Raw genomic sequence first — 114,080 nt, 5'->3', positions numbered from 1 at the left:
GGGAAGCGCTGCTCTTGAGGAAGGCGTTCCAGGCATTGAGCACCTTCTTGAACTGCTGGTTGAAGGTCGTGTCGTGGAACAGCGCGACACCCGCCTCGGTGCCCATCGACACCGCCAGGAAAGCGTTCATCGGCGTGCCGACCTGGGCCGTGGCGTTGAACGACGAGGAGGTGCTGATGATCTCGTTGAGAATCTCGAAGAAGCTGTCGTAGCCGGCGATCCATAGCGCATCGCCATCCGCGTCCTTGATCTGCTCCTTGGTCGCCTCGTCAAGGGTCGCCACGTAGGCGTTCGACTGTTCGATCATCGAGTTGACCCACATGCGGTACACGCTGTTGTGGGTGACCCAGGTCTTGAACTCGATGATTTCCGTGCGCATCGGGGTCAGGGTGCCGGCCTTTTTCTTCTCGGCGATCAGGTTGCGCAGCGGCACCAGGAATTTAGCCGTGGCCCATACCCGGTTGGGCACCCAGAAGCCCATCTGGATCGGCCCGGCGTTGGCCAGCGTCAGGCGTTCGGCGCCGGTGCTTTCCAGGCGTGCCTGGCGCGACGGCTGTTTGGGGTTGTTGAGCTGTTTGTCGTACTGAGTCATGTCTTTACTCCTTTAAAGAGGCGGCGCCCGGGCTGCGATGGCGCGGGCGCGACCAGACCGCGATGAGGTACTGGCCAGCAAACGACTGCTCCAACAGGCGTTCATGTCAGGGGGGCGACAAGGGTTTTGTACGGGGTTGAACGACACTCCGTGTCCTTCTCGCAATGCCGGTCCCGGGCAGAATGCGGCGGCCGAACGGCCATCTACAGGCGCGACTTGCCTGGACAAGTAAAGCTGCTCTGGCGGGTTTCTGGGCGGCGCCCAGAAAATTCATGTAACCGGTCGCTTCACGCTCGGCTGGCGATGGGCGCATGTCGGGCCATCAGCTCGGCGACCCAGTCGATAAACACCCGCAGCTTGATGCTGATATGCCGGTTGGGCGGGAACGCCACGTAGATCGGCATCGGCTCGAGCCGCCAGTCCTCGAACAGACGCACCAGCTCGCCCCGTTCCTGATGCGCCCGGGCCATGTAGTCCGGCAGCCAGAGCACGCCCAGGCCCGCCAGGCCGGCGGCGAGGTAGGCATTGCCATCGTCGACCGCCAGCACGTAGCGGCCCTTGATCTGCAGGCTCTCACCGTGGCCGTGCATGGCATAGGGCAAGGCCTTGCCGGTGCGCGCCCAGAGAAAACCGACGATGCGATGCAATGAGTCTTCCAGCTCGCGCGGATGCGCGGGCGTGCCGAGGCGCTCCAGGTAGCCGGGCGCCGCATACACGCCCAGCTGGAGGTCGCCGACCCGCCGCGCCATCAGCGACTGGTCCGTCAGCTCGCCGCCGCGCACCACGCAATCCACGTTCTCGCCGAGCACATCGACGATGCGGTCGCTGACGCCCAGGTCGATCTGGATGTCCGGGTAACGAGCGTGAAACCCGGGCAAGGCCGGCACCAGGATCATGCTCGCCAACGGGCTGGGCACATCCACCCGCAGGCGTCCCCTGGGCAGCGCCGAAGCACTGGACAGGCTGGTCTCGGCATCGTCGAGGTCGGCCAGCAGGCGCACCACACGCTCGTAATACACCGCGCCATCGGCGGTCAGGTGGACCCGGCGCGTGGTGCGGTTGAGCAACTTGACCCGCAGGCGCGCCTCCAGCTGCTGCACCAGTTGCGTCACGCTGGTCTTGCTCATGTGCAGCGTGTCGGCGGCCTTGGTGAAGCTGCCCGCCTCCACCACCCGGGCAAAGGCCTGCATCGCATCAAATCGGTCCATTTCCACCCCGGCTAACCATTGGATTGTTTGGATTCCACAAACAGTGATGGCTACGGTTGCTGGTTTATCGGCCCGGCGCAAGTGCCTAGAGTCAGCTTCATCGTTCATTCCAGGCCGGCTTCGGCCCTTATCGATGGAGGCAACACATGACTCAGCGCGACGTGTTTTTTCCGCCCGGACGCCAGGCGCTTTACCAGCGCAACCGCTACTCGCCGGCGATCCGTTCCAATGGTTTTCTGTTCGTCTCGGGGCAGGTCGGCAGCACCGCCGACGGCTCGCCCGAGCCGGACCTCGAGGCCCAGGTCCGCCTCGCGTTCACCAACCTCAACGCCATCCTGGCGGCCGCCGGCAGCTCCTTCGACGAGGTGATCGACGTCACCGTGTTTATCGTCGACCCCGAGGACAAATTCGAAGCCATCTGGAAGGTGGTGCCGGAGTTCTGGGGCCAGGCGCCGCACCCGACGCTGACCGCCGTGGGCGTGACCTGGCTCTATGGCTTCGACTTCGAGATCAAGGTCATCGCCAGACTGCCGGAAAGCACCGCCGGCTGACTCACACCCCTCGACCGGGTCACGCCCGTGGCCCGGGATCCACGGCCAGACCGGCCTCGCGGCTCCCATTCCCAAGCCCATTCCCACGCCTGACCCAGCATCACCCATCTGCTGAGCAATGATCTTTTGTCAGCCCCGCGCGGCCGAGCGTTAACTCTCGCCCCACGAAGTCCTTTGACGGACCCCGTCACAAAATCAATAAGAGGGTTGGCCGATGCAAAGCAATGGCACGTTGCTGTGGGTGTTATTGGCCGCGATCGTGATGATCGTGGTGTTGATTGTCAGGTTCAGGGTGCATGCCTTCCTGGCGCTGATCGCCGCCTGCGGCCTGGTCGGGTTGGGCTCGGGAATGCCCTTGAATGCCATGCTCGAATCGTTCCAGAAGGGCCTGGGCGATACCCTGGGGTTTCTCGCCGCGATCATCGGGCTGGGCAGTATCCTCGGCAAGATGCTCGAGGAGTCGGGGGGCGCCGAACGCATCGCCCGGACCTTGCTCGACACCCTGGGCGAGCGTCGCGCCTCCTGGGTGATGATGCTGGTGGGGTTCATCGCCGGCATCCCGGTGTTCTTCGAGGTCGGCTACATCCTGCTGATTCCGCTGGTGTACGTGGTGGCCAAGGCCACCCGCCTCAACCTGCTGCACCTCGGCGTGCCGCTGGCGGTGTCGCTGATGTGCGTGCACTGCATGCTGCCGCCGCACCCGGCGGCCATGGCCATCACCCACTTGCTGGGGGCCGACGTCGGCAAGGTGATCCTCTACGGCCTGATCGTCGGCCTGCCCACCGCCATCGTCGCCGGGCCGCTGTGGATCCGCCTGGTGGCGCGCAGCCAGGCCGAACCCTGGCAGGCGGCCTTCCTCGAGGAGCGTTGCGAGGCCCGTGGCGAACGCGTGCTGCCGGGCTTCTGGCTGACCCTGCTGACCATCCTGCTGCCGCTGCTGCTGATGATCGGCAAGACCTTCGCCAGCGCCCTGCCCGCCGGCTCGACGCTGTCCGGGCTGCTGTCGTTCTTCGGCAACCCGCTGGTGGCGCTGCTGATCGCCGTGGTCTTCGCCTACTGGTCCCTGGGCCTGCGCCGCGGCCTGGGCATGCAGGACCTGCTGGGGCACACCCAGAAAAGCCTGCCGCCGCTGGCCAGCATCCTGCTGATCATCGGTGCCGGCGGCGCCTTCAACGGCATCCTGATCGACAGCGGCGTGGGCAAGGTGCTGGCCGACTCCCTGACCCGGCTGGACATCAACCCGGTGGTGCTGGCCTGGCTGGTGGCGGGCCTGATGCACTTCGCGGTGGGCTCGGCGACCGTGGCCATGATGAGCGCCGCCGCCATCGTGCTGCCGACCCTGGGCGTCGACTCCGGCTACAGCAAGGAGATTATCGTGGTCGCCATCGGCGCTGGGGCCATCGGCTGGACCCACGTCACCGACTCGGCCTTCTGGGTGGTCAAGGAATACCTCGGGGTGTCGCTGGCCGATGCCCTCAAGACCTTCACCAGCGCCACGGTCCTGGCCTCGGTGGTCGCCCTGTTGCTGACCCTGGCCCTCTCTCATTTCGTTTAAACCTTTGCTACAGGAGACTTCCCCATGATCACAGGCCAGCCACTCGCTACCTGGACCCGCCGCTTCCCGCTGCTCGAAGAGCTGATGGCGTTGCGCGAAACCACCTGGTTCACCGCCACCCGCGCGCCCCTGGCCGATGGCCTGGGCGATCTGGCGCTGAGTGCCGCCGACGTGGCCGACGCCAGCGCCCGCCTTGCGCGTTTCGCCGCGTATTTTCGCGTGGCCTTCCCCGAGACCTTGGCCAACAACGGCATTCTCGAATCGCCGATCCAGCCGCTGCCGGCCTTGCAGGCGGTGCTGGCCGACCGCTATGGCCAGGCCCTGCCCGGCGCGCTGTGGATCAAGCAGGACAGCCACCTGCCGATCTCCGGGTCGATCAAGGCCCGCGGCGGTATCTACGAGGTGCTCAAGCACGCCGAACGCCTGGCCCTGGAGGCCGGCCTGCTGCGCCCGGACCAGGACTACAGCGTGCTCGACTCGCCCCAGGCCCGGGCGTTCTTCAGCCACTACCGGATCGCCGTCGGCTCCACCGGCAACCTGGGCCTGTCCATCGGCCTGATGGGCGCCCGGCTGGGCTTCCAGGTCACGGTGCACATGTCCGCCGACGCCCGCCAATGGAAGAAGGACAAGCTGCGCGCCCACGGCGTGAATGTCATGGAATACCAGAGCGACTACAGCATCGCCGTGGCCCAGGGGCGCCAGCAGGCCAGCGCCGATCCGGCCTGCCATTTCGTCGATGACGAAAACTCCACCGACCTGTTCCTCGGCTACGCCGTGGCCGCCGAGCGCCTGAGCCGGCAACTGGCGCAGGCCGGGGTCCGGGTCGATGCCGAGCACCCGCTGTTCGTCTACCTGCCCTGCGGTGTCGGCGGCGGCCCCGGCGGCGTGGCGTTCGGCCTGAAGCTGGCGTTCGGCGACGCCGTCCACTGTATATTTGCCGAGCCCACCCATTCGCCGTGCATGTTGCTCGGGGTGCACACCGGGCTGCATGACGAGGTGTCGGTGCAGGACTTCGGCATCGACAACCTCACCGCCGCCGACGGCCTGGCCGTCGGCCGCGCCTCGGGTTTTGTCGGCCGCGCCATGCAGCGGCTGATCGAGGGTTACTACACCGTCAGCGATGACGAACTGCATGCCCTGGTCTGGCTGATGGCCCAGCACCAACAGCTGCACCTGGAGCCCTCGGCGGTGGCCGGTGTCCCAGGCATCGCCCGGGTGCACGCGCAGCGTGACCAGTACCTGCAGCGCAGCGGCCTGAGCGCCGCGGCTTACGCCCGGGCCACCCACCTGGTCTGGGCCACGGGCGGCAGCATGGTCCCGGACACCGAGATGCAGGCCTACCTGGCGCAAGGCGCCCGGGTGCTGCAAGGCTCATAACCAACCGACAGGAGAAGCGCCGGCTTGTACAACCTACCGCCCCGACTGGATGCCAAGCTCAACAGCAGCCAGTTCTCGAACCTGTTCACCTTCCAGGCCGCGGCCCGCCACCTGAGTTTCAGCAAGGCCGCCGATGAGTTGTGCCTGACCGCCAGCGCGGTCAGCCATCGCATCGCCCGGCTGGAGGCGGAGCTGTCGATCCAGCTGTTCCGCCGGCTGACCCGGCGGGTGGAGCTGACCGAGGCCGGCGAACGGATTTTCGAGATCCTCCAGCAGACCCTGGGCGAGCTGTCCGAAGTCCTGGCCCAGCCGGTCGACGCCGACCTGGCCGGGCCGCTGACCCTGTACGCCCACCCGTCCATCGCCCATGCCTGGCTGGTGCCGCGCCTGGCCGAGTTCGGCCTGCGCTTCCCCGGGGTCAGGCTCGACCTGCGGGTGGGCAACGACCGCATCGACTTCCGCACCCGGCAGATCGACCTGGCGCTGTACTACGGCAATGGCGAGTTCCATGGGCTGGCGGCGCACAAGCTGATGCAGGAACGGGTCGCACCGGTGTGCAGCCCGCAATACGCCGAACGCCAAGGATTGACCGGCGCGGTCGAGCAACTGCAACAGTGCACCCTGCTGCATGACTCGCTAGCCTGGGACCACGCCACCTTCGATTCCGAATGGGCGCTGTGGATTCGCCAGCACGGCGGCGGCGTGGCCATGCCGAAACGCGGGGTGACTTTCGATCGCTCGGACCTCTGCGTTACCGCCGCCATCCACCATGCCGGCGTGGCGATCGGGCGCGAGCATCTGGTCAGCGAGGCGATCGGGCAAGGCCGGCTGGTGCTGCCGTTCAGCGGGTTTACCCGCAGCGGCGAATACGATTACTACATCGTTCACCCGGCCCTGGAGGCCCTGCCGCGACGGGTCTCGGCCTGTATCGCCTGGTTACGCGAGTGTGCGGCGCAGACGCCGGGAATCTGAAGGCCGGCGCTGGAGGCCGGCTGGGGGGAGATCAGCGGCTGGCGCCGCCGCCCTTCTTGCGCAGCGCCTTCAAGCGCTGGCTCGCCCGCTGCACCGCCGCCATCTTTTCCGGGCGCTTCATGCGCTTCCATTGGCGGATGTCGTCCTTGCTGCGCCCGCAACTCAGGCACAGGTCGCCGCTCAACTGGCAAACGGCGATGCAGGGGTTGTCGATTTCCTTGGCCATGCTTCAGCCTGGCTGCCGGTCGTCGCAGATGCTGCCAACCATCAATGCTGCATCTTGCTGTGGTCGGGCATGTTCAGCGCGCGGGCCTGGGCCTCGACCTTGATCGACTCTTTCTCGCCCTTGGCATTTTCCACCACCAGGGTCAGCGGCACTTTGTCGCCTTCCTTCACCTGAGCGACCAGGTCGATCAGCATCACGTGATAACCGTGGGGGTCCAGGGCCACGGCCTTGCCGGCCGGCAACGCGACGAAGTCCGCCGGGCGCATGCTCATCACATCGTTGTGCATGCTCGACTGGTGAATCTGCACGATCTTGGCCACTGGCGACTCGACGCTGAGCAGCTTGCTGTCGTCGCTGGCGGTCAGGGTCATGAAGGCCCCGGTCGCCTGTTGCCCGGCGACGGTGGCTCGTACCCAGGCGTCGTCGACCTGGGTCTGGGCCGCGGCCTGGCCCGCCAGGCCCAGCAGGGACAGGCCGATCAGGATGCGTTTGGCGCGTTGGGCGATAGCGGTTTTATTCAGGGCCGGGTACATCAGCAGACCTCCATGACGGTCAGTAAATCTTCCGCACACTCTTGCGCGGTAAGCGATTGGGACAAGCCAAGGCGCAGCGTGCCCCGGGAGTCGTAGACAAAACTGGTGGCGGTGTGGGACAGGGTGTAAGTCGAGCCGCTGGGGATCTTCTCGTAGAACACGTCGAATTCCTTGGCCGTGGCCGCGGTCTGCTCCAGCGTGCCGTACAGCGCGACGAACGACGGGTCGAAGGCCTTGACGTAGGCGTCGAGGACCTCCGGGGTATCCCGCTCGGGGTCCAGGGTGATGAAGATCACCTGCAGGCGGTCGCCGTCGCGGCCCATCAGTTTCTTGGCCTGGGCCGCGCGCGCCAGCGTCGTGGGGCAGATGGCCGGGCACTGGGTGAAACCGAAGAACACCATCGGCATCAGGCCGCTATAGCTTGAGAGCGTCCTGACGTTGCCCTCGGTGTCCTTCAGCTTGAAGGTACGGCCCATGATCTTGTCGCTCAGATCCTTGCCATATTTGTACGACAGCTGGCCCCGGGTATCGCAGCCGGCCAAAAGACCGAGACCCAACACCCCCATACCTGCAATCACCTCGCGGCGACTCAACAAAACACTCATTCGTTACCGCCCTTTGAGGAGCCGAAAGTCCAGACGACCCGCCAGGCGGCCCATCCGTAAAAGCCACGCATGGTAGCAAAACGCGGCGCCCCGCTTCCTGCCAAATGGATGACAGGTTGTGTGCGACCTTGGTCGGGTGCGGCGTTTAGCCGCGCTTGCCAGCGGCGCTCAGCCCAGCCGCGCCAGGCGTTGTTGCCAGTTGCCGCCGTTGATGCGCTGGCATTGTTCTTCGCTGTCGTAGCGCACATGGGCTGCCAGCGCCTGCAACTCCACGCCGGCGTCATGCAGCGCCACGGCTGTCAGTTCGAGCATGCGCTCGCCCTGCCCGCAGGCCAGGGCCAGGGACTTGCTGGCCTGGGTGTCGAACACCCATACCACCCTCAGGCTGGCGGGAAAGGCCGCGTAATCGGCCACATGGGTCAGCCAGGAGAACCCGGCGATTTCCGCCTTGGCGGTTTCGCAGGCGTCGGTGAGGCTGGCGACCAGGCGGCGTTCGAGACGCGCCTGCTCGCGTTTGCTTGATGGCATGGTGGCTCCTTGGCTGCCCGGTATTAAGCGCTGGAGCCGTGCAGTCTTGCCGCGAGCGCCCATCAATACAAGCCCCATGGCTGGCTGGCGCGGCTGTAATTCCGTAACATTCGCCGCCTTTCGACAATCCCCCGCAACCCCGGCCGCCCCTGGCCCCCTCTCAGGTAAACCATGAAACCCGCTCGCCTTCGCGCCGACGTCCTGGCCGGACTCACCACCTCTTTCGCCCTGGTGCCCGAGTGCATCGCCTTCGCCCTGGTCGCCCACCTCAACCCGCTGATGGGCCTGTACGGGGCCTTTATCATCTGCACCCTGACCGCGCTGTTCGGCGGCCGCCCGGGGATGATTTCCGGCGCCGCCGGGTCGATGGCGGTGGTGATCGTCGCGCTGGTGGTGCAGCACGGCGTGCAGTACCTGCTGGCCACGGTGCTGCTGGGAGGGCTGGTCATGATCGCCTTCGGCCTGCTGCGCCTGGGCAAGCTGGTGCGGATCGTGCCGTACCCGGTGATGCTCGGCTTCGTCAATGGCCTGGCGATCATCATTGCGCTGGCCCAGCTGGAACACTTCAAGGCCGATGAACGCTGGCTCGGCGGCACGCCCCTGTGGCTGATGCTCGGGCTGGTGGCGCTGACCATGGCCATCGTCCATCTGCTGCCACGCCTGAGCCGCGCGGTGCCGCCGGCGCTGGTGGCGATCCTCGGGGTCGGCCTGCTGGTCTACCTGCTGGGCCTGCCGACCCGCACCCTGGGCGACATGGCCCATATCGCCGGCGGCCTGCCGCGCCTGATGCTGCCGGACATTGCGTGGAACCTGGAGACCCTGGGCATCATCGCCCCCTACGCGTTCCTGATGGCCATGGTCGGGCTGCTGGAAACCCTGCTGACCCTCAACCTCACCGACGAAATCACCGAGAGCCGCAGCTTCCCCGACCGCGAATGCGTGGCCCTGGGCGCGGCCAATATCGCCTCCGGCCTGTTCGGCGGCATGGGCGGTTGCGCGATGATCGGCCAGACCGTGATCAACCTCAGCTCCGGCGGCCGTGGCCGGCTGTCCGGGGTGGTCGCCGGGACGATGATCCTGCTGTTCGTGCTGTTTCTCTCGCCCTTGATCGAGCGTATTCCGCTGGCGGCGCTGGTCGGGGTGATGTTCGTGGTGGCCCAGCAGACCTTCGCCTGGGGCTCGCTGCGGGTGCTGCACAAAGTGCCGCTGAACGACATGCTGGTGATAGTCGCGGTGACCATCATCACCGTGTTCACCGACCTCGCCATCGCGGTGCTGTGCGGCATCGTCATCGCCGCCCTCAACTTCGCCTGGCAGCATTCGCGCGAGCTGTACGCCGACAGCCACGAGGAAGCCGACGGCAGCAAGCTGTACCGGGTCCACGGCACCCTGTTCTTCGCCTCGACCACGTCCTTCCTCAACCACTTCGACCCGGCGGGCGACCCGGCCCAGGTGACCCTCGACTGCCGCCACCTGAGCTTCGTCGACTACTCCGCCATCGCCGCCCTGAAAACCCTGCGCGAACGCTACGGCAAGGCCGGCAAGCACCTGCGGGTGACCCACCTGTCCGAGCGCTGCAAGCAGTTGCTGAAACGCGCGGGCATCCAGCACGGCTGAGCCCTCAAGGTGGAGCCGTGCGCTCCACCTCGCCGACGCCACCGATATCACTGTGATATCATCCCCCCGCCTTTCCGGCCAGGGTCCGCGCGACCCTGCCATACCGGAAGACCCCATAAAAGAAGGCGCCACGATGCGCCTCCCGCCTGTCTTGCCTGCAAGAACCGACGACGCCCCGGAGCCTTTCCGAGCGCGCGCCGCTTTGCTGCGAACCTGCCGGATGCCGCGCAGGTTGTGCCTTTTGCCGCCACAAGGAACACAGTCATGCTTTTACGATCGATGAACATTTCCCGCCGTGCAGGCCTCAGTTTTGCCCTGATCGCGTTGCTCGCGATTGCGCTCGGGGCGTTCTCCCTGCTGGAAATGCGGCGCATGAACGAGCAGTCGCTCGAGGTCGACAGGAACTGGCTGCCCTCGATCGTCGCGGCCAACGCCGTGGCCCTGACCAGTACCCAGATCCGTACCCTGACCCTGCGCCTGCTGGTCGTACGCGACAGAACCGAAGTCGAGGCCCTGCTGGACCGGGTCAAGCAACTCGACGAGCAACTGTCGGCCCAGCAACTGGCCTACGAAAAACTCAGTATCGACCCCGAGGAAAAGGCTGCGTACGCGCGCTACCTGGGGGTCAGGGCGCTGTACCTCAAGGACCAGCAGCGCGTCCTCGATCTGGCGCGCCAGGGGCGCAAGGACGAGGCGATCGCCATCGTCGACGGCGGGCCGTTCCTGACCAATGCCGACGCCATGCTCAAGGAACTGCTGAGCGTGGTCGAGGTGAACACCCACGGCGGCGAAACAGCGGCCGCGCGCAGCAACGAAGTGTTCCAGAGCGCGGTCGGGCTGGTGTTGGCGATCCTGGCCATCGTGCTGGTACTGACCGTCGGCCTGGCCATCGTGCTCACCCGCAGCATCGTGCGGCCGCTGAGCCAGGCCGTGGCAGTCGCCGAAACCATCGCCAGCGGCGACCTGTGCCATGCCATCAGCGTGACCGGCAACGACGAACCGGCGCGCCTGCTGCACGCCCTGCAACGCATGCAGAACAGCCTGCGCAGCACCCTGCAGAAGATCGCCGATTCCTCCAGCCAACTGGCGTCGGCCGCCGAAGAACTGCATGCGGTGACCGAGGACTCCAGCAAGACCCTGCACCAGCAGAGCAACGAGCTGGAACAGGCCGCCACCGCGGTCAACGAAATGACCGCGGCGGTGGAAGAAGTGGCGCGCAACGCCGTCAGCACCTCCGAAGCGTCCCGGGAAACCGATGCCACCGCCCACCACGGCCGGCAACAGGTGCAGCACACCGTCGACTCCATCGGCGACCTGGCCGACGAGGTGACCCGCACCTGCGAGCAGGTCGAGCACCTGGCGGTGGATGTGCGCAATATCGGTCAGGTCCTGGAGGTGATCCGCTCGATCGCCGAGCAGACCAACCTGCTGGCCCTCAACGCGGCCATCGAGGCCGCCCGGGCCGGCGACGCCGGACGCGGTTTCGCCGTGGTCGCCGATGAGGTGCGGGCCCTCGCCCATCGCACCCAGCAGTCGACCCAGGAAATCGAAAGCATGATCAACACCATCGAAGAAGGCACCGAAGGCGCGGTCAGCGCCATGCGCCACAGCAACGAACGCGCCCACCTGACCCTGGAAGCCGCCCGCGCTTCGGGCCTGGCCCTGGACCAGATCACCCAGGCCATCACCTCGATCAACGAACGCAACATGGTGATCGCCAGCGCCAGCGAAGAGCAGGCCCAGGTCGCCCGCGAGGTCGATCGCAACCTGGTGAACATCCGCGACCTGGCGACCCAGACCTCGGCCGGGGCCAACCAGAGCAACGCCGCCAGCCAGGACCTGTCGCGCCTGGCGGTGGAACTCAACGGCCTGGTAACCCAGTTCAAGGTCTGACGGCCAACGGGCTCCCGCGCCTCACCGCGCGGGGCCTTCAGTAGGCGTATTGAGCGATCACCTTGCGCACCCTTTCCAGCGCCACCCGCAGCTGATCCATATCGACCGAGCCCAGGGCCAGACGGATCGCGTGGGGCACCGGCGCGGCGCTGACAAAGGGCTCGGCGATGGACACCGAGACATTCTCCCGCAGCAAGGCCATGGCCACCTGGTCGGCACGGACCTCCTCGGGCAGCGGCAGCCAGAGAAAATAGGACGCCGGATGCCCGATGTACGCCAGGCCGGCCAACACCTCCCTGGCCAGTGCCTGCCGGGCTTGCGCGTCCTGGCGTTTCTCGGTTTCCAGGCGCGCCACGGTGCCGTCGTCGATCCAGTTGCAGACCAGCGCCGTCATCACCCCGGGGGTGTTCCAGGTGGTCGCGCGGATCACCCGTTCGATCAGCGGCACCCAGGCCGGCGGCGCGACGACAAAACCGACCCGCAGCCCGGTGGCGACATTCTTGGAAAAGCCCGACACATACACCGTCAGTTCCGGCGCCAGGGCCGCCAGCGGCGCGGGCGGATCCTCGGCGAGAAAGGCATAGGCGGCGTCCTCGATAATCAGCAGGCGATGCTGCCGGGCGATGTGCACCAGACGCTCGCGCCACGCCAGGTCCAGCACCCAGCCCATGGGGTTGTGCAGGGTCGGCATGGCGTACACCGCCCGCACCCGCCGGCTGCGGCACAACTGCTCGAAGGCCGCCAGGTCGGGGCCGTGCTCGGTCAGGGCAATCGACACCAGCTCCACGCCGTGGGCGTCAGCCACCACCTTGAACCCCGGGTAGGTCAGGGCATCGGTGGCGACCACATCGCCGGGCTTGAGCAGCGCCATGACCGTGGTCGCCAGGCCATGCTGGGCGCCGCTGACGATCGACACCTGCTCGGCGTCTACCCGCAACCCGCAAGAGACCAGATACCGCGCCACCGCGGCCCGCTCGTGGCTGCGGCCACTGTGGGGCTGGTAGCGCAGCAGCGCCTCCAGGTCACCGGCGGCCGCCAGTTGGCGCAGGCCGCCGCGCAACACTTCGGCCTGCCCGGGCAACGCCGGATAGTTGAAATTCAGATCCAGGGTGCCCGCCGCCGTGGCCTGCTGGTCGATGCCCTGCCCCGGCGGCAATGCGGTCTCGCGGACAAAGGTGCCGCGCCCGGTTTCGCCACTGATCAGGCCCATGGCCTCCAGCTCGGCATACACCCGCGAGGCGGTCACCAGGGCCAGCCCTTCCCTGGCGGCCAGCTCGCGGTGAGTCGGCAGACGGGCGCCGGGCGGCAGTGCGCCGCCACGGATATCGGCGGCAAAAGCATCGACCAGTTGTTTGTAGCGGGCACGGGCCATAGCGAAATGTATCCATGACAATATTTTGATTGTATTGCTTAGCGCTCCTAGGATGGGGCCTGAGCAGCCCAGGCGCAATCTCGCCCTGTAGCGCGGCGCTTACCCTTGAACAGAGCTGAGCCCCTGAATGGAACGGACATCCCCCCTGCCACACCCCACCACGCAAAAGGCCGCGAGCGGCTGGCTCAACGGTTTTATCGGCGTGCTGATTTTCAGCGGTTCGCTGCCGGCCACCCGGGTCGCCGTGCTGGAATTCGACCCGCTGTTCCTGACCGTGGCCCGCGCCAGCATCGCCGGGGTCCTGGCCTTGTGCCTGTTGCTGCTGTTCAAGGAGAAACGCCCGAGCAGAAACCAGTTGTGGCCCTTGGCGATAGTGGCCCTGGGCGTGGTGGTGGGCTTTCCCCTGCTGACCGCGCTGGCCCTGCAGTACGTGACCTCGGCCCACTCCATCGTCTTCCTGGGCTTGCTGCCACTGGCCACCGCGGTGTTCGGCGTGCTGCGCGGCGGCGAGCGGCCACGGCCGGTGTTCTGGCTGTTCTCGGTGCTGGGCAGCCTGCTGGTGGTGGGGTTTGCCCTGTCCCAGGGGCTGAGCGCCGCGCCGGCCGGAGACATCCTGATGCTGCTGGCGATCCTGGTCTGCGGCCTGGGTTACGCGGAAGGCGCCAAGCTCTCCCGCACGCTGGGCGGCTGGCAGGTGATTTCCTGGGCTTTGGTGCTGGCGCTGCCGGTCATGGCCGTGTTGAGCCTGTTGCGTGCCCCGCCGTCGTTTAGCAGCATCACCCTGCCCGCCTGGCTGAGCCTGGGGTACGTCGCGCTGTTCAGCATGCTGATCGGCTTTGTCTTCTGGTATCGCGGGCTGGCCCAGGGAGGGATCGCCGCCGTCGGCCAGTTGCAGTTGCTGCAACCGTTCTTTGGCCTGGCCCTGGCGGCCACCCTGCTGCATGAGCAGGTCAGCCTGGGCATGCTGGGAGTGACCGTGGCGGTGATTTTGTGCGTGGCCGGGGCGAGGAAGTTTTCCAAATAGCGGTTCGGCCGGCCCCAGAGAGGCTGGGCTGGCCTGAGGTTTTCCCCTCAGACCGGGGAGATGGTCGCCAACAGACCGATCGCGATGGTCAGCGCCAAGAATCCAAACAAGAAAATCGCCATCTTCGCCATAAAGGCCTCCTGAACAATAGGTTTTCGCCAACGCGAAAAGCAGAACGCAGCCTCAGGCTCCAGCCGGCGGGCCGGTGCGCCTGAGGGGTGCGTTATTGTCAGGCCAGATCTGATCCCGATACAGACGCAGGTGACGAAGAAAAATACGGATCAGATGGCGACGGACTTTGTCGGCCCATGGACCAAAGGTCCGGGTACATGAGGCAAAGCCGACATGCCTCGACCCAGGATCGCCGGCGCCCACGCCAGCATGGCAGCCCGGGCAACCGGCAATTTCGCGTGCCTTACCGGGTTATTTGCGCGCCAGCTTGTAGCGCACGCAATCGTCGTAAAAACTCTGCCGCACCGTCGCCGGCTTGGCCCGCGAGGGGCTGTCGTAGGTCTGTTCGGTAATGCCCAGGGCCAGCATGCGCATCCAGCCCTTGCTGAACTTGTAGGTCTGCAGCTTCTGCCGCGCGGCATACAGCGAAACCCCCGACAGTTTCAGTTCCTGCGCCCGCGCCGCCGTCCCCGCGCCCCAACTGCACACATACCGGTCATTGGCCGGCAACTCCTTGCCCTCGGCCGCGACAGCCACGCTGACCAAGGCGAACGAGGTCAGCGTCATCCACACATTGCGCATTTTTCGATCTACCTAACCACCTGAAATTAAAGTGATTTTGGCGGTGATTGAGTGACCGCGGGGCCAGCATCGGGCCTTATCGGAGAAGGCAATGTGCCTCTCTTTTACTGGCCACTTGTTCATTACGGGCGCCAGGCTCGGCAACAGCCGCCGGTCCAGGTTCCTGGCGCAGGGTTTCTCGCCCCCTCCGGGCAGAAAATTACCCCTGCAAGCGTCCGGCTGGTATCGTGCGGCCCTGTAAAAACACGCCGCATGACTTGAGGAAATGGACGTTGAGCACTGAAGAAAAACTGACCGGGGATCTGTTCGAAGTCGACAAGCGCCTGGGGCTCAAGCCCGTGGTGGACTTCAACACCTATCTGCGCACGGCCTTCGGCGACGGCAAATGCACCTGCGGTCGTTGTGTCGCCAGCGCGGGCGTCGAGAGCGGTTATGCCTACCAGCACAGCTTCGATTTCGACGGTAAAGTCACCCACCGCCGCTTCGCCACCACCGCCGGCAGCGACGTGCTGCTGGTGCTGAAGAAGGCCTGGCTGTCCTACACCAAGGCCGAGCTGGAAACCAGCGGCAACCTGGCGCTGGACACCGTCAAGGAATTCGTCGAGCCGCAGTTGCACAAGCGCCTGCTGCCCCTGCTGCTGGCCAGCGGGCTGGTCAAGGACGTCGACGGCGACCTGCAGATACAGGCACAAGTGACGGCCTGAGGGCTTCGCCAGGGCCCTCTCCAACAATAAGAAAGGTAAGACACATGCACCCACTCTCCCTGCAAGACAGCACCGCGCCGGATGGCGTTTGTTTTGGCTGCGGCAGCCGCAACCCCCATGGCCTGCACATCAAGAGCCACTGGCATGAGGATGGGGTGCATGTGATGGCCGAGCACCTGCCGGACAGCCAATACTGCGGCTGGCCCGAGCTGGTGTACGGCGGCCTGATCGCCATGCTGGTGGACTGCCACTCGAACTGGACCGCCATGGCCTACCACTACCGCGCCGAAAAACGCGCCCTGGACAGCCAGCCGCGGATCAACTGCGTGACCGGCAACCTCGGCATCAAATTCATCAAGCCCACACCGATGGGCGTGCCCCTGACCTTGCGCGCCAAGGTCGAAGGCGAAGTCGGGCGCAAGAGCCGGGTGATCTGCGAGGTCTACGCCGGCGATGTGCTGACGGCGATTGGCGACTCGATCTTCGTGCGGGTCGATACCGAACAACTGGCCGCGGCGGCCCATGGGCGGGAAGCCTGAGCCGGATCAGGCCAGCCGGGCATCCGCGTCCAGGCCGCGCTGCACGGACCAGGACAGCGGTAACGTCAGCAGCAAGGTAGCCGCCAGCACCATTACCGCGACGGGCACGCCAGTGACGTCCCCCAGGCTGCCGAACAGCACCGGCGCCAGCGCCCCGCCGCCGATGGTGCCGGTATAGAAGATCGCGAACGCCTGTTCGCGCTTGCCCGCCCCCGCCAGGTCCGGCACCGCGCCATAAAGCACCGACGAGGTGCCGTTCAACGCCAGCCCCAGCAGCGGCAAGACCGCCATCAGGCCCAGATAGGGCAAGTACACCGCCAGCACGATCAACAGCGCCGTGGTGAACTCCGTCAGCCACACGGTCTTCATCATGCCGATGCGCGCGCCCAGGTAACCGCACAGCAACTTGCCGAAGGCCCCGCCGACAAACAGCAGGGTCAAGGCCAGGCCGATGCCCGCCGTGCCGGCGCCCTTGGCTTTCAGCAGAAACGGCAGGAAGGTCAGAAAACCCATGCGTACCGCACTGTCCAGCGTGCCGGTGAGAATCAGTGCCCGCAGCCCGCTGGCCGAGCCTTTTCCGCTGATCGTCTTGGCGGCCTTCTCTGGCCTGGACGACTGCGCCGCCTGCGCCGGAATCAACCACCACAGCAACCCGGCGGCCGCCAGCCCCAGCAGCCCCATCAGGGTGACGCTGGCGCGCCAGCTGAGCAGCGTCAGCAACAGACCCACCAGCCCCGGAATCAGGGTCTTGCCGATATCGCCGGAAAAGTTGTACTGCGACAACGCCTGCTTGACGCCGCCACCGGCCTCATGGGTATCGGTGATCATCGACGACGCCAGCGGGTGCTGGGTACTCGCCCCCAGCCCACCCAACAACAGGGCCAACAGCAACACCGTCAGGCCCCCGGCCTGCCCCGCCAGCAGATAGGCCATCCCCGCCAGCGCCGTGCCGCCCACCAGCAGACGCTCGCACCCCCAGCGCCTGGCCGCGCGGCTGGCCAATAACTGAAAGCCGGCCATCATCCCCGAATAGGCCCCACGCAACAGCCCGACCTGGGCAAAGCTCAGGCCGAACTGGCTTTGCCAGATGGGCAGCAAGACATAGATCAGGTCGGTCAGGCCATCATGGATGGCATGGGCCCCACAGCCGGCGAACAACGATCGACGACGGATCGAGGCCGCGTCGGGTGTCGGTTCGGTGAGCGCGAGTTCGTCCTTGAGGGTATTCATGGTGTAAGGCGCACTGAGTGAATAGGCGCAGGCATTTAAGCAGGAACCCGGTGCGGCAGCATAGATGGGCTGGAGCGGTACCCATCGCCCCGGCATTCATTGGCTGGCCAGAATCGCCAGCCCACAAAAGTAAAGACTTGCCCTTCAAACCTTTCAGATTCCTCCCGCAGTAATGCCTCGTCCTACCCAATAGGGTTGATGCCATCCCGCCTTCGGCAGGAAAACCGCAACGGATGGACAGGCAGACCCCTCGATGGCGCGCAACAGACTTCCCCCGATCAAGAATCCGCCCTCCGGCGACGGGCACCACGTTACCTATAGAGACATGACCCCCAGCGAACGGGCGGAGCAAGAGGCCAGGCAAAACGCCTATGAACAGATGCTGGTTCGCCAACAAGCCTACGCAGACAGCCTCGCCAGCCCACCCCGCAAGCAACAGGCGATGGCCGGCTGCACCTTTACCAAATCCTGCAAGCTGCCCGACGGGGTCATGGACTACCTCAGCCCATCCGGGGCGATTCCCACCGACGCCATCAAGGACTATGGCGAGCTTGTCTTGCTGGGGGGCCGTGCAACCGACGCGACGGGGAACATCCCGCTCAAGAAAATCAGCGGCGCCCTTCCCGCCGCGCTGGGCAGCCTTGCGCTGGGTGGCGAGGCCGTGGCGTCTGCCGGGGCCGGCGTGGCAACCGGCGGGGTCGCCGCCGGTGCCCTGGCTGGCGTGGTGGCCATGCTCTGGCCCTCGAGCCTGGGCGATAGCGCCTTGTACACGCCCGAACAACTCGACGCCCTGAAAGAAGGCCGCACCCGCGTCCGCCTGCATCTCGAACAACGGCCCGACGGCACGCTCAAGGGCTATGGCTACAACACGCAAAAGCAGCGTGGCTGGGAAATGGTCCCGGTGGTGCGCTTTACTGCCAAAGGCCAGCAACAGGTGGCCGACTTCGGCGATGGCGTCACCCTGATCTGGACGCCCGCGGTGGACCCGTCCAGCACCTCCGGCATCCCCCCACTGGAGGCTGCGCCCCAAGCCCCCCACATCTGGATCTTTCCGCCCACCGAACAGGCGGACACCCTCATCGTCAACCCGATCTACCCGCCGGAGTACAAGGACTTCATCCTGGTGTTCCCGCCGGGGTCCGGGGTTCGGCCGCTCTATATCGTGTTAAATCTGCTCAGAGGCCAGAACTATCATCCCAAACCCCAAAATCTCCCCGCTTTCCCTGGCCTCAAATGGTCAAAGCCTAAAACCCCCAAAAAAGGTGGCGGCTTGCGTGATCGATGGAAAGACAAAGACGGTACGATCTACGAATGGGACTCCCAACACGGCAGGCTGGAGAAGTACAACAAACGCGGCAAACACTTAGGCGAGTTCGACCCAATAACCGGCCAGCAAACCAAACCAGCGGATAAAACCAGAGTGATTGAGCCATGAAGTACAACCTGAAATTCGAGATACACGGCGCACCTACAAATAGTGACGACGCTGTATTCGAGACAAAACTACCGACTCTCACTACAGAAATGCTGATGCCGATTATGGGTTGGCAGAGCGAAGCAGACGCCGTACATAGCTACCTCCTCACCCGAGAGCAAGCCAGCGCCATAGAACGCCTTACAGCCATCCCACTCCCCAAAGATCTGGAGCTGTACATCAGTTGCCATTGCTGACCGACTCTATATGGTCGGCATGGCACGCCCCCCATGAAGGAAAAACCCTACCTGAGTACACCGAAAGCGATTTTCTTAAACTGCTCGACGAAATATGCAATGCGGTGGGCACCGAGAAATATCAGGATCAGTTGCTAGAGCACTTTATTGAAATGACCGGCAACCCCGCCGCATCTGACTGGATTTACTATCCCGAGGATGGTGAAGACGATTCGCCAAAGGGAATCTTGAAAACCGTCAAAGACTGGCGCAAGGCCAACGGTTTTCCAGGCTTCAAGGAACCCTAAATCAATGGCCTTGAAGCGCCATTCCACTAAACCCACCAAAGCTGAATCAAGGACGATATGAATTTTTTCAGCCGTATCGCAGGTCTTTTTGACCGAACCCCCAAGGAGCAAATTGCCGGCTATTCCCTGTCAGAACTCCGAGCGGTTTTCACCGAGCCCCTTAAACACACCGCTCCTGCCCTACCTCTTCCACTGCGCGCGGTTTCTTTGGAAGACACAGGCGTGCCGGCTTATTACTGGGCCTTGCTGATCGATGGAAGCGATAGGGATTCTTTCCAAGCCCTTATCGAATCCAGCTTCACCCTGGCCGACGAGCGCAGCTTCAACGATCTTCCCGTCAGGCAGTATGAAAACCTCCAAAACCACCAGCGCCTGATCTGTTTTATATCCACCCGGGAATTCAACGCCGTCACGGTACGCCTGGTAACCAACAGCACTGACTTTCTCGAAGCCATTCAGCGCCAGCGTTTCGCCGTTCCGCCGCCCTGGGTAGCCTTCGAGGGTTACGACCCTGCATGGTGGGGAACGCAGTTGCAAGGTGCCCAGGGTTACTACAACGACCAGTACTTCCTGCCGTTTTTTACCGGCTTGGGCGAGACCGAGAAGCGGGCCTATTTCGCTCGCTACACTGCCAGCCAAGCGTGGGCCGCCAGCCTGATGTCACTCGGTGATGAGTGAGAGGAGCTGATGCCGCAGGCCGCGACCTCCTCCCCCAACCACCTGGCCCGCTTGCCGAAAAGCGCAAGACTTCGCGCTGAAAAACCGGATAATGGCCGCCATTTCGTTTTGCTCGTTATTCGGTGTGCCCCATGGAAATCAAGGTCAACTTTCTCGACAACCTCCGACTTGAAGCCAAGTTCGATGACTTCACGGTGGTGGCCGATCAACCCATCCGCTACAAGGGCGATGGCTCGGCACCGGGTCCGTTCGACTATTTCCTGGCGTCATCGGCGTTGTGCGCGGCGTACTTCGTGAAGTTGTACTGCGACACCCGCAATATCCCCACCGATAACATTCGCCTGTCGCAGAACAACATTGTCGATCCGGAAAACCGCTACAACCAGATCTTCAAGATCCAGGTCGAGTTGCCGGCGGACATCTCCGACAAGGACCGCCAGGGCATCCTGCGCTCCATCGACCGTTGCACCGTCAAGAAAGTGGTCCAGGCCGGGCCTGAGTTTGTGATCGAGGAGGTGGAAAACCTCGACGCCGATGCCCAGGCCTTGTTGATGCCGAGTGCCGAGGCGCACACCACCTACATCGCCGGCAAGGACCTGCCGCTGGAACAGACCATCGCCAACATGTCCGGCATCCTGGCCGGCCTGGGTATGAAGATCGAGATCGCTTCGTGGCGCAATATCGTGCCCAACGTCTGGTCGCTGCATATCCGCGACGCGCAGTCGCCGATGTGCTTCACCAACGGCAAGGGCGCGACCAAGGAAGGCGCCCTGGCCTCGGCCCTGGGCGAGTTCATCGAGCGCCTGAACTGCAACTTCTTCTACAACGATCAGTTCTGGGGCGAGGAGATCGCCAACGCGCCGTTCGTGCATTACCCGGACGAGCGCTGGTTCAAGCCAGGCCCCAACGACGAGCTGCCGAGCGAAATCCTCGATGCGTACTGCCGGAAGGTCTACAACCGCGAAGGCGAGCTGCGCGGTTCGCACCTGTTCGACACCAACTCCGGCAATGAAGAGCGCGGCATTGTTTCGCTGCCGTTCGTGCGCCAGTCGGATGGCGAAGTGGTGTACTTCCCGTCGAACCTGATCGAAAACCTCTACCTCAGCAACGGCATGAGCGCCGGCAACACCCTGGCTGAAGCCCAGGTGCAGTGCCTGTCGGAGATCTTCGAACGCGCCGTCAAACGCGAAATCATCGAAGGCGAATTCGCCCTGCCGGATGTACCAGCAGAAGTCTTGGCCAAATACCCGGGGATTCTCGCCGGCATCCAGGGCCTGGAAGCCCAGGGCTTTCCGGTACTGGTCAAGGATGCGTCGCTGGGCGGTGAGTTCCCGGTGATGTGCGTGACCCTGATGAACCCGCGTACCGGTGGCGTATTTGCCTCGTTCGGCGCGCACCCAAGCCTGGAAGTGGCGCTGGAGCGCAGCCTCACCGAGCTGCTGCAAGGCCGCAGTTTCGAGGGCTTGAACGATTTGCCGCCGCCGACGTTCGAAGGTCAGGCGGTCACCGAGCCGAACAACTTCGTCGAGCACTTCATCGACTCCAGCGGCGTGGTGTCGTGGCGCTTCTTCAGCGCCCAGTCGGATTACGAATTCGTCGAGTGGGACTTCTCCGGCCAAGGTGAAGACTCCAACACCCAGGAAGCCGCGACCTTGTTCGGCATTCTTGAAGGCATGGGCAAGGAGTCCTACATGGCCGTGTACGAGCACCTGGGCGCCACCGCCTGCCGCATCCTGGTGCCGGACTACTCGGAAATCTACCCGGTAGAAGATCTGATCTGGGACAACACCAACAAGGCACTGTTCTTCCGCGAGGATATCCTCAACCTGCACAGCCTCAACGAGGAAGAATTGCAGGCGTTGCTCGAGCGCCTGATAGAAAGCGAACTGGACGACTACACCGATATCACCACCCTGATCGGCATCGAGTTCGACGACAACACCGCCTGGGGCCAACTGACCATCCTGGAGTTGAAGCTGCTGATCTTCCTGGCCTTGCAGCAATATGAAGAAGCCAAGGAGTGCGTGGAGATGTTCCTGCAGTACAACGACAACACCGCCGAGCGCGGCCTGTTTTACCAGGCGATGAATGCGGTGCTGGAGATGGAGCTCGACGACGACCTGGACCTGGCGGATTACGAAGCCAATTTCCGCCGCATGTTCGGCAACGAGCGGATGGATGCGGTGATTGGCTCGGTGAGTGGCGATGTGCGCTTCTATGGCCTGACACCGACCAGCATGAAGCTGGAAGGGATCGACCGCCACCTGCGCCTGATCGACAGCTACAAGAAGCTGCACGCGGCGCGGGCCAAGGTCGCGGCACTTTCCAGCTGATGGCCAGGCCGGGGAACAGCGCCCGCCGTTGAATCGACAGGCGCTGGCCTCACAGGCATAGGAAATGGCCCGGGCGATCAGCGGGCCAACCCGCCGGCCCCACCCTGCTGCCGGCTCGAACCAGCTACTTCTCAGCGACCTTCCAACCCCTTCCCTGCTAGCCCCCGGCGACACCTTCCTCCCCCGACGCCGTATTGCCGGCAATGGAAGCCCCGAGGAAATACAGCATCCCGCCCGCGACGATAAACAGCATCAGCATGTAGAAGATGTATTGGGGCGGCTGCGCCGCCAATACCGCCCCGCACAGCACAGGCCCCAATGCCGCGCCCAGGTTGCTCAGGTTTTGCGCCCCGTAGTACATGCCCCGCAAATGGCTGGGGGCGATGTTGTCGATGAACATGTATTCGGCGGGAAACACGATAATCTCGCCGAGCGTGAAAATGACCATGGCGCCGACCCAGAACACCAGGGTGGTCGACAGGGCGAAGCCCGCCAGCCCCAGGACAAACATAACCAGCCCGCCGGCGAGCCACAGGCTCAAGTGTTGCTGGGAGATCTTCCTGCCGATGAGGTATTGCAGGCTGATCACCGTCAGCGCATTGGTCGCCACAATGCTGCTGATAATCCGGTAGGCGGTTTCGGCTGTGGTGGTCACCACCAGGTACTGCGAGAGGTAGGCGCTGAACTGGCCGAAGACCACGGCGCTGAGCAGCCCGCCCAGGGTAAAGCACACCAGCCGGCGATCGCCCAGCAACAGCTTGCCCACGGCCAAGAACGGCGCGCGGGGCTGGCTCGGTTCAACGCCCGCCAAGCCCCTGTCGCCCCACACGAAGTAGATAAACAAGAACCCTGCGCCCAGCCCCGCGGACAACAGAAAAGGCAGGCTGATATCCAGCCCGGCCAGCCCCGCGCCGAGAAAGGGGCCGACGGCATAACCGATATTGGTCAGGGTGTATTTGATCGAAAACACTTCGCCCCGGCCAGCGACGGGGAGCAGGCTGCCGAAGCCCGATTTCACGGCGATATCAATGACCGCGTAGGCCAGGTTGATCGACACCAGGCACAGGTAGAACAGCCAGAGATCGCGCGCGACAAAGGTGCCGAGGAAACCCGCAGTGAACATGCCACTGCAGACCAGGATCACCCTGTAGCTGGACATCCGGTCCACCAGGAACCCGCCATACAGGCTCAACAGCGAGCCGATGATCAGCGTGCTACCGATGACCAGGCCGACATCGGCGATGCTCAAGTGGAAGTGGCCCGATAAATAAATGACCAGATAAGGCAGGGTGATCGCGCGGGCGAGGGTCAGGATCAGGGACGCTGAAAGCAGCAGATTTACCGTGGTCGGATAGTTTCTTAGCGTGGCCAGCATCCTTGCCTCATCGTGATCGCCATTATTTTTGTCGGGTTCGCGCTGTGGCAATCGCAGGAAAGCCGGCGCGGATCAAGCATACTACTGAAGCAAATTCTCATTATTGATGGTTTTTACCGAGTGCATGGAACCAGATTCACGAATAAGGAATGTCTATGTTTTCCTCCGAACGCTTGAAGGGCATCGACGTATTTGTCTGCGTGGCCGAATCTGGCAGCTTCACGGCCGCCGCCGAGAAAATGCACCTGACAGGCTCTGCCGTCAGTAAAAGCATCGCGCGCCTGGAGGGCCGGCTGGGCACTCGCCTGCTGCATCGGACCACGCGACGCGTGGCGTTGACCGACGCGGGAATGACCTTCTATCGCACCTGCACCGGCGTGCTGGCCGACCTGGAAGACGCCGAGCTTGCACTGAAGGCCGAAGCCAACGAGGTCCGCGGCAGCGTTCGCATCGACCTGCCAGGGGCTTTTGGCCGCGCCCAGGTGCTGCCGATCCTGCTGCGCCTTGCCCAGGATCATCCGGCGCTGACGCCGCATATTTCCTTCTCCGACGGTTTCGTCGACCCGTTCAAGGAAGGCGTGGACATCGTTGTGCGTATAGGCGGCGCGGATGCCTGGCCCGATACGCTGGGGCAGCGTTGCCTGGCCCGCGAGCGACACCTCTTCTGTGCCTCCCCCGCCTACCTGGCCAGGCAAGGCATCCCGTTGACCGAGCACGATTTGCAACAGCATCAGTGCATCGCCTATGGCTGGGTGGACGGACGAATCAATCCCTGGAACTTCGCCGACGACCAGGGCGCCACGACGCGCCGGCAGGTCGCCGCCCAGCTTGTGGTGGGCAATGGCGAAGGCATCGTGATGGCGGCCATGGCCGGTTGCGGTATCGCGCAGTTGCCGTCCTGGCTCATCCAGCGGCAGCTGGGCGAAGGAACCTTGGTGGAGGTACTCGCCCATCGGGCAAGCGAGGGGATGCCGATCAACCTGGCCTGGGTCAAAAATCGTGAAACGCTGCCCAAGGTCAGGGTCCTGCTGGAGGCCCTGGTCACAGGGCTGACGCCAATAGACAACGGCGACCTGACCGCCAGCCCTGCCCGCTGACAGACAACGATCGGCCTGCGCCTGCCGCCGACCGATAGCCCCCACCCTGCCCTCAGAACTTCGTCAGCACCCCCACCCGCAGCGTCCGCCCCGGCGCCGGCATGAAGCTCTGCGCCAGCGGGTCCAGGTAGTAGCGATCGGTCAGGTTCTGCAGCGAAACATTGAGGTGGGTGTGTTCCTTCAACTTGTAGTTGAGGAACAGATCGAACAGCGCCACCTCGCGGTAGACCAGCTGCGGCGTGGTCGCACCGGTCTGCCAGTTCTCGTCGGCCTTGACCGTCGGGCCGGAGCTGTAGGTGGCGCGCCCGCCGACAGTCAGGGACTGGTCAAAGAAGCGCAGGCCCGAGGTCAGGTTCGCCGAGAACCGTGGCGGGTTCTGGGTGTTGGAGTACGAGCCCATGAAGCTGCCCGGCGTGCAGTCCGGCGTGTTGCTCAAGTCCCGATAGCGATTGCTGCTGGCCCGCAGCCGCGCGGCGAAGGCCGAGTCGCAGGTTTCGGTCTTCAGGTAGTAGGTGGACGAAAAGTCCGCGAACACCCGACCCGCGTCGTAGTGCGATTGCAGCTCCAGGCCGCTGGTCTTGTAGCTGTCGGTATTGCTGAAGCGCATCTGCCCCATCAGGCCCGGGCTCGGGTCGTAGTAGCGGGTGATGTAATTCTTGATGCTGTTGTTGAAGTAGGCCAGCTTGATCGCCGCCGAGTCGTTGTCCAGCAGCAGGCCCTTGTGCATCGTGCTGGCGCCGATTTCCCAACTGCTGGAGCGCTCGGGCTTCAGGCCTTTGCCCGGCGTGGTCTGCAACACGCCCTGGCTGGTTTCGAACTGCGAGGGCATGCGCAGACCCTGGGTGTAGGACGCATAGACGAAGGTGTCTGGCAGCACCTCGACATTGATGCCGAAGGCCGGTGCAAAGGCGCCGCCGCTGTTGCTCTGCTTGCCGGAATAGTCATAACCGCTGACCACCTCGCCCACCTGCGACGGATAGACCGTCGAGTCGGTCGCATCGAAGTCGTTGTAGCGAATGCCCTCGAACGGATAGTTGGTGTTGTTGAAGACAATGCCATTGTTCAACCGCGGGTCCGTGGCGTCGGTGTACTGCCCGTTCTGGTCCGGGAACCACATCATGTTGCCGTAGCTGTGCGCGTTGGAGACGCTGAGGTAGCGCAAGTCGCGTTCTTCCCGACGCGCCGTCGCATGGGCGACGTGGTCCTGGGTGCGGTAGTAGGTATAACGGCCGCCGCCCCACAGGGTCAGGCTGTCGATCGGTTTGTATTCCAGCTTGCCATTCAGGCTGAACTCCTGCCGCGACCCTTCGCGCAGCATGCGGTTGGCATTGATGTCGTGCTGGGTGGTGACCACGCCCTTTTGCGGGCGCAGGTCCTCGACCTGGAACGAGCCGCCCAGGTCCAGCTTGAAATCGCCATAGTCGCTCTGCCAGTGCGAGGTATTGGCCAGGTCGCCGCCGATGCGGCGGTCGGCCTGGCGGCTCCATTTGCGGTCCGAGCGATAGGCTTGCGAAGCCGGGGCCGCTACCGAGGTCAGCTGGCTGGTTTGCGCGTCGGTCATCCACAGGCTGGCCGTCAGGTCCACCAGCGGATTGCCGTCCGGCAGGTAGTGGTAGCGCGCGGTGTAGGTGTCGATCTTGGTATGGCCCAGGGGGTACTGGTAGATGCCGCCGGTGCCGAAACGAAAAATGTCCGATGGCATGATTTCGCCGATACGCCCGTCGTAGCGGCGGTAGCCCAAGTCGAAGGTGTGGCCGTCCGCCGGGCGCAGGGTGGTCTTGAGCAAGAAGGACTCAGTCTCCGAAGAGGAGTTCAGCACCTCCTCGCCGGCGTTATAGGTGGTGGCCACACTCGTCTCTTCGTCGCCGTAACGGTCATAGGTGCGATAGCGGTCCTGGCCCTTCTTGCCGGCGAAATAGTTGCCCTGGTTGCGGTGGGCGTAGGCCGCCACCACATCGAAAAACTCATGGCTATAGGCGAACGCGGCACTGCCGGACTCGGCCTTCGAACCGAACAGTCCACCACGGCTGCGATGCGGTTCCGAGAACAGCTCCTCGGTCATCGAATGGCTATCACGCGAGGCGGGAGCGACGCCGTTGTTCCACAGGTCGCCCTTCAAGCGCAGGCCGACATTCTTGCCGTCCTGCAGGATGTCCTCGACGCCGAGGGTGCGCATCTTCACCGTGCCGCCGATGGCGCTGGAGGTCAGGCTCGGGCCCTTGTCGATGGCGATGTCGCTGATCAGGTCCGGGTCGATGTAGCTGCGTTGCTGGGTGCCGGCGTACCCGCGATAGACATCCAACGCCTGTTGCGAGCCATCGACCGTCACCGCCACCCGGCTCTGGCCCTGGATGCCGCGGATGTTCACATCCAGGCCGCCGCCGTTGCGGCTGTCGCCGACCTGCACCCCAGGCTGGCCCTTGAGCACGTCGCCGACCGAGATCACGCCAAAGCGCTGCATGTCCTCACCGGAGATATACACCGAGGATCGCGGCGCCGAGTACACCTCCTTCTGCTCGAGGTCTTCGCCGACGACCTTCTGCGACGGCAGCACCATATCCCCGCCCGCCCGATACAACTCGAAGCTGCCGTCAACCTGGCGCTGATAGCCCAGGCCGGTTCCCGCCAGCAACCGCGCCAGGCCCGCCTCGGTGCTGAAATCGCCTTGCAGGCCCTGGCTGCGCTTGCCTTCTGTCAGCGTGGCGCTGCCCGCCATATTGATGCCTGCCTGCACACCGAAACGCGACAGCGCCTGGTCCAGCGGGCCGGCGTCGATACTGTAGTGCTGGCGCTCGCCAGCCGCGAAAACGGCCGCGCCGCAGAGCGGCTGCAGGCTGAGGAAAAGCAGGCCAAAGGTGCGGGCACACAAGGCTCGGGCGGGGAAGATCATGCAAGGCTCCTAGGGGTTGGCACCCACCTGTCCCGGTGGGTCATACCTGAAGGCCAAGCCAGATCGAAAAAACTGCGCCCCGGGGAAAAAATATTTTCAGGCTGGCACCACAGTCACCCAATAACGGGTTCGTCGCTCGATGCGCACCGGCAGCGTATTGGCCACCAGCGCCAACGCGGCATCGGTGTCGTCCAGCTGGAAACTGCCGGTCACGCGCAAGGCCGCGACCGCTTCGCTGCAACGCAAAAAGCCCGGGCGGTAACGCGAGAGTTCAGCCAGCAAGGTATCCAAGCGCATGCGTTCGGCCGGCAAGATGCCGCGCAGCCAGGCCTGGGCCATAAACGGATCAACGCGGCTCGGCGCCGCGACGCCCTGGCTGTCGATCCGGGTTTGCCAACCAGCCTGCAGCGGCACCGGTAGCCAATGGCGCCGTGCACTGACCTGCGCCAGGCCGCGCAGCACCGTCACCTGGGTGCCCTGGTGGTCGTGGCGCACCAGCAGATTGGCGCCGCGGCCGTACAGCACCGCGTCCGGGGTCAGCAGTTGCAGCGACGCCGATTCCGCCGGCGTATCCAGCGCCAGCTCGCCCTCGACCAACTGCACACTGCGCCGCTGCGCGGTCAGTTCCAGGTTCACGGCGCTGGCGGTGTTCAGCCACAGCGAGCCACCGTCCGCCAGGGCCCAGCGCCGACGCTCGCCGATACTCGTGCGGTAAGTCGCCAGGGCCGAACGCACCAAGGTGGAATCCGCGCCTTGCCAGCCCACCCCGCCGAACAGTCCCAGGGCGAGCAGGCACTTGAGCACCTGCCGACGCCGCTGCGGATCGGCCCCGGCCGACTCCAGTGCCCGACGCGCCGTGGCATCGGCCAACAGATTGGCCCCGGGCTGCAGCATCAGCGGCAAGCTGCTGACCCGCTGCCAGGCGTCTTCATGCTCGGCGCTCGCCTGCCGCCACTGCTGCAAGGCCTGATGCTCGACATCACTCATCAACCCGGACTGCGCGCGGACCATCCAGTCGATAGCGCTGTCCCGCACCCGCGGATCAACCACGGCGCCACTCATTCAAAACGGCTCGCGTAACAGACACTGAACGCCTTGCCCATGGCCCGCTGCACCTGGGCCACGCTCAGGTTCAACCGCGCGGCGATCTGCGGGTAGGTCAAGCCGTCGAGCTGGGACAAAAAGAAAATCTGCCGCACCCGCGACGACAGCCCCACCAACAGCGAATCCAGCTGCAACAGGGTTTCGATCATCACGTGCAGCTCTTCCGGCGAAGGCTCCTCGGCCACTGGCCGCGCCGCCAGCGCTTCCAGGTAAGCCCGCTCGATCGCCTGGCGGCGCCAGCGGTTGATCAGCAAGCCATTGGCAATGGTCGCGAGAAACGCCATGGGCTGGCGCAGCTCGCGCACATCATCCTGCGAGCGCATCACGCGGACAAAGGTGTCGTGGGCCAGGTCCTCGGCATCGGCACTGTGCCCCAACCGCCGATGCAACCAGCCGCGAAGCCAGCCGTGATGGTTCGCATACAACCGGGCGACGGGCGAGGCAAAGCTGTCGTCGTGCATGTCAGATCCACATTAATGATAATGCTTCTCATTTTAGAGTTTGGCGACAGGCGTTGTACAGCACCGAGGAAATGGCTCGGGTTTTAGCAGAGCCCTGAAATGCCCTCGGCATAGCACATTTGCCCTATATGCCCCCCTCCAACGCCATGCTGAAATAAATCCCCCAATTGAGTCAGATTTAACAGGGGCCGGCCGTGCCAGATTCCCTGACTCCACGTTTTCTGACGTGCCCCGTTGAGGATCGCTGATAACCAGGGCGAAACACTATTAAGGAAGATATGCCATGAACAAAAACTACCTCTTTGCCCCCGCGTTACTGCTTCTGGCGGGTACCTTGGCCGGTTGCTCGACCAATCCCAATGTCTTGCAAATACACAAAGTCACCGCGGAAACGATCGGCTTGGCCTCCACCGACGAACTCACCATGGGCCCCGTCACCAAAGGCAAGGAAGACTTCCTCGGCGGCTCGGAACTGACCTTCAAAGCCACCACCGCCAAGGGCCGCGTCTTCAACTGCTCGACCTTCATGACCCCAGGGATCCTGCTCGATCCGCCGAAGTATTCGCGGCTTACTTGTACTAACTGAGCTGCTGGCAGCGGCTTGAAGCAAAAGGCCCCGACTTGTCGGGGCCTTTTTGTTTTGATCGGTCAGTAGATTGCCAGGGTTTCACACATCAGGTCTCTGCAGGTTTTTCTCAATGCCAAAACAAGCTTGAGGAATGCAAAAGAAAATAAGCTCTACCTCCGCTGTTCCGATGCCCCTATCCAAGTCCCGACCGGGCTTGCTGTACCCGGTTGGGAGTATCGTTTTATGGCTTTGCCCAGTCTCCGTTGCACTGATCCAATCGATCCTCATCAGTCCCAACTCCTTTCTCTGTGTCGATGTTCCCATTCAGGTCGAGATAGATATGGGTGTTCGGCCATTTTGGGGTGATGCTGACGCAATGGTGGCGGCCCTTTTCGCTCCACCAATCCAACCGCATGAAAAAGTCTTCGTCTGGAAATATAAAGCCGTTATCTGATGTTCCACCTCCGGGTTGCATCCGTCCTTTATATATCCGGTGCTGCACGTTCCAGATGTACTTCAGCTCTTCCTTGCCGTTTTCGGCATAGTGAACGGTTACTGTCGGCTCAAGAATGGTCTGCCCGACAAAAAACAATACCGGTAGTAACGGAATGAATAACAGCCAAGCACATCCAGATCGCCCCTTACTCACATTTGTGGTCGTCAATCCCTTCTCCCCAGTTTTCTGGCGGTACTGCTAGTCCTTCGTCCATGACCATCTTCGCTGTTATCCCTCCGTTGGGGTGCTGGTTGGCGACCGGGCCTGCGCTGCCCGGTCGTTGCTTGTCGGATTAAGCGTTCAGCGCCTGAGACTTATCGCCCAGGGTACGCAACAGATCACAGCCGTCGCTGAGCAACAGGCCGATAGCAAAACGTATCTGGGCGACATCTTGAGTGCCGGAAGCACAGTCGAGGATTTCCAGCAGGTTTTGGGCAGCACCAATGCGTTGTTGAGCGCAGGTGTAGAGATCGGAGAGCGAGGCGTTGGCGTCCAAGTAGAGGACGGGGTGGTCAGTGTCGTTGCGGGTGAGTGGGACGAGGTTGCAAATTTCTGTGCGGGTCATTGGTGAGGCTCCATGAGTATTTAGGCTCTACCTCCGTCATCCAACCGAACAGAGAATCGGTTGATGGATGAGGCGCTATGCACATAGTTTTTGGCCCGCAATGACCAGTCATCAGCCAGCAATGACGTGCTGAACTATAGAAGCGGTATTCGCTTGAGGACAGTTTTTAGGTGGGAGGTTGTTCGGTTTATCGTTTCAAAAATATGCAGTGATCAGCTTGTTAATGGCTGCTTTCCGCAAAAATCAAAACAGACAAATCATGTATTGAGAATCGTCTAGCTTCCATAGCGTGCTTGAGTGGGGCTTTTCGGCTGAGCCGGACATCCTGTCAAAAAAGCGATGGACGGCTTATTTATCACCAGAAAAGGGGACAGATTTATTTCATGTAAGAAAGTAAATCTGCCCCCTTCTCTTAAATCCGGTTATGTCATCGCTCAGCGCCGATAATTACGCAGTTTTTTCACCTAGCTCGCCGACCAGCTTCGCCTCAATATAGGACTGCCATCGCCGATTTAGACCCGCGTGACTTAACCTGTAAACAAAAGGCAATGTAGTAGGAGCTCTTTCAATAGCCGCATTGTAATCTGACATCAGTAGTAAGACATCAGACTTTTTATATCCTCTTGCAGCTGCTGCCTCAACACGCTTGAATATTTCATCAATCGTAGAAGCGGAGCTTCTATAAGAGAGCAACAAGCCTAGAGCATCAGATGAAATCACAAACACCATAATCGCTATCATCACTCGAGATAGAGATATCAGATTATCTGACTCAAGTGAAGCCACAGCAGCGCCGCTCGCCGTAAATACCACCGCCACAAACGTAAAAAGCATCACAGCCATCGCTTTAGAACTTGTACTCTGAAGATCACGAGTCCAGTATGATGATTCTTCAATCATCTCGGCTAACCGCTTATTACCCGGTGCTTCTCGAGTCGCAAAATGGTTTTCTTCACGCCGAATCATCCTAGGGGAAATAGCCACTCTGAATCCATCGCAGATCCTGAGTTGCTGCCCAGCCGAGGGATCAATCTCCAGACCACTCATAAGTAGCACTGCTCGTCGAGCTTGATCCCCAGCAGATCTATGCGATATCTGCCCTTGGCTTAAGTAGAACCACAAAAGCATCAGAACGAAACCTACAACAGCGTACACAAATAGATATTTGTTATCGTTCGAATACACCGACGCTGCAGCAATTACTGCTATCAAAAGCTGAGTAACCATCATTAATATTTGTAATATTTCAGCCCTATTAGACTCAGCTCGCTGATGGCTTAGTAGGCGATTGACGCTAAACTCGCCCTCAACCTCTCGCAATCTACCTTCAATAAAATCCTTTTTTCCAGCCCCATAAGCGCCAACATCATCATGATGAATCTTTGCAAGCTTCTTTTTTAAGTCAGTATAAGCTTTGGCAAGGCGTTTATCGGAAGCCAGCTCATTCTTAAAAACGAGCATATCTCTTCCCCAGCGACTATGGGGCTTACAGATGTGAATATGATAAGAAACTGAATCATCAGAAGCATACTTTGTAAGAAAAAATCTTGGAGCATCATCGCACTTTTCATCTACATGATAGCCTATCGCTTTCAACTCATTCACAAGGCTATCGACCAAAGACCAATTACCAATCGATATGAGCATATCCACTATAGGCTTGCTGGGTAGCCCCTTAACTGATGTTGAGCCCACATGATCGATATAAATTTTTGTGCAACTCACAGCCAACTCAATGAACTTCGACTCCTTTGAAAAATGCTCAGCCCAAGAATCACTATACTCAGAAATGCTTACCGTATTCACCTTGTCCCCAGCCCTCAATTCACCCTACCCCAAACAATGACGCTTATTGGTGCCCTTCTACATCCCTCAGAGCGCTGAACTTCAGCCTAATGCAAATGAGCCTCTATAAGGGACAGCACACCTGAAACCAAGAACAAGGGGCAGATCTATCCTCCAGAGATAATAAAATAAACCCGCCCCATTTTTGTGAGAATTCACACCTGAACTCCGAGTGCCGCGATCAGCTTCGTTGGAGATGCCACCACCTTCACCCCGAAGCGCTTGGTAAGCGGCTGTATGACACTGCACATGTATTTGTCAGCCCTGAAATAGGAGACGTAAGGAACGTACAGTGCGTGAATGATATCCACGAAATCACTGGCCTTCATAGTCCGAGGACGCTCTGTGAGGGAGTTCTGGAGCGAGTCGTAGAAGGTATTGATGCAAATAAAAATTCCAGGGCAATATTCCTCAATGGCCGTGGTGTCATCGCACACCGCCCCCCCAGGTAACAGCAGTGCGAGCAGGCGGTTCACGATATCGATCACTCCCTGCTGCTTCAGCTCCGCCCAGTGTGTACCGCTTACACCCTTCATAGCGGCCGCACGATCACTTTCTGGCAATTCTGCCAATTGCTCTCGTAGCTCCGTGAGCGTCTCCTCGCAGCTTTCCAGCAACTGCCGGGCCGGACGTCTCATCCACTCCACGATGGAACCCAACTGATGGTGATGCTGGATGAACCATTGGGCCATATAGCTGGGGTCGCGCAAGCTTTCCAAGAAGGCTTTATCGGCTTCCTCCCGAGTTGCTCGGCCCAGGACATAGTTCTTGATCACCATAAAGTCACGAGGTCGCATCGGCACCTTAGCGGTCAGCTCGCTGTAATCTATCTGACCGACGCGTTTCTCCAAATCGCTACGAAAACTGCCGCTCTTATTGGTCGTGCCTGCCTTAAGCATCCTCCGCATTTTTCGATTGAGTGCATGCTTGTCCATCTCCTGCTGTAATGTTCCGACAACGTCTAGCTCATCGAGGGGGCTCATGAGTGAGCCCATGTCAGGAAACCACTCGCCATTTCTATCAAAGACGTCTACGGGTTGAGAACTTCGCGCGACTAAGCGAGAGAGTTCAGCTTTCATGAGCCGATCGAACGAGATTAGCGTATTGCGACCGCAGAGTTCTACCATCAAATTAGTGCGTTCCACTGAGGCTGTGGAGTACTGCTGATCCAGAGGAGACATCTCTGAGATGTGCGCTCCGGAGAACACGAAAAGTACGTCCCCATTAAGCTTAAGTGCTTTCAGCGTAGCTAGTTGCTGCGCTTCTGACTCAACGAGCTGAGGTTTGCTCAGGGCGGAGTAATCGCAACTATCGAGGTAAATGAGGGATGGATTGGTAGGGTGCAATCGTCAATATCCTTATTTAACTAGGACTAAACACATTTAAACGAATGAACGAAAAGGGGACGACAAAAAAATAAAAAAATGGATGATTTTATTTTCCAGAAACACAATAATAAATCTGCCTTTCTTTCGATAACAAATTCATCTATTTTTTCGCGTCATCTCACGCCAACTTGGATAAAGCAGAAGCTTTTCTCACTCTACCAGTGCTCAATGCCTCCTGCTCTCCAGCACTTACAATATCTTCTAGCAACCCTCTAAAGTCCGAAGGACTCTTATTAAGCCGAATACCTACAAAAGTTCCGAAAAACGAGAGCTCTGACGTAGTAAAACTTCTCTCAAAACCAACTAATTGCGCCTGACCACTCCCCATGAAAAACCAACCAAAATTACTACCAATTTGACTCAACACATACAATCCAAACCCAGAGTTATCGTATATATTTTCTTGATCCGCCAGTCCCGCAGTTCGGCTGACACCAGGACTAATTGCTTGCATCAATGCCTGCTCATCACTCTCAACGTCCATAATATCTCTGAGCGAATTTGATATTCCTTTGCCTTCATCAACGACCGCAAACTCTACAACACCATTAGCCCAGCGCTGACCGCAGATCAAACACTCATCTGCTCCAGAATGTTCAAATACGTTCCTCACAATCTCTCTAATTGAATATGTATATACTCTCAGTTCTTTACTATCATCATGCGAACCAGCTACTACACCTGCAAGACGACGCGCCTCAGACTCAATAGATTCGTACCATGCTTTCAAGCCGTTGACTTCGGCAGACTGTTCAGGCCTTTTTATTACCCTTATTGGTAGATACGTTAACGACCCCTTGGCCTCCCCAATCTTTTTTCCTGCTTGAATATTGATAAAGTCAAAAAAACCCAAATGCATCAGGTATGAATGAACCTGATTATTCTCATTTATCTCCGATCGCCAGGTATCTAGACCTTGTGCCTTCCGATAGCTGACCCACTTTCGCAGCACCACCCCTGCAACAAGCATGGCTGTTGGTGTGGAAAACTCCAGAGAGGCAAAATTTATGGTCACCCTGAGCGGATGGTTTTTAGCACCATCCAGCATATTGAAAAAAGGCTGTAGATACTCTTTATCAAATCGTTTGGGAAGATCGATGTTCATTGTATTTCTCGCTAGTTTCCATTAGCTGTAGAAGCGTAACGCTACTACGCAATCGACGAGACGAAGCACTGAGCATTTATCCATACTGGATTTTTGTCAGGTCTAAGGGAGAGGAGGTGTTTCGAGTTGCAGCGCACAGTTTTGGCTTAGAGCCCTATCACGAATGGCAGTCTGATTTTGACCGAAAAACCCTGGTCCGAACGTCCGCTTCCGAAAGCGGACACTCCTCAACCAAACAGATATCTACATTACTCGCCAGTATTCAAAAACCGAGAGATCGCTCAAAAGCGCCCCATAAAATCACAGCAGTGATAAGCGTTAAGCAGCTATCAATAGCCGCTCAGGATCAAGAAAGCGTTTCAGAAATTGCCCAACTCAAAAATTCGCCGGCGTATTCGCACTAATAATCTCCGCCTCATCCTGCCCAATATTGCGAAACTTATGCGGCAAGGTGGTCGGAAAATAATACCCATCCCCCGGGTTCAACACGCTCACCTGCCCATCCACCGTCAGTTCCACGGTGCCACGGGTGACAAGCCCACACTCCTCCCCTTCCGCATGCACGATCGGCTCGTCGCCGGAGCTGGCGCCGGGGGCGTATTGTTCGCGCAGGAAGCGCATCTGGCGGGTTGGCAGGGCGGCGCCGATCAGCAGCAGGCGGGCGCCGTCGCGGCCGAGGTCGGGTTGTTCGTTGGCGCGGAAGACGTATTGGTGTTCGCGCGGGGGCTGGTCGAAGGTGAAGAAGTCGGCCAGGGACATGGGGATGCCTTCGAGCAGCTTTTTCAGGGAGCTGACGGAGGGGCTGACGCGGTTCTGTTCGATCAGGGAGATGGTGGCGTTGGTCACGCCGCTGCGCCGGGCCAGCTCGCGCTGGGACAGTTTGTAGCTTTCGCGAACGAGTTTGAGTCGAGTGCCCGTGTCCATAGCAGCCTTGTGTGAGGTGTACGTGAGGGTGTTGCGCGTTGGAGTGCGGCCGGTGACTTTTAGTTGCGAAGTTCGCCGATCCAGTGGCCCCGGAACCTGAAAGGCGGCTATTAAATCACGTTTGTGGGTGGAGCTGTAGCGGTGGGCGACGCGGGTGACCGGCCTTGCCGTGGGCGGTGCCAGGCGTTGAAAACCGGCGGTGTTCTTTCGGGCCTCGGGAGGGCCTGCGGCCCTTATCGCAGCCTGCGGCAGCGGCTACAGGTGAAGCGGTTGCGGCTGCGAATTCGGCTGGAAAAAAGCCCGCGCGAACGCGGGCAAACGCAGGAACAGGGTCGCGATCAGATACCGAAACGATCGCGCAGCGCGTAGTACGCGGCACCCATGGCGGTCAGCGGGGCCTGGAAGGTGCGGCCGCCGATCATCGGCATGTGCGGCAGCGAGGCGAAGGCGTCGAAGCGTTCGGCGTCGCCGCGGATCATTTCGGCGATCAGTTTGCCGGCCAGGTGCGAGCAGGTGACGCCGTGGCCGCTGTAGCCCTGCATGTAGTAGGCGTTCTTTTCGATGCGGCCGAATTGCGGCATGCGCGACATGGTCAACAGGAAGTTGCCGGTCCAGCGGTAATCGATCTTCACGTCCTTGAGCTGGGGGAAGGTCTTGAGGATCTTCGGCCGGATCAGTTGCTCGATGTCGTTGGGCTCGCGGGCGCCGTAGACCACGCCGCCGCCGTACAGCAGGCGGTTGTCGGCGGTGAGACGGTAGTAGTCCAGCAGGTAGTTGCAGTCTTCGACGCAGTAGTTGTTGCGGATCAGGCTGCGGGCCATTTGTGCAGGCAGCGGTTCGGTGACCACGATCTGCGAACCGCACGGCATGCTCTTGCGCGTCACCCGCGGGTCGAGGTCCTGCGGCAGGTAGGCGTTGCCGGCGATCAGCAGGTACTTGGCGCGCACCACGCCCTTGGCGGTGCGCACGATGTTCGGTTCGCCGTAGGTGATTTCCAGCGCCGCCGACTGCTCGAAGATCTTGCCGCCCAGGCCGATGATGGCGCTGGCTTCGCCCAGGGCCAGGTTCAGCGGGTGAATGTGCCCGCCCTGCATGTCCAGCAGGCCGCCGACGTAGGCGTCGGAACCGACTTCCCGGGCGATCTGCGCCTGGTCCAGCAGCTTCAGGTTGTTGTTGCCGTAGCGTTCCCAGCTGGCCTTCTGTTCGGCCAGGCCCTTGAGCTGCTTCTTATTCATGGCGGCGAAGATGCCACCCGGGCGGTAGTCGCACTGGATGTCGTAGTGCTGGATGCGCTGGCGAATGATGTCGGCGCCTTCGAAGATCATGCTGCCCAGCACTTCGGCGCTTTTTTCGCCGTAGCGCGACTCGATCACGTCGACGTCGCGGCTGTAGGAGTTGACCAGTTGTCCGCCGTTGCGGCCGCTGGCGCCGAAGCCGACCTTGGCCGCTTCGAGCACGGTGACGCTGTAGCCCGCCTCGGCGAGGAACAGCGCCGAGGACAGGCCAGTGTAGCCGGCGCCGATCACACAGACGTCGCAGTCCAGCTGTTCTTCCAGCACCGGAAAGTCGCTGGTCGGGTTGCGGGTCGCGGCGTAGTAGCTGTTTACGTAGGTTTGCATTATCGAATTCCCCAGCAGGTGCGGGTCGTAGCCCGCCCCGCCGTTGTTATAGGTAGTCGTCTTAACGACAACTGTCTGCGCGTCGATCATGCTGCGTTAAAAACAGGTTCGGAATGCTCATGTAGGCCCCTACAGTCGAACGCGACCCCGGCCGTTCCTCGCCTGTTTTTGCCTTGCCTGATCGCCGCTCGACGAGTTTTCGTAAAGCGCCTAGAGCTTGATCCAGGTCGCTTTCAGCTCGGTGTACTTGTCGAAGGCATGCAGCGATTTGTCGCGACCATTGCCCGACTGTTTGAAGCCGCCGAACGGCGCGGTCATGTCGCCGCCGTCGTACTGGTTGACCCACACGCTGCCGGCGCGCAGGCCACGGGCGAAGCGGTGGGCGCGGCTGAGGTTGCTGGTCCAGACCCCGGCGGCGAGGCCGAAGATGCTGTCATTGGCGATCGTCAGCGCCTCTTCCTCGGTGTCGAAGCTGATCACCGACAGCACCGGGCCGAAGATCTCTTCGCGGGCGATGGTCATGGCGTTGGTCACGCCGTCGAAAATAGTCGGCTCCACATACAGGCCGCCGGTGCTTTCCAGGGTCCGCGCGCCGCCAGCCAGCAGTTGACCGCCCTGCTCCTTGCCGATGCCGATGTAACGCAGCACATTCTCCAGCTGACGCTGATCCACCAGCGCGCCGACGCGGGTATCCGGGTCCAGGGCATGCCCGGGTTTCCAGGCCTTGAGGGCCTCCACCAGCAGCGGAATGAATTGCTCGCGGATCGAACGTTCCACCAGCAGGCGCGAGCCGGCGGTGCAGACTTCGCCCTGGTTGAAGGCGATGGCGCTGGCCGCCGCTTCTGCCGCGGCGCGCAGGTCCGGCGCGTCGGCGAACACCACGTTGGGGCTCTTGCCGCCCGCCTCCAGCCACACGCGCTTCATGTTGCTCTGCCCGGAATACACCAGCAGTTGCTTGCCCACCGCGGTGGAACCGGTGAACGCCAGCACGTCCACGTCCATATGCAGGGCCAGGGCCTTGCCCACGGTGTGGCCGTAGCCCGGCAGCACGTTGAACACGCCCTTGGGGATGCCGGCATCCAGCGCCAGCTGGGCGATGCGGATCGCGGTCAGCGGCGACTTTTCCGAAGGCTTGAGGATGAACGAGTTGCCCGCCGCCAGGGCCGGGGCGAATTTCCAGCTGGCCATGATCAGCGGGAAGTTCCACGGCACGATGGCCGCCACCACGCCGGCAGCCTCGCGAGTCACCAGGCCCAGTTGATCGTGGGGTGTGGCCGCGACTTCGTCGTAGATCTTGTCGATGGCCTCGGCGTTCCAGCGGATTGCGTTGGCGGTGGCCGGTACGTCGATGCTCAGGGCATCGCCGATGGGCTTGCCCATGTCCAGGGTTTCCAGGAGCGCCAGTTCTTCCTGGTGCTCGAGGATCAAATCGGCGAAGCGGATCAGCACGCGCTTGCGCTCGGCCGGGGCCTTGCGCGACCACACGCCGGACTCGAACGCCTGGCGTGCCACCTGCACCGCCCGATTGGCGTCGGCCTCGTCGGTGCTGGCGACGTTGGCCAAAAAGCGCCCGTCCACCGGGCTGATGCACTCGAAGGTGGCCGCGCTGGCGGCATGGCAATACTGGCCGTCGATAAAGGCGCGACCTTCGAGGGTCAAGGACTGGAAGCGCTGCTCCCAGTCGCTGCGGGATTTAGTCATGGCAAACACTCAACGCAGGAAAAGGAACGGCCGTCAGACCGTGTGCAGGTACCAGTTGTATTCGAGGTCGGAGATCGAGTTTTCGAACTCGGCCAGCTCGCTTTCCTTACAGGCGACGAACACGTCGATGTACATCGGGTCGATGTACTTGGCCATCACCTCGCTGTCGTCGAGCACGCGCAGGGCGTCGCGCAGGTTGGTCGGCAGGCTCTGCTCGTTCTGCTCGTAGGAGTTGCCTTCCACCGGCGCGCCAGGCTCGATCTTGTTGGTCAGGCCGTGGTGAATACCGGCCAGTACCGAAGCCATCAGCAGGTAGGGGTTGGCGTCGGCGCCGGCGACACGATGCTCGATGCGCACCGCATCCGCCGAACCGGTCGGCACGCGCACGGCCACGGTGCGGTTGTCGATGCCCCAGCTCGGCGAGTTCGGCACGTAGAACTGCGCGCCGAAGCGGCGGTAGGAGTTGACGTTCGGGCAGAGGAACGCCATCTGCGCCGGCAGGGTTTCCAGCACGCCGCCGATGGCGTGGCGCAGGGCGTCGTTGGTTTCCGGGTCGTCGCTGGCGAAGATGTTGTTGCCTTGCTTGTCGAGAATCGAGATGTGCACGTGCAGCCCGTTGCCGGCCTGGCCCGGGTACGGCTTGGCCATGAAGGTGGTGTCCATCTCATGGTCGTAGGCGATGTTCTTCACCAGGCGCTTGAGCAACACCGCGTAGTCGCAGGCTTTGATCGGATCGGAGACGTGGTGCAGGTTGACCTCGAACTGCGCCGGGGCGCTTTCCTTGACGATGGCGTCGGCGGGGATGCCCTGCTCTTTCGCGCCTTCGAGGATGTCTTGCAGGCAGTCGACGTATTCGTCCAGGTCATCGATCAGGTAGACCTGGGTCGAATGCGGGCGCTTGCCGGAGATTGGCGAACGCGGCGACTGCGGGCGACCGTTCACGTTGTCCTGGTCGATCAGGTAGAACTCCAGCTCGAAGGCGGCGCAGATGGTCAGGCCCAACTGATCGAACTTACTGACAACTTGCCGCAGCACTTCCCGCGGGTCGGCGAAGAACGGCTGGCCTTCGATCTCGTGCATGGTCATCAGCAGTTGCGCGGTCGGGCGCTTCTGCCAGGGCTCGACGCTGAGGGTGCCGGGGATCGGGTAGCAGATGCGGTCGGCGTCGCCGATGTCCAGGCCCAGGCCGGTGCTTTCCACGGTGGAGCCGTTGATGTCCAGGGCGAACAGCGAGGCCGGCAGGTTGATGCCCTTCTCGTACACCTTGTGCAGGGCGGTACGTTCGATGCGCTTGCCGCGCACCACGCCGTTCATGTCTGCAATCAGCAGGTCGACGTAGAGGATCTCGGGATGGTTCTTCAGGAAGGCGTTGGCTTCGTTGAGCTGAACGGCACGCAGTGGGACCGACATGATGCACCTATGTGTTAATTATTATGTTCAAAGCGATTTCGTGGCAGCAGTCAATCCGAAAGGAAAAGTGAAGTCAATAGCAAACAGAGGGGCCTAAGCGTTAAATATTTTGCCCTATATGGCCGATCCAGCTGGCAATAGACACGCAGACGCCGAATATCCGACGAAATACGTTTAGAATTTTTTACACGAAAGTTGTTAATTAAAATCAACGAGGATAAGCTCTGGAAAAACTCGTTCCAGCGTGAATTTCGAGGTGATAAAAATGGCATTCAAGCCATTGATCGGCGTTACTGCGTGCGTCAAAGAGATCGGGCTGCACCCCTACCACGTCAGCGGCGACAAGTACTTGCGTGCTGTCAGCAGCGCGGCCGAGGGCCTGCCCCTGATCATTCCTTCCCTGGCGGACCTCATCGATACCGAGGACCTGCTGCAGAACCTGGACGGCCTGCTGTTCACCGGCTCGCCGTCGAATGTGGAGCCCTTCCACTATCAGGGCCCGGCCAGCGAACCGGGCACCGCCCACGATCCCCAGCGCGATGCCACCACCCTGCCCCTGCTGCGCGCGGCGATTGCCGCCGGCGTGCCGGTGCTGGGCATCTGCCGCGGCTTCCAGGAAATGAACGTGGCCTTCGGCGGCAGCCTGCACCAGAAGGTGCATGAGTTGCCGGGCTACCTCGATCACCGCGAAGCCGACCACCCGGACCTGGCCGTGCAATACGCCCCCGCCCATGCCGTCAGGGTGCAAGCGGGCGGCGTGTTCCAGGCCCTGGACCTGCCCCAGGAATTCCAGGTCAACTCGATCCACAGCCAGGGCATCGACCGCCTGGCCGCCGGCCTGCGCGCCGAGGCGCTGGCACCGGACGGGCTGATCGAAGCCGTGTCGGTGGAACACAGCACGGCCTTTGCCCTGGGCGTGCAGTGGCATCCGGAATGGCAGGTGCTGTCGAACCCGGTCTACCTGCGGATCTTCCAGGCCTTCGGCGATGCCTGCCGGCAACGGGCGGCGCAGCGCAACGGCCACTGATCAAAAGCTTCACCCACGAAATTGACTGCCACGCCCCCGGCCGGCGGCGGCGCGCCTTTGTGCGCCCGCCCCGGGCCGTGGGGCGGTTCAAGCCACACCCAGCACTACGAGAACCTGCTTTTAACAACAAGAACCAGCGTCAGGCCGCCAGGACGGCAGCGCCGAATAAACCCGTCACCGCGGGTTTGTCATCCATCTATTAAGCCGGGCCGTTTTGGCCCGACGACTGACATCTGTTGGGAGTTCCACATGGCAAACGCCTCCAGCACGTACAGAAAGGCTCTGGAAGGTCACCCGCAACCGCAGAAGGTGCTGGTGAGAGTCGACCGCGTGACCAAGAAGTTCGATGAAACCGTGGCCGTGGACGATGTGTCCCTGGACATTCACCAGGGCGAGATCTTCGCCCTGCTCGGTGGCTCGGGTTCCGGCAAGTCCACCCTGCTGCGCATGCTGGCAGGCTTCGAGCGGCCGACGGAGGGGCGTATCTACCTGGACGGCGTGGACATCACCGACATGCCGCCCTACGAGCGGCCGATCAACATGATGTTCCAGTCCTACGCGCTGTTCCCGCACATGACCGTGGCGCAGAACATCGCCTTCGGCCTCAAGCAGGACCGCCTGCCAGCCAGCGAGATCGACGCGCGGGTCGAAGAGATGCTGCGCCTGGTGCACATGACCCAGTACGCCAGGCGCAAGCCGCACCAGCTGTCCGGCGGCCAGCGCCAGCGCGTGGCCCTGGCCCGTTCCCTGGCCAAGCGGCCGAAGCTGCTGCTGCTCGACGAACCCATGGGCGCCCTGGATAAAAAGCTGCGCTCGCAGATGCAGCTGGAACTAGTGGAGATTATCGAGCGCGTCGGCGTGACCTGCGTGATGGTGACCCACGACCAGGAAGAGGCCATGACCATGGCCCAGCGCATCGCGATCATGCACCTGGGCTGGATCGCCCAGATCGGCAGCCCGATCGACATCTACGAAGCCCCGGTCAGCCGCATGGTCTGCGAATTCATCGGCAACGTGAACGCCTTCGACGGCACCGTCATCGAAGACCTGGAAGGCCACGCGGTGATCCACTGCCCGGAGTTGGAACAGCAGATCTACGTCGGCCACGGCGTCAGCACCTCGGTGCAGGACAAGTCGGTGACCTACGCCATCCGCCCGGAAAAGATGCTGGTCAGCACCACCCGGCCCGAGCACCGCTACAACTGGTCCCAAGGCAAGGTGCATGACATCGCCTACCTCGGCGGGCATTCGGTGTTCTACGTCGAACTGCCCGGCGGCAAGATCGTCCAGTCGTTCATGGCCAACGCCGAACGCCGCGGCGCGCGGCCGACCTGGGACGACCAGGTGTACGTCTGGTGGGAAGACGACAGCGGCGTGGTACTGCGCGCATGAGTACCTCCAGCATGACTCTCAATCAGCGTTTGTCCCGTGTGCTGCCCAGCGGTCGCAAGCTGGTGATCGGCATTCCATTCCTCTGGCTGTTCCTGTTCTTCATGCTGCCGTTTTTCCTGGTGATGAAGATCAGCTTTTCCGAAGCCGCCCTGGCGATTCCGCCCTACTCGGAGATCTACAGCTTCGCCGAACAGAAATTCCAGCTACTGCTCAACGTCGGCAACTACGCGCTGCTAGTGGGTGACGAGCTGTACATCTCGGCCTACCTCGGCTCGCTGAAAGTCGCCCTGCTCAGCACCCTGATGTGCCTGGTGATCGGCTTCCCCATGGCCTACGCAATCACCAAGGCCAACAAGGAAACCCAGAACGTCTTGCTGCTGCTGATCATGATGCCGACCTGGACCGCGATCCTGATCCGCGTCTATGCCTGGATGGGCATCCTCAGCAACAACGGCCTGCTCAACGGTTTCCTGATGTGGAGCGGCCTGACCTCGGAGCCGATCGAGATCCTCAACACCAACACCGCGGTCTATATCGGGGTGGTCTACGCGTATTTGCCGTTCATGGTGCTGCCGCTGTACGCCAACCTGGTCAAGCACGACCAGAGCCTGCTGGAAGCCGCGTCGGACCTGGGTTCGAGCAACTTCAACAACTTCTGGAAAATCACCGTGCCCCTGGCCAAGAACGGCATCATTGCCGGTTGCATGCTGGTGTTCATTCCCGTGGTCGGCGAGTTCGTGATTCCCGAACTGCTGGGCGGCCCGGAAACCCTGATGATCGGCCGCGTGCTGTGGCAGGAATTCTTCAACAACCGTGACTGGCCGGTGGCCTCCGCCCTGGCGGTGGTGATGCTGGCGATCCTGATTATTCCGATCCTGCTGTTCAACCGCAGCCAGGCCAAAGAGATGGAGGGACGAGCATGAAACGTTTCGGATTTTCCAGCCTGATGCTGGTGCTCGGCCTGGTGTTCATTTACCTGCCGATGCTGATCCTGGTGATCTACTCGTTCAACGCTTCCAAGCTGGTGACGGTCTGGGGCGGCTGGTCGGTGAAGTGGTACGTCGGCCTGCTGGATAACCAGCAGTTGATGGGCTCGGTGGTGCGCTCCCTGGAAATCGCCTGCTACACCGCGATCGCCGCGGTGGCCTTGGGCACCCTGGCGGCCTTTGTGCTGACCCGGGTCACCCGCTTCAAGGGCCGCACGCTGTTCGGCGGCCTGGTCACCGCGCCGCTGGTGATGCCGGAAGTGATCACCGGCCTGTCGCTGCTGCTGTTGTTCGTGGCCATGGCGCAACTGATCGGCTGGCCGCAGGAACGTGGCATCGTCACCATCTGGATCGCCCACACCACGTTCTGCGCCGCCTATGTGGCCGTGGTAGTCTCCGCGCGCTTGCGTGAGTTGGACCTGTCCATCGAAGAAGCAGCCATGGACCTGGGGGCGCGGCCGTGGAAGGTGTTTTTCCTGATCACCATCCCGATGATCGCCCCGTCGCTGGCGGCCGGCGGCATGATGTCCTTCGCCCTGTCCCTGGACGACCTGGTGCTGGCGAGCTTCGTTTCCGGCCCGGGTTCCACCACCCTGCCGATGGAAGTGTTCTCGGCGGTGCGCCTGGGGGTGAAACCGGAGATCAACGCCGTGGCCAGCCTGATCCTGCTGGCGGTATCGCTGGTGACCTTCCTGGTCTGGTACTTCGGCCGGCGCGCCGAAGCAGCCCGCAAGCGGGCGATCCAGGAAGCCATGGACTACACCGCCAACGAAGCCTGGCAGCCAGCGGCCGCCAGCAAACCTGCTGCACCAGCGCCTGCGACGGCCTAGGCCATCGCGTTCACGACACACGGCAGCGCCTGGATCGCGAGCAAGCTCGCTCCTACAGACATGCACCGTCCCTGTAGGAGCCAGCTTGCTGGCGATGGCGCCCACCCTGACACACCGCATTGCGAATGCAGCAATTCTGCACAATAAGAAATGGAGTTGTAGTGATGAAAATGCTTGGCAGGACTCTGCTAACACTGTCCTTGATGGGCGCGATGGTGACCGGCGCTCAAGCCAGCGACAAGGAGCTGCGGGTCTACAACTGGTCGGACTATATCGCCCCGGACACCCTGAAGAAGTTCGAGGCCGAGACCGGCATCCACGTCATCTACGATGTCTTCGACAGCAACGAAACCCTGGAAGCGCGCCTGCTCACCGGCAAGTCCGGCTATGACATCGTGGTCCCGTCCAACAGCTTTTTGGCCAAGCAGATCAAGGCCGGGGTCTACCAGGCTCTGGACAAGTCGCGGCTGCCGAACTGGAAGAACCTCAACCCGGTGCTGCTGCAGAACGCCGCCGCCAGCGACCCGGACAACGCCCACGCCTTCCCGTACATGTGGGGCTCGATCGGCATCGGCTACAACCCGGACAAGGTCAAGGCGGTGCTCGGCAGCGACGCGCCGACCCACTCCTGGGACCTGCTGTTCAAGCCGGAGAACGCCGAGAAGCTCAAGGCCTGCGGCATCAGCTTCCTCGACTCGCCGACGGAAATGCTCCCCGCCGCCCTGCACTACCTGGGCTACCCGGTGACCAGCAAGGACAAGGCGCAGATCCTCGAGGCCGAGGCGCTGTTCATGAAGATCCGTCCTTCGGTGACCTACTTCCATTCCTCCAAGTACATCTCCGACCTGGCCAACGGCAACATCTGCGTGGCCGTGGGTTACTCCGGCGACGTGCTGCAGGCCCGCTCGCGCGCCGAAGAGGCCGGCAACAAGGAGAAGGTCGCCTTCAGCATTCCCAAGGAAGGCGCCGGCAGCTTCTACGACATGATGGCCATGCCCAAGGACGCGGCCAACGTCGACAACGCCTACCTGTTCATGAACTTCCTGATGCGCCCGGACATCATCGCCGAGGTCACCAACAGCCTCGGCTACAGCAACGCCAACGCCGCCGCCACGCCGCTGGTGGACGAAGCCATCCGCAATGACCCGGCCTCGTACCCGCCGCAGGCCGTGCTCGCCACCCTGTACGCGGTGCCCGACCAGCCGATCGCCATCCAGCGCGTGATGAACCGCGGCTGGACGCGGATCAAGCTCGGCAAATGACAGCCCGCGCCCGCTCGGTAATCGCGGCGGGCGCCGCAGCCCTCTTCCGTTCAGTCGCGCCTTACCACCGCGACACCCCTGCGAACGGACTCGCCTGGCTCCCTCGGTTCAGGTGACTCCCTGGCGCCCTCCTCGGGCGCCTTTTTTGCTTTCAACCCCCGCACAAAACCCTGTAGCCGCTGCCGCAGGCTGCGATCGCCCCGAAGGGGCGCAACGACCTCAAGACCCATGAAGGCCCTGCGGGCCTTATCGCAGCCTCGCGGGCTCGGCAGCGGCTACAGGGTCGCTGCCAGGCTTCATGTAGCCGCTGCCGCAGGCTGCGATCGGCCCGAAGGGACGTGGCGATCTCGAGCCCCATGAAGGCCCTGCGGGCCTATCGCAGCCTCGCGGGCTCGGCAGCGGCTACAGGGTCGCTGCATCATCCGGCGAGTCTCCCAACCACAAACAATGCTATTTTTTGCCGCTCGCGGCGCAGCCAGGCGCCGCCACTTCTACAGGGAACGTATCGATGCAGACCGCCGTCCAGCCTTGTCCATTGCCCAGCCACTCCAGCATTGCCAACCTGGCCGTCGGGGCGAGCTTCATCGATTGCCGCCAGGTCCTGGCCAACGACCCCGAACGCACAGCCATGCGCCACCTGCTCAACCTGATGAGCCAGACCCCGGCCTGGATCGACCGGATGATGGGCCTGCGCAACCGCGTGGTGCAGTTGTTCGGCCTCAAGGACCTGGGGCGCCTGACGCAGATCGACCTGACCAGGGCGGACGAGGATTACCGGCCGGACGACCGGGTCGGCATCTTCACCCTGGTTGCCCAGGCCCCCGACGAGGTACTGGTGGTGGACCGCGACCAGCACCTGGACGTGTACCTGTCCCTCAACCGCCTGCCGCTGACCGCCGAAGGCCAACGCCCGGTGGTGCTGTCCACCGTGGTCCACCCGCACAACCTGCTGGGGCGCCTGTACATGCTGCCGGTGGCGCCGTTCCATCGGCTCATCGCGCCCATGACCCTGGCCAACATCAATCGCCGCTGAACCGCCACATTCAAGGACACTGCCATGCAGACACCCGAGTTCGACGTTGTAGTAGTAGGCCTAGGCGCCATGGGCGCAGCGACCCTGTACCAGTTGGCCAAGCGTGGCGTGAAGGTGGCCGGCATCGACCGTTTTGCCCCACCCCACGACCAGGGTTCGAGCCATGGCGACACCCGCATCACCCGCCAGGCCGTGGGCGAAGGCGCCGCCTATGTGCCGCTGGCGATCCGTGCGCAGCAGATCTGGCGCGAGCTGGAAGCGCAGCAGGATGCGCCGTTGTTCGAGCAATGCGGGGTGCTGGTGATGACGTCCAGCGCCACCCCGGGCGGCCAGGACGGCGCGCCGGACTTCACCGAAAACACCCTGGCCCTGGCCCGCCAATTCGGCATCGAGCATGAGGTGCTAGATGCCGCGCAGATCCGCCAGCGCTTCCCGCAGTTCGCGCCGATCCACGACAGCGCCCTGGGTTACTTCGAGCCCGGCGGCGGTTATGTGCGGCCGGAGCGTTGCATCGACGCGCAGCTGACCCTGGCGCGCCAGTTGGGCGCAACCCTGATCACCGGCGAGACGGTGCTGGATATCGACAGCACCCCGGACCGGGTGCAGGTCACCAGCCAGAACCGGCGCATCAGCGCAACCAAGGTGGTGGTCTGTGCCGGGATGTGGTCCAGCCAATTGCTCGGCGCGCCGTTCGACAAGTTGCTGCGGGTGTGCCGGCAGACCTTGTACTGGTACCAGTTGGCGGAACCGCTGATCTTCCCCAAACACTCGCCAAGCTTTATCGTCCACGGCGCGAGCGACGAGCAGACCTGCTACGGCTTCCCGCCGATCCCCGGCGAAGGCAGCATGAAGATCGCCACCGAGCAGTACCGCGAGACTTCGACGCCGGACAGCCTGGACCGCCAGGTCAGCGCGGCGCAGAGCGAAGCGATGTACCGCGACCTGGTGCTGGCCACTATCGCCGGGGTCACGCCGCGACTGGTGAAGTCCGCGGTCTGCGCCTACACCGTGACCCCGGACTCGCACTTCATCGTCGACGAGCACCCGCGCCTGGCCAACGTCACGGTAGTCAGCGCCTGTTCCGGCCACGGCTTCAAGCACTCGGCGGCGATTGGCGAAGCCCTGGCCCAGCGGCTGGTGGACGGACGCAGCGAGATCGATTTGAGTGCATTTTCCCTGGCGCGCTTCGGCCATTGAGCGGTGCCTGGATGCCCTGTGACGGGGCGCTTTCCGGGAAGAAACGATTCAGTGACGTTTTTCCTTCTGTGGGTGCCGCTTTCAACCTTGCCCCTTCGTTCAGTCTCTACGATTCTGTAGAGACCCCCGCGGGGCGGCGCCAGACCGCCCTGGGCAAAACAACAGGAGCGCCCCATGAAGAGCGTCGCTGAAGTACTGAAGTTGAAGGCCAAGCACAACCAGCAAGTACACACCATCGCGCCCCACCAGATGGTGCTCGAAGCACTGATGCTGATGGCCGAGAAGAACGTCGGCGCCCTGCCCGTGATGCAGAACGGCGAAGTGGTCGGGGTGATCAGCGAACGCGACTACGCGCGCAAACTGGTGCTGCACGGCCGCTCCTCGGTGGGCACGCCGGTCAGCGCGATCATGAGTTCGCCGGTGATCACCGTGGACTCGCACCAGAGCGTGGAAACCTGCATGGGCATCATGACCGACAGCCACCTGCGGCACCTGCCGGTGGTGGAAGACGGCCAGTTGCTGGGCCTGCTGTCGATCGGCGACCTGGTCAAGGAAGCCATCGCCGAACAGGCCAACCTGATCCGCCAGCTGGAACAGTACATTCGCGGCGAGTAGCCTCCTCCCTGGTAGCCGCCTTTGGGCGGCTACATTCCCCCGCACACCTATCTTCTGTAGGAGCGAAGCACACAGTGTGTAGCCCCTTACCAGGCGCCGTTTACCCCGCGGTGAAGAACTGCCGCCCATCGCGCTTGAGCAAATCCAAAAGCAGCTGGGCCGCCGGCGACAGGTAACCTTCGGTCCGCACCAGTACCACGATGCTGCGATGCATGCGGGTTTGCGCCAGCGGCACTTCCCGCAGGTGAGCGATGCCCTTGAAGTCGTCCAGGGTTTCCCGGGCCAGGAAGCTCAGCAGCCCGGTCTTGGCAATCAGCCGCGGCAGCAGGGAAATGGTGTTGGTCTCGATCTGCACCGACGGCAGTGGTAGCTGGTGGCTCTGGAACACACTGTCGATCCAGCGACGGGCCGAGACCCCGGTTCCCGGCAGTACCCAACGGTAGTCACACAGATCTTGCAGGCGCATCGGCGTGTCGAACACCGGGTGGTCGCGGCTGGCCACCACCACGGCCTGATCTTCGAACAGGGTGTGATGGCTCAGGTGCGGGTCACCCTCGGACAGCGGACAGATCACCATGTCCAGGCGCCCCGAACGCAGGGATTCGCGGAGCACGTCGTCCTGGCCGATCACCAGGTTCAGGGTGATGTCCGGGGCGCGCTCCAGCAGGGTCGCGGTCATTTGCGGCAGCAAGTGCTCGGCCATGCTGGCGGCACAGCCCAGGCGAATATTGCCGAGCACGCCGCTGGCAAAATCGCGCACCTCGCGATAGGTCTCGGCGATGTTCTGCTGCAACTGCCGCGCGCGCTGTTGCAGCAACTGGCCCACCGCCGTCAGCTTGATCCGCCGCCCGTCACGCTCGAACAGCTTGGTGCCGAAGGACTCCTCCAGGCGCTGGATGCTCTTGGTCAGCGCCGGCTGGCTGCGATTGAGCTTCTGCGCCGCGCGCCCGAGGTGGCCGAGCTCGGCGATGGTTTCGAAATAGGTCAGGTCGCGCAGGTCCATGATCGATAAACCAGAGTTATTGATTGATCACAATTAGAAACTGGACTTGATCAATTGCGCTATCAATAATTTGCTCCGAAGCGCTGGTAGCAACGGTCCCGCAACAGGAACGGCCAGCGCGCTGGAGAATGCCCTTGCCTCGTCCCTCGCCTTTGTCCCTGTCCGCCTGGCCCCTTGCCCTGCAATGGCTGGCGCTGCTGATCCTCGCCGGCAGCGCCGGGCAACTGCTGAACCACTTCGAGGTGCCCGCCGGGCAGTTTCTCGGGCCGATGCTGGTGGCCATCGGTTTCGGCGTCAGCGGCGCCAGCATCCGCGTGCCGCGCCAGGCCTTCCGCCTCGGCCAGGGCTCGGTCGGGGTCCTGGCCGCCCACTCCATGACCATGGCGGTGCTGGCCTCGATGGCCCAGTCCTGGCACGTGATGCTGTTCGCCACCTTGCTCACCGTCTGCCTCAGTGCCCTGGTCGGCCTGGCGCTGGTGCGCCTCGGCGGCCTGCCACCCAGCACCGCGGCCTGGGGCACCGCGCCGGGGGCGGCCTCGGCCATGGTCGCGATGGCCGACGATTTCGGCGCCGACTCGCGGGTGGTGGCCACCATGCAGTACGTGCGAGTGGTCTGCGTGGTGATGATCGGCGCCCTGGCCGGCCACTGGATCGGCGTGCCGGCCGGCGGCAGCCAGGCCCACAGCACCGAGGTGGTGCTGCAGACCTTCACCCTGCTCAACCTCGGCCTGACCCTGGGCATCATCGTGCTCGGCGTGCTGCTCGGCTCACGGGTGCCGGCCGGGGCCCTGCTGGTGCCGCTGCTGATCGGCGGCGCGCTGCAGATCTCCGGACTGCTGCACATCACCCTGCCCGGCTGGCTGCTGGCCCTGGCCTATGGCGCCATCGGCTGCTACATCGGCCTGCGCTTCGACCGGCCGACCGTGCGCTACGTCTGGACCCGCCTGCCGGCGATGATCTTCGGCGCGGTGCTGCTGATCGCCCTCTGCGCGCTGTCGGCCTGGCTGCTGGCGCACTGGCTGGACAAGGATTTCCTCTCGGTCTACCTCGCCACCAGCCCCGGCGGCCTGGACGCCATGACGATCATCGCGGTGGACACCCACTCCGACGTCGGCCTGGTGCTGGCCATGCAGACCCTGCGGCTGTTCGCGGTGATCGTCAGCGGCGCTTTTTTCGCCCGGCTGATCATCAAGTGGTCGCGCTGAACCCTGGGGCCGCGCGTCTTTAAACACTCTGAAATAGTAAATCCACGCGCCATCCGCCCTTCCCTGGCCCCGCCGCCAGGCGCCTGAATACAGGCTTCAAGCCGCCGCCCTGCAGCGCCCCGGGCCGTTTCAGCAGCGGCCCGGAAGCTTATTTCCCTCGCGAATAAGAAACGTCTTGCCGCGGCTGTTGTTACCATGGCGCACATTTGCGTGAAGATTTAATGACTGGCAGGTTTTTCGTGAATTTCATCCGGCGTGTTTTCCATCATCCCCTGGCCCCCCTCGGCGCACTGCTGAGTCTGGTGCTGCTCGTGCCCCTGGTGGCGCGCGCGCTGCTCGGCTGGTCCGACCCCCTGGGCTATCTTTCCGACCTGGGCACCGCGGGCCTGTTGACCCTGCTGCTGTACCGCCGGCCCTGGTGGCTGGCCCTGCCGGTGCTGCTGGTGTGGAGCCTGCTGAGCATCGCCAGCGCCGAGCTGGTCAGCGCCGTGGGCCGCCTGCCCAATGCCTCCGACCTGCATTACCTGTTCGACCCGCAGTTCGTCGGCAACTCCACCGGCGGCGGCCTGGCCCATCCCTGGCTGGCGGCGGCGCTGCTGTCCGGGCTGGCGTTGTGGCTGGGCGTGCAATGGGCCGCCCGCGGCACCCGCGCCCCGCGCTTGCCGCGCCATGCCTGGACCGCCCCGGCGCTGCTGTGGCTGGCCCATGGCGGCGTGCAATACCTGAACCCCAGCGAAGCCGATCAATGGCGCCTGTTCAACCTGCCGCACCAGTTGCTCGCGGCCGCCGCCGGCCAGGGCCAGGTACAGCTGGAACAATGGCTGGAAGGCGATGTGCCCGAGCTGCCGGTGCAGATGGCCGGCCTGACCCAGCTCGACCTCGACGGCGAGCCGTTGCTGGCCGCCCCGGGCCAGGCGCGCAACGTGCTGGTGATCGCCCTGGAAGGCATTCCCGGGGCCTATATCAAGACCAACCGCGAGGCCCTGCACAGCCGCTACCAGGACAACCTGATGCCCAAGCTCAGCGCCTGGGCCGAACGCGGCATGAACACCCCGGACTACGTACTGCACAGCCACCAGACCATCCGCGGCCTGTACGCCATGCTCTGCGGCGACTACGACAAGCTCGACAACGGTACGCCCAAGGGCATCGAGTTGCTGACCCAAAGCCAGCGCAACCAGGCCTGCCTGCCGGCCCAGTTGCGCAAGCAGGGTTTCAATACCCATTACCTGCAAGGCGCCGGCCTGCGCTTCATGGCCAAAGACAAGATCATGCCGCACATCGGCTTCGACTCGACCCACGGCCTGGAGTGGTTCAGCAACGCCAACTACCTGGACTTCCCCTGGGGCAAGGACGACAAGGCCTTCTTCGAAGGCGCGCTGGACTATGTCGGCCAGCTGAGAAAGCAGAAGCAGCCGTGGATGCTCACCCTGCTGACCGTCGGCACCCACCAGCCCTACTCCGCGCCGGAGGAATACCTCAACCGCTTCGACACACCCAAGCAGGCCGCGGTGGCCTACCTGGACGATGCCATCGGTGAGTTCATGGACCAGCTGGAGCGCCAGGGCGTGCTCAAGGACACCCTGGTGGTGATCACCTCGGACGAATCCCACGGCATCGATGGCGTGCGCCTGGCCTCGTCCTGGGGTTTCAACCTGATGCTCGCCCCGGAGCAGACGCAGTTGCCCAAACTCAAGTCCGGGACCTACGGCCATGTCGACCTGAGCGCCTCGGTGCTCGACTACTTCGGCTTCCAGGTACCGGACAGCCTCAGCGGCCGCTCGCTATTTCGCGACTACGCCCTGGGCCGGGAGATCATGTCCTACACCAACGGCAAGCTGCGTTATCACGATGGCCAGGGCACCCTGACCGAGTGCGATTTCCAGCAGCGTTGCCGCTACTACGCAAGCCCCGGTTTCATCGCCGACAGCGCCACCTTCAAGGGCCAGTACGGCGGCCTGCGGGCGCGCCAGATCAGCGCCCGGGCCGAAGGCCTGGACCGCACCCTGCTGCAATCGCCGCTGAACCTGCACTACCAGTTCGGCAGCCCGGCGATCATCCCGCTGCAGGCGCAGATCAAGGATGACTGGGCCGACAACCTGATCGGCGCGCAGTACCTGGAAATGCCCAAGGGCTCGCTGACCCGCGTGCGCTTCACCGTGCGTTCGGCCGACCCGCAGCAGAACGCCTACATCCTGCTCAAGGGCAAGGAGCGCGAGCAGGACGTGCCCCTGGGCCTGCCGGAAGAGATGCTGGTCACCCCCGAGCAGCCGCTGGAAATGGACTTCAGCTTCGCCAACCCGGAATCGCGCAAGGCCTTCTCCTTCCACCTGCTGGGCTACGGCCTGGGCGCGGTGGAAGTCAGTGACTTCAGCGTGATCACCGAACTGCCGGGGCAAGAGCAAGACAGCGAAGAACCCCAGGACGACAACCCGCACGCCTCCTGAATCGCCTCCCCGGGACGCTGAACGGCAGCACGACCGTCCAGCTCCCGCGCCCTTGTCTAAACTCCTCGTCAGGCACAAGGTATGGCCTCGCTGCGGTCCGCAGCGCCACCGCCGGAGTACGAGGACGCACATGACCGACACCCTGGACACCCCTCTGGAGCAGCTGCAGCGACTGATGGCCGAGCGCCCCTTCATGGTCCTCACGGGCGCAGGCATCAGCACCCCTTCGGGGATTCCCGACTACCGCGACAACGACGGCGTGCGGCGCGGCCAGCAACCGATGATGTACCAGGAGTTCCTGGCCGAACCCAAGGCCCGGCGCCGCTACTGGGCACGGGCCATGCTCGGCTGGCCGCGGATCCGCCAGGCCCGGCCGAACGCGGCCCACGAGGCCCTGGCGCATTTACAGGCGCGGCAGAAAATCGCCGGCTTGATCACCCAGAACGTCGACACCCTGCACGACCAGGCCGGCAGCCGCGATGTGATCGAACTGCACGGCAACCTGCACCGGGTGGTCTGCCTGGATTGCCGCCAACGCAGCGATCGGCAGGCGATCCAGCAATTGCTGGAACTGCACAATCCCTACCTGGCCGGCGTCGACGCGGTGCAGGCGCCCGACGGCGACACCCTGCTCGACCCGGTGTTCGAAGAACGTTTCCAGGTGCCCCGCTGCCCTCATTGCGCTGGCGAGCGGCTGAAACCGGATGTGGTGTTCTTCGGCGAAAACGTGGCCCAGGCCACCGCGGCCAAGGCCCTGCACAGCATCGAGCAGGCCGCCGGCCTGCTGGTGGTGGGTTCGTCGCTGATGGCCTATTCGGCCTTTCGCCTGTGCAAGGTCATGGCCGACCAGGGCAAGCCGCTGATCGCCATCAACTTCGGCAAGACCCGCGCCGACGAGCTGCTGAACCTGAAGATCACCGCCTCCTGCGAGCAGCTGTTGCCGCTGCTGGCCGAGCGCCTGAGCTCCTAGGCAACCCCCGACAGGCGCTCGGCCAGACCGGCCCCGCGCAAAATGTCGAACAGCGCCTGGGCCGCGCTGGACAGCTCATGCCCGGGGTTGGTCAGCACGCCGATGGCGCGTTCCACCACCGGGTCGCGCAGGGTGATGCAACGCGCGCCCAGCTCGCGCATCTGTCCGGCGCACAGGGCCGGCACCGCGCTGACGCCGAGACCGCTGGCGACCATGCGCCCCACTGTCGCCAGTTGATGGCTTTCGAATTCCACCGGCAGTTTCATGTCCCGCGCCAGCAAATGCTCTTCAAGCATCACCCGCACCGTGGACGGCCGTTGCAGGGTAATGAAGGGCTGTTCCAGCAGCGATTGCCAGTCGATGTCCTTCAGGTCGGCCAGGGGTGAATCGCTGGGCACCACGGCCACGAAGCGGTCGATGTACAGCGGGGTGAATTGCAGCGACGCGCTTTGCTGCGGCTCGAAGGCCACCCCCAATTCCACCTGGCGGTCGCGAACCATCTCCAGCACCTGCTCGTTGATCACGTCGTTGACCGTGACGTTGACCTGCGGGTAACGCGCGCGAAAGGTCTTGAGAATCGGCGGCAGCAGGTTGCCGGCAAAGGACGGCATGGCCGCCAGGGTCACCCGCCCGCGCTGCAGGGTGAAGCGCTGGCGCAGCTCGTCCTCGGCGTTGTCCCAGTCGGCGATCAAGCGCCGTGCCAGGGGCACCAGCGCTTCGCCTTCCTGGGTCAGGGCGACATTGCGCGTATTGCGGCTGAACAGGCGCCCGCCGAGGCCGTCCTCCAGGGCCTTGATGGTCAGGCTCAGGGCCGACTGCGACAGGTGCAGGCGCTCGCAGGCCACGGCGAAACTCAGGCTCTGGGCCACCGCCAGAAAGGCGCGGATCTGTTTGACGGTCATGCTCTGCCCTCGGGATAGACTGTTGAGCTTTATCTATCAATCAACCTTAAAAATCAACTTAACAAATCAATCCCCTGGCGCAACACTGCTGCTCACTCTCTTCATACGGCCAGCCAGCCGGCTGGCAACGCAAATACCAATAACAAGAGGATGTGCAGATGGCAGGTTTCGACAAGCGCGTGGCGTCCTATGAGGAAGCCCTCGAAGGTCTCAAGGACGGCATGACCGTGATCTCCGGCGGCTTCGGCCTGTGCGGCATTCCGGAAAACCTGATCGCCGAGATCAAGCGTCGCGGCACCCGCGACCTGACCGTGGTCTCCAACAACTGCGGTGTCGACGGCTTCGGCCTCGGCGTGCTCCTGGAAGACCGGCAGATCAGCAAGGTGGTGGCCTCCTACGTCGGTGAAAACGCCCTGTTCGAGAAGCAACTGCTGAGCGGCGAAATCGAAGTGGTGCTGACCCCGCAAGGCACCCTGGCCGAGAAAATGCGCGCCGGCGGCGCCGGCATCCCGGCCTTCTTCACCGCCACCGGCGTCGGCACCCCGGTCGCCGACGGCAAGGAAACCCGTGAATTCAACGGCCGCGCCTACCTGATGGAAGAGTCCATCACCGGCGACTTCGCCATCGTCAAAGGCTGGAAAGCCGACCACTTCGGCAACGTGGTCTACCGCCACACCGCGCAGAACTTCAACCCGCTGGCCGCCACCGCCGGCAAGATCACCGTGGTCGAGGTCGAAGAGATCGTCGAGCCGGGCGAGCTGGACCCGACACAGATCCACACCCCCGGCATCTACGTCGACCGGATCATTTGCGGCACGTTCGAAAAACGCATCGAACAGCGCACCGTGCGCAAGTAATCGCCCGCCCAACGACTGACGGAGAATAAAAAATGGCTCTTACCCGCGAACAAATGGCTCAACGCGTCGCCCGCGAACTGCAGGACGGTTTCTACGTGAACCTCGGCATCGGCATCCCGACCCTGGTGGCCAACTACATCCCCGACGGCATGGAAGTGATGCTGCAATCGGAAAACGGCCTGCTCGGCATGGGCGCCTTCCCCACCGACGACGAAGTCGATGCCGACATGATCAACGCCGGCAAACAGACCGTCACCGCGCGCATCGGCGCGTCGATTTTCTCTTCCGCCGAATCCTTCGCGATGATCCGTGGCGGCCATATCGACCTCACCGTGCTCGGCGCCTTCGAGGTCGACGTGCAGGGCAACATCGCCTCGTGGATGATCCCCGGCAAGCTGGTCAAAGGCATGGGCGGCGCCATGGACCTGGTGGCCGGCGCGGACAACATCATCGTCACCATGACCCACGCCTCGAAAGACGGCGAGTCGAAACTGCTGTCGCGCTGCAGCCTGCCGCTGACCGGCGCCAACTGCATCAAGCGCGTGCTGACCGACCTGGCTTACCTGGAGATCGAGAACGGCGCGTTCATCCTCAAGGAGCGCGCCCCGGGCGTGAGCGTCGAGGAAATCGTCGGCAAGACCGCCGGCAAGCTGATCGTGCCGGCCCACGTGCCTGAAATGCAGTTCGCCTGAGGAGCAACCAGACCATGCAAGACGTCGTAATCGTTGCCGCCACCCGCACCGCGGTCGGCAGTTTCCAGGGTTCGCTGGCGAACATTCCCGCGGTCGATCTGGGGGCCGCGGTGATCCGCCAGCTGCTGGCCCAGACCGGCCTGGACGGCGCCCAGGTCGATGAAGTGATCATGGGCCAGGTGCTCACCGCCGGCGCCGGGCAGAACCCCGCGCGCCAGGCCGCGATCAAGGCCGGCCTGCCCCACTCGGTGCCGGCGCTGACCCTGAACAAGGTTTGCGGCTCCGGCCTCAAGGCCCTGCACCTGGGCGCCCAGGCGATCCGCTGCGGCGACGCCGAGGTGATCATCGCCGGCGGCCAGGAAAACATGAGCCTGGCCAATTACGTGCTGCCCAGTGCCCGCACCGGCCTGCGCATGGGCCACAGCCAGATCCTCGATACCATGATCAGCGACGGCCTGTGGGACGCCTTCAACGACTACCACATGGGCATCACCGCCGAGAACCTGGTGGACAAATACGCCATCACCCGCGAAGCCCAGGACGCCTTTGCCGCCGCCTCGCAGCAGAAGGCCGTGGCCGCCATCGAGGGCGGGCGTTTCGTCGATGAGATCACCCCGATCCTGATTCCCCAGCGCAAGGGCGAGCCCGTGGCCTTCGCCACCGACGAGCAGCCGCGCGCCGGCACCACCGCCGAATCCCTGGGCAAGCTCAAGCCGGCCTTCAAGAAAGACGGCACGGTCACCGCCGGCAACGCCTCGTCGCTGAACGACGGCGCCGCCGCGGTGATCCTGATGAGCGCCGCCAAGGCTCGGGCCCTGGGCCTGCCGGTGCTGGCGAAGATCGCCGCCTACGCCAACGCCGGGGTCGACCCGGCGATCATGGGCATCGGCCCGGTGTCGGCCACCCGCCGCTGCCTGGACAAGGCCCGCTGGTCCCTGGAGCAGCTGGACTTGATCGAAGCCAACGAAGCCTTCGCCGCCCAGGCGCTGTCAGTGGGCAAGGAGCTGGGTTGGGACGCGAGCAAGGTCAATGTCAATGGCGGCGCCATCGCCCTCGGCCACCCGATCGGCGCCTCGGGCTGCCGGGTACTGGTGACCCTGCTGCACGAAATGCTCAAGCGCGATGCCAAGAAAGGCCTGGCCACCCTGTGCATCGGTGGCGGCCAGGGCGTGGCGCTGGCCATCGAACGCTAACGCTTACCGCGCACCACGGCCGGCCCTCGGACCCACGACATCCGGCGGCTGGCCGGCAATACGCCCGGCGCACCCCATGGTGCGCCGGGTTCGTCTTGCGGCCCGGCAGACGCCGGACCGAGGCCGCTGGCAGCCACCCATCCGTCAGCTACATTCAACTCATGCGGCTGGCGAGACTCGTTTTCCACGCCTTCCTGCCCACTGACTCACGGCTGAGACAGTCCAGGCCGATGCGTGGAGCCTTATCCGTCGAAGCCGGATCACAGCGCTAAAGGCCGCATGGGCAGAGCCCGGCATGCCACCCAGTCCTTCGCCTGCTTCATCGACCCGATAACGAGGAGCGGAACATGCGCCCGATCAGATCCCTGCTCTACACCGGCTTTTGCATAGTGCTGGCGGGGCTGGCCAGCCTCCAGGCCAGTGCCGGCCCCTCCTTCGACGCGGACAGAAAAGGACTCGAGAAACTCTCGACCAGCGCCGGCGCCGAGCTGCACCGAGGCTTGCAGAAATCCCACGAAATGCTGATGTACCTCGAACTGCGGGACACCCTGCATGCCACCGAGGCCAAGGCAGCGGCCCTGGAGCATTTCAACGAGTCGGTCGCCCTGTACAAGAAAGTTACTGCAAGCGCCCCCGAGCAGAAGATCCTCTACCAGCCCCGGGATGACAGTGAGAAAGACGCCATCAGCGCCTTCCAGAACCGCTTGCAAGAGTTGGATATCGCGGTGCCCGACACCGAGAAACAGCTGGCCAACCTGGCCGTCACTGTGGTGACCAGGCATATCCATGTGCTGGAAAGGTCCAGCTTCAAGGCGACCAAGGCCGACTACACCCCCTTGCGCAAGGTCCTGCGCTCGCAGGCCCTGTTGCTCGACCTGGGCCTCCTCAGCTCCATTGTCTGGAGCCTGTCGGCCGACCAGCCCGGCGGGAGCCATTAGCACCTTGCCCCCCAGAGGCTGTCACTGCGACTTCGGCTTGCCCATCAGCAACAGCAACGACAAGCCGGCAAACCCCGCCCCGGCGTAGAACGTCAGCGCCGCGCCATGGACCTGCCACAGCCAGCCGGCGATCACGCTGGCCAGCAGCAGGGCCATTCCGCTCAACAGGTTGAACACGCCAAAGGCCGTGCCCTTGAGGTCGGCGGGCGTGGTGTCGGCCACCAGGGTGGCGAGGATGCCCTGGCTGAAGCCCATGTGCAGGCCCCACAGGGCGACGCCGAGCAGCACCAGCGGCACCGATTCGGCATAGGCCAGCACCAGGTCGGCGAGGATCAGCAACAGCAGGCCGACGCTGAGCAAGGCGCTGCGGTTGATGCGGTCCGACCATTTGCCGACCGGATAGGCCGAGACCATGTAGAACCCGGCCATGACCACCATCACCAGCGGCACCCAGGCGGCGGAGAAGCCCAGTTGCTGGGCCCGCAACACCAGGAACGCCTCGCTGAAACGGGCCAGGGTGAAGGCCGCGCCGATGGCCACCACCCACCAGTAATGCCGGGAAAACCGCCGCAGCGAGGCCAGCCGCAATGGCGACTGGAAGTGCCGGCTGCCGGGGGCATGCTCGGGTTCGCGGATGGCGAAGACCAACAGCGCCACGGCCAGCGCCGCGGGAATCACCGCCAGCCACAGGACCTGGGCGATATCGTTGGCCAGCCACAGCATCAGGCCGATGGCCAGGATCGGGCCGAGGAACGCCCCCACGGTGTCCAGCGACTGGCGCAGGCCAAAACAGGCGCCGCGAATTTCCGCCGGGGCCACGTCCGCCACCAGGGCATCCCGTGGCGCGCCGCGAATGCCCTTGCCGATGCGGTCCAGCAGGCGCGCGCTGAACACCAGTTCCGCCGAACTCGCCAGGGGGAACAGCGGCTTGGTCAGCGCCGCCAGGCCGTAACCCAGTAGCAGCAGTTCCTTGCGCCGGCCGATAAAGTCGCTGAGGGCGCCGGAAAAGACTTTCACGATCAGCGCCGTGGCTTCCGCCACCCCTTCGATGATGCCGACCGCCAGCATGCTGATACCCAGGGTGCCGACCATGTACAGCGGCAACAGGCTATGCACCAGCTCGGACGACACGTCCATGAACAGGCTGACGAATCCCAGCGCCCAGACCGTGCGCGGAATGCCGCGGCTCAGGGGCTTTCCGGTGTCGCTCATTGCAGGTTCCGACATGACAGACAGTCCTCAAGGGGTACAAACGCTACCGGTCGTTTCAAGCCTAGGCGCACAACGGCGGCCCTGCTGGCCTCACTCCCGTCGCAGCCGGCGCTCGAGGGCGGCGGCCAACACCGAGGCCTCCTGTTTCAAGGAGGCGCAGAAGGCCTCGACGAAAATCGATGACGGCCGGAAATCCGGACGGATCAGCATCACCCGGTATGGCACCGACAACTGCAGCGGGCGGATCGCCAGGCCCCTGCCCGCCTCCTCCATGGCGCTCAGCGGGTTGATGATCGCTACCCCCAGTTGCTGGCGCACCATGGCGCAGACCGAGGCGGCATTGGTGGTCTCGATCACCACCCGGCGGTCGACGCCGGCCTGGCGAAAATGCTCGTCGAGGGTCTGACGATAAATGTCCAGGCCTGACAGGTTGATGAAATCCACCCCGCGAAAGTCTTCGCTGTGCAGCAGCGGCTTGGCCAGCAGCGGGTGCCCCTCCGGCAGGATGCACACCATGTCGGCGCAGAACAGCAGTTCGCCCTGGGTGCCCCGTGGCAGGTGTTCGCTTTCGGTCAGGCCCAGGTCGTGGCGCTGGGCGCTGAGGGACTCTTCGAGCAAGGGCGATTCCTGGGCGGTGATGCTCAGGCCGATGCCGGCGTGTTGCTCCTGGAAGTGCTTGCACACTCGCGGCAGCAAGGTCTGGGAAAACAGCGGCAGGCAGGTCAGGCTCAACTGGCCGTGCTCGAAGCGGCGGATCGATTGCGCCACGCTGTTGATCCGCTCCAGGCCGACATAGGCGCGTTCCACTTCTTCCAGCAACAGCATCGCCTGGGCGGTCGGCAGCAGGCGGCCGCCCTCGCGGTCGAACAGGCTCAGCCCGGACAGGCTCTCCAGCCGCGCCAGCTCGCGGCTGACCGTGGGTTGCGAGGTGAACAGCAGGCGCGCGGCGCCGGTGACGCTGCCAGCCTGCATGATGGCGCGGAACACCTCGATATGGCGCAGGGAAATGTCCACGGCTTGCTCCTAGGTTTGAAACGCTGATTCACACAACCCATATCAAAACTGAATCGAGATACAAAGAATAGATATTTTATTGAATACGTCGCCCTCGGCATCATGCAGGCCTCTTTCCTCGCCACAGACGATTGCCATGGCCATTCCCTTTTCTCCCGAGCAACTGACCGCCGCCGCCCGCCAATACGGCACCCCGTTGTGGTGCTACGACGCGCGGACCATCAAGGTGCGCATCCAGCAATTGAAGGCCTTCGACGTGGTGCGTTACGCGCAGAAAGCCTGCTCCAACCTGCAGGTGCTGCGCCTGATCCGCGAGGCCGGGGTGCGGGTGGACGCGGTGTCCCTGGGGGAAATCGAGCGGGCGTTGCTGGCCGGGTTCAGCCCGCAAGGTGATCCGGCCGGCATCGTCTTTACCTGCGACCTGTTCGACACCGCCACCCTGCAACGGGTGGTGGAGCTGAACATCGAGGTCAACGCCGGCTCCATCGACATGCTGCGCCAGCTTGGTGAGAAATCCCCGGGCCACCGCGTGTGGCTGCGGATCAACCCGGGCTTCGGCCACGGCCATAGCCGCAAGACCAACACCGGCGGCGAGAACAGCAAGCACGGCATCTGGCACGAGCAGGTCGGCGAAGCCCTGGCGGTGATCCGCCAGTACGGCCTGAAGCTGGTGGGCCTGCACATGCACATCGGTTCCGGCGTGGACTACGGGCACCTGGAACAGGTCGGCGCGGCCATGGTGGCGGCGGTCAAGTCCCTGGACCACGACATCGAGGCCTTCTCCATCGGCGGCGGCCTGTCCACCCCGTACCGTGCGGGCGACGAGCCGGTGGACGTGCGGCGCTATGCCAATGCCTGGCGCCAGGCCCGCGAGGAAATCGAAGCCTGGCTCGGCCACGGCGTGCGCATGGAAATCGAACCCGGGCGTTTCCTGGTGGCCGAGGCCGGCTGCCTGGTCAGCGAAGTGCGGGTGGTGAAAGACGCCGGCAATCATCACTTCGTGCTGGCCGACACCGGCTTCAACGACTTGATGCGCCCGGCCATGTACGGCGCCTATCACGCCATGAGCCTGATCGACGCCAACGGCCAGGCGGTGCAGCGTCCACTGCGGCCCACCGTGATCGGCGGCCCGCTGTGCGAGTCCGGCGATATCTTCACCCAGGACGACGAAAGCCTGACCCCGCAGCTGCTGCCCCAGGCCCGGGTCGGCGACCTGTTGGTGATCCACGACACCGGCGCCTATGGCGCCAGCATGTCCTCCAACTACAACAGCCGGCCGCTGCTGCCGGAAGTGCTGTTCGAGGATGGCCAGGTGAAACTGATCCGCCGGCGCCAGCCGCTGGCGGACCTGCTGGAACTGGAGATGGGGCTGTAAGGGCCTGAGACGCAACGTCACAGCTAAGCGGGGGGACGATCTGCCTGTCCCCCCTTCCAGGCATCCCCCCTTGATCGACGCCGGGACTTCGTGGCCAGCCGCTGGAGTGCTGGCCACGCCAATCAAGAAACCTGCCCCGACGCCGGGTACCGCCTGGCGCTAGCCCTCGACCACCACCAGGAACTGGCTGTAGCGATCGATGCCGTCCTTGGACAGTTCAAGCCCGGTCTCGCCCATGCGCGACATCCATTTGCCGTTGTCGCCACGCAGGGAAATCTGCCCGCTGGCGGTGTCGATGGCATAGGAGAACTGGCAGTACTGATCGATGCTGTCCTTGGACAGTTCAAGCCCGGTCGCCCCCATCCGCGACATGAACTTGTTGGTGTCGCCCTGCAATGCCAGCTTCTTGTCGTTGCCGATCTGGATCAGGGTGACCCTGAACTTGCAGTATTGGTCGATGGCGCCCTTGGACAGTTCGAGCCCTGTTGCGCCCATCCGCGACATGTAGTTGCCCGAGTCGCCGCGTAGCGAGATGACAGTACCGTTTTCAATCACACGTTGAGGAAGAACGATCATGTTTGGCACTCCTTGCTGATTGGGTAGGTTTCCTGGTGTAACCACAGGCGCAGCAATGCCCTGGCAACTCATGACCGTGCTCATCCCGGAGGGATATTAAACGCCCCTGGATTGCCTGCCGCAGGCGCAGTGTAGTCGAGCGATTGCCGGCTCCCGGGGGCGCCCGGGAGACAACTGGACCAGCGGTTGCCGCGGCCCCGCCGCCCTCAGATCAAAGCGCTATGCACGGCCAGATGCAGACGCCACAAGGCTATAAAAAACCGCGGAGCGCCAAGGCTCCGAAGAGCCAGGGGTCGAGTGCCGGACAGCTTCACAGCCCAGCTGTGAAGCCTGTCGGGAGGGGAAGAATTCAGTCTTGCTGGGGGCTCATGTACCGCGAGAAATTCTCGATGTAGTCGGTGAGGTTCTCTTCCATCATCAGGCGGAATTCCTCGACGAAATAATCCACCGCCTGCTGCTTGGCCGCCGCCAGTTCTTCGGCGTTGCGGCAACCGCAGGCGCTGACCCAGGCGGCGAAACGCGAGTTGGCGTACATCAGCGAGGCACTGGCCTTGCCGCGGCTGCTGTCGCCGATATGGGTGTTTGCCAGTTCGATGATGGCATCGGCGCGGTTGTAGAAATCCTGATCCGTTTCGTTGGCCAAGGGGCATTCCTCTTGAAAGTGGGCAGATGAGCGATAGGCGATGAAACATGAGCCTGAAGAAAGCCGGCGAGTATAAGAGCCTCGCGCCCAACCATCGACGGCTTTTGCTGCCTCGCGCCCTGCTGTATTCAGTCCGGCCAATGCCGCTCCAGCACCTGCGCCACCTGCGGGTGGCGGTCGATGCGCTCCAGCAGATCGCAACACTCGGGGCGTTCGCGCCGCAGATGCTCGCGCGTGCCGCACCAGCGCGACACCACCGCCGCCTGGAAATCCAGGGCCGCCAGGGGTGAACCACTGGCGTACAGCTGCGTGGCGAACTGATCGGCGAACACCTCCCAGTTGCGGTGCAGGCGCTCATGGGCCGCGTCCCGTACCCGCGCCCTCAGCGCTTCATCGGCATCGCGCAGCCAGCGCTCCGGGTAATCGATCACGCTGATCGCCGAGTAGCAATTAGCGGCGATAAACACCAGGCCGCGAATGGCCTGCGCCCGGGCGCTCTCATCCTCGGGCAGCAGCGCCGAGCGCGGATAACGCAAGCCCAGCTCGATCAGGATCGCCGCGCTCTCGGTGAGGACACTGCCGTCCGGCAGTTGCAGGGTCGGGACCTGTTTCAGCGGATTGAGCCGCGCCAGCTCGTCGGCCCCGGGCGACGGCGCCCAGGACGAGGCTTCGACGATACGGTACGGCACCTGGCAACACTCCAGGGCGATCTCGACGATGGCCGAGCCGGAGCCTTGTGTCCCATAAAGTTGATACATGACCATCCCCTCGCTTGACTGGGCCTTACATCTGACGGGTGGCTTACGCGGGTTGTTCACTCCAGTGCCGGAAGTCCGCTAGGCGATAGGTCGGATGCTGGTGAACAGCCTCGGCCGGCACGCGCAGAACGCTTCCACGGTAGCTCAAAAGGTAAAGGCTCAGCGGCTCGGGAACACGCATGCGCCGCACCAGGAAATGGATCAAGCGATTGAGCATCCCAAAGCGTTCGATCTCCGGCCGTATCCCGGCCTTGACCCGCAAGAACTTGCCGCAAGCAGAGAACCGGATCTGGTGAGGGACAAACTCAATGACGCTGGGCTAGAACCTCGATGCGCAGCACCCCGTGAACGCCCGTCGCACAGTCGATACGCACCGGCAAAAACGCCTCGATCACCCGGATATTGCTCTGCAGGTGCTCGCTCATGCGTGGGGTGGTGAAGCTCCCGCCGCCGGCCAGGGCCATGGGCAGCAACAGTTGATCGGCCAGGTGCTCGGCCACCGCCGCGCCGGAATCCAGCCACTCGCGGGCCTGGTCGATGGCCCGATCGGCCACGCTTTCGGCCCGCAGGCTGCTCTGGCCAAAACCGCTGAACAGCTCGGTCAGGTGCTCGAAGACGAACTCCAGCAACAGCACGTTGCCCGGGCCGCATTGCTCATCCAGGCGCACCGGGCTCAGGTGCTCCCTAGGCAGGTCCAGGCGGCTGCCGACCCGGCGCAACTCGCGCTCCGCCACATGCTCCGGCAGGCCGGCGCTCAAGGCCCAGGCCCGACGCCCAAGCAATTCGCCGCGCTGTTCCAGGTGCAGGGGTTGCAGGGTCGAAGGCTGGATAAAAGCCTCCAGCTCGCCGCCGCCGGCAGGAACGAAACCATGACGCAACAGCTGCAACTCCACCTGCCCGCCCATGCGCCGCAGTTGCGGCAGCCAGGCCTGCTGGAGGAAATCCACCGGTGGCGCCAGCGGGTTGTGGGTGCCGCCGCTGATGCTCACGCGGCTGGGCTCCGGGGCTTGCATCAGGGCCGGCAACAGGGTCTGCAACACCAGGGTGCAGCTGCCGGCGGTGCCGATGGCGAAACAGTAGTCGCCGCCGCGAATCGGCCCCGGCTCGAAGGTCAGCGCCCGGGAACCCAGCTCGGCGCCCGAGACCCTGGCCGCGCAGACCTGCGCGGCCGCCAGCACCGCGGACAGGTGCTGGCGCAGCAACCCCGGGCGACTGCGCCGGGCCCGTATGTTGTGGATGCGCAGGGTCTTGCCGGTGAGCATCGACAGGCTCAGGGCACTGCGCAGGACCTGGCCGCCGCCGATGGCGCCGTCCAGTTCGATGACATCCTGTTTCATCACATTCCTCAGGCGTAGTGCCGGACGCTGTCTCGCAAGTAGGCGTCCAGCACAGCATTGTCTTGATGGGTGCGCGCCAGCTTGGGCACCGGGCGTTCCAGTTCGGCGGCGATAAAGGCGTGCAGCGCCGGGCGCCGCGGCCCGTAAGCAGACTCGTCGGCGCTGCGTTTCAAGGCCAGCAACTCATCCACTTCGTCCAGCAGTGGCCGATGGTCGACGGTGCCCAGCAGCTCGGCGAAGGTCATCGGCGGCCGGCCGCGCCCCTGATCGATCCAGCGCACCGCCAGCAACGGCCGGAGCACGTAGAAGTACTTCTTGAGCCGCACGCTGTCGCCTTGCAGGTAGCCGCGAAAGTTCTTCCTGGCCATCGACAGGTAGTGATTGCGTGCCGCCGGCGGACTGTAGAAGGCCTCCGCCAGCTCTCGCAGGCGCGCGGTTGCCGCCGGCTCGCTGCGATACACCAGGGGCGAATCCAGCCACTCCAGCAGGGTCGGGTTGGACTTGCGCAGCAACCCGAGGGTCTTGCGCAACTCCCAACCGCTGATGTCCAGCTCATCGTCCAGCGGCCGCTCGATCACGTCCCGCCCGGTGTCCACCTGGATGAACCACTCGGGCTTCTCCACATAGACGAACCGCACATCGTAGTCACTGTCGGTGGAGGCAAAGCCCCAGGCCCGGCTGCCCGATTCGCAGGCATACAACACCTGCACGTTACGCTCGCGCTCGATCCGCGCCAGCTCACCCAGTACCCGCTCGCGCATGGCGCTGCTCAGCGGGTAGCGTTCATTGAATTCCATGATTCCTTGTCCTGTTCAATCGACGATCGCCAGCACCTCAGCGCTGGCCTGATCGCCTTGTACATCGGTATTCACAACAGGCGCTTGAGCGATCCGCGAGGCACTTCACCGGCCTCCTCCATCGCCTGCAACCGCTGCGCCAGGGCTTCTCGCAGTGGCTTGGGGGTCACCGGGTCGAACATCGCGTAACGGGCATCGCACCAACGGGTCAGGGCCTCGCGCCAATAAGCGGCTTCGCTGCCCGCCCGATCCAGGCGACACAGCAGGTATTGCAACTGGCGCCAGCCCGGCTTGAGCCCCAGCAAGGCCCAGCGACGCGCCTTCGGCAGCGCATGCCAGTGCTGGTCCAGCCGCTGTTCCAGGGCCTCTTCGAACGCCGCCCAGGGCTGCTCGCGCAGCAGGCCGAGGGCGCAGTTGAAGACCTTGTCCGACGGATCGTCCAGGGCCACCAGCTGCTGGGCCACGCCACGTTCGCCGAGGGTCTGCAGGGCCAGCAGGCGCACCGTCAGCGCCTTCGAGGCCAGGGCCTGTTGCAGCATGGCGTCGGCCTGCGGCTCCCGCAGCTCCCTGACCAGCCCCAGCAGGCCCAGCCACTGGCGCTTGTTGCCCGGAGCCGGCTGCTGCAACCGGTCCAGCAGCACTTGCCGTGGGTCCAGCCCATGGCGTGGCGCGGCCCAATGGGCCAGGCAACGCAAGGCCCCCGAAGGGTCGAGCAGGGCCTGCGCCAGGTACCCGCGACAATCGGCCAAGCGTGACAACAGCAGCCGCAACGCCTTGACCCGCACACTGGCACTACAGCTGCGCATCACCGCTTCCAGCAAAGGCACCGCCTGCTCATCGGGCAGTTCGGCGCAGGCATCTACCGCCATCTGCCGCACGCTGACCTCGGGGTGGCGCAACGCCATGGCCAGCAGCGCCGGCCGGTCCTCGACGCCCTTGAGCAACAGCTCGAAGACAAAGCGCGCGGCCTTGCCCCGGCAATCGCCAAAGGCCCCTTGCACTTCGTCGCGCACCTGGGCCAGTTGCAACACCGCGGTGGCCCGCTCCAGAGTCGCGCCGTGGTCGGTCCGCTGCTTGCTGGCAAGGGCCAGCAACGGTGCCAGGGTCTGCAACAGCAGCCCGGCGTGCTCCGGCGCCCAATACGCCTCGACGGCCACGGCCGCTTCCTGGCGAACCTGGGGCACCCAATCGTTGAGACGTTCCAGCAGCGCCGCCAAAGCCTCGGCCGATGGCTGCGCGGACAATCCACGCACCGCGGCCTGCCGCACGAACCCGTTGCCGAAGCGGCTCAGTTCCAGCCAGGCGCTGTGCCTGTCCAGAGTGTCCATCACTTCCCGCACGCGGCGGGCTTCGTAGTCGCTCAGCTGGTAATGCCAGCTGGGCGGGGCCTCTATTACTGCGTCCATGTCGTGCATTGTTCTACCCCTTGACGCACACCACCTGACGCAGGGTGTGCAGCACTTCCACCAGCTCGCGCTGGGCGTGCATGACTTGGTCGATGTCCTTGTAGGCCATCGGGATTTCATCGATTACCGCGGTGTCCTTGCGGCATTCCACATGAGCGGTGGCGCGGATCTGGTCGGCCAGGGTGAAGGTGTTCTTGGCCTTGGTGCGGCTCATGGTGCGCCCGGCGCCGTGGCTACAGGAGCAGAACGCCTCCTCGTTACCCAGCCCGCGAACGATGAAGCTCTTGGCGCCCATCGATCCCGGGATGATCCCCAGCTCGCCCTTCTTCGCCGACACCGCGCCCTTGCGGGTCACCAGCACCTCTTCACCGAAGTGGCGCTCCTTCTGCACGTAGTTGTGGTGGCAGTTCACGGCCTCCAGCGCCACCTCGAAGGGCTTGCGGATCACCTGGCGGGTGGCCTGGATCACCAGTTGCATCATCAGTTCACGGTTGTGCCGGGCAAAATCCTGGGCCCAGGCCACGGCCTCGACGTAATCGTCGAAGTGCCGGCTGCCTTCCTCGAAGTAGGCCAGGTCGCGGTCCGGCAGGTTGGCGATGTGCTGGCGCATGTCCGCCTGGGCCAGGTGAATGAACAGGTTGCCAATGGCGTTACCCACGCCACGGGAACCGCTGTGGAGCATGAACCAGACCCGGTTGGTCTCATCCAGGCAGACCTCGATGAAGTGGTTGCCGCCGCCGAGGGTGCCCAGGTGCTGGCGGTTGTTGCTGTTGGCCAGCGCCGGGTACTTGTCGGTGATCGCCTTGAAGCGTGGCTGCAAGGCCGCCCAGGCCTGGTCGGCCTGGCGCGGCACGTCGCCCCAGGCGCCCTTGTCGCGGCCGCTGCGCGGCGAGGTGCGGCCATGGGGCACCGCCTGTTCGATGGCGCTGCGCAGACCGTGCAGGTTATCCGGCAGGTCTGCCGCCGTCAGCGAGGTACGGGCGGCAATCATGCCGCAACCGATATCCACCCCGACCGCCGCCGGGATGATCGCACCCAGGGTGGGGATCACGCTGCCGATGGTCGAGCCCTTGCCCAGGTGCACATCCGGCATCACCGCCAGGTGCTTGAAGATGAACGGCATCTTCGCGGTGTTCATCAATTGCTGGCGGGCTTCGTTTTCCACGGGCACGCCCTCGGTCCACATCTTGATCGGCTTGCCGTTGGCGACTTCCAGCAGTTGGTAGGTCTTGTGTTCCATGTTCCTGACTCTTTTTTCTGTGGCTGAAAATCCAGCCTTGTTCGGTAGCCGGTGGTCCGGCATAAAACGGCGACCAGTGAAGGCGGAACATGCAGCGCGCTCTGCCACTGAGCTACTCCCTTGCGGTTGGCGGGAATCGAACCCGCGACCACGCTGTCCTGTAGTTCCACCGGCATTCGCCGGGTCAATCGGTGCAGGCAGGGCCTGCGGGCAGCGACAAGAAAACAGGCACATTTGCTCTACCGACTGAGCTACAGCCTTGCGGCTGGCGGGGTTCGAACCCGCGACACGATGTAGTACCTGTGGCATTCGCTGCCATCCCGCTCGGGCGGGAGAAAAAACTGCGACGACAAGGGTCGATGAAACAGTGCACTCGTGTTCTGACCGTTGAACTACGGCGCCTTTTCAGGCACCGGCGGGACTCGAACCCGCATCACGAATCTGGGATGTAGTTCCATCAGCATTCGTCGCTGAAATCGCAAAAAAGGTGGCACGACAAAAGAAGTGACTGATAGCCGGAATCGAACCGGCATAACCAGGATGTACAGCCACCGGCATTCGTGCCTTCACGGGCCCTGACAACATTTGCTGGGACGTCTTTGGATGTAGTCACAGCGGCATTCAGGGCCAATGAACGAAAATTCTTCGGCGTGCGCCGGGTGAGCGGCGCACGGTTTATCTCATGCCTTGCCGATCAGGGCGCCATCGCCTCGATCGCCTCGACCCAGTGCTGCGCACCGTAGTTGCCCGCGGTGAACTGCTGGATCACATCGAACACCGCGTCACTGAAGCCGCCAACGTTGAGGATGTCCTCGCGGTCCGGCGCCTGGGTGGTGGCCCCGGGTTGCATATCGATGCACACCAGCCGCGCCTGCGGGTTGATGGCCTTGATCCGCTCCCACTGGCGCAGGGTTTCGGTGGCGCCATGACGCCGCGCATCGATCCACGACTCGTTGTCCGAGACCAGGATCAGGGTGTCCACCTTGCACTTGGCATTGGCCAGTTGTGCCAGGGGCGCCGAGCAGTTGGTCCCGCCACCGCCGATGGCCGCCAGTTTCTGCGCGTTGCTCATCACGCTGTCCCGCGGGTTGAGGCGGATATCCACCACCCCGACCTCGAACGGCATGACCCGCGCCGCCGGCTGCTTGCGCAACACCGCTGCCGCCACCAGGGCCGCCACATCGATGCAACGCACCGCCGTGGTGGCGCCCTGGCGATAACCGGTGACCGGGCTGTGCATCGACCCCGAGACATCCGGGCACACCACCACCGCGCCTTGCAGCGCCGGCACGTTGGCCAGCGACAGCTCCAGGGCATCCTGCAACGCCTCGCGCACCGGCTGCGGCACCTCGTCCCCGGCCATGCGGTAGGCCGCCAGCAACTGGTACGGGTAGACCCGGGCCTTGGCCACCTCGGCGGCATCCGCCAGCCGCGCCGCCACATACTCGGTGCAGCCCGGCACCTGGAACGCGCCATGGCGAGCCAGGGTGTTGAGGTTCATGCGCAGCCCCTGCCAGCCCATATTGTGCGCCTGTTCGGCCCATTGCTCGCGGCTCAGGGTTTCGTTGCCGAGCAACTGGAACGGCACCTGCGGCACCATCGTGGTCGCACCGCTGCGAAAGGCCAGCAAGGCGCGGGTCAGCTCAGGCAGCGCCTGCACATCCACCGGTTTGCCGATCAACCAGGCGAAGAAGGCTGCGCGCCAGGCCTCGCCTGGCTTGGGGTGCACCATCTTGACCACGTCCGCCAGCGACGGCTGGTTGCCCACCGAGGCCTGCAACAGCTGGCGTTCGGTGGCGCTGTTCAACCAGTTCTGCACCAGGCGCTTGGGCTGCGACCCGAGGGATTTACGCCCGGTCGCCCCGCTGCGCAGGATCTGCACGAAGTTGCGCAGCATCTTGCCGTTGTCCACCACCTGGGCAAACAGCTCCGGCACCAGGGCCGAGCGTTGCGCGGTCAGCGCCGCCAGCAGCAAGGCCGGCATGTCTTTCATATGACCCTGTTGCCGAGCGTAACGCGCGGCCTGGGCGACGAAACGGCTGTCGACTTCGTTCACCAGTTGCAGCACCGCTTCCAGCTGGCCTTCGGGCGAGGTGTAGAAGGTCGAGTTCAGGCAACCGGTCACCGCCAGCTGGGCCAGGCGGTGCTTGGCGTTGTAGGCATAGGCCGGGGCCTGGGCGGCGTTCAGGGTGTTGCTCGCTGGCGCTTTGGCCTGTTGGGTGTTGAACAGCTGGAAGTTGGCCATCTTGGCGTCTCGCTCTGTTTGTCTTGTTCGTTGCCAGAGAGATTGCAGCCGCTGTGCCAGTTTTATTTTTCTGTGCGAATTATTTTTTAAATTATTGATTTATAACGATTTTATTTTTAAATGATTTTTCATTGGCGAGTCTTCGAGACAAAGCTGCTGATAATTTTATATCTTTGTTTATCGTTTTTATCTTCAGGTATAAATATGTCAGGCAAGCCCACGGTCGCCATAGGTTTTGTCGGTTCCACCCTCGATCGCGTCGGCAAGGGCGCCAACCGCTGGAACCATTGGCGCCCCAGTGTCGGCCTGTGCCAGCAGCAGGACGTGCTGATCCACCGCCTGGAGCTGATCCACGGCCTGGACGCCCGGGACGTCAGCCTGGCCGAGCGGGTGGCCAGCGACATTCGCCAGGTATCGCCGCAGACCGAGGTGCGCCTGCACCCCATGGGCCTGAAGAACCCCTGGGATTTCGAAGAGGTGTACGGCGCCCTGCACGACTTCACCAGCGCCTACCCCTTCGACACCGAGCGCGAGGACTACCTGGTGCACATCACCACCGGGACCCACGTGGCGCAGATCTGCTGGTTCCTGCTGACCGAGGCGCGCTACCTGCCGGCGCGGCTGATCCAGACCTCCCCGGCGCGGCGCCGCGACCCGCAGGAGCACGCCACCGGCACCCACGCCCTGATCGACCTCGACCTGTCGCGCTACGACCGCATCGCCTCGCGCTTCGCCGGCAAGCGCCTGGAGGGCCTGGCCTTCCTCAAGTCCGGGATCGCCACCCGCAACGCCGCGTTCAACCGTTCCATCGAACAGATCGAGCGAGTCGCCCTGCGCTCCAGAGCACCGATGCTGCTGATCGGCCCCACCGGTGCCGGCAAGTCGTTCCTGGCCCGGCGCATCTATGAGCTCAAGCGCGGCCGGCATCAGGTCCAGGGGCGTTTTGTCGAGGTCAACTGCGCCACCCTGCGCGGCGACGGCGCCATGTCGGCGCTGTTCGGGCATATCAAGGGCGCCTTCACCGGCGCCCAGAACGCCCGCGACGGCCTGTTGCGGGCGGCGGACGGCGGCATGCTGTTTCTCGACGAGATCGGCGAACTGGGGCTCGACGAACAGGCGATGCTGCTCAAGGCCATCGAGGAGAAACGCTTCTTCCCCATGGGCTCGGACAAGGAAGTGGACAGCGACTTCCTGATCATCGCCGGCACCCACCGCGACCTGCGCGGCCGAGTCGCCCAGGGCCTGTTCCGCGAGGACCTGTATGCGCGGATCAACCTTTGGACCTTCAACCTGCCGGGGCTGGCCGGGCGGCGTGAGGACATCGAGCCGAACATCGATTTCGAACTGGAACGCCATGCCCGCGAACAAGGGCGCCTGGTGCGCTTCAACCTTGAGGCGCGGCGGCGCTACCTGGCGTTTGCCAGCTCCAGCGAGGCGGCGTGGCTGGGCAACTTCCGCGAGCTGTCGGCGTCCATTACCCGCATGGCCACCCTGGCCGACAGCGGGCGCATCGACGAAGCCCAGGCCGAAGAAGAAATCGAGCGGCTACGGTATGCCTGGGGCTTGAGCCAGGAGCAGGATCCGCTGGCCACTTTGCTGGGCGACAGGGTCGAACTTGACCTGTTCGACCGCCTGCAACTGCAGGCGGTGATCGAGGTCTGCCGCCAGGCCGACAGCCTGTCCGATGCCGGACGCAAGCTGTTTGGCGTGTCCCGCCAGACCAAGGCCCAGCCCAATGACGCCGACCGCCTGCGCAAGTACCTGGCGCGCTTTGGCCTGGAGTGGAAGCAGATAGTTGCACCCGCGGACTAAGAGGGGTTGCCTGCGGCAGCGGCTACACAAGCCCACTGCCCCTCCCGCCAACGGTACAGATCGCTTCCCCGGTAGCCGCTGGCGAAGCCTGCGATCGAGCGCGAAGCGCTCGCAAAAGCGCCCCACACACCTGCCCTGCCCTCAGTCACCCGGCACCGCGAACACCGCGTTGGCCCTGGCCACCACCCGCTCGCCGACCTGTAGGGTGACGGTGGCAAAGGCCATCTGCCGGCCGCGCCTGGAATGTTCCAGGCGCACGTCGATCCATTCGCCGACCTGCACCGCGCCGAGGTAGTCCAGGTGCATGCTGGCGGTGATCAGTGGCAGCGGCGGATCGCTGGCGAAAGCCATGGCGTAGCCCATGCCGATATCGGCCAGGGTGGCGAGGATGCCGCCGTGCACGGTGCCACGCCCGTTGGCGTGACGGTGGTCGGCGCGCAGGCCGATCTCCAGTTGCAGGCCGCTGCCACGGCAATACACCGGGCCGATCAGCTCCAGCAGCGGGCTGCTGCGGGACAAGGGGGCATAACCTTCGGGTAACTCGAGCGAGCTCATGACGGGTCTCCGTTGCCGATGGCGATGACCGAGGCACGGATCATCGGTCCCTGAGGTGTACGCCGAAGCGGTGCCCGCGCCCAGCCGTATCCATCCGGCAAATCCCTGGCGATAAGTCGCGGCGACACCACATTCTCGCCCCTCCCCGAGCAATCGACGATAAGATGCGCAGCCGTCCCGCCTGCCCCGGGCACGATCATTTATTTCAAGGAGCGACCATGCACCCTCAGGACGACACCCCCACCCCGCTGCGCAGCCTCGCCGTGGTGCTGCTCAGCACGCTGCTGGCCGCCTGCTCCCCCAGCGATCGTTCGTCCTCGGTGGCGGTCGGCGGCGCCCAGGGCAAGGCCGGCGCGCAACTGGCCTATGAACATGAACTGAGCCTGTCGCTGCCCTCGGCGCAGATCGCGCCGCGCCTGGCCGCCACCCGCGAAGCCTGCGAAAACGCCAAGTTCGGCGCCTGCAACATCCTGCGCCTGCAACAAGGCCAGTACCACGCCCAGGTGATCCTGCGCATCGTGCCCGACGGCGTCGAACCGATAGTCGCGCTGGCCGCCCAGGGCGCCGAAATCGGCGAACGCATCACCAGCGCCGAAGACCTGGCCGACGCCGTGGCCGACGTGCAGCGCCAGCAGGAACGGCTCAAGGCCCAGCAGCAACGCCTCGACCAGCTGGCGGCGCGCAAGGACATCACCGTCAGCGACCTGATCGCCCTGAGCAAGGAACAGGCGAGCATCGAGAACGACCTGCAGGCCCTGGCCCAGGTCGCCGCCGGGCAGCAGCGCCGGCTCGACACCAACCGCCTGACTCTGAACTTCGTGCCCACCGACAGCAGCCAGCGCGGCTCGACCCTGCAACAGGCCTTCGACAACCTGTTGGACAACCTCGCCTACGGCACTGCCGAAGCCCTGGAAAAAGGCAGCTATGTGCTGCCATTCCTGATCCTGGCCTTCCCGCTGGTGATGATCTGGGTCTGGCTGTGGCGCCGGTTCGTGCGCCGTCGTTGAGTCGCAGCACTCTGCAAAGCCCAAGAAGCCCGGCCTGATGCGCCGGGCTTTTTTATGGGCACGGGCGAGCTTGTCGTCCCGAGGATTTTTATCGCGAGCCGGGCCGCCCCGGCCCCGCCAACTTCGACAGCCCACCGCCAGGCCCCGCCAAACAAGGCCTGGCGGGCATAGGCGAAGAAAACTGCACGAACGTACCTGAAACTGGCACGTTTTTCCCATGCACCTGCAGCTTGCGAATCGACCCACCGCAAGAGCCGCATCGACGGTGCCTACCCGCACCAATAGCAATCATCGGACGCTATCCGCGTCCCCATAAAGTGCAGACGGCGAGCCAAAAGCTCGTTGAGCTGAGACTGGCGATAAGGAAGTCTCATGTGCGATGTGCAGTCATGTTCACCGGCGTTTTCCGCTATTGGCTCCACCGTTTCGCCCCTGGTTCCGCCTCGTCCGGCAGCCCTGCCCGGACCGGCCCTCGCGCCCTGTGCGTCATCGACGATCGACCTTGCGCACGCTACGCGGCGCTGCCTGTGCCAGTCTCTGGCGATGCCCCCTGCTCCAGTCGATGGGGCAACTTTCAGGCTGGCGGTAGCGGCTGTTATAAAGCCCACCCTCTCCCGGTACCGATATCCAAGCCAGTCTTCCCAGGTACTGCCTAGCGTATCCCGATACAAACATTCGCCCCCAGCCCGGTCTCGCCACTGTCCAAGTAGCGTCGACGGAAGAAGCCTCGACAAGACCGATCGTCGACTGTTTTTGAACCACTAAGCAGCCAACTTCATTTTGCACTCGGTGACATTTCACCGAGCGAAAGCCGTATTTCTATCGTTGCGTATTCGACAACAAACAAACGTGCCAAAGCGCGTTAAAAGTGGATGATCAGAGCGTTGTCCGACAATAAGGCAATTCAATATCAATGCATCGACCACTGGGTAATGAGCGGACCGCTGTTTACATACATTCAATGTACGCACCGATTAATTATCCGCACCCCCAGCAGGTTAATAAGAGCTCCGTCATCGCCCTGCTCAATGACGGGCAGGCGAGCGCGCCATGGATACTCAAGAATGCTCCCCGAACGGGCCGTAAAGACTACAGAGGCCCTATGCAGAGCCCTGAAAACAACAAGATCAAGGACCTCCAGGCAATGACCGGCTAGTCACTGTTTATTTGCACCAAATCAATTCGCCAGACACTTTTTAGTGCGTTGGCCATGGTACTGATCGCCCCTGTTTCCGGCTGAAAAGCGGATAACCCAGGGCAGGCAGGCTCGCCCGCAAAAAGCATTTAAGGTCAACTTTTCGAGGTGCTGAATATATATTGCTGCGCCAGTTTTTCTCGCAAATTTATATAAATGCGACATACGCTACGAGCCGTCGCCAATTGCATAAAGACCGACACAATCTGGCATAGCGGTTGCTATAGGTAACGAGTACGAGACAGGTGCATTACAAACACCAACTCATCCCACAACAATGTTCCAGGGAGTGGTAATGAACAATCTAAGCCGAAGGCGTTAAGCCACTCGTTTGCACAGGGCCGTTCAACCGGATAGTTCAACTATCGGCTTTTGCTCACCCTTGAAAAAGTTAAACCCGACTTTCGAACATTCCAGCCAATGTTCGAACGGTGCCTTATTGCCCTTCATCCGACCGAGGGAGCTTTAATGAACGATGCGGTAAAGAACAGAACCCTGCCGAGGCCCTTGGACGATGAAGCCGCCGTCCAGGTTGCGCGGGGCCGTCCTTATAAGGGCAATGCATCGCAACCCGGAGGCCTGAGCAAGCGCCAGGTGCTGTTGCTGGTGACGGTCTCGGCCCTGCTCCATGGTGGCGCCTGGTGGTTCTTCCAGCAGACCCGCGCCGCGCCACTGGAAACGCCCCCGGAAATCCCGGAAATGACCGTCGAGCTGAGCAGCCCGACCCCGCCCGCGCCGCCTACCCCGGAACCTCCGCCGCCTCCACCGCCGCCCGAACCCGAGCAACCGGTGGAAGACGAAGACGCGCTCAAGCCACCGCCCAAGCCGGTGGAGAAACCCAAGCCCATCGAAAAGCCCAAGCCGGTGAAAAAGCCCGAGCCGCCGAAAACGCCGGCTCCACCCGCCCCCGCGCCACCGGCCGCGCCCGCGGCGCCCAGCCAGCCGGCCGCCGCTCCTGCCGCGGCCCCCGGGCCGGTCAAGGAATCGGCGGCGGTTTCCGGCCTGGCCAGCCTCGGCAACCCGCCGCCGGAATACCCGTCCCTGGCCCTGCGCCGCAACTGGGAAGGCACCGTGGTGCTGCGCATCAAGGTGCTGCCCAACGGCCGTGCCGGCAGCGTCGAAGTCACCCGTTCCAGCGGCAAGCCGCAACTGGACGAGGCCGCCGTGGCCGCGGTGAAGAACTGGAAATTCATCCCGGCCAAGCGCGGCGACACGCCGATCGAAGGCTTCGCCACCCAGACCATCGATTTCAAATTGCCGCAATGACCGCGGCCTGACCTGAACTCACAACCTGTTTACGCATGCGAGGTGTAGCCATGAACGATTCCCTGACATCCCTGATTGTCCCCGGCGTGCTCTGGGCCCTGGTGCTGTTTTCCGTGGTCAGCTGGGCGCTGCTGCTGGTCAAGTCGGCGCAGTACCTGCGGCAGAAGACCCAGAACCGGCAGTTCAGCAAGGCCTTCTGGAGCGCCCCGGACCTGCTCACCGCCGCCGAGCACGCCAGCCAGTACCCCGGCTCCCTGGCGCGCATCGCCAGCAGCGGCTTCGAGGCCCTGCTGGTGGAAGAGTCGCCGCGCACCACCCAGCAGCTGGCCCACACCATCAACCGCGCCGACCGCCTGGAGCGCAACCTGCGCCAGCAGATCCAGAAGGAGCGCCGAGCCCTCGAAAGCGGCCAGGCGGTGCTCGCCAGTATCGGCAGCACCGCGCCCTTCATCGGCCTGTTCGGTACGGTCTGGGGGATCATGGAGGCCCTGCAGAGCATCGGCGCCAGCGGTTCGGCCAGCCTGGAAACCGTGGCCGGGCCGATCGGCCATGCGTTGATCGCCACCGGCGTGGGCATCGCCGTCGCCGTGCCGGCGGTGCTGATCTACAACTTCTTCCTGCGCCGCCTGAAGCTGGCCTCGGCCAGCATGGACGACTTCGCCCATGACTTCGACGCCCTGGCCCAGCGCAGCGCCTTCGCCATCAGCCGCCAGGCCATCGCCAGCAAGACCGCCCACGCCGTACGGGAGGCCAGCTGATGTCCTTCTCTACTCAAGACAGCGACGAAGTGCTCAGTGAAATGAACGTCACGCCACTGGTGGACGTGATGCTGGTGCTGCTGGTGGTGTTCATCGTCACCGCCCCGCTGATGACCAACGCGATCAAGGTCAACCTGCCGAAGACCGACGCCGTGGCCCCTGCCGAGAAAAAAGACCCGGTGGTGGTCAGCGTCGACCAGGACGGCAAGTTCTACCTGGCCAAGTCCGAAGTGGCCCCCGAGCTGCTGGAAAGCAGCCTCAAGGAGGTCAAGGCCAAGGACAGCGAGGTACGCGTGCAATTGCAGGCCGACGCCGCCGTCAACTACGGCCAGGTGGCCAAGGCCATGGCCTCCATCGAACGTTCGGGAATCACCAGGATATCCGTGATGACCACCCGATGAAGGCAGTGCCTGGCGCCCCCTGAGGGACGCGCCAGGCACTGCCTCGAAAAATCCCGTCGCAATCGGCCGACCGCAAGGCGCCACGCGCCTGCGGAGGGGATCGGCTTGCTTGAAGAAAGTGGTTTTCCGGGGTCGGTACAACCCAGCCGGAGCAATGAGGGCTCACAAGGCCATTTCGATAAACGTCTAAAAAGTCGGAAGTAATCATGCTGATGAACATTCCACGTTTCACGCTCAAGCCACTGGTGACCACGCTGCAACGGCACCGTTTTGTCCCGCTGTACCTGATGGCCATGGGCCTGGGCGCCGGCACCACGCAAGCCGCGGAAGAGGACGCCGACAGCAGCGCCGCCGTCCCGGCCGCCAGTGCCGCGGCCGTGGCGCCCACCACCCAGCTGCAACGGGTCGAAGTGACAGGTTCGGCGATCCGCCGGGTCGATGCCGAAACCGCGGTGCCGATCACCATCCTGCGCGCCGAAGAGTTGCGCAAACAGGGGGTGAGCACCACCGCCGAACTGGTGCAGCGCATCACCGGCAGCCAGTCGATCAACAACAGCGCCGGCTCGGTGGGAGCCGCCACCGGTGGCGCCTCCTTCGCCGACATGCGCGGCATCGGCGCCAACAAGACCCTGGTGCTGCTCAACGGCCGGCGCCTGGCCAACAACGCGTTGTCGGGCACCAACTCGGCCGGCGGCGCGGTGGACCTGAACATGATCCCCTTCGCCGCCATCGACCGGGTCGAAGTGCTGCGCGACGGCGCTTCGGCTCTTTACGGCACCGACGCCATCGGCGGCGTGATCAACTTCATCACCAAGAAATCCCTGACCGACGGCCAACTGACCCTGGGCGGCGAAACCCCGACCCACAGCGGCGGCGGTGCGAGCAAGGACATGAGCGCCAGCTGGGGCTTCGGCGACCTGGAAGAAGACCGCTTCAACGTGCTCGGGGTGTTCAACTACAACAAGCAGCAGAACCTCGATGCCAACGACCGCTCCTTCGCCACCGACTACCGCCCCGGCCGCGGCCTCGACCAGACCTCGGGCACGGCCTTTCCGGGCAACTACACCCAGGGCGACAACGCCACCAACCCGCTGGCCGGCAGCAACTGCAACGGGCCGAACCTGATTGCCCGCCAGGGCCTGTGCCGCTTCAGTACCCGCGAGTACATCGACCTGGTGCCGGAGACCGAAAAAACCTCGTTCTTCGGCAAGAGCACCGCCAAGCTGGCCGACGACCACAACGTCAACCTGGAATACTTCTGGTCGCGCAACAACAACGCTACGGCGGTCGGACCGGCGCCCCTCACCGGCCTGAGCCTGGACTCTTCCTCGCCCTACTACCCGGGCAACGGCATCACCCCGGCGCCGACCGGCTTCAGCCTCGACCCGAGCCAGCCGATCGGCGTGAACTGGCGCGAAACCGCCGCCGGCGCGCGGGAATCCAAGGACCAGAACACCAGCCAGCGCTTCGTCCTGAGTTTCGACGGCCTGGTGGCTGGCTGGGACTACAACCTCGGTGCCTCCTACAACCAGAACAAGGTGGTCTCCAGCGTCACAAACGGCTACGTCAGCGACCGCGCGATGATCGCCGGCCTGGCCAGCGGCCTGCTCAACCCGTTCGGCCCGCAGACCCAGGCCGGCCAGGACTACATCGAGCAGGCGGCCTACCACGGCGCCTACTCCACGGCAGTCGGCCGGGTCGTCGGTTTCGATGGGCGCGTCAGCCGCGAGATCGGCGACTGGTTCGGTGCCGGGCCCTCCGGCCTGGCCCTGGGCGGCGAGTACCGCAAGGAGAAATTCCACCAGGACTACGAAGAGTTCGCCGGTGACATCCAGAGCCTGGGCATCGACCCGTCCGGCAGCGTCGAGGGCGATCGCAGCGTCAAGGCGGCCTACGCCGAACTGAACGTGCCGGTGCTCGACAGCCTGGAATTGTCCGTCGCCATCCGCCACGACAAATACAGCGACTTCGGCAGCACCACCAACCCGAAATACTCGTTCCGCTACCAGCCGCTCAAGGAGCTGGTGGTGCGCGGCGCCTACAGTGAAGGTTTCCGCGCACCGTCGCTGTACGAGCTGTATGCGCCGCGCAGCATCACCTACACCCAGGGCTACTACAACGACCCGGTGCTCTGTACCGGCGGCGTGGTGCAGCCCGGCGGCAACGGCGGGCGTGACTGCGGCCAGCAGTTCCTCAACCAGATCGGCGGCAACACCGACCTGGCCCCGGAAAAGGCCCGCAACGTGACCCTGGGCTTCGTCTATCAGCCGATCCGCGACCTGTCGGTGGGCCTGGACTTCTGGTGGATTCACATCTCCAACCAGATCCAGCCGTTCCCCGAATCCACGGTATTCGACCAGTCCGGCGCCTACGCCGACCGCTTCGTGCGCAACGCCGACGGTTCGTTGAACTACATCGTCACCGGCAACGCCAACCTGGGCATAGTCGAAACCAACGGTGTCGACGTGTCCCTGGACTACCGCTTTCCCAATACCCCCTACGGCCAGTTCGGCCTCGGGCTGCAAGGCACCTACGTCAAGAGCTACGACTTCCAGAGCACCATCAAGGGGCCGTTCACCGACAAGGTCGGCGACTTCGAGGGCGATGGCGTGATCGCCCGCTGGAAACACAACCTCACCGGCACCTGGACCCTGGGCGCCGCGCGGGCCTCGCTGAGCAACCGCTTCACCACCGGCTACAACGACTACGACCGCAGCACCAATGCCCGGGTGGCCTCGTACTCGGTGTGGGACCTGGCGGCCGGCTACACCTTCGACAAGGTGCTGGACGTCGATGCCGGGGTGAAGAACGTCTTCGACCGCGACCCACCGTTCTCCAACCAGGCCTACAACTTCCAGAGCGGCTACGACCCTCGGTACACCGACCCGCTGGGCCGCACCCTGTTCGCGCGCATGACGTACCACTTCTGAGGCACCGCCGGGGCCGCGCAAGACTCCGGCCGGCCCCGGCCGCATTGCGAATTCGCGCCCCATGGCGGCCCGCCGCCGTGGGTCTTTTCGCCCTGCCGACCCAGGCTTTCCGGCATCACGAGGAACCTTTCGATCATGTCTGCACTGACCCGCACCCTGGCTGGGCTGACGCTGGCTGCCGCGCTGCTTGGCGCCGCCGGCGGGGCCCAGGCCGCCGCCCATGGCAGCTATGCCATGACGGTCTATGGCGAACCGCCGAAGTACCCGCCGGGCTTCCAGCACTTCGACTACGTCAACCCCGATGCGCCCAAGGGCGGCTCCCTGAGCCGCGCCTCGATGGAGATCGGCCAGTTCAACTACATCACCCCCTATGCCGACCAGGGCATCGCGGTGGCCCAGGTCAACGACTGGGTGTATTCGCCCCTGGCCTTTCGCTCCCTGGACGAGCCCTACACCGTCTACGGGCTGGTGGCCGAACGCATGGAGCGCGACCCCGACGGCCTGTGGGTGCGCTTCTACCTCGACCCCAGGGCGCGCTTCGCCGATGGCACGCCGATCACCGCGCAAGACGTGCGCTACACCTTCGACCTGCTGCTGAGCAAGGGCAGCCTGAGCTATCGCCAGCTGTACGGCGACGTGCGGGACGTGGTGATCGAAGGTCCCGGGCAGGTGCGCTTCGACTTCAAGAACAACCTCAACCGCACCCTGGCCCTGGACCTGGCGACCCTGCGCGTGCTGCCCGAACACTGGTGGAGGACCCGCGACTTCGCCAACGGCGGCGGTTTCGAGCCGCCCCTGGGCAGCGGGCCATACAAGGTCGGCAAGGTCGATGCCGGGCGCAGCATCAGCTTCGAGCGCGACCCGAACTGGTGGGCCAGGGACCTGCCGGTCAGCCGCGGCCTGTACAACTTCGACCGCCTGACGGTGAATTTCTATGGCGACACCGACGTCGCCCGCCAGTTGCTGCAGGCCGGCGCCTTCGACTACAACCGCGAGTTTTCCTCGTCCGGTTACGTGGTCGGCTACGACAGCCCGGCCCTGCGCGACGGCCGCCTGCAACAGGCGATCCTCGCCCCCGACAAGCCCACCGCCGCCCAGGGCTTTGTGTTCAACCTGCAGCAGCCGGTCTTCCACGACCGCCGGGTGCGCCAGGCGCTGACCCTGCTGTGGGATTTCGAGTGGACCAACAAGCAGATGATGCGCGGCTTCTACGTACGCCAGCAGAGCTACTGGCCGAAAAGCGAGATGGCCGCCACCGCCCTGCCGGACGCCCGCGAACGGGAGATCCTCGAACCCCTGCGCGGACAGATCCCCGACGAAGTCTTCACCCAGGTCTACCGGGCCCCGCAGACCGACGGCAGCGGCCACATCCGCGACAAGCAGCTGCAGGCCCTGCGCCTGCTGGCCGAGGCCGGCTGGACACCCCGCAACAACCGACTGGTGAACGCCGCCGGCGAGCCACTGGAGTTCACCTTTCTCGATGGCCAGGGCGGCTTCGACCGCATGCTGCTGCCGTACAAACGCACCCTGGCGCAGATCGGCATCACCCTCAACCTGCGGCGCATCGATTCGGCGCAGTACATCAACCTGCTCAACGCCCGGGACTACGACATGATCGTCACCAGTTTCCCCCGCAGCGGCGACCCCATCGTCTCCCCGGGTCGCGAGCTGTACAGCCTGTACGGCTCGCAAAGCGCGACCCAGGTCGGTAGCTCCAACTCCATGGTGCTGGCCAACCCGGCGGTGGACCGCCTGATCGATGGCCTGGTCCAGGCCAATAGCCGCGACGAGATGGTGCATTACGCCCGGGCCCTGGACCGGGTGCTGCAATGGGGCCAATACATGATTCCCAATTACTACTCCAAGGGCACGCCCACGGTGTTCCAGAACCGCTTCGGTCGGCCGGCCATCGCGCCGATCTACGACGAGGGCCTCAACACCTGGTGGGAGGTCAGCCCCAAGGCCCTGACCACCCGCCAGATGAGCGCCCTGCGCGGCACCGTGGAGGCGCACTGACATGGGCCGTTACCTGAGTCGTCGCCTGCTGCTGATCATCCCCACCCTGCTGTGCATCCTGGTGGTCAACTTCCTGATCGTCCAGGCCGCGCCCGGCGGCCCGGTGGAACAGGCCATCGCCCGCCTGCAAGGCTTCGGCGGGCATGCCATGGGCGGTGGCGCCGAAGTCGCCGCGGTGGGTGGCGGCGGACGCAGCAGCCGTGGCCTGGACCCGGCGCTGATCGAGGAGATCAAGCACCACTACGGCTTCGACAAGCCGATGCACCAGCGCCTGTGGCTGATGCTGAAGAACTACGCGCAACTGGACTTCGGCAACAGCTTCTTCCGCGGGGCCAAGGTCACCGACCTGATCCTGCAGAAACTGCCGACCTCGCTGTCCCTCGGCCTGTGGGCGACCCTGATCACCTACCTGGTGTCGATTCCCCTGGGAGTGCGCAAGGCGATCCGCAATGGCAGCGCCTTCGATGCCTGGACCAGCAGCGCCATCGTCCTCGGCTACGCCATGCCGGCGTTCCTGTTCGCCATCCTGCTGATCGTGGTGTTCGCCGGCGGCAGCTACCTGGACTGGTTCCCGGTGCAGGGCCTGGTCTCGGACAACTTCGCCAGCCTCGGGCCCCTGGCCAAGGCCGGCGACTACCTGTGGCACCTGGTGCTGCCGGTGTCGGCGCTGGTGATCGGCGGCTTCGCCACCCTGACCCTGCTGACCAAGAACAGCTTCCTCAACGAGATCAGCCGCCAGTACGTGGTCACCGCCCGGGCCAAGGGCCTGAGCGAGCGTCGGGTGCTCTACGGCCATGTGTTTCGCAACGCCATGCTGCTGGTGATCGCCGGCATCCCCACGGCGCTGATCGAGGTGTTCTTCGCCGGCTCGCTGCTGATCGAGACCCTCTTCAACCTCGACGGCCTCGGGCGCATGAGCTACGAGGCCGCGGTGTCGCGGGACTACCCGGTGGTGTTCGGCGCGCTGTTCCTGTTCACCCTGTTCGGCCTGCTGATCAAGCTGATCGGCGACCTGTGCTACAGCCTGGTCGATCCGCGCATCGACTTCTCGGCGAGGACTGCCTGATGTTCACACTCTCTCCCCTGGGCCGTCGTCGCATCGAACACTTCAAGGCCAACCGCCGGGGTCGCTGGTCGCTGTGGCTGTTTATCGGCCTGTGCCTGGTCTGCCTGGGTGGCGAGCTGATCGCCAACGACAAGCCCTTGGTTATCCGCTATCACGGCGCCTGGTATTTCCCGATCCTCAGCGACTACGACGAAACCGAGTTCGGCGGCGAACTGCCGTTCCAGCCCGACTATTCCAGCAGCTACGTACACGAACTGATCGAGGGCCAGGGCGGCTGGATGCTGTTCCCGCCGATCCCCTTCAGCTACGACACGGTCAACTACGACCTCAGCCTGCCGGCCCCCAGCCCGCCCTCGGCGCAGAACTGGCTGGGCACCGACGACCAGGCCCGGGACGTGCTGGCGCGGGTGATCTTCGGCACGCGGGTGTCGATCCTGTTCGCCCTGGCGCTGACCGTCATCAGTGCGCTGATCGGCATCACCGCCGGTGCGTTGCAGGGTTATTACGGCGGCTGGGTCGACCTGTTCGGGCAGCGCCTGCTGGAAATCTGGTCGGGGCTGCCGGTGCTGTACCTGCTGATCATTCTCTCGGGGTTCGTCTCGCCGAGCTTCTGGTGGCTGCTGGGGATCATGGCGCTGTTCTCCTGGCTGGCCCTGGTGGACGTGGTGCGCGCCGAGTTCCTGCGCGGGCGCAACCTGGAGTACGTCAAGGCCGCGCGGGCCCTGGGCCTGAGCGACGGCGAGCTGATGCGCCGGCACATCCTGCCCAACGCCATGACCTCCACCCTGACCTACCTGCCGTTCATTCTCACCGGCGCCATCGCCACCCTCACCGCCCTGGATTTTCTCGGCTTCGGCATGCCCGCCGGCACCGCCTCGCTGGGCGAACTGATCGGCCAGGCCAAGCGCAATCTGCAAGCACCCTGGCTGGGCCTGACGGCGTTTTTCGCCCTGGCGCTGATTCTCTCGTTGCTGGTGTTTATCGGCGAAGCCTGCCGCGACGCCTTCGATCCCCGGAGCTGACATGCACGACAACCTGATTGAAATCCGCAACCTCAAGGTGGCCTTCGCCGGCACCGAAGTGGTCCATGGCCTGGACCTGGATATCCGCCGTGGCGAATGCCTGGCCCTGGTGGGCGAGTCCGGCTCGGGCAAGTCGGTGACCGCCCACTCGATCCTGCGCCTGCTGCCGGCGCAGAAGGTGCAGACCCAGGGCAGCATCCGCTACGCCGGCCTCGACCTGGTGCAGGCCAGCGACGCCCAGTTGCGCACCCTGCGCGGCAACCGCATCGCGATGATCTTCCAGGAACCCATGACCTCGCTGAACCCGCTGCACACGGTGGAGAAACAGATCAGCGAAGTGCTGGACGTGCACAAGGGCCTGCGCGGTCGCGCGGCCCGGGCGCGGACCCTGGAACTGCTGGAGCTGGTGGGCATCCGCGAGCCGCACAAACGCCTCAAGGCCTACCCGCACCAGCTGTCCGGCGGCCAGCGCCAGCGGGTGATGATCGCCATGGCCCTGGCCAACGAGCCGGAGCTGTTGATCGCCGACGAGCCGACCACGGCGCTGGATGTGACGGTGCAGCGCAAGATCCTCGAACTGCTGATCGCGTTGCAGCAACGCCTGGGCATGTCGCTGCTGCTGATCAGCCACGACCTCAACCTGGTGCGGCGCATCGCCCAGCGGGTGTGCGTGATGCGCCAGGGCGAGATCGTCGAGCAGGCCGAGTGCGAAGCACTGTTTCGCGCCCCGCGGCATCCCTACAGCCGCTTGCTGATCGAAGCCGAGCCCAGCGGCGCCCCGGTGCCCAGCGCCTATTCGCACAATCTGCTGGAGGTGGACGAGCTCAAGGTCTGGTTTCCCCTGCCCAAGGGCCTGTTCAGCCGCCAGCGCGACTACATCAAGGCGGTGGACGGCGTCAGCCTGAGCCTGCACCGGGGCAAGACCCTGGGCATCGTCGGCGAGTCCGGCTCGGGCAAGTCCACCCTCGGCCAGGCGATCCTGCGGCTGGTGGAGTCCGAAGGTGGCATCCGCTTCGGCAACAAGGAACTGAGCATCCTCAACCAGCGCCTGATGCGCCCCTTGCGCCGGCAGTTGCAGGTGGTGTTCCAGGATCCGTTCGGCAGCCTCAGCCCGCGCATGTCGGTGCAACAGATCATCGCCGAAGGCCTGCTGACCCACGGTATCGGCACCGCCGAGGAACGCGAGGCGGCGGTGATCCGCGTGCTCGAGGAAGTCGGCCTCGACCCACAGAGCCGCCACCGCTACCCCCACGAATTTTCCGGCGGCCAGCGCCAGCGCATCGCCATCGCCCGCGCCCTGGTGCTGGAGCCGGCGCTGATCCTGCTGGACGAACCCACTTCGGCCCTCGACCGCACCGTACAGAAGCAGGTGGTCCAGCTGCTGCGGGAGTTGCAGGTGCGCCACGGCCTGACCTACCTGTTTATCAGCCACGACCTGGCGGTGGTCCACGCCCTGGCCCACGACCTGATCGTGATCAAGGACGGCAAGGTGGTGGAGCAAGGGCCGTCGCAGGCGATCTTCAGCGCGCCGCAACACCCCTATACCCGGGAGCTGTTGCAGGCTTCGGGGCTGCAATGGAGCCCGCCGCAGGCCTGCGAAGAACCGGCCTGAGGCTCTGTTCCGGGGGTTGGCGCAGCTATCATTGGCGTCGATGGTCACCATCGACCCAATGAAATTCTCAAAAAAAATCCGCCACGTAACATCTGCTCCATACCAACCAAACAACACCCCGGAGCACACCACCATGAAACGCCAAATTCTTCTCAGCATCGCTTTCTCGGTTCTTGCAGCAAACGCTTTTGCCGCGTCCTCGGCCTACCCAGTGGTCGCCGAAGGCGGCTCGGATCGCCTGATTGAAAAACGTGTCGCCGAAGGTGGCGCCGATCGCTTGATCGAACGTCGCGTTGCCGAAGGTGGTTCCGATCGTCTGATCGAACGTCGTGTTGCTGAAGGTGGTTCCGATCGTCTGATCGAACGCCGCGTTGCTGAAGGTGGTTCCGATCGTCTGATCGAGCGTCGCGTTGCCGAGGGTGGTTCCGATCGTCTGATCGAGCGCCGTGTTGCCGAAGGTGGTTCCGATCGTCTGATCGAACGCCGTGTTGCCGAAGGTGGTTCCGATCGTCTGATCGAACGCCGTGTTGCCGAAGGTGGTTCCGACCGTCTGATCGAACGCCGCGTTGCCGAAGGTGGTTCCGACCGTCTGATCGAGCGTCGCGCCGTATGATTGCGTGGTCCGCAGTACTCGAAAAAAAGCCCGGCCTTGTCAGCCGGGCTTTTTTCATTTCAGGGCACTGTCAGTCTCTATCGATCACCATTCCCCTGTAGCCGCTGGCGAAGCCTGCGATCGGTCTGGGCGGCATTCCGACGCAGCGGCCGCAACAATGCAACGTCATACTCCTACCCCCACAGGCGTCTGCTGCGCAGCCGATCGCAGCCTGCGGCAGCGGCTACAACCTCGCCATGCAGCGCTGATACCGCTCGTCCACCCGCTTGGCGAACCAGGCGGTGGTCAGTTTGCGGGTGATCTTCGGGCTCTTCAGCTGGATGCCCGGCAGGATCTGCCGCGGCAAAGCCTTGCCCTCGGCCTGATCGGCCAAGGCGAATACCCGCTTGTACAGCGTGGTGTCCTCGAATTCGAGGCTGTTGCCCTTCTCCAACTGGTTGCGAATGGTCGGGTTGCGCATGTCCAGGGATTTGCCCAGGGCGCGCGCCGCCAGCTCGGTGCTGCCGGGCATGATCGAGTCGTAGCGGATCAGGTCGCCGTCCAGCGCCAGGGAAATCCCCGAGGCCACGCTCAGGGCGTTCTGGAACGCGGCATTGCGGCTGGCGTACCAGCCGGCGTTGAAATCGGCGAAGCGGTACAGCGGCTGCGGGTAATTCACCGGGTAACCGAGCAAGTGGGCGATGCCGAAATACATGCCGCCACGCCGGCTGAACACCTCGCGGCGGATCGAACCGTCCACGCTGTAGGGGTAATTGCGCGCCTGCTGCTCGGCGAAGTCGATGCTGACCTGCATCGGCCCGCCGGTGTGCACCGGGTTGAAACCGCCGAACAGGGTCTTGCCCATGGGCACGCTGCCGATGAAGTCGTCGAAGATCGTGCTCAGCTCCTTCTCCGTGCGCGCCCCGGCCAGGCGCTCGCTGTAGGACTTGCCGTTCGGCGAACGCACCTGCAGCGCCGCGCTGACCAGCATCGACGGCACATGCACCTTGGCCGCGCGGCGGTCGATTTCGCCGCGGGCGATCTTGCCCAGCCCCGGCACCGGCGGGTCGACCTGATAGGTCGACTCCTGCTCGGCCACCGCCAGCACCGCGCAGAGGTTGCTCTTGCTCGGCTCGATGCCCTGGGCGGTAAAGGCCACCTGGATATCCCGGGCCCAGCCCTGGCGATCGGCGACCTTGGCCGGCAGCAGGCGCGCCACCTGGGCCTGGACCTGGGCCGGGCTGGGCGCCGGCGCCTTTGAACCGAACTGGCCGGCACAGCCGGCCAGGGCCAGCAAGGCTGCGACAGCGGCCCAGCGAAGTGAATGCAGAGGTTTTATAGACATGGCTTCCCAGTAATTCCGAAGGTGGCCCGCGCTTGAGGTGCATGCGTCGCCGCGGATATCGACCCTCAAGGCGCCGCGCTGTTCCGTGCCAGAGGCAGGCCATTTGAGCATTCCCCGTGACCGACGGCGAATTTCACCTAATCTGAAACCTCATCGCCCACAGAAAAACAACACAGGGGGCCCATCGTGAGCGTGCAACTCAACCACACCATCGTCTGGTGCCGCGACAAGCAAGGGTCGGCGGATTTTCTCGTGCAGGTGCTCGGCCTGCCGCCGCCTGTGCCCTTCGGCCCGATGCTGGTGGTGCAGCTGGATAACGGCGTGTCCCTGGATTACTACGACAACGACCCGCCCATCGCTTCCCAGCACTACGCCTTTCTGGTCGCCAGCGACGACTTCGAACCGATACTGCAGCGCATTCGCCAGCGCAGCCTGGCGTTCTGGGCCGACCCGGGCAAGCAGCGAGCCAATGAAATCAACCGCCACGAAGGCGGACGCCGGGTGTATTTTGATGACCCCGACGGCCACCTGCTGGAAGTGTTCAGCCAGACCTGAGCCCCCGTTACCTGCCCTGGAGTTCCCTGCGCCATGCTCTCACTGGATTTTCTCATTACCTCGCTGATCGTCGTGCTGATCCCCGGCAGCGGCGTGATCCTGACCATTTCCACGGCGCTGGTGGCCGGCAAGCGCGCCAGCCTGTTCACCGCCATCGGCTGCACCGCGGGGATAGTGCCGCACCTGCTGGCCTCGGTGCTGGGCCTGTCGGCCATCCTGCACACCAGCGCGCTGGCCTTCCAGGGCTTGAAGTTCGCCGGGGTCGCCTACCTGCTGTACCTGGCCTACGCCACCTGGCGCGACCGCTCGGCCTTCGCCGTGGACACCAGCGCTCCTGCCGCCAGCGCCGGCGGCCTGGTGCTCAAGGCCTGCCTGCTGAACATCCTCAACCCCAAGCTGACGATTTTCTTCCTGGCCTTCCTGCCGCAGTTCATCAGCCATGACGGCCCGTCGCCGGCCATGCAGATGCTCGGCCTGAGCGGTGTGTTCATGGCGATGACCTTCGCTGTATTCGTGGTCTACGGCCTGCTGGCCAACCTGTTCCGCAAGGCGGTGATCGAGTCGCCCCAGGTGCAGAACTGGCTGCGCCGCAGCTTTGCCGCGAGCTTCGCCGCCCTGGGCCTGAACCTGGCGTTCGCCCAGCGCTGAAACCTGGTACACGAAACCGGCATGACATTGATCTCTCGACGAGGGCAAGGACATGAACCGCAGCGACGTACTGATCATTGGCGCCGGCCCCACCGGCCTGGTTCTGGCGCTGTGGCTGAGCCGGCAGGGGGTCAAGGTGCGCATCCTCGACCAGACCGCCGGCCCCGGCACCACCTCCCGGGCCCTGGCGGTGCAGGCCCGGACCCTTGAGCTGTACCGCCAGCTGGACCTGACCCAGGCCATCCTCGACCAGGGTCACCGGGTGCCGGCCGCCAACCTCTGGGTCAAGGGCGAACAGGCCGCCCACCTGCCCCTGAGCAGCATCGGCGCCGACCTGACGCCCTACCCCTTCCTGGAAATCTACCCGCAGGACCAGCACGAACAACTGCTGATCGAGCGTCTGCAGCGTTTCGGCGTGACGGTCGAGCGCCAGACCGAACTGCTGGGCTTCATCGACCACGGCCACCTGGTCAGCGCCCAGCTGCGCGGCCCCGACGGCCAGGAGGAAACCTGCCAGGCCTTCTACCTGGCCGGCTGCGACGGCGCCCATTCGACAGTGCGCAAGACCCTGGGCATCGACTTTCCCGGCGGCACCTATCAGCAGGTGTTTTATGTGGCCGATGTCGACGCCCGCGGGCCGGCGCTCAATGGCGAGTTGCACGCGGACCTCGACGAGGCGGACTTCCTCGCGGTCTTTCCGCTGGCCGGCGAAGGCCGGGCACGGCTGATCGGCACGGTGCGCGACGAACGTGCCGAACAGGCGGAAACCCTCAGGTTCGAGGACGTCAGCCGGCGCGCCATGGACAACCTCAAGGTGCAGGTCGACAAGGTCAACTGGTTCTCCACCTACCGCGTGCATCACCGGGTGGCCGAGCGTTTCTTCAGCGGCCGCGCCTTCCTGCTTGGCGATGCCGCCCACGTGCACAGCCCGGCCGGCGGCCAGGGCATGAACACCGGGATCGGCGACGCCATCAACCTGGCCTGGAAACTCGCCGCGGTGCTCAACGGCAAGGCCGAGGAACACCTGCTGGCAACCTACGAGTTCGAACGCATCGAATTCGCCCGGCGCCTGGTGGCCACCACCGACCGGGTGTTCAGTTTCGTCACCGCCGACGGGCCGATCGCCAACCTGCTGCGCACCCGCCTGGCACCGCTGCTGATCCCCAAGGTGACTGCGGTGGAGGCGGCGCGCGAGTTCCTGTTTCGCACGGTGTCGCAGATCACCCTCAACTACCGCGACATGCCCCTGAGCTGTGGCAGCGCCGGCCATGTCCACGGCGGCGACCGCCTGCCCTGGGCCCACGGCGCGGTCACCGACAATTTCGCCAGCCTCGACTACCTGGGGTGGCAGGTGCATGTGTACGGCGTCACCAGCGACGCCCTGCGCGCCTGGTGCGCCGAGCGGCAACTGCCGCTGACGGTGTTCGACTGGGAACCGGCGCACCAGGCCGCTGGCCTGGCGCGCAACGGCTTCTACCTGCTGCGGCCGGACACTTATGTGGCATTGGCGGAAAAATCGGCGGACCCGAAGGTCATGGAACGGTATTTCGAGGAACGCAAGATTACGCTGTGAGGGGGGTGGCGGACGCGATAGTTGTACCGTGTCGGCCGTCATCGCCAGGCTCGCTCCTGCACAGGACAGCGCCGACCCTGTAGGAGCGAGCTTGCTCGCGATAGAGCCCGCGAGGGCTCAGCCGGGATGCGTCAGATTCCGGCGAGCGCCAGGTCCATGGCGAAGTAGGTGAAGATCAGGTCGGCACCGGCGCGCTTGATCGAGCCCAGGCTTTCGCGAACCACCCGCGCTTCGTCGATGGCCCCGGCCAGGGCGCCGAACTTGATCATCGCGTACTCGCCGCTGACCTGGTACGCCGTCACCGGCAGGCGCGAGGCTTCGCGGATGTCGCGGATGATGTCCAGGTAAGCGCCGGCCGGCTTGACCATCAGCGAGTCCGCGCCTTCCTGTTCGTCCAGCAAGGACTCGCGCACCGCTTCGCGGCGGTTCATCGGGTTCATCTGGTAGCTCTTGCGGTCGCCTTTCAAGGCGCTGCCGCCGGCCTCGCGGAACGGCCCGTAGAGCGCCGAGGCGAACTTGGTGGAATAAGCCATGATCGCGGTCTGGCTGAAGCCGGCCTCGTCCAGGGCGCGGCGGATGGCCTGGACCTGCCCGTCCATGGCCGCCGACGGCGCGATCACATCGGCGCCGGCACGGGCCGCGGCCACTGCCTGCTTGCCGAGGTTGACCAGGGTCTGGTCGTTGTCCACTTCATGGCCGTGCAGCACGCCGCAGTGGCCGTGGTCGGTGTACTCGCAAAAGCAGGTGTCGGACATCACGATCATTTCCGGCACCGCGTCCTTGGCGATCCGCGACATGCGCGACACCAGGCCGTTGTCGTTCCAGGTGTCGCTGCCGTTGCTGTCCAGGTGGTGCGACACGCCGAAGGTCATCACCGATTTGATCCCGGCGCGGGCGTAACGCTCGATCTCCCCGGCCAGCTTCGATTCCGGAATGCGCATCACCCCCGGCATGCTCTTGATCGGCACGAAATCGTCGATCTCTTCCTCGACGAAAATCGGCAGCACCAGGTCGTTGAGGGTGAACTCGGTTTCCTGGAACAGGCTGCGCATCTGTTCGCTGCGACGCAGGCGACGGGGACGGGCTTGGGGGAACTGGCTGGACATGGGACTTCCTCAGGGCAGGCCAAGTAAGACGAGACTGGGCGCGAAAAGACCGCAGCCAAAAGAAGCGAAGCTTATGCCCCAAGCCCCGACCGGCACAAACACCGCGTCGCCAAAACTGTGTTTGCGCTTTGGTAACAATGCCGTGAAAGCAGGGAGTTACGCCTGTCAGACAAATGCTCCACGGCGAAACTGTCGCGTCGATTTTCGATCTAAATAAGACACGCAGAGCTGCGCAGGCCGGCCTTGAAGGCCAGTGCCTGCGGCACTTGCTCGCCGCGTGTGCAGGACCTTGCGCCCGATAGAAGCGGGCCCGGGCGAATCATCTGCCGGGGACGACATCGAGGATTCCAGTCGAGCTCCCTGGCAGCACGTTCGCGCGATGGCTGTCGCGGGCACAAGAACCGGGCTTGCAGGCAGTGAGCCCGGTTGTCGTTCTGTCGTGGCGGGTCGCCACAGGGACGCTCGCGGCCCGCCCCCTTGACCCGGGAGGAGAAGCGAAAATGGCCAACTCCGTGAAAAAAATGCCGATCCAGGCTGAAGACAAGGCCACCCGGCGCTCGAGCATGGGCGACCTGTGGCAACCCCTGGAAAAACTGCGGCAACAGGTCGATCACCTGTTCGATGACTTCAATCGCGGCCCCGGCCTGTCACCCTTCAGCCGTGGGCTGTTCGATGTGGATCCGTTCTGGCGGCGCGAACTGATCGGCCGTGGCATGCCCGCCGTCGACATCACCGAGAAAGACGAGAGCTTCGAAATCACTGCCGAATTACCCGGCATGGATCAGAAGAATATCGAGCTCAAACTCTCCGACGGCAGCCTGATCATCAAGGGTGAAAAACAAGAGGAAACCCAAGAAAACAGAAAGGGCTACCACCTGAGCGAACGTCATTACGGCTCCTTCGAGCGGGTGTTCAACCTGCCCAAGGGGGTCGATGCCGAAAAGATCGAGGCGAGCTTCAGCAAAGGCGTGCTGAGTATCTCGCTGCCGAAAAAACCCGCCGCCATGACGGCGGACAAGGTCGTGCAGATCAAAGGCGAATGACCCAGGCCAGCCAGCCCCTTGCCGGGAAAACGGCAAGGGGCTTTTTTTGTTTGACGATGACTCCAGCCCGGCACTTCGCTGGACTGCGCCTAAGCCAGATACAGAAGGTTTATCAATCACTTAGGCGAGTTCAACATAGGCCGATGCTTTCCGAAACCTGGCCCGGCTTCCGGTCGCGTGGTGTTAGGCAAGAGCGTGAGAGGTCACGTTTTGTCGTCTCGTCTTATAGAGTCGGCACAGGGGTGCTGCCGTTCAAGGCTGGAATCTTTGAAAACACGTCAGCCATAAAATCCATGAACACGATAGCCCGCGTGGGGAGCAGTCTATTGGCGACATAAACCATCTGCACGGGGACAGGGGGAGCCGCATGGTTGGTGAGAATGAACTGTAATCTCCCGCTGTTCAGCCCGCCCTCAAACAGCCACGCAGGTCCATGCGCCACACCCAGGCCTGCCACGACCGCCGCACTCACAGCGTCGGGCGAGTTGACCCTGAGCCTGCCGGTAATCGGAATGTCCGCGTCCCGGAACCGCCAGGTCGCCCCGGACGACAGCAAGGTGTAGATGATGCAATCGTGGTCGCGTAGATCATCCGGGGTCTGCGGAACTCCGCGTTTGGCCAAGTAGTCCTTGCTGGCGACGAAGACCCGGTCGTACCACCCAAGAGGCCGGGCGCGCAAGGTGCTGTCCTCCAGCTGTCCTATGCGAATGGCGAGTTCGGTACCTTCATTGACCAGGTCTACGTATCGATCGTTGAGTTGGAGATCCAGGTTCAATTGAGGGTAGCGCTCCAAAAAGGCCGGCACATGCGGCAGCACAAACGCGTGTGCAAGAGCCGTCGGACAGGCTACGCGCAAGAGTCCCGATGGGTCGACGTTGTTCCTGAAGGACGATTCGGATTCATCCACCGCATCCAGGATGCGCCGGATGTCCGCATAGTAGCGTTCGCCCTCCGGCGTCAAGGACAGCTTGCGCGTAGACCGGTGGAGCAAGCGCGTCTGCAAATGATCCTCCAGAGCCGCTACATAGCGGCTTACATTGGGTTGCCCCAGCCCTAGATCCCGCCCTGCCGCCGAAAAGCTCCCAGTTTCTACAGCACGCGCGAAGCATGTCATCAAAAGAAATCGGTCCACTTCGTCGCCTAAATTCATGCTTGATTTGCATGAATCATATGCAAATAGGCAGTCTTATCTACTACGAAGCATGAGCGCATATTGCTCCATGTCGACCGCGGTGGTCGTCATTCACCGGAGAATTCAAATGTCGCGCTTGCAAGGTAAACGTACGCTCATCACTGGCGGCACCAGTGGCATCGGGCTGGAAACGGCAAAGCAGTTCCTGGCGGAGGGTGCTCGCGTGATCGTAACGGGTGTCAACCCCGATTCGATTGCAAAGGCCCAGGCCGAATTGGGCCCGGAAGTGCCGGTGCTGCGCGCCGACTCGGTCAGCGTTGCAGCACAAAAGGAGCTGGCACACGTCATCAAGGAACACTACGGCCAACTCGACGTTGCCTTCCTCAATGCCGGCGTATCCGTCTGGCTGCCCATTGAGGAATGGACGGAAGATATGTTCGACCGCTCTTTCGACATCAACGTCAAAGGGCCGTACTTCCTGATGCAGGCGCTGTTGCCGGTCTTCGCAAATCCTGCTTCCGTAGTGTTGACGACTTCCGTAAGCGCGCATGCAGGCGCAGATCGCTCGTCCGTGTATGCCGCAACGAAGGCCGCATTGCTGAACATGTCGAAGACGCTCTCGACCGAATTGCTGGGCCGTGGCATCCGTGTCAACGCAGTGAGCCCTGGCCCCGTCGAGACTCCGCTTTACGACAAGCTCGGTATTCCGGAAGCTTATCGCGAGCAGCTCAACAAAGAGATCGCGGCAACCATTCCGCTTGGGCGCTTCGGTACCTCCGACGAGGTGGCCAAGGCAGTGCTGTATCTGGCATCCGACGAGTCGCGCTGGACGGTCGGCTCTGAAATCGTCCTTGACGGCGGCCGCCTGCTGAATGGCTAAGCGCGCAACTCAAGAATTGCGCGAATGCAACATCGCCTGGGCTGAGTCAATCAGGTACTGAACGCCCGCCTCAGCACTTAGCGACGAACCAGTCCCATCCAGACTGCGCAAACAGCGGTACGCGGGAAACCTCTGCCGCTGTTTCCGCTTGATAAACCATCCACCAGATTTTCGACGGCCTTGCGCGCATTTCGGCTTGGCGTGAGGCGCTTGAGGCGCGCTCCAGCGTAAGGGATGCCGTTGTCGCAGACTATGCCGATCGTTTCCAAGCGCATCTGCGCCAACAAGGAGCGCTGATCGCTGCCGCTTAGCCGAAGCGATCAGTCAACCCAAGCCTTTCGATCAGGAGTCGGGAACATCACGAATCCATCAAAAAGCGCTCTGATCATCGTTGAGTCTGTCAACGAATGGCTGGCCCCAACGGGTGGACAAACGTGCATGCTTCGAAGGTGCCAAGATCCGACCTAAGTTACTGTTCCGTATAGGTGTATGGTTCAAGTCTGTGTGTGTCGAGGACTTGACATAGGCCCTTTTTTGCCGGCCGGCACACCCGCTCAGCGCGAGCTATTGAGCTCCACGGCAGCCAGGATCAGCGCCTTCAAGGCGGCCTCGTCAAGCTTGTCACCCTCATGCAGATCGATCGCCCGCCGGGTATTGCCCTCGAGGCTGGCGTTGAACAGGCCTGCCGGATCGTCCAGCGCGGCGCCCTTGGCGAAGGTCAGCTTCACCACGTTCTTGTAGGTCTCGCCGGTGCAGAGCATGCCGCCATGGGACCACACCGGCACCCCGCGCCACTTCCACTCCTCGACCACCTGCGGGTCGGCCTGGCGGATCAGCCCCCGGACCCGGGCCAGCATCTCGCCGCGCCAGTCGCCCAGTTCCTCGATGCGCCCGTCTATCAGCTGTGAAGCGCAACCGCTCTGCTCTGCCGGTGTGGCGTCGCTGCTCTGTTTCTTCATCCTGGTCATCCTCTGGCTGAAGGGCGTTGCCCCGACACCTGAGTATCGCTGACCGGGCATTTCCCTCCAGCCAATCGACGAACAGTTCCAGGCCCTCGGACAAATGCAGCGGCTGCACAAATACCACGGCGCCAAGGCGCCCTGGGTGCTGGCGGCCTGGACCGAGAGCTGGCTATCGGAGGCTTTCGCGCCCTGGACCCTGGAAAGCAGCGCGGCCTCGATCGACTGCCCGCTGCTGGTGCTGCATGGCGCGGAAGACCAATACGGCTCGCTGCTGCATCCCGAACGGATCGCCAGGCTGGCGACGGCGCGCCAGCGCTGCCTGATCCTGGAGAACTGCCATCACGTGCCGCACCTCGAGGCGATGGGGGGTTCTCGATGCGGTGGATCAACACTTGCGGATCGATAACGCCTAGCTGTAACGGCTTGTAATCGAACACGGCCGTGCTCCAATCAACGCGTTTTTCGGCTCAGATTAATTGCGATTGACGGCCCCTTCTACTCACCTTAAATGCGAGTGAGCTTGCATTGCGCCGCACCGGCTTGCATTCCATTTCCGTTGGCTCACATGATTTGCATCTATCAGAAATGTCTAATACCGCTCAAGGCCTCATGTTGGTTAGATACAGGGTTTACGACCCAAACCATTAAAAGGATGTTCGCATATGGCTAACCACGGATACATGACCATCTCTGGTAAAGTTCAAGGCTTGATTTCAGCAGGCTGCTCAACCCAAGACTCTATCGGCAATAAGTGTCAGACGGGGCATACCGACGAAATCATGGTGCTGTCTTACAGCCACAACATGGTCAACATTGGAAATATTAATAAGCCCACACCCAGCCCCATCATTATTACAAAAAGCGTTGATAAATCCTCGCCACTCCTCGCTCAAGCACTTTCAACCAGAGAGGAAATGAACTGCACAATTAGTTTTTATCGCGTGTCGTCCTTTGGCATGCAGGAAAAATTCTATTCAGTATCAATCAATGGCGGGATTATTGCTGATCTAACACTTGAAATGCCTCACGCTATTTTGCAGAACGACGCCGAACCGCAAGAACATGTAGCCATCCGTTACCGAGAGATCACTTGGACCCACCATGCCGCTGGCACCAGCGGATATACCACGTGGGGAAATAACGAATGAAACCGGAAAATGAAAGTTGCATGCCGGGTAGCTGTGATTACTGGATGGTCAGTGCCGCAGCTGGAAAACTTGGAAGCCAAGCCAGCACATTAGCCGTTAGACACATTAAAGACGGCACGCTGCGTTTGCAATTCAACCGCGAAGTCGCTTATTACGCCAAAAGCATTGTTAATGATGTCGCGCAGGGTAACAAAAGCCCTGAGCAGGGGCTGCAAGACCTCAGGAACGAACAGAATAGCCTGCTGAGCCAGTCATTGGAGGTTGCTCAAAAAGGCGTAGGAGTAATCGCCGGAGCATTTCAATTTGCAGCAGGCGCTGGGATTTGCTATGGCTCAGCCGGTACGCTGTGCTTATTCCCAGGCTCACTCATGATGGCCCATGGCGCCAATAACATGTATGAAAACGGACGTAACCTTTTAGAGAATAGCTCTGACACCCAAGGCCCCGTCAGGAAGGTTTATCAGGAGGGGGCTAAACTATTCGGCGGCGGCGCACTTGAAGGAGACATGGCTTATGGGACTGCTGACTTAGGACTCTCTGCATATGGCGTCGGAAAAATGGTATTAAAGCCAGATGCTTGGCGCCTATTCAGATATATCCGGACGGATTATGTTCGCGTCTATAAAGCCACAAGCAATTCAGCATTGTCATTCGAAGTGCTATCTGATGGGGTAACTATAAATTCCATGTACCAAGAAGCTAAAGCCAGTGATAAATAATTCGATAATTGCGGCTACTCTGTACTTGTTTTTTTCCTTGACTGTCTTTTTGACGTTTCGCTACACCGTTAAAAAGAAATCAGGGAAAAACTTCAAGACTGGATGGTTCTGGCTTTTATTTTCATCTTCAATACTCTGGGGAATGATTCAGCTAAATGTAGCCAGATATGGCTATATATTATTTCTCCCATCAACCAAAGATATAATTTCGACCAATTATTTAATTCGATGGATCGCATTTATAAGTGTACTCTTTCAAACAACTTGCATTCCAATTAAAGATGAACCAAGACGCTGGTTTTCACGAAAATAACTCTGCAGAAACAGGTTCTCACCAGATAAACACAGCGTTTAAACCCGGCGACAAACACTCGCCTCGAGCCATGTTGGCTTTGGGTGGCCGAATAGATGCGGTCGCCTCATGGCGCTGAATGCGGGACGGAATTATCCGGGCGCAAGAGAGGGCGGGAATCGAGAGCCAGGTGCGCCCCGTGGGCGCACCTGGTTTTTTACAGCGGGGGGTGAATCAGTTCCACGGACGGTCGCCGTGCTCGTCCTTGACCCGGGTCGGCAGGCCCATCAGGTCCAGCGCCTTGAGGAACGGCTCGGCCGGCAGCTCCTCGACGTTGACCATGCGCTGCACGTCCCACTCGCCACGGGCCACCAGCAGGGCCGCGGCCACCGGCGGTACGCCCGCGGTGTAGGAAATGCCCTGGCTGTCGGTTTCGGCAAAGGCTTCTTCGTGGCAGGCCACGTTGTAGATGAACACTTCGCGCGGCTGGCCATCCTTGGTGCCCTTGACCAGGTCGCCGATGCAGGTCTTGCCGGTGTAGCCCGGCGCCAGCGAGGCAGGATCGGGCAGCACGGCCTTGACCACTTTCAGCGGCACCACTTCCAGGCCTTCGGCGGTCTTGACCGGTTGCTCGGAAAGCAGACCGAGGTTCTTGAGCACGGTGAACACGTTGATGTAGTGCTCGCCGAAGCTCATCCAGAAGCGCACGTTGGGCACGTCGAGGTTCTTCGACAGCGAGTGCACTTCATCGTGACCGGTCAGGTACAGGTTCTGCGCACCGACCACCGGCAGGTCGTCGGTACGCTTGACTTCGAACATGGTGTTGCTGGTCCACTGGCTGTCCTGCCAGCTCCACACCTGCCCGGTGAATTCGCGGAAATTGATTTCCGGATCGAAATTGGTGGCGAAATATTTGCCATGGGAACCGGCATTGACGTCGAGAATGTCGATCGAATCAATGCGGTCGAAATACTGTTGCTTGGCCAGGGCCGCATAGGCGTTGACCACGCCCGGATCGAAACCCACGCCAAGAATGGCGGTGACGTTCTTCTGCTGGCATTCCTCGAGGTGTTTCCACTCGTAGTTGCCATACCAGGGCGGCGTCTCGCAGATCTTGCCCGGTTCTTCGTGAATGGCGGTGTCCAGGTAGGCCACGCCGGTATCGATGCAGGCACGCAGCACCGACATGTTGAGGAAGGCGGAGCCGACGTTGATGACGATCTGCGATTCGGTCTCGCGGATCAGCGCCTTGGTCGCCTCGATATCCAGCGCATTGAGCGCGTAGGCCTTGATTTCAGCGGGCTGTTTGAGGCTGCCCTTGGCCTTGACGCTGTCGATGATGGCCTGGCATTTGGAGATGTTGCGCGACGCGATAGCAATACGACCGAGTTCGTCGTTGTGCTGCGCGCACTTGTGGGCCACCACCTTGGCGACACCTCCTGCACCAATGATAAGAACGTTCTTCTTCAATTTCTTTATCTCTCCTTTCCGCCAGCTTACGAGAGGCTGGACAGGTAGTCTTCGAACCCAAATTCACGAACCACCTCGACACTACCGTCGAGTTGTTTCACTACGATGGACGGCATTTTCAGGCCGTTGAACCAGTTTTTCTTGACCATGGTGTAACCCGCCGCGTCAACGAACGACAGCCGATCGCCGATGGTCAGCGGACGATCGAATTGATACTCGCCGAAGATGTCTCCGGCCAGGCAAGACTTGCCGCACACCATGTAGGTGTGTTCGCCCGCGCTGGGCGCCAGCTTGGCGTTCAGGCGATAGATCAAAAGATCGAGCATGTGCGCTTCGATGGAGCTGTCGACCACCGCCAGGTGCTTGCCGTTGTAGAGGGTGTCGAGCACGGTGACTTCCAGCGACGCGCTCTGGGTGATCGCCGCTTCGCCCGGCTCCAGGTAGACCTGCACGCCGTACTTCTCGGAGAACGCCTTGAGGCGCGCGCAGAAGGCGTCCAGGTCGTAGCCTTCGCCGGTGAAGTGGATGCCGCCGCCGAGGCTGACCCATTCGACCTTGTGCAGCAGGTGGCCGAAGCGTTCCTCGATGGTGCCCAGCATCTGGTCGAACAGGCCGAAGTCGGCGTTCTCGCAGTTGTTGTGGAACATGAAGCCGGATATCTGCTCGATGACCGCCTCGACCTTCACCGGGTCCCATTCGCCCAGGCGGCTGAACGGACGCGCCGGGTCGGCCAGCAGGTAATCGGAACTGCTCACCTGGGGGTTGACCCGCAGACCGCGGACCTTGCCCGCGGACGCCTCGGCGAAGCGCTGCAACTGGCCGATGGAGTTGAAGATGATCTTGTCGCAGTTGTCGAGCATCTCTTCGATTTCGTCGTCGGCCCAGGCCACGCTGTAGGCATGAGTCTCGCCGGCGAACTTCTGCCGGCCGAGCTTGAGCTCGTACAGCGACGACGAGGTGGTGCCGTCCATGTACTGCTGCATCAGGTCGAACACCGACCAGGTGGCGAAGCACTTGAGCGCCAGCAGGGCCTTGGCGCCGGACTGTTCGCGCACGTAGGCGATCTTCTGCATGTTGCCGAGCAGTTTCTGTTTGTCGATGAGGTAGTACGGCGTTTTGATCATTTCGAGGCCTCCGGCCAGGCCAGCCAAAAAAAGGATGCGCATTGTGCCTTCACTTGCTGCGTATCGAAAGGGCAGAAAGCACCGCTCGCCGGGTCAGTGCCTCGGCACTGTGCCCGGATCGGCGCTGTCGCAGGCAATGGACCAGGACGCAAACCGCCTGGCGGCCCCTATCCTAGGGGCCCACCATGACGTTCTGACGTGGCGCGCCGCGGTGGCTGGCCCATCGCACTCGCCGCTCAATCATCCTCTTGCAATTTGATGCCCCGGGCGTGCAGCAGGTGGGGCACCACCAGCACCAGCAGGGTCAACCCGAGGAAGGCCGCGGATATGGGTTGGGTGACGAAGATCGACCAGTCGCCCTGGCTGATGGACAAGGCGTTGCGCAGTTGTTTTTCCGCCATCGGCCCCAGCAGCATGCCGACGATCACCGGCGCGACGGGGAAATCGAAACGCCGCATCAGCACCCCGCCCCAACCGATCGCCAGCATCAGCAACAGGTCGAAGGACGAATGGCGCATGCCGTACACGCCGATGGAGGCGAACACCAGGATCCCGGCATTGAGGTACGGCCGCGGGATCTGCAGCAGTTTCACCCAGAGCCCGACCAACGGCAGGTTCAATACCAGCAGGATAACGTTACCGATATACAACGAGGCCACCAGGGTCCAGACCAGCTCGCCGGAAGTCTGGAACAGCAGCGGCCCCGGCTGCAGGTTGTAGTTCTGGAACGCCGCCAACAGGATCGCCGCGGTGGCGGAGGTCGGAATGCCCAGGGTCAGCAGCGGCACCAGGGAACCGGTGGCGCTGGCGTTGTTGGCGGCTTCCGGGCCGGCCACCCCTTCGATGGCGCCCGGCCCTTTGCTGGCGGCAAAGTCTTGCGGGTGCTTGCTCAGCTTGCGCTCGGTGGAATAGGACAGGAAGGTCGGGATTTCCGCGCCACCAGCCGGAATCGAGCCGAACGGAAAGCCGATCAGGGTGCCGCGCAGCCAGGCGGGAATCGAGCGTTTCCAGTCCTCGCGGGTCATCCACAAGGACGTCAGGCGATGCCGGCCGGACGCTTCCTCCTTTTGATACAGCAGGCTGTACAAGGCCTCCCCCACGGCAAACAGGCCGACCGCCACCAGCACCACTTCGATGCCATCGACCAGCTCGGGAACGCCCAGGGTGTAGCGGGCAATGCCCGAGGTCGAGTCGAGGCCGATCAGGCCAATGCCCAAGCCGATCCCTAGCGAGGCGAAACCGCGCAGCATGGACGCGCCGAGCACTGCCGACACCGTGGTGAAGGACAGCACCAGGATCGCGAAATACTCCGCGGGGCCGAACTTCAGCGCCAGCATGGCGACGATGGGGGCGAACAAGGTCAGCAGCACCGTGGCGATGGTCCCGGCGAAAAACGAGCCGATCGCCGCGGTGGCCAGGGCCGGCCCGGCGCGGCCGTTGCGGGCCATGAGATTGCCCTCCAGGGCGGTGACCATCGAGGACGACTCGCCCGGGGTATTGAGCAGGATCGAGGTGGTCGAACCACCGAACTGCGCGCCGTAATAGATGCCGGCGAACATGATCAGCGCGCCGGTGGGATCGACCTTGGCGGTGATCGGCAACAGCAGCGCCACGGTCAGCGCCGGGCCGATCCCCGGCAACACGCCGATCGCCGTGCCCAGCAGGCAGCCGATAAACCCCCAGAGCAGATTGATCGGCGCCAGCGCCGCGGAGAAACCTGTCGCCAGGCTCAAGAGAATGTCCACCGTGTGACCTCCTTCGACCCGGTTCAGATCCAGGCGTTGACCAGGGGTGGCAGGGCCACGCCCAGCCCGGCGTTGAACAGCCAGTAGATCGGCAGGGTCAGGGCGATGCCGATAGCCAGGTCCCGCAGCGGACGCCGGCTGCCGAAACCCCGGGCCGAACAGGCGAACAGCAAGCCGGCGGCCAGGACGAAACCGATCAGGTCGATCAGCACGGCAAGCGCCACCAGGCCGGCGGTGACCCAGGCCACGCCCAGCCTGCCACCGGGCAGGGCCTGGGCGGTTTCGTCGTCGTGGACGGCCAGTTCGCGGAAACCACCGGTACAGGCCTGATAGCTCAGCAACAGGCCCACGGCGCCGAGGAAGGCGGCGACCGCGCTGGGATAGACATGGGCACCGAGGATGACGAAGCCCATCTCGGGCGGAAAGCGCAAGGCGCCGATGACCAGCACCAGGCTGATGGCGATCAGCCCCAGGCCAATCGCCAACTGCGACAGCACGACCCTGCTGCGCCCGGCCATCTCAAAGCAGCCCGACCTTGACCAGCATCGCTCGCAGGCGCAGGTGTTCCTCGTCGACGAACTGGCCGAACTCATCACCGGTGAGGACGCTCGGCGACCAGGCGTTGGCTTTCACATTGTCCTGCCAGACCTTGCTGTTGGTGGCGGCCAGCACCGCGTCGGTGACTTGCTTGCGCTGCTCGGCGCTGAGGTTGGCCGCGCCATAGACACCGCGCCAGTTGCCGATGATCACGTCGTAGCCCTTCTCCTTGAGGGTCGGCGCATCGATGCCGGGCACGCGCTCCGGAGCGCCGATGGCGAGCAGGCGGAACTGCTTGGACTGCACGTACTTGGCCAGCTCGGCATAACCGCCGGTGATCACCGTGATGTGGCCGCCCAGGGTCGCGGCCACCACTTCGCCGCCGCCGGCGTAGGCGACGTAGTTCACCTTGTTCACCGGCACGTCCATCTTGCTCGCCAGCTCGGCGATGCCGATATGGTCGATGGACCCCTTGGAGCCACCGCCCCACTTGATGCTGGCCGGGTTGGCCTTGAAGTCCTTGAGCAGGTCTTCGAGGGTCTTGTAGGGCGAATCCTCACGCACCGCCAGCACGTTGTATTCGGTGAACAGCCGGGCGATCGGCGTCACGTCCTTGAGGCTGATCTGCGGCTTGTTCTGCTCCACCGCCGTGACCATGATCGCCCCCACCACCAGCAGCGCATTCGGGTCGCCCTTGGTGCTGTTGGCGAACTGCGCCAGGCCCAGGGTGCCGCCGGCCCCGCCCTTGTTCTCGAAGGTCACGGACTTGGCCGTGCCGGCCTCGAGCAAGGCCTTGCCCAAGACCCGCGCGGTCTGGTCATAACCGCCGCCCACGGAGCCCGGGGCCATGAACTTGACCGTATCCAGGGCAAACGCCGGGGTTGCGAGGGTGAGCGTGGCGAGGCTGGCGGCAAGGGCCATGCCGCGGCTGAATCGACGCAGTGCTGTAAACATCAGGTTTCTCCCGAGACTATTGTTTTTGTTGATACCGGTTGAATGCGCCCAGGGCTGCCGCCCTGTGTGGCCTGCGATTAAGTGTAGACGGCCGGCGGTGGGCGACCGCCAGAGCAGAGAACCCAGGGAAAACAAGGCGCCCAGAGCCTGGATTCGGGGTGGGTTGGCCGGCATGCAACCCGGCCGTGCCAATCAGCGAGGGAGGATCAGCGATTCGGCCAAAGAGGATCGGCGATCCTTGCCATCACGAGCGGGTCTTCACGGTGATGAACATGTGCAGCCGATCGTGGATCTCCTGGAGGGTGTGGCGAAACGGTTCATGTTTGTCGCTGGTGACCGGGTCCTCGAAGTTCCAGACGATCACCTCGCCGGAGGACGGCATGCGCGCGGCCTCTTCCGAGGACTTGTCGCACAGGGTGATGACATAGTGGAACTGCTGCCCGGCGAACGCGTCGAGGGCCTTGCTGCGCAGCCCGTCGGTGGCGATGCCCAGGCGTTGCCCCGCCGGTTGATCCCGGCGTGACCTGTGAAGGGTTGAGTTAGAGCGGCAGAACACCCTGGCGGCAACAGCTGGCTGGAGGAAGGCCCGCCGCGTGTGCGGACAAGGCTCGGTCATCAGTTGTTACATATCAAGCCATGCAGCACGCCGAAGCGCAGCCCCGGTTCGGAAGGCGTCATATGGGTGACGCCAAACACCTTGAACGCCGCCAGCATCACCGCCAGGCCACCGGGCAGGATGCCCAGGCGATGGGATTGCAGCCCGGCCAGCCGCAGGCGCTTGACATGCCCGGCCTCCAGCAGGCGCAACGACAGGCGCAACAGCCCGCCGTAGGTGATGCCGTCCTGGCCATAGTCGTTCAGGCCGTTGGCCTTGAGCACCTTGGCCAGGAACCGGGCGGTGCCCGAGGAGCCTATGGCCTGCTGCCAGCCGAGCTGGCGATAACGCCGGGCGACTTTCTCGAACTTCAGGCTGGCCAGGCGCTCGGCTTCCTGCAGGGCATGAGCCGAGACCGCGCCGCCCGGAAAGTAGCGCGCGCCGAAGCTCCCGCTGCCAATGGCAATGCTCTCGGTCAGCAAGGGCTGGGCGCCCTGCCCGAGGATCAACTCGGTGGAACCGCCGCCGATGTCCACCACCAGCCGCATGCTTTCGCTGCCCGGCACCGTATGGGCGACGCCGGCATACACCAGCCGCGCCTCCTCATGCCCGGAAATGACATCGATGCGAAACCCCAGGTGACGCTCGGCGCTGGCCAGGAACAGCGGCGCATTGTCGGCTTCGCGCACGGCGCTGGTGGCCACCGCCCGCACCCGACCGGCCTCGAAACCGCGCAGCTTCTTGCCAAAGCGCGCCAGTGCCTGCCAGCCCCGGTCCAGCGCCAGCTCGTCCAGGGCGCCCTCCTGGAAGCCCTCCGCCAGGCGCACCGGCTCACGCAGGGTCTTCACTTCCTGGATCATGAACCCCTGGCTGCGCCGGACCGGCTGGCCGATCATCAGGCGAAACGCATTGGACCCAAGATCAATGGCTGCGAACAGAGAAGCGTCGCCTTTCATGGGGGGATTCCTGGCAGATTCATCGACCGGCAGGCCGCGGCCTGTCGACTACTAAAGACGGTTTGCGGCGATCTTGCCATGACGTCGATGACGCCAAGATGACAGCCGCCCGCCTTGATCCGCCCGGCAACCCGGCTGGCGCCCACCCGGGCCGGCCCCTGCCGCAGCCCGGTCACGAAAGGCTGTTCGGCGGCAAGGGGACTGTCATCATTGGGTCATTTTTCGCAGTGATACTCGCGTTATCAGCAACGCGTGCTCTCCTTTAACGCTGCCATCTTGGGCGGCTTTTTTTTGCCCGAAAATCCTCGCGACCACCTTGCCGGATCGAGACAGCCTGCCTACCCATCAAGGGCTGCGACATCCATCACCGCCGCTGCTGCGACCGCGTCGGCACAAGGCTCGCCGCCATCGTCCAGGCGGCTGCGAGCGAACAGGGCCGCTGAACGCAGGGCTTGCCTGGCCGAACGCAAGTAGAACGCCTGCAACTGAAACACATGCCACCTCGCGGCATGCACTTCCAGGCGACAAGCCACGCCGCAGTGCAGCGCGCGCTCGGCCAGGCGTGTGGCGTCCGCCAGCAGCAGTTCCTGGTCCCCCACCTGAATCAGCATCGGCGGCAGCCCGCTCAAGTCGGCGCTCAATGGACTGTGCAACGGGCTCTGGGCAGGCGCTGCGTAGGCGCGCAGCCCTTGCTCGAGCCAATCGCGCCGCAGCATGGGATCGGCGTACTGGCGGGTGATAAGGGTTGGCCCGCTCAACGTCGTATCCGTCACCGGGGACAACAGCAGCAGGCCCGCGGCAAAGGGCTCGCCCCGCTGTTGCAGCGTCAGCGCCAGGGCCTGGACGAGAGAGCCACCCGCGGAGTCGCCGGCCAGCAGGATCTGCCGCGCCGAATAGCCTTGCGCCCGGATCGCCTGGTAACAGGCCAACGCATCTTCCAGGGCCGCGGGAAACGGCTGTTCCGGCGCCAGCCGATAGTCCGCTACCCAGACGGCCATCCCCGCTTCCCGGGCCAGGCGGCTGGTAACGCTGCGGTGAGTGGCAGGGCCACCCAGGCAGAAGGCACCGCCATGCAGATAAAGCATCACCCCACCCGCCTCGGCATGGCCCGGTGTCAGGATTCGCAGCGGTACGCCCGAGACGTGGGCCCGTGCCTGGATCACGCCAGCGCAGCCCGGCATCAACCAGGACAGGCCGTTGACGATCCGCCGCTGGGTGGCAATGCTTCGCGGCGGACCGATCAGCGCCCGGAAGCTCACCCGCAAGAGTTGGCGCAACACGCCGGCACTGAGGACTTCGAGACCATCACGGGGCTCGGCAATCACCTGCCCGTAGACCTGGCCCGACTCGCTGGCCAGCGCCCTGGAAAAACCATAGGCGCGCAATGCCGAATAACGGGTCAGCCAGCGATAGGACAAGGTGAAGCCCGGCCAGTTGGTGCTGTTGTTGCCCGCTGCATCGACATACCAGCTCTTGCAACCGCTCCACACGGAACCGGCCAGGCGGCGCTGGATCCGTTGATGAAAACGCTGCTCAGCCTGGTCATCGACCTCGACGGTGGTGGCCGCAGCCTTCTGCATCGCGCGCCAGCAGCGCATGACATGGGATATCTGGCTTTCCAACATGTAGACGATCGAGTTGTGCCCCAGGTTGGTATTGGGGCCATACAACATGAAGAAGTTGGGAAAGCCCGGCACCGCCAGCCCCAGATACGCGCGTGCGCCCTGCTCCCAGGCATGCTGCAGCCCCACCCCGCCGCGCCCGACGATCGTCATCGGTGCAAGGAACTGCGTCGCCGCGAACCCCGTGCCATAGATGATCGCATCGATCTGGTGGTGCTTGCCGTCCAGCGTCTCGATGCCCTGCTCGGTGATGCGCCCGATACCCTCGGTGATCAACCGCACATTGGGCCGGGCCAGGGTCTTGAGGTAATCGCTGGACAGCAGGATGCGCTTGCAGCCAATGGGGTAATCCGGGATCAGTTGCCGGCGCAGCTGCGGGTCACTGACCGACTGGTTCAACAAGCGGCGAAACGGCAGGCCGACCGCCCACTTCATCAGCCCCTTGAAGCGGGTAAAACCCAGGGCCCTGGATTCGTAGCGCAGGTAGATGGCGGCACGATGCAGCGCCATGCGCCAGGGCCTCCTGGCGAACAGCTGCTTTTCTTCGTCGCTGTAGGCGCGATCGGGCCGGGGCAATATGTAGGCTGGCGAGCGCTGGAATACCTTGAGCTGCGCCACCGGGTCGGCGATGGCCGGCACGAACTGGATCGCCGAAGCGCCCGTCCCTATCACCGCCACCCGTTTCCCCGCCAACGAGTAGCCGTGATCCCAGCTCGCGGAATGGAACACACGCCCCTTGAACGCCTGCATGCCTTCGAACGTCGGCAGCGCCGGCCGGCTGAGCTGGCCAGTGGCGCTGATCAGCAAGGCGGCGCGATGCACCCGCCCACCGACTTCGGTGACGCACCACTGCGCGCTGGCCTCGTCGAATCGCGCCGCCCGTACTTCAGCGCCGAAACGGATGTGCCGCTGCACCTCATACTTGCGTACGCAATGCTGCAGATACCCCTGTATTTCGGCTTGCGGGGCAAACATCCGCGTCCAGCCGGGGTTGGGTTCGAATGAAAACGAATACAGGTGCGACGGCACATCGCAGGCAGCGCCCGGGTAACTGTTGTCTCGCCAGACGCCGCCGACATCCTGCTGTTTTTCCAGAATGATGAAGTCCGTGACGCCGGCCTTGCGCAGCGCGATGGCCATGCCGATGCCGGCAAAACCCCTGCCGATGATCACGGCGGTGAGTGGCGCCGTCGATTGCAGGTCAGGTTCGAGTTGGGGCATGCAGCACCTCTTTTGTTGTTTTTTTCATGGGCAGGCACAGGTCTTCGCATGATCAGGTCCCAGGGCTTCCCGCTAATCCCGATCAGCGTAGCCTGCGCGCCCATCATGCTTGCCCGCCCTCGCCAGTCCCATGACGTAACGGGACAGATACTTTAGTATTCAGGCCAATTCCTTTCCCTGACCCAGGTCGCGAGCATGAACATGCTGGAGTTGTCGCGGGGACCGGCCAGTGCCCTGCTGATGGTGGATTTCGGTCGCGAAAGAGGCTTCTCGCCTGCGCGATTGCTGGCCGGTTCGGGCCTGTCGCTGGCCCGGCTGGCAGATCCCAACTTCGAGCTGTCATGCGCCCAGGAACTGCGCCTGATCAATAACCTGCTCAACCTGTCGGGACACCCGCAGGGGCTGGGCTATCAAGTGGGCGAGCGCTATCACTTCTCGACCTACGGGCTGTTCGGTTATGGCCTGATCAGCAGCGCGACCGCCGGTGACGCCTTGAAGCTGGCCCTGCGCTTCTTGCCGCTGACCTACGCGTTCACCCGAATCGCCTACCATGAGCAACCTCCGCTCGGCATCCTGACGTTCACCGAACCGACGCTGGCGGACGAGTCGCTCAGAGACTTTGTGATCGAACGCGACATGGCCGCCGCCGCGGTGCTGCTCAAGGAAATAGCTGGCCGCGAGTTCTCGCTGGCGGGTTTTACCCTGAAGAAGAAACGCCCGGTCGATCAGGTGGCGGCCAGTGCCGGCAATATTCTTGGCATGCGCCCCGCCTACCTCGCCGACCGCAACAGCCTGGCCTTCGATCGTTCGCTGCTGAGCCGCCCGCTCCCCCAGGCAAACACCGTCACCGTCGCGATGTGCGAGCAGATGTGCGCGCAATTGATGGAGCGCCGCAGCCCCCGCACGGGCACCGCCGAGCTGGTCCGCCAGTACCTGAACATCGCCCCCCTGGGCGTACCGCCAGACCTGCCGGGCATGGCCAGCCTGATCAATCTCAGCGAGCGGACCTTGAAACGACGCCTGCACGAGGAAGGCACCTGTTACCGGCACCTGCTGGAGCAGTCGCGCAGCGCCGCGGCCCTGGAGTTGCTCGGCGACCCGACGCTGAAACTGACAGACATCGCCGAAAAACTGGGCTACAGCGACCTGTCGAGTTTCTCCCAGACCTTCAAACGCTGGTACGGCGTATCCCCCAGGACCTATCGCCACGCGTCCAGGGCCACTTAGGCAACAGCCAGGCCGGGCCTGACTGCAAAGCGCCCTCGCCTACAACGTCAGGCTGCCCTCGATACAAGTCACCACCGAGCCGCCGATCCAGATTTCATCGCCGACCTGCTCGACCTGGATGCGCCCGGCCCGGCCCATGTTCAAACCCTGGCTGACCACATAGGACGCCGGCGCCAACCCCGCGCCCAGCAGCCATTGGGCGATGCCGGCGTTGAGGCTGCCGGTGGCCGGGTCTTCCGGCATGCCGTCGCCGGCGATAAAGGCCCGCACCTCGAACTGCGCCGCGTCGCCATCGAGCTCGGGGTTCCAGGGGGCGATCACTCCGACCGCAAGGCCCTTGAGCTGTGCATAGTCGGGTTGCAGGTCGAGCACCTGGCCGCGCTCGGCCAGCAGCACCGCCAGCCAGCCGGCGCCGTTGTCCACCCATTGCGCGTCGACGATGGCATCGGGCGCCAGCCTCAGGCCCTGGCGCACCTGCTCCAGCAATCCGTCATCGACCGGGCCGGACTTGAGCAAGGGCGGCGCGAGAAACGCCAGCTCGGCGCCGTTGCGGCGAATGCGCACCAGGCCGACCGCGCACTCCTGGACGATCTCCTCGCCCTTGGGCACGCCGCCGGCTTCCAGCCAGGCATGACAGCTACCGAGGGTCGGATGGCCGGCGAACGGCAGCTCCTGCAGGGTGGTGAAAATCCGCAGGCGGTAGTCGGCCCGCGGGTCCCGGGGTTCGAGGATAAAGGTGGTTTCGCTGAGGTTGGTCCAGTTGGCGAACGCCGCCATGCGCGCGTCGCTCAACTCATCGGCGCCGAACACCACCGCCAGCGGGTTGCCCTTGAGCGGCTGGTTGCTGAAGACATCCACCTGCTTGAAATCGAATCGGCTCATTACGGGTCCTTGTCTGAATGAACACGGCCAGGCCTGGAACCGGCCTGACCTGCAAAAAAGCATACCTGTAGCCGCTGGCGAAGCCTGCGATCGATGACGCAGTCATCGCAAAAGGACCCACGCGTTGTGCCAGACAGAACGCGTCGTCAGGTTCTACGACGACTTCGTCGCCGAGCGCAGCCTGCGGCAGCGGCTACAGAGAGGGCAGTCAGACCGGCTTGGGAATTTCCAGGCCGCGGATCACCGCCGGGCGCGCGAGGAAACGCTCGAGCACGCGCTGCACGTTGGGGAAGTCCTTGAAGCCCACCAGATCGCCCGCTTCATAGAAGCCGATCAGGTTGCGCACCCAGGGGAAGGTAGCGATATCGGCGATGGTGTAGCGTTCGCCCATGATCCAGTCGCGGCCTTGCAGGCGGCCCTCGAGCACGCTCAGCAGGCGGCGCGATTCGGCGACGTAGCGGTCGCGCGGACGCTTGTCCTCGTAGTCCTTGCCGGCGAATTTATTGAAGAAGCCCAGCTGGCCGAACATCGGGCCGATGCCGCCCATCTGGAACATCAGCCACTGAATGGTCTCGTAGCGCGCCGCGGATTCCTGGGCCAGCAGTTGCCCGCTCTTGTCCGCCAGGTAGATCAGGATCGCCCCCGACTCGAACAGCGCCAGCGGCTGGTCGCCCGGGCCGTGGGGGTCGAGGATCGCCGGGATCTTGTTGTTCGGGTTCAGCGAGAGGAACTCGGGGGACATCTGGTCGTTGGTTTCGAAACTGACGCGATGCGGCTCGTAGGGCAGCCCGATCTCTTCGAGCATGATCGAGACCTTGACGCCGTTGGGGGTCGGCAAGGAATACAGCTGAATCCAGTCGGCGTACTGCGCCGGCCATTTCTGGGTGATGGGGAATGCATGGAGATCGGTCATGACAGGCTTCCAATGACAGTCAGATGAAAGGCCGTGGCCCGGGGCCGGGCGCGACGGCGCTAGATTACAGGCATCGGTCCGCGGCGCGCATTCTTAAATTCGAAACATCCGGTGGTTAAGCTTCCCGGCAGCCAGACAGCGGTGCGGATAAAGTGACGGGCCACGCTCGCAGCCCCATGCCCGGATCGAACCAAAAGGCGTCCTGGGACTCTGAGCACTACCTACGGGTAGAACACTCGTTCAACGACAGGGAAAACCACGCGAAGCGGGAGCTCGCCGTGGAAAGGTTTGTCAGCCTTAACCGATTGCGCTGAAGTACCGACGATCCATGAAGAATCTGCTGAGTTTCACCCAACGCCTGCAACACCGGTCCTACGTGTTCTTCCCGGCGCTGCTGCTGACCAGTGGGCTGCTGCTGTCGCTGGAGTCCAGCGAAAGTCGCGCCCAGCCGGTGGACGGCACCCAGACCCTGGTCTTTTTGCGCCACGCGGAAAAACCCGCCGGCGGCCTCGGCCAGCTCAACTGCCAGGGCCTGAACCGCGCCATCGACCTGGCGTCTTTGCTGCCGGAAAAATTCGGCAAGGCCAACTACGTGTTCGCCGCCAACCCGACGCGCAATGTCGAGGAAGGCGAGTTCGACAACTCCTACAGCTACATCCGCCCGCTGATGACCATCAGCCCCAGCGCCATCAAGCTCGGCCTGCCGGTGAACATCGAATTCTCGGCCAACGACACCAGCGAGCTGGCCGACGAGTTGCTGCATGACCGCTATCACAACTCGATCATCTACACCGCCTGGTCCCACGGCTACCTGCCGGAGCTGATCAACAAGGTGGCGCGCGAAGCCGTCGGCGAAAAACGCACCATCACCGACGACTGGGCCTCCAACGACTTCGACTCGCTCTACGTGCTGACCCTGACCTGGCACAACGGCAAGGCCACCCTCGACAGCCGCAGCTACAAGCAGGGCCTGGATAACGGCGAGGAAAACTGCCCGACCTGATGCGTTCGGCTCCCGGTTCCTAATGAAATGGTCACCCCCTCCCCCCCTGTGAAGGCCACTAAGCTTTCACAGGGCACTCCCGGAGGCCATTATCATGAGCAACCCAGCCATTATCGGTATCGATCTTGGGAAGAACTGTTTCCATCTCCACGGCCAGGACCACCATGGGCAGGAGCTGTTCCGTAAGAAATTCAATCGATCCGGCCTCTATAAATTCCTGATCGCGCTCGCACCTTGCACCTTGCACC

General features: G+C 63.4%; 102 protein-coding genes, 1 tRNA gene and 1 pseudogene (1 of these 104 running past the window's edge). 54 read left to right on the top strand and 50 right to left on the bottom strand.

Annotated elements, in window-relative coordinates:
• Both CRO75_RS16030 and CRO75_RS16025 read right to left on the bottom strand, forming a co-directional pair.
• Positions 1-592, bottom strand: the start of a protein-coding gene (locus tag CRO75_RS16030; protein WP_097136712.1) for a phosphatidylserine decarboxylase family protein. 830 nt of this gene lie to the left of the window's left edge; only the first 592 of its 1,422 coding nucleotides appear in the window; the start codon lies at positions 590-592; its stop codon lies off the left edge, out of view.
• Positions 593-879: 287 nt separating this feature from the next.
• Complete coding sequence (locus CRO75_RS16025) at positions 880-1,800, bottom strand: LysR family transcriptional regulator (protein ID WP_097136710.1); 921 nt, start codon at positions 1,798-1,800, stop codon at positions 880-882.
• A gap of 146 nt (positions 1,801-1,946) precedes the next feature.
• Here CRO75_RS16025 and CRO75_RS16020 point away from each other — a divergent pair, with 146 nt between their 5' ends.
• The 4 genes from CRO75_RS16020 to dsdC all read left to right on the top strand — a co-directional run bounded on the left by CRO75_RS16020 (position 1,947) and on the right by dsdC (position 6,255).
• The gene (locus CRO75_RS16020) at positions 1,947-2,351 is read left to right on the top strand and encodes a RidA family protein (RefSeq protein WP_097136708.1); all 405 of its coding nucleotides are present in this window, start codon (positions 1,947-1,949) and stop codon (positions 2,349-2,351) included.
• Between the two features lie 214 nt (positions 2,352-2,565).
• Positions 2,566-3,906: a gluconate:H+ symporter gene (locus tag CRO75_RS16015; RefSeq protein WP_097136706.1), complete on the top strand. Its 1,341-nt coding sequence runs from the start codon at positions 2,566-2,568 to the stop codon at positions 3,904-3,906.
• A 24-nt stretch (positions 3,907-3,930) separates the two neighbouring features.
• A complete protein-coding gene (locus tag CRO75_RS16010) occupies positions 3,931-5,283 on the top strand; it encodes a D-serine ammonia-lyase (RefSeq protein WP_097136705.1) in 1,353 nt (450 codons plus the stop codon).
• A gap of 24 nt (positions 5,284-5,307) precedes the next feature.
• Positions 5,308-6,255: a DNA-binding transcriptional regulator DsdC gene (gene dsdC / locus CRO75_RS16005; RefSeq protein ID WP_097136703.1), complete on the top strand. Its 948-nt coding sequence runs from the start codon at positions 5,308-5,310 to the stop codon at positions 6,253-6,255.
• Between the two features lie 31 nt (positions 6,256-6,286).
• Here the strand turns inward: dsdC and CRO75_RS16000 are convergent, their stop codons facing one another.
• The 4 genes from CRO75_RS16000 to CRO75_RS15985 form a co-directional block, all read right to left on the bottom strand.
• Complete coding sequence (locus CRO75_RS16000) at positions 6,287-6,481, bottom strand: DUF1289 domain-containing protein (protein WP_007924891.1); 195 nt, start codon at positions 6,479-6,481, stop codon at positions 6,287-6,289.
• A 41-nt stretch (positions 6,482-6,522) separates the two neighbouring features.
• Positions 6,523-7,014 carry a copper chaperone PCu(A)C gene (locus CRO75_RS15995; RefSeq protein ID WP_007924890.1) on the bottom strand — a complete coding sequence of 164 codons (492 nt, stop codon included), beginning with the start codon at positions 7,012-7,014 and terminating at the stop codon, positions 6,523-6,525.
• The gene (locus CRO75_RS15990; RefSeq protein ID WP_007924889.1) at positions 7,014-7,619 is read right to left on the bottom strand and encodes an SCO family protein; all 606 of its coding nucleotides are present in this window, start codon (positions 7,617-7,619) and stop codon (positions 7,014-7,016) included. Before CRO75_RS15990 ends, CRO75_RS15995 begins: the two co-directional genes overlap by 1 nt.
• 168 nt (positions 7,620-7,787) lie before the next feature.
• The gene (locus tag CRO75_RS15985) at positions 7,788-8,147 is read right to left on the bottom strand and encodes a hypothetical protein (RefSeq protein WP_097136701.1); all 360 of its coding nucleotides are present in this window, start codon (positions 8,145-8,147) and stop codon (positions 7,788-7,790) included.
• Between the two features lie 171 nt (positions 8,148-8,318).
• On the opposite strand from CRO75_RS15985, the gene CRO75_RS15980 reads away from it, so the two are divergent.
• On the top strand, positions 8,319-9,764 hold the full coding sequence (locus CRO75_RS15980) for a SulP family inorganic anion transporter (RefSeq protein WP_087088197.1): 1,446 nt from the start codon (positions 8,319-8,321) through the stop codon (positions 9,762-9,764).
• A 264-nt stretch (positions 9,765-10,028) separates the two neighbouring features.
• Positions 10,029-11,657 (top strand): methyl-accepting chemotaxis protein, encoded by a 1,629-nt coding sequence (locus CRO75_RS15975; RefSeq protein ID WP_097136698.1) that lies wholly within the window; start codon positions 10,029-10,031, stop codon positions 11,655-11,657.
• 37 nt (positions 11,658-11,694) lie between these two features.
• Here the strand turns inward: CRO75_RS15975 and CRO75_RS15970 are convergent, their stop codons facing one another.
• A complete protein-coding gene (locus tag CRO75_RS15970; RefSeq protein WP_097136696.1) occupies positions 11,695-13,029 on the bottom strand; it encodes a PLP-dependent aminotransferase family protein in 1,335 nt (444 codons plus the stop codon).
• A gap of 127 nt (positions 13,030-13,156) precedes the next feature.
• Here CRO75_RS15970 and CRO75_RS15965 point away from each other — a divergent pair, with 127 nt between their 5' ends.
• Entirely contained in the window at positions 13,157-14,053 is an 897-nt protein-coding gene (locus CRO75_RS15965) for a DMT family transporter (RefSeq protein ID WP_097136694.1), read from the top strand.
• 423 nt (positions 14,054-14,476) lie between these two features.
• Here the strand turns inward: CRO75_RS15965 and CRO75_RS15960 are convergent, their stop codons facing one another.
• Positions 14,477-14,806 (bottom strand): hypothetical protein, encoded by a 330-nt coding sequence (locus CRO75_RS15960; protein ID WP_007924875.1) that lies wholly within the window; start codon positions 14,804-14,806, stop codon positions 14,477-14,479.
• Positions 14,807-15,078: 272 nt separating this feature from the next.
• On the opposite strand from CRO75_RS15960, the gene CRO75_RS15955 reads away from it, so the two are divergent.
• Entirely contained in the window at positions 15,079-15,510 is a 432-nt protein-coding gene (locus CRO75_RS15955; RefSeq protein WP_097136692.1) for a hypothetical protein, read from the top strand.
• Between the two features lie 44 nt (positions 15,511-15,554).
• Positions 15,555-16,049, top strand: a complete 495-nt coding sequence (locus CRO75_RS15950) for a thioesterase (RefSeq protein WP_009043219.1) — start codon at positions 15,555-15,557, stop codon at positions 16,047-16,049.
• 6 nt (positions 16,050-16,055) lie between these two features.
• On the opposite strand, the gene CRO75_RS15945 is transcribed toward CRO75_RS15950, so the two are convergent.
• Entirely contained in the window at positions 16,056-17,279 is a 1,224-nt protein-coding gene (locus tag CRO75_RS15945; RefSeq protein ID WP_097136690.1) for an MFS transporter, read from the bottom strand.
• Positions 17,280-17,532: 253 nt separating this feature from the next.
• On the opposite strand from CRO75_RS15945, the gene CRO75_RS15940 reads away from it, so the two are divergent.
• From CRO75_RS15940 to CRO75_RS15920, 5 genes are all read left to right on the top strand, one after another.
• Positions 17,533-18,714, top strand: coding sequence for a colicin E3/pyocin S6 family cytotoxin (locus CRO75_RS15940; RefSeq protein WP_097136688.1), 1,182 nt, complete (start codon positions 17,533-17,535; stop codon positions 18,712-18,714).
• A complete protein-coding gene (locus CRO75_RS15935) occupies positions 18,711-18,950 on the top strand; it encodes a pyocin S6 family toxin immunity protein (RefSeq protein ID WP_053260569.1) in 240 nt (79 codons plus the stop codon). The genes CRO75_RS15940 and CRO75_RS15935 overlap by 4 nt, the downstream gene beginning before the upstream one ends.
• Complete coding sequence (locus tag CRO75_RS15930; protein ID WP_239990594.1) at positions 18,938-19,237, top strand: bacteriocin immunity protein; 300 nt, start codon at positions 18,938-18,940, stop codon at positions 19,235-19,237. Before CRO75_RS15935 ends, CRO75_RS15930 begins: the two co-directional genes overlap by 13 nt.
• A gap of 57 nt (positions 19,238-19,294) precedes the next feature.
• Positions 19,295-19,915, top strand: coding sequence for a hypothetical protein (locus CRO75_RS15925; protein WP_097136687.1), 621 nt, complete (start codon positions 19,295-19,297; stop codon positions 19,913-19,915).
• Between the two features lie 131 nt (positions 19,916-20,046).
• Positions 20,047-22,248 (top strand): OsmC domain/YcaO domain-containing protein, encoded by a 2,202-nt coding sequence (locus CRO75_RS15920; RefSeq protein ID WP_097136685.1) that lies wholly within the window; start codon positions 20,047-20,049, stop codon positions 22,246-22,248.
• 157 nt (positions 22,249-22,405) lie between these two features.
• Here the strand turns inward: CRO75_RS15920 and CRO75_RS15915 are convergent, their stop codons facing one another.
• A complete protein-coding gene (locus CRO75_RS15915; protein ID WP_097136683.1) occupies positions 22,406-23,623 on the bottom strand; it encodes an MFS transporter in 1,218 nt (405 codons plus the stop codon).
• 155 nt (positions 23,624-23,778) lie between these two features.
• Here CRO75_RS15915 and CRO75_RS15910 point away from each other — a divergent pair, with 155 nt between their 5' ends.
• The gene (locus tag CRO75_RS15910) at positions 23,779-24,720 is read left to right on the top strand and encodes a LysR family transcriptional regulator (protein ID WP_097136681.1); all 942 of its coding nucleotides are present in this window, start codon (positions 23,779-23,781) and stop codon (positions 24,718-24,720) included.
• 52 nt (positions 24,721-24,772) lie between these two features.
• Here the strand turns inward: CRO75_RS15910 and CRO75_RS15905 are convergent, their stop codons facing one another.
• The 3 genes from CRO75_RS15905 to CRO75_RS15895 form a co-directional block, all read right to left on the bottom strand.
• The gene (locus CRO75_RS15905) at positions 24,773-27,610 is read right to left on the bottom strand and encodes a TonB-dependent receptor (RefSeq protein WP_097136679.1); all 2,838 of its coding nucleotides are present in this window, start codon (positions 27,608-27,610) and stop codon (positions 24,773-24,775) included.
• Positions 27,611-27,706: 96 nt separating this feature from the next.
• Positions 27,707-28,672: a FecR domain-containing protein gene (locus CRO75_RS15900; protein WP_097136677.1), complete on the bottom strand. Its 966-nt coding sequence runs from the start codon at positions 28,670-28,672 to the stop codon at positions 27,707-27,709.
• Positions 28,669-29,175, bottom strand: coding sequence for a sigma-70 family RNA polymerase sigma factor (locus tag CRO75_RS15895; RefSeq protein WP_097136675.1), 507 nt, complete (start codon positions 29,173-29,175; stop codon positions 28,669-28,671). Before CRO75_RS15895 ends, CRO75_RS15900 begins: the two co-directional genes overlap by 4 nt.
• Positions 29,176-29,458: 283 nt before the next feature.
• Here CRO75_RS15895 and CRO75_RS15890 point away from each other — a divergent pair, with 283 nt between their 5' ends.
• On the top strand, positions 29,459-29,761 hold the full coding sequence (locus CRO75_RS15890; RefSeq protein ID WP_009043210.1) for a hypothetical protein: 303 nt from the start codon (positions 29,459-29,461) through the stop codon (positions 29,759-29,761).
• A gap of 223 nt (positions 29,762-29,984) precedes the next feature.
• On the opposite strand, the gene CRO75_RS15885 is transcribed toward CRO75_RS15890, so the two are convergent.
• The 9 genes from CRO75_RS15885 to CRO75_RS15845 all read right to left on the bottom strand — a co-directional run bounded on the left by CRO75_RS15885 (position 29,985) and on the right by CRO75_RS15845 (position 40,796).
• Positions 29,985-30,407 carry a hypothetical protein gene (locus CRO75_RS15885; protein WP_239990593.1) on the bottom strand — a complete coding sequence of 141 codons (423 nt, stop codon included), beginning with the start codon at positions 30,405-30,407 and terminating at the stop codon, positions 29,985-29,987.
• Between the two features lie 124 nt (positions 30,408-30,531).
• Entirely contained in the window at positions 30,532-30,804 is a 273-nt protein-coding gene (locus CRO75_RS15880; RefSeq protein ID WP_097136673.1) for a hypothetical protein, read from the bottom strand.
• Positions 30,805-31,251: 447 nt separating this feature from the next.
• Complete coding sequence (locus tag CRO75_RS15875) at positions 31,252-32,610, bottom strand: GrpB family protein (protein WP_158539497.1); 1,359 nt, start codon at positions 32,608-32,610, stop codon at positions 31,252-31,254.
• Positions 32,611-32,804: 194 nt separating this feature from the next.
• Entirely contained in the window at positions 32,805-33,632 is an 828-nt protein-coding gene (locus tag CRO75_RS15870; protein ID WP_239990592.1) for a hypothetical protein, read from the bottom strand.
• Between the two features lie 523 nt (positions 33,633-34,155).
• Positions 34,156-35,142, bottom strand: coding sequence for an ATP-binding protein (locus tag CRO75_RS15865; RefSeq protein WP_097136667.1), 987 nt, complete (start codon positions 35,140-35,142; stop codon positions 34,156-34,158).
• A 375-nt stretch (positions 35,143-35,517) separates the two neighbouring features.
• Positions 35,518-36,066, bottom strand: coding sequence for a cupin domain-containing protein (locus CRO75_RS15860; protein ID WP_007922919.1), 549 nt, complete (start codon positions 36,064-36,066; stop codon positions 35,518-35,520).
• 338 nt (positions 36,067-36,404) lie between these two features.
• Positions 36,405-37,688: an FAD-binding oxidoreductase gene (locus CRO75_RS15855; RefSeq protein WP_097136813.1), complete on the bottom strand. Its 1,284-nt coding sequence runs from the start codon at positions 37,686-37,688 to the stop codon at positions 36,405-36,407.
• A gap of 207 nt (positions 37,689-37,895) precedes the next feature.
• Positions 37,896-39,386 carry an aldehyde dehydrogenase gene (locus CRO75_RS15850; protein WP_097136666.1) on the bottom strand — a complete coding sequence of 497 codons (1,491 nt, stop codon included), beginning with the start codon at positions 39,384-39,386 and terminating at the stop codon, positions 37,896-37,898.
• A 33-nt stretch (positions 39,387-39,419) separates the two neighbouring features.
• Positions 39,420-40,796 (bottom strand): glutamine synthetase family protein, encoded by a 1,377-nt coding sequence (locus CRO75_RS15845; protein ID WP_097136664.1) that lies wholly within the window; start codon positions 40,794-40,796, stop codon positions 39,420-39,422.
• A gap of 265 nt (positions 40,797-41,061) precedes the next feature.
• On the opposite strand from CRO75_RS15845, the gene CRO75_RS15840 reads away from it, so the two are divergent.
• From CRO75_RS15840 to CRO75_RS15805, 8 genes are all read left to right on the top strand, one after another.
• Positions 41,062-41,823, top strand: coding sequence for a gamma-glutamyl-gamma-aminobutyrate hydrolase family protein (locus CRO75_RS15840; RefSeq protein WP_097136811.1), 762 nt, complete (start codon positions 41,062-41,064; stop codon positions 41,821-41,823).
• A 249-nt stretch (positions 41,824-42,072) separates the two neighbouring features.
• On the top strand, positions 42,073-43,215 hold the full coding sequence (gene potA, locus CRO75_RS15835; protein WP_097136662.1) for a polyamine ABC transporter ATP-binding protein: 1,143 nt from the start codon (positions 42,073-42,075) through the stop codon (positions 43,213-43,215).
• 41 nt (positions 43,216-43,256) lie between these two features.
• Positions 43,257-44,138, top strand: a complete 882-nt coding sequence (locus CRO75_RS15830; protein WP_162270021.1) for an ABC transporter permease subunit — start codon at positions 43,257-43,259, stop codon at positions 44,136-44,138.
• Positions 44,135-45,031, top strand: coding sequence for an ABC transporter permease subunit (locus tag CRO75_RS15825; protein WP_009043201.1), 897 nt, complete (start codon positions 44,135-44,137; stop codon positions 45,029-45,031). Before CRO75_RS15830 ends, CRO75_RS15825 begins: the two co-directional genes overlap by 4 nt.
• A gap of 164 nt (positions 45,032-45,195) precedes the next feature.
• A complete protein-coding gene (locus CRO75_RS15820) occupies positions 45,196-46,293 on the top strand; it encodes a polyamine ABC transporter substrate-binding protein (protein ID WP_097136661.1) in 1,098 nt (365 codons plus the stop codon).
• Between the two features lie 508 nt (positions 46,294-46,801).
• Positions 46,802-47,326, top strand: a complete 525-nt coding sequence (locus CRO75_RS15815) for a DUF2867 domain-containing protein (protein ID WP_097136658.1) — start codon at positions 46,802-46,804, stop codon at positions 47,324-47,326.
• A gap of 24 nt (positions 47,327-47,350) precedes the next feature.
• Complete coding sequence (solA, locus tag CRO75_RS15810; protein WP_097136657.1) at positions 47,351-48,523, top strand: N-methyl-L-tryptophan oxidase; 1,173 nt, start codon at positions 47,351-47,353, stop codon at positions 48,521-48,523.
• A gap of 174 nt (positions 48,524-48,697) precedes the next feature.
• Positions 48,698-49,138, top strand: a complete 441-nt coding sequence (locus CRO75_RS15805) for a CBS domain-containing protein (RefSeq protein ID WP_009043197.1) — start codon at positions 48,698-48,700, stop codon at positions 49,136-49,138.
• Positions 49,139-49,238: 100 nt separating this feature from the next.
• On the opposite strand, the gene CRO75_RS15800 is transcribed toward CRO75_RS15805, so the two are convergent.
• A complete protein-coding gene (locus tag CRO75_RS15800; RefSeq protein WP_097136655.1) occupies positions 49,239-50,141 on the bottom strand; it encodes a LysR family transcriptional regulator in 903 nt (300 codons plus the stop codon).
• Between the two features lie 128 nt (positions 50,142-50,269).
• Between CRO75_RS15800 and CRO75_RS15795 the strand changes: the two genes are divergently transcribed.
• The 3 genes from CRO75_RS15795 (at position 50,270) to CRO75_RS15785 (ending at position 54,763) form a co-directional block, all read left to right on the top strand.
• Positions 50,270-51,346, top strand: a complete 1,077-nt coding sequence (locus CRO75_RS15795; RefSeq protein WP_092418484.1) for an AbrB family transcriptional regulator — start codon at positions 50,270-50,272, stop codon at positions 51,344-51,346.
• Between the two features lie 221 nt (positions 51,347-51,567).
• Positions 51,568-53,793: an LTA synthase family protein gene (locus CRO75_RS15790; protein WP_097136653.1), complete on the top strand. Its 2,226-nt coding sequence runs from the start codon at positions 51,568-51,570 to the stop codon at positions 53,791-53,793.
• A 130-nt stretch (positions 53,794-53,923) separates the two neighbouring features.
• Positions 53,924-54,763: an NAD-dependent protein deacetylase gene (locus tag CRO75_RS15785; RefSeq protein WP_097136651.1), complete on the top strand. Its 840-nt coding sequence runs from the start codon at positions 53,924-53,926 to the stop codon at positions 54,761-54,763.
• On the opposite strand, the gene CRO75_RS15780 is transcribed toward CRO75_RS15785, so the two are convergent.
• The gene (locus CRO75_RS15780; RefSeq protein ID WP_097136649.1) at positions 54,760-55,665 is read right to left on the bottom strand and encodes a LysR family transcriptional regulator; all 906 of its coding nucleotides are present in this window, start codon (positions 55,663-55,665) and stop codon (positions 54,760-54,762) included. The genes CRO75_RS15785 and CRO75_RS15780 overlap by 4 nt on opposite strands.
• Before the next feature lie 158 nt (positions 55,666-55,823).
• On the opposite strand from CRO75_RS15780, the gene CRO75_RS15775 reads away from it, so the two are divergent.
• The 4 genes from CRO75_RS15775 (at position 55,824) to CRO75_RS15760 (ending at position 59,345) form a co-directional block, all read left to right on the top strand.
• Entirely contained in the window at positions 55,824-56,522 is a 699-nt protein-coding gene (locus CRO75_RS15775) for a CoA transferase subunit A (RefSeq protein ID WP_007920583.1), read from the top strand.
• 32 nt (positions 56,523-56,554) lie between these two features.
• On the top strand, positions 56,555-57,214 hold the full coding sequence (locus CRO75_RS15770; RefSeq protein ID WP_009043191.1) for a CoA transferase subunit B: 660 nt from the start codon (positions 56,555-56,557) through the stop codon (positions 57,212-57,214).
• 14 nt (positions 57,215-57,228) lie between these two features.
• Complete coding sequence (locus CRO75_RS15765; RefSeq protein WP_097136647.1) at positions 57,229-58,407, top strand: acetyl-CoA C-acetyltransferase; 1,179 nt, start codon at positions 57,229-57,231, stop codon at positions 58,405-58,407.
• A 347-nt stretch (positions 58,408-58,754) separates the two neighbouring features.
• Positions 58,755-59,345 (top strand): hypothetical protein, encoded by a 591-nt coding sequence (locus CRO75_RS15760; RefSeq protein ID WP_097136644.1) that lies wholly within the window; start codon positions 58,755-58,757, stop codon positions 59,343-59,345.
• 21 nt (positions 59,346-59,366) lie between these two features.
• Here the strand turns inward: CRO75_RS15760 and CRO75_RS15755 are convergent, their stop codons facing one another.
• Together CRO75_RS15755 and CRO75_RS15750 are read right to left on the bottom strand one after the other, a co-directional pair.
• Entirely contained in the window at positions 59,367-60,572 is a 1,206-nt protein-coding gene (locus CRO75_RS15755) for an MFS transporter (RefSeq protein ID WP_097136642.1), read from the bottom strand.
• 75 nt (positions 60,573-60,647) lie between these two features.
• Positions 60,648-61,571, bottom strand: a complete 924-nt coding sequence (locus CRO75_RS15750) for a LysR family transcriptional regulator (RefSeq protein WP_007932667.1) — start codon at positions 61,569-61,571, stop codon at positions 60,648-60,650.
• A gap of 136 nt (positions 61,572-61,707) precedes the next feature.
• Between CRO75_RS15750 and lysA the strand changes: the two genes are divergently transcribed.
• A complete protein-coding gene (lysA, locus tag CRO75_RS15745) occupies positions 61,708-62,946 on the top strand; it encodes a diaminopimelate decarboxylase (RefSeq protein WP_097136640.1) in 1,239 nt (412 codons plus the stop codon).
• Positions 62,947-63,105: 159 nt separating this feature from the next.
• On the opposite strand, the gene CRO75_RS15740 is transcribed toward lysA, so the two are convergent.
• From CRO75_RS15740 to CRO75_RS15700, 9 genes are all read right to left on the bottom strand, one after another.
• Entirely contained in the window at positions 63,106-63,522 is a 417-nt protein-coding gene (locus CRO75_RS15740; RefSeq protein ID WP_007932660.1) for a hypothetical protein, read from the bottom strand.
• 349 nt (positions 63,523-63,871) lie between these two features.
• Positions 63,872-64,165 (bottom strand): DUF3144 domain-containing protein, encoded by a 294-nt coding sequence (locus CRO75_RS15735; protein WP_062822851.1) that lies wholly within the window; start codon positions 64,163-64,165, stop codon positions 63,872-63,874.
• A 128-nt stretch (positions 64,166-64,293) separates the two neighbouring features.
• The gene (locus tag CRO75_RS15730; RefSeq protein WP_097136809.1) at positions 64,294-64,923 is read right to left on the bottom strand and encodes a glutathione S-transferase; all 630 of its coding nucleotides are present in this window, start codon (positions 64,921-64,923) and stop codon (positions 64,294-64,296) included.
• A 305-nt stretch (positions 64,924-65,228) separates the two neighbouring features.
• Positions 65,229-66,260, bottom strand: coding sequence for an RNA 3'-terminal phosphate cyclase (gene rtcA / locus CRO75_RS15720; protein ID WP_097136637.1), 1,032 nt, complete (start codon positions 66,258-66,260; stop codon positions 65,229-65,231).
• An 8-nt stretch (positions 66,261-66,268) separates the two neighbouring features.
• Entirely contained in the window at positions 66,269-67,057 is a 789-nt protein-coding gene (locus CRO75_RS15715) for a nucleotidyltransferase domain-containing protein (protein ID WP_097136635.1), read from the bottom strand.
• A 71-nt stretch (positions 67,058-67,128) separates the two neighbouring features.
• Entirely contained in the window at positions 67,129-68,472 is a 1,344-nt protein-coding gene (locus CRO75_RS15710) for a PBS lyase (protein WP_097136633.1), read from the bottom strand.
• 4 nt (positions 68,473-68,476) lie between these two features.
• The gene (locus CRO75_RS15705) at positions 68,477-69,703 is read right to left on the bottom strand and encodes an RtcB family protein (protein ID WP_097136631.1); all 1,227 of its coding nucleotides are present in this window, start codon (positions 69,701-69,703) and stop codon (positions 68,477-68,479) included.
• A 124-nt stretch (positions 69,704-69,827) separates the two neighbouring features.
• Positions 69,828-69,964: transfer RNA gene (locus CRO75_RS32850), tRNA-OTHER, on the bottom strand.
• Between the two features lie 433 nt (positions 69,965-70,397).
• Positions 70,398-71,948, bottom strand: a complete 1,551-nt coding sequence (locus CRO75_RS15700) for an RNA-binding protein (RefSeq protein WP_097136629.1) — start codon at positions 71,946-71,948, stop codon at positions 70,398-70,400.
• 204 nt (positions 71,949-72,152) lie between these two features.
• Here CRO75_RS15700 and rtcR point away from each other — a divergent pair, with 204 nt between their 5' ends.
• Positions 72,153-73,760, top strand: coding sequence for an RNA repair transcriptional activator RtcR (gene rtcR / locus CRO75_RS15695; RefSeq protein WP_097136627.1), 1,608 nt, complete (start codon positions 72,153-72,155; stop codon positions 73,758-73,760).
• Between the two features lie 141 nt (positions 73,761-73,901).
• On the opposite strand, the gene CRO75_RS15690 is transcribed toward rtcR, so the two are convergent.
• Complete coding sequence (locus CRO75_RS15690) at positions 73,902-74,315, bottom strand: PaaI family thioesterase (protein WP_097136625.1); 414 nt, start codon at positions 74,313-74,315, stop codon at positions 73,902-73,904.
• 218 nt (positions 74,316-74,533) lie between these two features.
• On the opposite strand from CRO75_RS15690, the gene CRO75_RS15685 reads away from it, so the two are divergent.
• From CRO75_RS15685 to CRO75_RS15635, 10 genes are all read left to right on the top strand, one after another.
• Positions 74,534-75,322 carry a DUF4349 domain-containing protein gene (locus CRO75_RS15685; RefSeq protein WP_097136623.1) on the top strand — a complete coding sequence of 263 codons (789 nt, stop codon included), beginning with the start codon at positions 74,534-74,536 and terminating at the stop codon, positions 75,320-75,322.
• Positions 75,323-76,985: 1,663 nt separating this feature from the next.
• On the top strand, positions 76,986-77,783 hold the full coding sequence (locus CRO75_RS15675; RefSeq protein ID WP_097136619.1) for an energy transducer TonB: 798 nt from the start codon (positions 76,986-76,988) through the stop codon (positions 77,781-77,783).
• A 50-nt stretch (positions 77,784-77,833) separates the two neighbouring features.
• Entirely contained in the window at positions 77,834-78,541 is a 708-nt protein-coding gene (locus CRO75_RS15670; RefSeq protein ID WP_009048248.1) for a MotA/TolQ/ExbB proton channel family protein, read from the top strand.
• Positions 78,541-78,942 (top strand): biopolymer transporter ExbD, encoded by a 402-nt coding sequence (locus CRO75_RS15665; protein ID WP_009043172.1) that lies wholly within the window; start codon positions 78,541-78,543, stop codon positions 78,940-78,942. Before CRO75_RS15670 ends, CRO75_RS15665 begins: the two co-directional genes overlap by 1 nt.
• Positions 78,943-79,148: 206 nt before the next feature.
• Positions 79,149-81,872, top strand: coding sequence for a TonB-dependent receptor (locus CRO75_RS15660; RefSeq protein WP_177409753.1), 2,724 nt, complete (start codon positions 79,149-79,151; stop codon positions 81,870-81,872).
• 135 nt (positions 81,873-82,007) lie between these two features.
• Positions 82,008-83,888 (top strand): extracellular solute-binding protein, encoded by a 1,881-nt coding sequence (locus CRO75_RS15655; RefSeq protein WP_097136616.1) that lies wholly within the window; start codon positions 82,008-82,010, stop codon positions 83,886-83,888.
• Position 83,889: 1 nt separating this feature from the next.
• On the top strand, positions 83,890-84,954 hold the full coding sequence (gene yejB / locus CRO75_RS15650) for a microcin C ABC transporter permease YejB (RefSeq protein WP_097136615.1): 1,065 nt from the start codon (positions 83,890-83,892) through the stop codon (positions 84,952-84,954).
• Positions 84,954-85,976, top strand: a complete 1,023-nt coding sequence (locus CRO75_RS15645; protein WP_009043168.1) for an ABC transporter permease — start codon at positions 84,954-84,956, stop codon at positions 85,974-85,976. The genes yejB and CRO75_RS15645 overlap by 1 nt, the downstream gene beginning before the upstream one ends.
• Before the next feature lies 1 nt (position 85,977).
• Positions 85,978-87,588, top strand: coding sequence for an ABC transporter ATP-binding protein (locus CRO75_RS15640; RefSeq protein ID WP_097136612.1), 1,611 nt, complete (start codon positions 85,978-85,980; stop codon positions 87,586-87,588).
• Positions 87,589-87,721: 133 nt separating this feature from the next.
• Positions 87,722-88,201 carry a phage infection protein gene (locus CRO75_RS15635; RefSeq protein ID WP_097136611.1) on the top strand — a complete coding sequence of 160 codons (480 nt, stop codon included), beginning with the start codon at positions 87,722-87,724 and terminating at the stop codon, positions 88,199-88,201.
• Between the two features lie 223 nt (positions 88,202-88,424).
• On the opposite strand, the gene CRO75_RS15630 is transcribed toward CRO75_RS15635, so the two are convergent.
• Positions 88,425-89,525, bottom strand: coding sequence for a DUF1615 domain-containing protein (locus tag CRO75_RS15630; RefSeq protein WP_097136609.1), 1,101 nt, complete (start codon positions 89,523-89,525; stop codon positions 88,425-88,427).
• Positions 89,526-89,711: 186 nt separating this feature from the next.
• On the opposite strand from CRO75_RS15630, the gene CRO75_RS15625 reads away from it, so the two are divergent.
• From CRO75_RS15625 to CRO75_RS15615, 3 genes are read left to right on the top strand one after another with little or no spacing between them, the layout of a single operon-like run.
• Positions 89,712-90,080, top strand: a complete 369-nt coding sequence (locus CRO75_RS15625; protein WP_097136607.1) for a VOC family protein — start codon at positions 89,712-89,714, stop codon at positions 90,078-90,080.
• A 33-nt stretch (positions 90,081-90,113) separates the two neighbouring features.
• A complete protein-coding gene (locus tag CRO75_RS15620; protein WP_063429573.1) occupies positions 90,114-90,728 on the top strand; it encodes a LysE family translocator in 615 nt (204 codons plus the stop codon).
• A gap of 52 nt (positions 90,729-90,780) precedes the next feature.
• A complete protein-coding gene (locus tag CRO75_RS15615) occupies positions 90,781-92,301 on the top strand; it encodes an FAD-dependent oxidoreductase (RefSeq protein ID WP_097136604.1) in 1,521 nt (506 codons plus the stop codon).
• A 131-nt stretch (positions 92,302-92,432) separates the two neighbouring features.
• Here the strand turns inward: CRO75_RS15615 and hemB are convergent, their stop codons facing one another.
• The gene (gene hemB, locus CRO75_RS15610) at positions 92,433-93,407 is read right to left on the bottom strand and encodes a porphobilinogen synthase (RefSeq protein ID WP_009043161.1); all 975 of its coding nucleotides are present in this window, start codon (positions 93,405-93,407) and stop codon (positions 92,433-92,435) included.
• 500 nt (positions 93,408-93,907) lie between these two features.
• Between hemB and CRO75_RS15605 the strand changes: the two genes are divergently transcribed.
• On the top strand, positions 93,908-94,450 hold the full coding sequence (locus CRO75_RS15605; protein WP_097136602.1) for an Hsp20/alpha crystallin family protein: 543 nt from the start codon (positions 93,908-93,910) through the stop codon (positions 94,448-94,450).
• Positions 94,451-94,673: 223 nt separating this feature from the next.
• Here CRO75_RS15605 and CRO75_RS15595 read toward each other — a convergent pair whose 3' ends face one another.
• Positions 94,674-95,582, bottom strand: a complete 909-nt coding sequence (locus CRO75_RS15595) for a LysR family transcriptional regulator (protein WP_097136804.1) — start codon at positions 95,580-95,582, stop codon at positions 94,674-94,676.
• Positions 95,583-95,709: 127 nt separating this feature from the next.
• Here CRO75_RS15595 and CRO75_RS15590 point away from each other — a divergent pair, with 127 nt between their 5' ends.
• Positions 95,710-96,462, top strand: a complete 753-nt coding sequence (locus CRO75_RS15590; RefSeq protein ID WP_097136802.1) for an SDR family oxidoreductase — start codon at positions 95,710-95,712, stop codon at positions 96,460-96,462.
• A 554-nt stretch (positions 96,463-97,016) separates the two neighbouring features.
• Here CRO75_RS15590 and CRO75_RS15580 read toward each other — a convergent pair.
• Positions 97,017-97,421 carry a DUF1801 domain-containing protein gene (locus tag CRO75_RS15580; protein ID WP_097136601.1) on the bottom strand — a complete coding sequence of 135 codons (405 nt, stop codon included), beginning with the start codon at positions 97,419-97,421 and terminating at the stop codon, positions 97,017-97,019.
• A gap of 103 nt (positions 97,422-97,524) precedes the next feature.
• On the opposite strand from CRO75_RS15580, the gene CRO75_RS15575 reads away from it, so the two are divergent.
• From CRO75_RS15575 to CRO75_RS15565, 3 genes are all read left to right on the top strand, one after another.
• The gene (locus tag CRO75_RS15575; RefSeq protein ID WP_097136598.1) at positions 97,525-97,830 is read left to right on the top strand and encodes an alpha/beta hydrolase; all 306 of its coding nucleotides are present in this window, start codon (positions 97,525-97,527) and stop codon (positions 97,828-97,830) included.
• A gap of 256 nt (positions 97,831-98,086) precedes the next feature.
• A complete protein-coding gene (locus CRO75_RS15570) occupies positions 98,087-98,572 on the top strand; it encodes an Hcp family type VI secretion system effector (RefSeq protein WP_097136596.1) in 486 nt (161 codons plus the stop codon).
• Positions 98,569-99,291, top strand: coding sequence for a DUF4225 domain-containing protein (locus tag CRO75_RS15565; protein WP_239990591.1), 723 nt, complete (start codon positions 98,569-98,571; stop codon positions 99,289-99,291). The genes CRO75_RS15570 and CRO75_RS15565 overlap by 4 nt, the downstream gene beginning before the upstream one ends.
• A 526-nt stretch (positions 99,292-99,817) precedes the next feature.
• Here CRO75_RS15565 and CRO75_RS15560 read toward each other — a convergent pair.
• From CRO75_RS15560 to CRO75_RS15525, 8 genes are all read right to left on the bottom strand, one after another.
• Positions 99,818-101,053 (bottom strand): saccharopine dehydrogenase family protein, encoded by a 1,236-nt coding sequence (locus CRO75_RS15560; RefSeq protein ID WP_097136595.1) that lies wholly within the window; start codon positions 101,051-101,053, stop codon positions 99,818-99,820.
• A gap of 26 nt (positions 101,054-101,079) precedes the next feature.
• Entirely contained in the window at positions 101,080-102,177 is a 1,098-nt protein-coding gene (gene nspC / locus CRO75_RS15555; RefSeq protein ID WP_097136799.1) for a carboxynorspermidine decarboxylase, read from the bottom strand.
• 236 nt (positions 102,178-102,413) lie between these two features.
• Positions 102,414-103,922 (bottom strand): tripartite tricarboxylate transporter permease, encoded by a 1,509-nt coding sequence (locus tag CRO75_RS15550; RefSeq protein WP_097136592.1) that lies wholly within the window; start codon positions 103,920-103,922, stop codon positions 102,414-102,416.
• Positions 103,923-103,945: 23 nt separating this feature from the next.
• The gene (locus CRO75_RS15545; protein WP_009043153.1) at positions 103,946-104,440 is read right to left on the bottom strand and encodes a tripartite tricarboxylate transporter TctB family protein; all 495 of its coding nucleotides are present in this window, start codon (positions 104,438-104,440) and stop codon (positions 103,946-103,948) included.
• A 1-nt stretch (position 104,441) separates the two neighbouring features.
• Positions 104,442-105,413, bottom strand: coding sequence for a tripartite tricarboxylate transporter substrate-binding protein (locus CRO75_RS15540; RefSeq protein ID WP_097136590.1), 972 nt, complete (start codon positions 105,411-105,413; stop codon positions 104,442-104,444).
• A gap of 244 nt (positions 105,414-105,657) precedes the next feature.
• Complete coding sequence (locus tag CRO75_RS15535; protein ID WP_239990590.1) at positions 105,658-106,029, bottom strand: hypothetical protein; 372 nt, start codon at positions 106,027-106,029, stop codon at positions 105,658-105,660.
• Positions 106,029-106,964 carry a Ppx/GppA family phosphatase gene (locus tag CRO75_RS15530; RefSeq protein WP_053260509.1) on the bottom strand — a complete coding sequence of 312 codons (936 nt, stop codon included), beginning with the start codon at positions 106,962-106,964 and terminating at the stop codon, positions 106,029-106,031. Before CRO75_RS15530 ends, CRO75_RS15535 begins: the two co-directional genes overlap by 1 nt.
• A gap of 338 nt (positions 106,965-107,302) precedes the next feature.
• Positions 107,303-109,807: an alpha/beta hydrolase fold domain-containing protein gene (locus tag CRO75_RS15525; RefSeq protein ID WP_097136588.1), complete on the bottom strand. Its 2,505-nt coding sequence runs from the start codon at positions 109,805-109,807 to the stop codon at positions 107,303-107,305.
• 195 nt (positions 109,808-110,002) lie between these two features.
• Between CRO75_RS15525 and CRO75_RS15520 the strand changes: the two genes are divergently transcribed.
• Positions 110,003-111,034 carry an AraC family transcriptional regulator gene (locus CRO75_RS15520; RefSeq protein WP_097136586.1) on the top strand — a complete coding sequence of 344 codons (1,032 nt, stop codon included), beginning with the start codon at positions 110,003-110,005 and terminating at the stop codon, positions 111,032-111,034.
• A 39-nt stretch (positions 111,035-111,073) separates the two neighbouring features.
• Here CRO75_RS15520 and CRO75_RS15515 read toward each other — a convergent pair whose 3' ends face one another.
• Both CRO75_RS15515 and CRO75_RS15510 read right to left on the bottom strand, forming a co-directional pair.
• A complete protein-coding gene (locus CRO75_RS15515; protein ID WP_097136584.1) occupies positions 111,074-111,916 on the bottom strand; it encodes a PhzF family phenazine biosynthesis protein in 843 nt (280 codons plus the stop codon).
• Between the two features lie 208 nt (positions 111,917-112,124).
• Positions 112,125-112,829, bottom strand: a complete 705-nt coding sequence (locus CRO75_RS15510; RefSeq protein WP_009043146.1) for a glutathione binding-like protein — start codon at positions 112,827-112,829, stop codon at positions 112,125-112,127.
• A 328-nt stretch (positions 112,830-113,157) separates the two neighbouring features.
• On the opposite strand from CRO75_RS15510, the gene CRO75_RS15505 reads away from it, so the two are divergent.
• Both CRO75_RS15505 and CRO75_RS33215 read left to right on the top strand, forming a co-directional pair.
• Positions 113,158-113,832, top strand: coding sequence for a histidine phosphatase family protein (locus CRO75_RS15505; RefSeq protein WP_097136583.1), 675 nt, complete (start codon positions 113,158-113,160; stop codon positions 113,830-113,832).
• A 94-nt stretch (positions 113,833-113,926) separates the two neighbouring features.
• Positions 113,927-114,080: pseudogene (locus CRO75_RS33215) on the top strand (IS110 family transposase); the annotation flags it as partial.

The organism is Pseudomonas sp. LAMO17WK12:I10 (assembly GCF_900215185.1).
Classification (GTDB): Bacteria; Pseudomonadota; Gammaproteobacteria; order Pseudomonadales; family Pseudomonadaceae; genus Aquipseudomonas; species Aquipseudomonas chlororaphis.
The sequence above is the reverse complement of the archived record's forward strand: the minus strand, read 5'-3'. Positions and strand labels throughout refer to the sequence as shown.

What these genes read in the sequence shown, in the direction of transcription:
- CRO75_RS16025 (WP_097136710.1), bottom strand. Translation starts at nt 1,800, where the DNA reads ATGGACCGATTTGATGCGATGCAGGCCTTTGCCCGGGTGGTGGAGGCG.
- CRO75_RS16020 (WP_097136708.1), top strand. Translation starts at nt 1,947, where the DNA reads ATGACTCAGCGCGACGTGTTTTTTCCGCCCGGACGCCAGGCGCTTTAC.
- CRO75_RS16015 (WP_097136706.1), top strand. Translation starts at nt 2,566, where the DNA reads ATGCAAAGCAATGGCACGTTGCTGTGGGTGTTATTGGCCGCGATCGTG.
- CRO75_RS16010 (WP_097136705.1), top strand. Translation starts at nt 3,931, where the DNA reads ATGATCACAGGCCAGCCACTCGCTACCTGGACCCGCCGCTTCCCGCTG.
- CRO75_RS16000 (WP_007924891.1), bottom strand. Translation starts at nt 6,481, where the DNA reads ATGGCCAAGGAAATCGACAACCCCTGCATCGCCGTTTGCCAGTTGAGC.
- CRO75_RS15995 (WP_007924890.1), bottom strand. Translation starts at nt 7,014, where the DNA reads ATGTACCCGGCCCTGAATAAAACCGCTATCGCCCAACGCGCCAAACGC.
- CRO75_RS15990 (WP_007924889.1), bottom strand. Translation starts at nt 7,619, where the DNA reads ATGAGTGTTTTGTTGAGTCGCCGCGAGGTGATTGCAGGTATGGGGGTG.
- CRO75_RS15985 (WP_097136701.1), bottom strand. Translation starts at nt 8,147, where the DNA reads ATGCCATCAAGCAAACGCGAGCAGGCGCGTCTCGAACGCCGCCTGGTC.
- CRO75_RS15980 (WP_087088197.1), top strand. Translation starts at nt 8,319, where the DNA reads ATGAAACCCGCTCGCCTTCGCGCCGACGTCCTGGCCGGACTCACCACC.
- CRO75_RS15975 (WP_097136698.1), top strand. Translation starts at nt 10,029, where the DNA reads ATGCTTTTACGATCGATGAACATTTCCCGCCGTGCAGGCCTCAGTTTT.
- CRO75_RS15970 (WP_097136696.1), bottom strand. Translation starts at nt 13,029, where the DNA reads ATGGCCCGTGCCCGCTACAAACAACTGGTCGATGCTTTTGCCGCCGAT.
- CRO75_RS15965 (WP_097136694.1), top strand. Translation starts at nt 13,157, where the DNA reads ATGGAACGGACATCCCCCCTGCCACACCCCACCACGCAAAAGGCCGCG.
- CRO75_RS15960 (WP_007924875.1), bottom strand. Translation starts at nt 14,806, where the DNA reads ATGCGCAATGTGTGGATGACGCTGACCTCGTTCGCCTTGGTCAGCGTG.
- CRO75_RS15950 (WP_009043219.1), top strand. Translation starts at nt 15,555, where the DNA reads ATGCACCCACTCTCCCTGCAAGACAGCACCGCGCCGGATGGCGTTTGT.
- CRO75_RS15945 (WP_097136690.1), bottom strand. Translation starts at nt 17,279, where the DNA reads ATGAATACCCTCAAGGACGAACTCGCGCTCACCGAACCGACACCCGAC.
- CRO75_RS15940 (WP_097136688.1), top strand. Translation starts at nt 17,533, where the DNA reads ATGGCGCGCAACAGACTTCCCCCGATCAAGAATCCGCCCTCCGGCGAC.
- CRO75_RS15935 (WP_053260569.1), top strand. Translation starts at nt 18,711, where the DNA reads ATGAAGTACAACCTGAAATTCGAGATACACGGCGCACCTACAAATAGT.
- CRO75_RS15925 (WP_097136687.1), top strand. Translation starts at nt 19,295, where the DNA reads ATGAATTTTTTCAGCCGTATCGCAGGTCTTTTTGACCGAACCCCCAAG.
- CRO75_RS15920 (WP_097136685.1), top strand. Translation starts at nt 20,047, where the DNA reads ATGGAAATCAAGGTCAACTTTCTCGACAACCTCCGACTTGAAGCCAAG.
- CRO75_RS15915 (WP_097136683.1), bottom strand. Translation starts at nt 23,623, where the DNA reads ATGCTGGCCACGCTAAGAAACTATCCGACCACGGTAAATCTGCTGCTT.
- CRO75_RS15910 (WP_097136681.1), top strand. Translation starts at nt 23,779, where the DNA reads ATGTTTTCCTCCGAACGCTTGAAGGGCATCGACGTATTTGTCTGCGTG.
- CRO75_RS15905 (WP_097136679.1), bottom strand. Translation starts at nt 27,610, where the DNA reads ATGATCTTCCCCGCCCGAGCCTTGTGTGCCCGCACCTTTGGCCTGCTT.
- CRO75_RS15900 (WP_097136677.1), bottom strand. Translation starts at nt 28,672, where the DNA reads ATGAGTGGCGCCGTGGTTGATCCGCGGGTGCGGGACAGCGCTATCGAC.
- CRO75_RS15895 (WP_097136675.1), bottom strand. Translation starts at nt 29,175, where the DNA reads ATGCACGACGACAGCTTTGCCTCGCCCGTCGCCCGGTTGTATGCGAAC.
- CRO75_RS15890 (WP_009043210.1), top strand. Translation starts at nt 29,459, where the DNA reads ATGAACAAAAACTACCTCTTTGCCCCCGCGTTACTGCTTCTGGCGGGT.
- CRO75_RS15880 (WP_097136673.1), bottom strand. Translation starts at nt 30,804, where the DNA reads ATGACCCGCACAGAAATTTGCAACCTCGTCCCACTCACCCGCAACGAC.
- CRO75_RS15870 (WP_239990592.1), bottom strand. Translation starts at nt 33,632, where the DNA reads ATGAGCCCCCTCGATGAGCTAGACGTTGTCGGAACATTACAGCAGGAG.
- CRO75_RS15865 (WP_097136667.1), bottom strand. Translation starts at nt 35,142, where the DNA reads ATGAACATCGATCTTCCCAAACGATTTGATAAAGAGTATCTACAGCCT.
- CRO75_RS15860 (WP_007922919.1), bottom strand. Translation starts at nt 36,066, where the DNA reads ATGGACACGGGCACTCGACTCAAACTCGTTCGCGAAAGCTACAAACTG.
- CRO75_RS15850 (WP_097136666.1), bottom strand. Translation starts at nt 39,386, where the DNA reads ATGACTAAATCCCGCAGCGACTGGGAGCAGCGCTTCCAGTCCTTGACC.
- CRO75_RS15845 (WP_097136664.1), bottom strand. Translation starts at nt 40,796, where the DNA reads ATGTCGGTCCCACTGCGTGCCGTTCAGCTCAACGAAGCCAACGCCTTC.
- CRO75_RS15840 (WP_097136811.1), top strand. Translation starts at nt 41,062, where the DNA reads ATGGCATTCAAGCCATTGATCGGCGTTACTGCGTGCGTCAAAGAGATC.
- potA (WP_097136662.1), top strand. Translation starts at nt 42,073, where the DNA reads ATGGCAAACGCCTCCAGCACGTACAGAAAGGCTCTGGAAGGTCACCCG.
- CRO75_RS15825 (WP_009043201.1), top strand. Translation starts at nt 44,135, where the DNA reads ATGAAACGTTTCGGATTTTCCAGCCTGATGCTGGTGCTCGGCCTGGTG.
- CRO75_RS15820 (WP_097136661.1), top strand. Translation starts at nt 45,196, where the DNA reads ATGAAAATGCTTGGCAGGACTCTGCTAACACTGTCCTTGATGGGCGCG.
- CRO75_RS15815 (WP_097136658.1), top strand. Translation starts at nt 46,802, where the DNA reads ATGCAGACCGCCGTCCAGCCTTGTCCATTGCCCAGCCACTCCAGCATT.
- solA (WP_097136657.1), top strand. Translation starts at nt 47,351, where the DNA reads ATGCAGACACCCGAGTTCGACGTTGTAGTAGTAGGCCTAGGCGCCATG.
- CRO75_RS15805 (WP_009043197.1), top strand. Translation starts at nt 48,698, where the DNA reads ATGAAGAGCGTCGCTGAAGTACTGAAGTTGAAGGCCAAGCACAACCAG.
- CRO75_RS15800 (WP_097136655.1), bottom strand. Translation starts at nt 50,141, where the DNA reads ATGGACCTGCGCGACCTGACCTATTTCGAAACCATCGCCGAGCTCGGC.
- CRO75_RS15795 (WP_092418484.1), top strand. Translation starts at nt 50,270, where the DNA reads ATGCCCTTGCCTCGTCCCTCGCCTTTGTCCCTGTCCGCCTGGCCCCTT.
- CRO75_RS15790 (WP_097136653.1), top strand. Translation starts at nt 51,568, where the DNA reads ATGACTGGCAGGTTTTTCGTGAATTTCATCCGGCGTGTTTTCCATCAT.
- CRO75_RS15785 (WP_097136651.1), top strand. Translation starts at nt 53,924, where the DNA reads ATGACCGACACCCTGGACACCCCTCTGGAGCAGCTGCAGCGACTGATG.
- CRO75_RS15780 (WP_097136649.1), bottom strand. Translation starts at nt 55,665, where the DNA reads ATGACCGTCAAACAGATCCGCGCCTTTCTGGCGGTGGCCCAGAGCCTG.
- CRO75_RS15775 (WP_007920583.1), top strand. Translation starts at nt 55,824, where the DNA reads ATGGCAGGTTTCGACAAGCGCGTGGCGTCCTATGAGGAAGCCCTCGAA.
- CRO75_RS15770 (WP_009043191.1), top strand. Translation starts at nt 56,555, where the DNA reads ATGGCTCTTACCCGCGAACAAATGGCTCAACGCGTCGCCCGCGAACTG.
- CRO75_RS15765 (WP_097136647.1), top strand. Translation starts at nt 57,229, where the DNA reads ATGCAAGACGTCGTAATCGTTGCCGCCACCCGCACCGCGGTCGGCAGT.
- CRO75_RS15760 (WP_097136644.1), top strand. Translation starts at nt 58,755, where the DNA reads ATGCGCCCGATCAGATCCCTGCTCTACACCGGCTTTTGCATAGTGCTG.
- CRO75_RS15755 (WP_097136642.1), bottom strand. Translation starts at nt 60,572, where the DNA reads ATGTCGGAACCTGCAATGAGCGACACCGGAAAGCCCCTGAGCCGCGGC.
- lysA (WP_097136640.1), top strand. Translation starts at nt 61,708, where the DNA reads ATGGCCATTCCCTTTTCTCCCGAGCAACTGACCGCCGCCGCCCGCCAA.
- CRO75_RS15740 (WP_007932660.1), bottom strand. Translation starts at nt 63,522, where the DNA reads ATGATCGTTCTTCCTCAACGTGTGATTGAAAACGGTACTGTCATCTCG.
- CRO75_RS15730 (WP_097136809.1), bottom strand. Translation starts at nt 64,923, where the DNA reads ATGTATCAACTTTATGGGACACAAGGCTCCGGCTCGGCCATCGTCGAG.
- rtcA (WP_097136637.1), bottom strand. Translation starts at nt 66,260, where the DNA reads ATGAAACAGGATGTCATCGAACTGGACGGCGCCATCGGCGGCGGCCAG.
- CRO75_RS15715 (WP_097136635.1), bottom strand. Translation starts at nt 67,057, where the DNA reads ATGGAATTCAATGAACGCTACCCGCTGAGCAGCGCCATGCGCGAGCGG.
- CRO75_RS15710 (WP_097136633.1), bottom strand. Translation starts at nt 68,472, where the DNA reads ATGCACGACATGGACGCAGTAATAGAGGCCCCGCCCAGCTGGCATTAC.
- CRO75_RS15705 (WP_097136631.1), bottom strand. Translation starts at nt 69,703, where the DNA reads ATGGAACACAAGACCTACCAACTGCTGGAAGTCGCCAACGGCAAGCCG.
- CRO75_RS15700 (WP_097136629.1), bottom strand. Translation starts at nt 71,948, where the DNA reads ATGGCCAACTTCCAGCTGTTCAACACCCAACAGGCCAAAGCGCCAGCG.
- rtcR (WP_097136627.1), top strand. Translation starts at nt 72,153, where the DNA reads ATGTCAGGCAAGCCCACGGTCGCCATAGGTTTTGTCGGTTCCACCCTC.
- CRO75_RS15690 (WP_097136625.1), bottom strand. Translation starts at nt 74,315, where the DNA reads ATGAGCTCGCTCGAGTTACCCGAAGGTTATGCCCCCTTGTCCCGCAGC.
- CRO75_RS15685 (WP_097136623.1), top strand. Translation starts at nt 74,534, where the DNA reads ATGCACCCTCAGGACGACACCCCCACCCCGCTGCGCAGCCTCGCCGTG.
- CRO75_RS15675 (WP_097136619.1), top strand. Translation starts at nt 76,986, where the DNA reads ATGAACGATGCGGTAAAGAACAGAACCCTGCCGAGGCCCTTGGACGAT.
- CRO75_RS15670 (WP_009048248.1), top strand. Translation starts at nt 77,834, where the DNA reads ATGAACGATTCCCTGACATCCCTGATTGTCCCCGGCGTGCTCTGGGCC.
- CRO75_RS15665 (WP_009043172.1), top strand. Translation starts at nt 78,541, where the DNA reads ATGTCCTTCTCTACTCAAGACAGCGACGAAGTGCTCAGTGAAATGAAC.
- CRO75_RS15660 (WP_177409753.1), top strand. Translation starts at nt 79,149, where the DNA reads ATGCTGATGAACATTCCACGTTTCACGCTCAAGCCACTGGTGACCACG.
- CRO75_RS15655 (WP_097136616.1), top strand. Translation starts at nt 82,008, where the DNA reads ATGTCTGCACTGACCCGCACCCTGGCTGGGCTGACGCTGGCTGCCGCG.
- yejB (WP_097136615.1), top strand. Translation starts at nt 83,890, where the DNA reads ATGGGCCGTTACCTGAGTCGTCGCCTGCTGCTGATCATCCCCACCCTG.
- CRO75_RS15645 (WP_009043168.1), top strand. Translation starts at nt 84,954, where the DNA reads ATGTTCACACTCTCTCCCCTGGGCCGTCGTCGCATCGAACACTTCAAG.
- CRO75_RS15640 (WP_097136612.1), top strand. Translation starts at nt 85,978, where the DNA reads ATGCACGACAACCTGATTGAAATCCGCAACCTCAAGGTGGCCTTCGCC.
- CRO75_RS15635 (WP_097136611.1), top strand. Translation starts at nt 87,722, where the DNA reads ATGAAACGCCAAATTCTTCTCAGCATCGCTTTCTCGGTTCTTGCAGCA.
- CRO75_RS15630 (WP_097136609.1), bottom strand. Translation starts at nt 89,525, where the DNA reads ATGTCTATAAAACCTCTGCATTCACTTCGCTGGGCCGCTGTCGCAGCC.
- CRO75_RS15620 (WP_063429573.1), top strand. Translation starts at nt 90,114, where the DNA reads ATGCTCTCACTGGATTTTCTCATTACCTCGCTGATCGTCGTGCTGATC.
- CRO75_RS15615 (WP_097136604.1), top strand. Translation starts at nt 90,781, where the DNA reads ATGAACCGCAGCGACGTACTGATCATTGGCGCCGGCCCCACCGGCCTG.
- hemB (WP_009043161.1), bottom strand. Translation starts at nt 93,407, where the DNA reads ATGTCCAGCCAGTTCCCCCAAGCCCGTCCCCGTCGCCTGCGTCGCAGC.
- CRO75_RS15605 (WP_097136602.1), top strand. Translation starts at nt 93,908, where the DNA reads ATGGCCAACTCCGTGAAAAAAATGCCGATCCAGGCTGAAGACAAGGCC.
- CRO75_RS15590 (WP_097136802.1), top strand. Translation starts at nt 95,710, where the DNA reads ATGTCGCGCTTGCAAGGTAAACGTACGCTCATCACTGGCGGCACCAGT.
- CRO75_RS15580 (WP_097136601.1), bottom strand. Translation starts at nt 97,421, where the DNA reads ATGAAGAAACAGAGCAGCGACGCCACACCGGCAGAGCAGAGCGGTTGC.
- CRO75_RS15575 (WP_097136598.1), top strand. Translation starts at nt 97,525, where the DNA reads ATGCAGCGGCTGCACAAATACCACGGCGCCAAGGCGCCCTGGGTGCTG.
- CRO75_RS15570 (WP_097136596.1), top strand. Translation starts at nt 98,087, where the DNA reads ATGGCTAACCACGGATACATGACCATCTCTGGTAAAGTTCAAGGCTTG.
- CRO75_RS15565 (WP_239990591.1), top strand. Translation starts at nt 98,569, where the DNA reads ATGAAACCGGAAAATGAAAGTTGCATGCCGGGTAGCTGTGATTACTGG.
- nspC (WP_097136799.1), bottom strand. Translation starts at nt 102,177, where the DNA reads ATGATCAAAACGCCGTACTACCTCATCGACAAACAGAAACTGCTCGGC.
- CRO75_RS15545 (WP_009043153.1), bottom strand. Translation starts at nt 104,440, where the DNA reads ATGGCCGGGCGCAGCAGGGTCGTGCTGTCGCAGTTGGCGATTGGCCTG.
- CRO75_RS15540 (WP_097136590.1), bottom strand. Translation starts at nt 105,413, where the DNA reads ATGTTTACAGCACTGCGTCGATTCAGCCGCGGCATGGCCCTTGCCGCC.
- CRO75_RS15535 (WP_239990590.1), bottom strand. Translation starts at nt 106,029, where the DNA reads ATGACCGAGCCTTGTCCGCACACGCGGCGGGCCTTCCTCCAGCCAGCT.
- CRO75_RS15530 (WP_053260509.1), bottom strand. Translation starts at nt 106,964, where the DNA reads ATGAAAGGCGACGCTTCTCTGTTCGCAGCCATTGATCTTGGGTCCAAT.
- CRO75_RS15525 (WP_097136588.1), bottom strand. Translation starts at nt 109,807, where the DNA reads ATGCCCCAACTCGAACCTGACCTGCAATCGACGGCGCCACTCACCGCC.
- CRO75_RS15520 (WP_097136586.1), top strand. Translation starts at nt 110,003, where the DNA reads ATGAACATGCTGGAGTTGTCGCGGGGACCGGCCAGTGCCCTGCTGATG.
- CRO75_RS15515 (WP_097136584.1), bottom strand. Translation starts at nt 111,916, where the DNA reads ATGAGCCGATTCGATTTCAAGCAGGTGGATGTCTTCAGCAACCAGCCG.
- CRO75_RS15510 (WP_009043146.1), bottom strand. Translation starts at nt 112,829, where the DNA reads ATGACCGATCTCCATGCATTCCCCATCACCCAGAAATGGCCGGCGCAG.
- CRO75_RS15505 (WP_097136583.1), top strand. Translation starts at nt 113,158, where the DNA reads ATGAAGAATCTGCTGAGTTTCACCCAACGCCTGCAACACCGGTCCTAC.